The sequence below is a fragment of the Paenibacillus sp. FSL H8-0079 genome (genome assembly GCF_037991315.1).
Taxonomy (GTDB): Bacteria; Bacillota; Bacilli; order Paenibacillales; family Paenibacillaceae; genus Paenibacillus.
Genome location: NZ_CP150300.1, coordinates 2,997,671 through 3,113,013 on the forward strand (window position 1 = coordinate 2,997,671; position 115,343 = coordinate 3,113,013).

Below are 115,343 nucleotides of genomic sequence, written 5' to 3' on the forward strand. Positions count from 1 at the left end.
CAATGAAGCAGTCTGAACAGGTATCATGGAAATGGAACAAGGATTCCGATGAGGAGAAGGGGAGATGATCATGTTCATAAGAAAAAGAAAAAACACGTTAATGATGACAGGCCTTATCGCATCAAGTATTCTGCTGATTTCAGCCTGTTCTGTCGTAGAACAAGCCAATCAAAGTCTAAATTATGTGAGTGGGGCTACTGATTATATAGAACAGGTATCGAACGCCGGGGCTGATCTGCAAGAGCTTGCATCGGGTGCGGTGAATAATCCGGAGATTACGACACAGATTCAGGAGAAAATCGATCTGATCCAAGCAGAAGCAAGCGAATTTTCTCGGCTGACGGCACCAGCGATAGGAGAAAGCATTCATGAGAATCTGGTGAGCTACAATACGCAATTAACGGAAGTCGTGGACAATTTCGAGAATACAATTGCAGAGCAAGGTTTTACGGCTGAAAATTGGGAGAAGACGGGCATTCCTGAACTGATCACCAACATCAATAATTTGAGAGATCCGCTAAGCGGGCTTCAGGGAGAATAAGGTGAAGTAATCTCCAATATTGAGCAACAATACAGTTTGAAATTTTCATATCTTATAAGGGCGGGATATCGGAGTGATTGAATTACCGATATGTTCGCCTTTTTTTATTTTCCGAAAACGGATGCATATTTAATCTCACAGGAGCTAGACTATATCAAGTAATCATGAGATGCATATGACATTTATCTCATATTCCCATGAAGATAATCTATGGTTTGACAAGGTTGTGACATAGGCGTATGATAATTATATAAGTTAATAAAATATAGTTACTTACTATAAGTTTTATGCTGGGTCTAAATATATTTTGCCAAAGGAGCACTGCGTCATGACTGAACACAATGGAAAAGTAATCATTATTACAGGTGGAGCTAGTGGTATTGGTAAAGAGACAGCACTCCAACTTTCGGATCTAGGTGCGACTATTGTTGTCGCTGACTATAATGAAGATGGAGCGAAGAAGCTTGCCGCAGAGATTGAAGCAACAGGCGGAACAGCGGGCGCGTACAAAGTGGATGTATCCAAAGGGGACGAGATCAAAGCCCTGATCGACTGGACAGTAGAGCAATATGGTACACTTAGCGGTATCTTCAATAACGCAGGAATAGGACTTGTGAAGCCATTTCTGGAGATGGACCCGGAATCCTATCATAGAGTCATTGATGTAGACCAGCATAGTGTGTACTACGGCATGTATTATGGTGCGAAAAAGATGGTTGAATTGAATGTACAAGGTACCATTGTAAATACAGCTTCGATCTATGGAAGTGTTGCCGCAGTAGGCAGCTTTAACTACAACGCAGCGAAGGCTGCTGTTGTCATGATGTCCAAATCCGGTGCACTTGAACTTGCTGAGCATGGAATTCGTGTAGTTGGTGTAGCACCTGGCTTTATCGAAACACCAATTTTGGGGGATGACAAAGCGATGAAGGATGCGCTTGCCACTCAACATATGCGTGGGGAGCTTATTCAACCGGAGAAAGTAGCCAGTGTGGTTACATTCCTGTTCAGTGATGCAGCAAGTGCAGTGAACGGTACAACCGTAGCGGTAGATGATGGATTCCTCAGCTTCAAAACCAAATAAGTAACCCTTTTAATCTAAGGGAAGTCATCTCAGAAAACAGAAGAAACGGTGCAGAACGATTTATTCGTTTTGCACCGTTTTTGTATTTTCATTATAAAGTAATCTTGGCATATGAGACGGAAATAAGTTTGTCGAATTATCCCGAAAATTCAGAGATCGTGATACAATTAGCAAGGTTGTATCTTTTTATCATTTTGTGGTGTATCATATACAATTCGAACTCCGAGAGAGCCATAGCTCTCTTCTTTGTAATGACATTGAGAACACGTTTTCGTCGAGCATAACGCATCATTGTGAACTTGTAATTTTTCGTTGCACAGTGGACATTTATTTTCAAAAAGAGTCTTCAACACGTTAAACATGCTTAATCACTCATTTCGGATTAATTTACTTGGTTTTATTATAACGGATAATATTCGCTGTGTATACCACTTTTGCGTATATCGAAATGAGATTTATATTGCACGAAAGGAAGCGCATAACCGATGGATCTTCTGCTTTTTGTCATCATGTTTATACTGGGTCTGGTCGGTTCATTCTTCTCCGGTTTGTTGGGTATTGGTGGGGCGATTATCAATTATCCGCTACTGTTATATGTTCCATCCTGGATGGGATTGGAGCCGTTCTCCGCACATCAGGTATCGTCGATCAGTATGTTTCAAGTGTTTTTTGCTTCACTTGCCGGTGTGATTGCATTCCGTAGAAAAGTAAAAACGGGTAGAAGTGGTGGGGCGATCGTTCACCGCGGATTGGTGCTGTACATGGGTTCCAGCATTCTTGCTGGCAGTCTGATTGGCGGGTTCATATCCGGTCATCTGGACGGAAAAATTATTAATCTGATCTATGGCATTCTGGCGATCATTGCAATTGTACTCATGCTCATTCCCGGAAAAGGTAAGCTTGAGACATCAGCTCCACTGGTGTTTAACCGATGGGTTGCGGCGGGTACTGCTTTTGCAGTAGGAATTGTCTCGGGAATTGTTGGTGCGGGTGGTGCCTTTATCCTTATTCCCATCATGCTGACGATTCTCAAGATCCCCGTACGAACAACGATTGCTTCTTCACTGGCGATTGTATTTATCTCCGCAGTTGGCGGCGTTATAGGTAAAATTTCGGGTGGGGACATTCCGCTAGAACCCATCATCTATACGGTGATCGGAAGTCTGCTAGGGGCATCCCTTGGTTCACGAGTTAGTTCAATGATTAATGTGAGCGTACTTCGGTATGCATTAATTGCAATTATCGCCATCACGGCGGTTAAAGTCTGGTCTTCCATTCTGTAAAATCACCTACGTGGGAATGAACAATGACGATTTCGTAACCAAACGGTTGGATCGCCGTATATAGGTTATGAACATGAGCTGAAGCGTTGGATACACCATCAAATGAGTTCAGTTTTCGTCCATGGAGCACCTCACACTCCTTTCATGGATACATGTTTAACATTAATAGAAGTTGAGGTATCCACCCTATGAATAACGTACTTACAGACCAGGCTGATGCAGGATATCGGCTAGCTGAGCAGAAAGCATCTCAGTATTTTACTTCTCTTAGGCAACAACTTATGGATAATACGTATACGACAGTACTTACCCAAGATATTCATGTATGGCAAAAAAAACATATTCATCGTTTTGCCTGGCTTTCTCTTTTATCACCAAGCAAAAGAAAACCGGATCCCCGGGATGTTCATAGATATATCCATTGGCTGAATGCGACAGGAAAGCTGGATGATTACCTGGATCGGAGTATCTCCTATATTTATATGCGAGATCTGGGGCAAGCCCTTGATTCTCCAGATACGCAATCCCGAATTCAGCACGTTGTCCAGAACACCAAAAAATACTTTATGGGCTCTGCCACCGAACGCAAAGGACAGCCCGATTATATCAGTCTGGCTGCGTTGTACCGGTGGGGACAGAAGGAGCACATTGAACCTGCCGTCATCTGGGTAATGGACAAATTAAAGAACGTAGCATCCAACATCCCGAAAGAGCTGGATGCAGAGCAGGCGCAGCGGAAGCTCATCAAGATCATTCTCGGCGTGGTCCTTCATGTGGACGATGAGATGAACGAGCAGACACCACGTGAAGAACGTGCCCAAAGATTTGATGCAGCGATTCGACTCGGTTATTCGTACGGTTTGACGTATCCATTTGTGGACGACCTGCTGGATTCTCAAGCCCTGACTGTTCAGGAAAAAGAGCAATATTCTCTGATGATACGTGATGCACTTCTTACCGGGGTCGTACCTGATCTTGGAGAATGGAAAGGCAGCAATCTTGAAGTGATTGAATATGTGCATTCCGAGCTTCGGGAAGCATTTGAGTATATCAAGAATTATCAGCATCCAGAGAAACAGCGCACGTTCCTAGAGCAATCCTATGTGTTCTTTCAGTCTCAGGAGATTGATCGTAGCAAGAAATTAGCCAATGCGAATTATAGCAATGAAGAACTGTACATTCCGATTATTATCAAATCTTCTTCCTCCCGATTAATTGTCCGGTCTGTTCTCAGTGCGCCAGTCGATGAAGGATTCGATCTGCGGACGTTCTATTACGGGATATATAATCAGCTGGCCGATGATTTTGCCGATATGTTTGACGATATGGAAGAAGGGGCAGTGACTCCGTATACGTACTATTTGAAGTATCGAGATTTGCGCCCTGATCTGATTAATCCGTATGAATTGTATTGGGCAGTCATCTCTCATCTGATCCATGATGTATACAACTCGGACGCCAAGACCCGTGAGGTCATACTGGATCGTGCCATTAACGGGCTGAAGCGTTGTAAAGAACGGTTGGGGCAGGAGAAATATGATGAAGTGATGATGATTTTTGCCTCTGGGCAGCCTGAATTCAACCGACTGGTTCAACAGATGGTGCGTAAAGCAGATGACGTTGATTTCCTTGATAAATTGTTACGGGATCAGGTCGTGCTTCAATTGAAAAATGACAAGCAGGAGAAAGAGGAGTTCAAGCAGACCATTCGAACGGTTCGCGAACAGATTAATGTGGAGTTGCAGATTGCGAAACCAAATGGCCTTCATGAGATGAAAGAAACGTTAATTGATGCAGCCAATTACAGCTTGCAGGGAGACGGAAAGAGGCTACGTCCGATATTGACTTGGGTTATGGGTGTTCGCGAGTATGGTTTACCTGAATCATCCATCGTTCCGTTGTTAAGATCGCTGGAGTACATGCATACCGCTTCCCTGATCTTCGATGATCTGCCTACGCAGGATAATGCTTCGACAAGGCGCGGACGTTCTACGTTGCACCATGTGCACAATAGCGCCACAGCAGAGCTTACCGGTCTGTTTCTCATTCAGAAGGCGATCGGAGAGCAATCCTCATTGGATCGCTTTGATGCGGCAACCGTGCTCAAACTCATTCAGTATTCGGCTGAAAAAGCAGAGGATATGTGTATGGGGCAGGCGATGGATCTGAACTCCAAAGGCAAGGCATTGACGCTGGAGCAGTTGAACATGATCTGTTTTTACAAAACAGGCATTGCCTTCGAAGCTGCCCTTGTCATGCCAGCCATTCTTGCCCAAGTGAAGGAAGCGGAGATGGCTACGCTGAAGAAGTTCGCTTATCATGCAGGGATCGCCTTCCAGATCAAGGATGACTTGCTGGATTTCGAAGGAAATCACCTCATTCTTGGGAAACCTGCAGGTCAGGATGAGCGGAATAACAATTCCACCTTTGTTTCCATTTTGGGTGATGAAGGTGCTAAGAAAGCGATGTGGGAGCATTATTGTCTTGCCACAGATGCATTGAACGCGATGCCGAAAGCTATTCCTTTTTTGAGACATCTATTGGATTATCTCGTTGGTCGCGAGCGTTAAGCGAGCACCGCGCATAAGAACCCTCAACCCACATGGATTGTGGTACCTGAGGGTTCTTTCGTGTGAGGAATGCACGAATCCCTATGGATTTTTGATCCACAGTTTGGAGATGTCCATATATCCGAATTCTGCTATCTGCATGCCGAAGATGCTCTGATCCAGCTCAGCCTGCTTGTTCATGTGACAGCCATGCAAGATCCAGCAGTGCTCACGTAACAAGGCTTCGGCTTCATCCAGGAGCGCTGTACGGTCTGCCCGATGCAGTTGGGCGAAATGATCCAGTTTGTCATCCAGCAGGGCCTGGAAAGCAGGGGACATACACATATGAAAATGATTGGACAGGTTTTTGAAAAAATGAATCATGCCGTACTGCCAGTCTTCCTCCAGTATCTCTTCAGCCAGAATCAATTGTGCGTTTGTGGTTTCCTCTGAGTTGAAATAATCCACAACGGCCTGCAAGCTGATGTTCATTCCGATGGACTGCGCACGACTCTGAAACCACTCCGCAACGTCTGTATCCTTATTATGCTTATACGATAATGTTATCGTCTCACCCTGGTACCCACAGTACTGCAACAAGTCACGAGCATGCTCAAGAGAAACCGCTGTCCAGTCTTGGGCTGCGCTTCTCCAGGGCAGGAAGCTGCTGGCTGGTGTGATTCGATTCCCGCCAAGATCTCTGACAAGCGCGACCGAATCATATACGATACGCAGGGCTTGTCGAAAAAGGGGATGATGATGGATGCCTTCCTTGTGAAAATTGAACAGCATATACTGACAACCCAGCGCCGGATAATTGATGCTGTTGGTCTGATCACAGCCTGTTGCGAGACTCAATCGATCTGTACCGGGTAGCTCATAATAGCGATCATTCGGACTCAGGTCAGGCACAAACCAGAAATGGACTTGATCCAGATGTGGCCGGATGCCGTAGTGCGCATCAAAAGCGGTAAGCTCCAGCACATCTTCATTCAACTCAGAGATTTGGAAAGGACCGGTACCCATTAAGGTATTACCTACATTGTAATCGTAGGGCAGGATTGTCATACGAATACAACTGAACAGATGCAAGAAGAACCGATTAGGACGACGAAGAACAAACTTGATGCAGTAATCTCCAGCTACTTCCGCACGTTCAATATCCCGATACAACCAAATGGACGGACTATGCACATCTATCAACCGTTGCAACGTCGCTTGCACATCCCGGGACGTCATGACACGGCCGTTGTGGAAACGTACACCTTTTCGGAGATAGAAGGTCCATAAGCGATGGTCCTCGCTACACTCCCACATGTGAGCCAGTGCTGGCAGGAATGATTCCGTCTTGGCATCATAAGTGATCAATGTATTACAGACCTGGCTTAATAGGTAGGTTTCAAATGCAGTATAAACAAAGGCTGGGTCCAAACCACCTAACTGGCGTGACCTCATGATGCGCAGGATATCCTGACCAGAGGCAGTTTCATCGTGGCTGTGAAATCCCATCTGTTGATGAAGGGAGAGCATGAGCTGTTCTCGCAGTGAATCATGCATCTGAATGGTTCCGATGAGTTCAATGGCTTCTTTCATTTTGCCTTTACCCAGAAGTTCCGTAAAACTCTCTTCCAGCGCTTCATTCATGCTACGTAGCAATGTTAGCTCCGAATGATGTCCCCGTCCACGACCGGGTTGCCAGTGGATAAAGCCTTGCTCCTCCAATTTTCTGAGAATGAATTTCACATTGCGAGGGGTGCAGCACAAGACAGCGGACAGGCTGTCAATCGTTACTGCTACAGGTTCATGAAGCTTGAATGAAAGCTGTTCGGCCCCGGCGAGTCTTATAAAGTGTGTATGCAGGGTATCCATGGTCATGACTCCTCTATTAAAGGTGAAAAGTGTGATCATATGTTTACACTTTTACTTCCCCCTTTTATCCTTACAATTATACATTAGTAGAGGTAGTTCAAAAAGTCCGCATTGGAGCAGTCAGAATAGGAGAAGTTCGCATGAAGCAATATTTAAGGCAAATTCACCCTTTGGCATGGACCATCATTATCGGAACCATGTTTGGACGTCTTGTGACGTCAATGAGTATCCCGTTTTTATCCATCTATCTGACACGTGTACTGGAAGCGAGCCCAACACAGACCGGTATTACTGTTGCGGTCAGCTCGCTGGCAGGTGTGATGGTCAGTTTTTATGGAGGTTATATCTCGGACCGGATCGGTCGCAAAATCGTGATGTTAGTTTCGGTCTTTAGCTGGGCAGGTGTGTTTTTTATTTTTTCAGCAGCAGAGCATCTATGGGTGTTCTTTGTTGCCAATACGTTAAACGGATTATGCCGCGCAGTATTTGAGCCCACCTCCAGAGCGCTGTTATCGGATATTACTTCACCGCAGAACAAATTGCTGGTGTTCAACCTTAGATATGCTGCGATTAATCTTGGTGTGGTATTTGGGCCAATTATCGGTTTTCAGCTGGGATCATCTGAATCGACATTTCCGTTTGTGATTTCCGGCTTGGTATACATAGTCTATGGACTTGTATTATTTCTGCAATTCAAGCTACAGCATGCCAATCTGCCAGAGCGTCATCAGGCAACCGCACCACGTTTACGTGAAGCGCTGATGACCACCGGTCGCGACCGGGTATTTCTACCCGTACTGATCGGTACCACATTTTGTGTTCTGGGTTACGGGCACTTTAGTTCTACGTTGGCACAGTACTTGGCGAGAAGCCCGATCTTTGAAAATGGAAGTCAGATGTTCTCGTACATGCTTTCCCTGAATGCCGTGACGGTACTGATTATTCAGTATCCACTTGTACGAACATTCCGAAATGTTCCACCGCTGGTGCCACTGATTTTGGGTAACCTGCTGGTTGCAACCAGCCTGATGATGGTCGGAATCGCTGAAGGAGTACTCATGATGATGATGAGTGTCATACTATTTACCATTGGGGAAGTGCTGTTGTTCACGATGATGGATATGCTCATCGACCGGATTGCGAAGCCGGAATGGAAAGGAACGTATTTCGGGACGATCGGCTTCAATAATATTGGTAGTGTCATCGCTCCTGTAATGGGTGGTTTACTGTTGAGTCAATTTGGAGCAGAGAATGGACTCGCCGTCTTTGTACCGATTGCGCTGACGACTACACTGGGAGTACCTTTTCTTCTGATAGCACATAAACGTCTTGTCGCCAGAGAGAAGCAAACAGAGCACACATCCATGAGTATGTAGCGGGAATTGAAAAGATTAATGACATGAATTAAATAACAATTCAGTTAAAATTATCTTGACGGATGTTAATCCAGCGCATACAATAAACAACAAATATGTGAAACGGGTGGGATGATGATTGTGTTTATGCCTATACAGATTTCGAATCGATAACTGAATACGCATAAGCATAGTGACATTAATCCAATTTTTTTGCAATGTTCGCGTTGGGACAGTCATGTTTGTGCACCCCTGTCGTGGACGCTCATCATTATTGCGATGCAGAGGAGATGCGGGAAATGCTTTGCATTTCATCCGGTCTCTTTTGCTTATAAGCTGTAGATGAACATTAGTTCATCTATGGCTTTTTTGCATGCATTCCACCAATCCGTTCACATGGAAAGGAGCATTTGAAGCGTTATTTTAGTGAAAAACTAACCTGTTAAGAAGGAGAATGTACAATGGTCAACTTACGTTTTACATATCAAGTATGGGCGGGAATTACCGACTTTAATGTCATTATGTATGACTCATCCTAGTGGCGATAACAGCGATCGAAAGGTTATTCGGTCATCGTAGTCGCAGTGTAATGTTCTTTCGTTCATTTTAAATAAATAAACCGATGAAGAGGTGGGACCTGTGCCCAAAACAGAGAAACGCTCCATGTCATGGCTGCTGCGTTATCTGAAACCCGTTAAAGGACGGCTGGCCGTGCTTTTGATCATGTTGCTGACATCAACGGGACTTCAGCTTTTGAATCCTCAAATTATCAAACGATTTATCGATACAGCAGCGAGTGGGGGAGTGCTTACCAATCTCATTCAGCTCGCAGGAATATTCCTGGTTGTCGCCGTGTTTAATCAACTCATCACGGTAGCGGTCAGTTATCTTGGGAATGATGTGGCCTGGCGGGCTACGAATCAGCTGCGGGGAGATTTGCTGAAGCACTGCCTGCGTCTCGATATGCGTTTTCATAATGTGAAGACACCTGGAGAGATGATTGAACGTGTGGATGGTGACGTAACGAGCATCTCCAATTTTTTCGCGATGTTCATTGTGCAAGTGATCGGGAGTTTTGTATTGTTGGCCGGAATTCTCGGATTCATGTTCAGCGTCAACGTACCTATTGCTTTGGTCATGACCGTGTTCACATTGTTATCGATCCTGTTCATGGTCTTCATCCGAAATCTGGGCGTGGACTCTTCTAAAAATGAGCGGGCGGCCAGTGCTTCCCTGTTCGGATTAATTGAAGAACGCATTGCCGGGATTGAAGATGTGCAAGCGAATGGTCATGTGCCTTATGTGATGAACCGCTTTTACCGCACGATGCGCACTGTATTTCGTAAGGGGAGAAAAGCTTGGCTGCTACGGGTTATTCCGTGGAATACGACGGTAGTTCTGTTCGCTCTGGCGGTCACTGCGGTGCTTTTGCTAGGTGTGCATTACTATATGGAAGGTCTAATTAGTATCGGAACATTATTTCTGATCTACCAATATACGCAGATGCTGAATGATCCGATTGAGATGCTTGGAGATCAGGTGCAGGAGTTCCAAAAAGCAAAATCCGGCATGTTGCGCTCCAGAGAGCTGTTGTCCATGCAGAGTGAGATTGAAGAGGGAGCAGAGGAGCAATTGCCTGAAGGACCACTTGGTCTGGAGTTCAGTCAGGTTCACTTCAGTTATAACCAGGATAAACCCGTATTACAGGACATTAATTTTGCAATTAAGCCTGGTGAACGTCTGGGAATCATTGGTCGCACAGGTAGTGGCAAATCGAGTCTTAGTCGTGTTCTTCTCCGGCTTTACAATCTGGATCGGGGCACGATCCGTGTAGGTGGAACGGATATCACAAAGCTTTCATTACAAGCGCTCTATCGCCGGGTGGGAATGGTGACACAGGATGTGCAGTTGTTTGATGGCACGCTGCGTGACAATCTGACCCTGTTCAATGAGGGTGTATCAGATCAGATGATCAAGGAGACGACGGATCGCCTTGGACTTAGTCAGTGGATTGATTCACAGCCTGCAGGACTCGATACGTATCTGGCAGCAGGTGGAGCTTCATTATCGGCAGGGGAAGCACAGTTATTTGCCTTAACCCGCGTATTCCTGACCGAACCGAGTCTGGTTATTCTGGATGAGCCGTCGTCACGTCTGGATGCTGCGACCGAAGGTATGCTGCAATCTGCAATTGACCAGTTAATGAAACGATCCACCGGAGTCATCATTGCTCACCGACTGGCTACACTGGAGAAAGTGGACCGGATTATGGTGCTAGGTGATGGGAAGGTACTGGAATTTGGAGCAAGAGAAGAACTTGCCAGTAACCCGGCATCTCACTATGCCAGACTGCTCATTACAGGCCGAGAGGAGGAATTGGCATGACTGTAGCAGGATTTATAGGCCGTTTGTTTCGATTCAGGCCTTTGTTGTTTATAATCAACGGATTGTTATGGTGTATATTTCATTCCTTGCCGTTAGCTATTGGTATTGGGATGCAGTGGTTTTTTGATCGGACAACGGCGGGTTCCAATGACTACATGTGGCTTGCTGTGCCGCTTATCTTTATTGCTTTGGTCCGAATGGCACGGGTGGGCACATTTTTTGTAGCCTTCTATGCATGGGTTACGTATCTGTATCATGTTCAGGCGATTTTGCGAACCAACATGCTCGCAGCGATCATGCGCTGGCCGGGACGTAATCTTCCGGCTTCACCAGGGGAAGCGATGAGTCGCTTTCGGGATGATGTGGATGAAGTCGTCGAGTATGTGGAATCATGGGTAGACTTCTGGGGACGTCTTGTATTTGCTGTTGTGTCTATCTTCATTATGGCGAACATTAATTGGCAGATCACATTGGTTGCCGTGTTACCATTGGTGGTTGTGACCTTACTTAACAATCTGTCCGGAAATCGGGCTCGGAAATATGCACAGGTTAATCGAGAATCGACTGGGCGAATTACCAGTTTTATTGCGGAAACGTTTGGAGCCGTGCAAGCCCTGAAACTGGGTCAGGCCGAAGAGAATGTCTCTACACGTTTTAACCAGTTGAATGAAGATCGTCGCCAGGCTGCACTTCGAGACAATCTGTTCAAGCAGTGGATGAGATCGATGAATCAGCATGTTCTAAGTATCTGTACCGGATTGATTCTACTGATGTGTGCAGCTGAGATGAAAGCAGGTAACTTTACCGTAGGTGATTTTGCCTTATTCACCAGTTATCTGGCCAATATCGGATTTAGCATTTCACTGTTTGGTTATATGGTGTTTCAGCACAAAAGGCTCAAGGTATCCTATGATCGTATGCGTAAGCTATTCCGCCCAGGGGAAGAAGACCAGATCATGGATTCGAGGGAAATCTATCTGTATGAAGATCCGCCGGAGCTTGTAAGTGAACAGAGGGACCCTAAGGAGAAGTTGCAATCTCTTGAGGTGAATAAGCTGACTTATCAATATCCGAATTCTGCAAATGGCATACAAGAGATCAGTTTCCGTCTGAAACGCGGACAATTTCTTGTCATTACGGGAAGGATCGGATCAGGTAAATCAACGCTAGTCCGAACACTTCTTGGACTATTACCCAAGCAAAAAGGGGACATTCACTGGAATGGAGCGGCTGTTGATCCAGCCACATTCCTGATGCCGCCTAGAGCCGCGTATACCCCTCAAGTGCCAAGATTGTTCAGTGATACGTTGAAAGAAAATATCGTCCAAGGCAAACAGGGTAACACCGAGCAATCGCTTGAAAAAGCCATTCGTCTGGCTGTGATGGATAAGGATATCAAGCATCTGGATCAGGGGCTTGAGACCCCGGTTGGTCCAAGAGGGGTCATGCTGTCAGGCGGTCAGATTCAGCGTGCAGCCACAGGACGTATGTTAATGACGGAGGCGGACTTGTTTATCTTTGACGATCTGTCCAGCGCACTGGATGTGGAGACAGAACAACAAGTATGGGAAGGACTGTTCCAAGAGCCGGATGTAACCTGTATCGCGGTTTCTCACCGCAGGGCAGCACTTTCCAAAGCAGATCACATTATTGTGATGAAAGATGGACGCATTGAAGCTGAGGGAAGTTTAGCCGAATTGCTTGCCACCAATGAAGAGATGCAGTTGCTGTGGCAAGGGGAGCAAACCCCCGCCAAAGTTGGATAGCTATAAAAAGTTAGAAAAGACAATAAAAAAGCAAAAAAGCCTTACAGATGACTCATTAAAAGAGTGCAGTCTGTAAGGCTTTTATCGTTATAACGAGTGAAACGATGGAATATTTTTATCTCATCATCTGAGCAATCAAGGAATACGCAATGATGACCAAGAAGATAATAGTGATATGGTTAATGGAGAAGATAAACATCCGTTTGGACCATTTCTCTGTTTCTTTCTTATCAAAGGTAGCCACACTAAGAATGAGCCAGGCCAAGCTAACCAGAAATGCTACAATAGCGACAAATGGACTCATCGGCCAGAATAAAAAGCTGGAGATCAGTAACAGTACCAGATACACATTCGTCTGAATGTATGTCCGTCTGATGCCTTTAACGACAGGCAGCATAGGAACACCAGCAGCCTTGTACTCGTCAAAACGACGAATCGCAATCCCGTAGAAGTGAGGCATTTGCCATAAGAGCATCGTAACGACCAATGCCCAGATCTCGAAATGACCCAGTTCCGGTGAAATGGCTGCCCAACCGATGAGCGGAGGCACAGCACCCGAAAGACTTCCCACTTCCGTGTTGTAGATCGTTGTACGTTTGGTCCACATCGTGTAAGGAAACACGTAAAGCAACAGACCCAAAATACCAAATACAGCAGCGGATGGAGAAGCAATGTACAGCATGATGCCACCGATGACGGTGATTGCAATACCGAGAATCAGACCCGACTTGGTATCTACGCGTCCCGTAACTGTAGGACGTTTCTTCGTACGTTCCATGATCGCATCAATATCACGATCATACAGATTGTTAAACACCCCTGCAGCTCCAATAATGAGAGAAGACCCAATAAAGGAAAGGATGATCGGTACAATATTAGCTAAGATTGAAGCATCAAATACATATAAAGCCAAACTTAAACCCGCAAACATGGCGATCAGGTTGGACTTGATGATTCCGATTTTGATTGTATCGAAGAATACTTTCGGAATCGAGCTATACTCCAGGCTGATATTGGTCTGTGAACCATTATTCAATGTTTTCAAGAACTCACTTCCTATATCTATACTTGTATATTATGTCGTTATTATACCATTCAATACACTATGTGATTTAATTAACGTTTTAGTATTTAAAATAATGTCATTTGATTGTGAACAATTTAAAAACAAGGTGCTTTTTAATTGTTAAATAATTATTTCTGTGTTACAGGAGGGTATTTCTACAATATTCCGGCTGGGTTGAAGAGAACAGATGAAGATATGTCTTGCAAAATGCTCAGGTTTTGTTTATTGTAGATATAAGATATCTTTAATAGTCTTGTTTGGATATGTTCTTGTAAATCTCCGATATTACTTTCCTCAAGAGAAGGCAGAGGTTATTTTTAAAATTAAATTAGAGATATTAAATGTCTCGAAAGGATGAATAAAATGAGTAATATGGATCAAATCATGGATGTACTTATTATTGGTGGAGGACCAGCGGGGCTTAGTGCGTCACTTGTGCTCGGGAGGGCCCGTAAGAACGTCGTCGTCATCGACGATGAGACACCGCGAAACTGGGTCACAAGGGAGACTCATGGGTTTGTGACGAGAGATGGGGCCAGTCCTCGTGAATTCCGTAAGGCAGCCAAAGAACAGATTGCAGCGTATCCCTCAGTTCAATTTGCATCCGATACGGCAACGGCGATAACAGGTAGCGATGGTGATTTTAGGGTCACGACTGCCCTAGGAGCAAATTATCGTACGAAAAAGATTTTGTTTGCGGTAGGTAAGAAAGATCTGCCTTTGGATATCAACGGGTTAACAGAAGTGTACGGCAAAAGTGCTTTTGTGTGTCCGTATTGTGATGGTTGGGAATTAAGAGACCAGTCACTGGTCATTATCGTTAATGGTGATAAGGCATTACATATGGCAAAAGTCATATCCGGCTGGACTGAACATTATACGATCTGTACGAATGGATCAGGTTCATTAACTGATGAACAGCGTGAAGAGCTGAAACAGCATAAAGTTACTGTATTCGATGCAGCGGTTCAATTTATTGATTCTGAAGAGGGCATGGTAAAGCAAGTTGTACTGGATGACGGTACAGCGATCCCATGCACTGGTGTCTTCTTCCAACCGAAACTGTTCACTGGATCAGATCTGCCGAAGGCTATCGGTTGCGAAATTACAGATTCCGGAACGGTTGTCGTTGATGAATTTGGCAAAACGTCCGTTCCGGGTGTATTCAGTGCCGGTGATGCGGCGTCCGAGATGTATCAGGCAATTACGGCTGCGTCTCTGGGGGCGTTGTCAGCGGTAAGCATGAATACTGAATTGAATTTCGAGAAGTGGGAAGAGCCAAGTCATCTGTAGATCAGATTAATAAGCTTCATTGAACTATAGCGTCATAGGCTCATAAATTAGGGGATTGCATATGCAATCCTCTAATTGTAGTTGTTCAAGCTAAACGTTGAACAGTTCAAATGAACGTAATTCAGGCAGAAGAAAATTTGATTTTAGATTAATTTTGGTTTATTATTTTATCAAATGATACATATTACTATCATTTTTATAATTATCAAAGGAGAGATCACTTATGAATGAAAGCAGAGTAGTCATCAAATGGCTAACGAATAATATGCTCCACGACGTACAGATAAGAGGTGATCATCATGAGTGATGAAACTTACATTCCACAGCCCAAAATGTATGGACCACTTGGCAATCTGCCCTTAATTGATAAAGATAAACCCACGCTGTCGCTAGGTGTTCTGGCTGAGCAGTATGGACCGATATATCGACTTACCGTTCCCGGTTATTCCGGTTTAATCGTATCAGGACCAGATCTTGTCGCGGAGTTATGCGATGTGTCCCGGTTTGACAAGTTTGTATACAATGAACTCGAAAACGTACGTGCCTTTGGAGGCGATGGTTTATTCACAAGCAGAACATCGGAGCCCAACTGGAAAAAGGCCCATAACATTCTGCTTCCCACCTTCAGCAAACAGGCCATGAAAGGCTATCATCCCATGATGGTTGATATTGCCGATCAGTTGATCAACAAGTGGGCACGCCTCAATTCCAACGATACGATTGATGTTGCGGACGATATGACACGCCTTACGTTGGATACCATTGGACTGTGTGGATTCAATTATCGATTCAACAGTTTTTACAGACAGGACCACAGTCCTTTTATTGAAAGCATGGTTCGGGCATTAAATGAAGCGATGCAAAAGAGCTCACGTTTGAAAATTCAAAATCTGCTTATGGTGAAAACCAAACGACAGTTCCAGGAGGATATTCAGACGATGTTCTCTCTGGTAGATCAGATTATAGAGGAACGTAAAGCGAGTTCAGCACCAGGAGAGGTCGACTTGCTCGCACGTATGCTGAATGGAAAAGATCCGGAGACTGGCGAAATGCTGGATGATGAGAACATTCGTTATCAGATTATCACGTTTCTCATTGCCGGACATGAGACGACGAGTGGTTTGTTATCCTTTGCTCTATATTTTTTATTGAAAAATCCGGAATCGCTTCAAAAGGCGTATGACGAGGTGGATCAGATATTGGTCAGTGACTCACCAAAATATGAAGAAATTCTTCAGCTTCCCTATATTCGTATGATTCTCAGTGAATCGCTACGTCTATGGCCAACCGCTCCGGGATTTGACGTATATGCCAAAGAGGACACCGTCATAGGTGGCAAATACCCCTTGAAGAAAGGGGAAAGTTGCAGTATTCTTTTGCCCCAACTACACCGTGACAGAGAGGCATGGGGAGAGGATGCGGAACTTTTCCGTCCAGAGCGATTTGAAGATACGACTAAAGTGCCTCATCATGCGTATAAACCTTTTGGTAATGGGGAAAGAGCGTGTATAGGCATGCAGTTTGCTTTATATGAAGCAACACTTGTGCTTGCCATGGTCCTCAAACATTTTGAGCTGATCGATTATAGCAATTATGAGTTGGATGTTAAACAGACGTTAACGTTGAAGCCGGGAGACTTCCGGATTCAGGTGAAAGCGCGCACGACTTCGCAAACGATGAATAAGTCTGCTGTATATGCAGAAGAGAAACCTGCTCCTATTGTTCGTAAAAATGTAGCAAGTGACAGCCAGACGAGAGAAATGCTGGCCGTTGAAGCAGACGGTAACCCATCGCTCCTGGTGTTATATGGTTCCAATCTGGGAACGGCAGAAGGCATTGCCAGAGAGCTTGCGGAGAAAGGCCGTTCGTATGGAATCCCAAGTGAAGCAGCCACTCTGAATGAGTGGAAGGGCCGATTAACCCAACAATGTGTCGTTCTCATCGTTACTGCTTCGTATAACGGTAAACCACCTCAAAATGCTACGGCATTTGTAGACTGGTTGAGGGAAGCGGAGTCAGAGGAAGCACAGGATGTGAACTATGCCGTTCTGGGCTGTGGAGATCGGAGCTGGTCCGGGACGTACCAGAGTATTCCGCGATTGATGGATGAGAAGCTTGAAATATTGGGAGGTAAAAGACTGTTATCCCGCGGTGAAGCCGATGCCGGAGGTGATATGGAAAAGCAAGTCGATGCGTGGCAACATATGTTGTGGCCTCAGGTGTTGAATGCTTTGGGGATCAACGAGGAAATGGTGAAGCCATCCATACCAAGCACAAGCAGACTTCAAATGGAGATTGTCCGCGAGAAATCGGATATGCCGCTTGCACGTACTTATGATGCCAGCTATGCCACGGTTGTGGTGAATAAAGAGCTTCAGGCGCGGGGAAGTGGGAGAAGCACACGTCACATCGAGGTGTTACTGCCTGAAGGCATGAGTTATCGAGAAGGGGACCATCTGGGTGTATTGCCTAGCAATCAGAAGCAGAATGTGGATCGGATACTCCGTCGGTTCGGACTAAATGAAGACATTCAAGTTCAATTAACTTCGGACTTGACACACCTTACGCATCTTCCTCTGAACCGTCCCGTCAAGGTACATGAATTGCTCACTCACTGTGTGGAATTGCAGGCGCCTGTTACCAGAACACAGTTGCAGGAGTTAGCTAATCATACGGTATGCCCACCTCATAAGCGTGAACTGGAAGGCATTTTGGAGGAAAATAGCTACAGGGATGTGGTTCTGGCAAATAGAATCACTATGCTGGAACTGCTGGAAAAGTATGAGGCGTGTGAGTTGCCTTTCGAAAAGTTCCTTGAATTATTGCCTCCACTTAAGCCAAGATACTATTCAATATCCAGCTCGCCAAGCCTGAATTCCGAGCTAGCGAGCATAACTGTATCGGTAGTAAGAGAGCCTGCATGGAGTGGCAAGGGTGAATATCTGGGAGTTGCTTCATCGTACCTCGCTGGTTGTCCATCTGGAGCACGTATTCTGATGTTTGTACGTACACCTGAATCCGAATTCCATCTGTCAGAAGAGGCTGACGTTCCCATGATCATGGTGGGACCGGGGACGGGGGTTGCACCGTTCAGAGGTTTCCTCCAGGCAAGAGCTGTCATGAAACAGAGAGGTTTGCCACTGAGTGAGGCTCATTTGTTCTTTGGATGCAGGAATGATTCAGATTTCATATATCGTCAGGAGCTTGAACAATTCGAACGTGAAGGAATTGTTAAGCTACACACTGCTTTTTCTCGTACTGAGGGCAAGCCCAAAACGTATGTACAGCATCTAATGAAGGAGGATTCCGAGCAGTTGCTTCATATGCTGATGAACAAAGGAAAACTCTACGTATGTGGAGATGGAAGCCAGATGGCTCCTGCAGTGGAAGAGACTTTGCGGCAAGCGTATCAGGAGGTGCAGGGAGCAACGGTGCAGCAAGCGAAAGAATGGCTCATCCAGCTTCAGGCCGAAGGGCGCTACGTGCAAGACGTGTGGGCAGGTAATAAACGAACAGGTGAAACTCCTAAAGCTGTGCATGAGGAGGTACATTGAGACGGAGATGACCCCAGCATCTACTAATATGCAGTCCTTAATATACTTGTGATAACAAACAGCCGCTTAATCTGGAGCTTTGTCTCCAAATTAGCGGCTGTTTTGAGGGTCTGACCATGTGCCGTCGCTCGGTTCATTTTCTCACTCCTGAACTGTTAGCGTTTACATTAAAATTTGAAATAAAAATGATTGACAGTCCTTATCTGAACGAGTTTAATTATATAGACCGATTGTTATAATTATTTGAAGGAAGTGGCTTTCGTTGAGTGAAAAGTCTAATGCTAGAGAGTCCATTGTCAGCACAGCAGCGAGACTGTTTTTTTCACAAGGATATCATGCGACCGGTCTGAATCAGATCATCAAGGAGAGTAGTACGCCGAAAGGGTCGTTGTATCATTATTTCCCGCAAGGCAAGGAAGAGCTCGCGCACGAGTGTATTCAAAAAGCCAATGAACATATCCTGCAAAAGTTTGAAGAAACCTTCGCAGCTCATGACAATACGGCAGATGGAATTCAGCGCTTCATACACGATATGGCTCATGAAACGGAAGCAGCTGGCTTTACCGGATTCCTTCCATTCAGCTTCTGGGCAGCCGTGGAGACATCCTGCATCAGCCATCAGCTACGCATTGCCTGTCAAGGTGTATTTGCAGGTTGGCAGGATGTCATTACGAAACATCTGATTATGGATGGTATTGGTGAAGAGAAGGCGCGGGAGACATCACTTTTGGTCATTTCCTTGATGGAGGGAGCACTGATTATCAGCCTGACGAATCAGGATAAACAGCCCCTGCTGACGGCTGCTGATTATTTGTCGGTTGTGGCGAAGAATGCCAGACAGATTCAATAAGTTATACCAAGAGACAGAGAAAAAGAAAGTTCGATACGTTTGAGGAGGATGGGATCGTGGAGGTTTCCATGAAGGCTGATTCTGTACAGAATCAAGAAGAAACAAAGCAATACAAGGTATTTCCGATTTTGTTCGCCATGCTACTGAGCGGCTTCATTGGCCTGTTTGGAGAAACGGCATTAAATGTGGCATTAACGCCACTTATGGCTCTGCTTGAAGTAGGACCTACAACGATTCAATGGTTAACGACAGGATACTTGCTAGTATTGGGAATCCTGGTACCGATATCTGGTACGCTGTTGCAGTGGTTTACAACGAGACAGCTGTTCACAACTTCTTTGATTTTCTCGATTGCAGGAACATTTGTTGCTGCACTTGCACCTAGCTTCGAAATTCTGTTGGTGGCACGGGTATTGCAGGCGATAGGTACAGCGCTATTGTTGCCACTGATGTTTAACACCATATTGGTTATATTCCCGATTGAAAAACGTGGCGCGGCCATGGGATTGATCGGTTTGGTTATCATGTTTGCACCAGCAAGCGGACCGAGTATCTCCGGTCTGATTCTGGCTAATCTAAGCTGGCATTGGATCTTCTGGATTTCCTTGCCGTTCTTCCTGATCTCATTGGTATGTGGTGTGCTGTTCTTGCCGAATATTTCGAAATTGACCAAGCCCAAAATTGATGTACTTTCCATCATTCTATCTACAGTGGGCTTTGGCGGTATCGTATATGGCTTCAGTAGCGCAGGAGGACATGGAGAAACTGGCGGTGGATGGACAAGTCCAGTTGTTATCTCCACGATCGTCATAGGTGCACTGTCCTTGTTGTTATTCAGCATTCGTCAGCTGAGAATGAAACAGCCAATGATGGATCTGCGAGCGTTCAAATATCCAATGTTTACGATTGGTTTGATCCTGATCTTCATCTGTATGATGATGATGCTGTCATCGATGCTGATCCTGCCAATGTATCTGCAACAAGGGATGGCCGTTACACCGTTAATTGCCGGACTGGTTCTATTGCCGGGTAGTTTGCTGAATGGTTTACTGTCTCCGGTTATGGGTCGACTGTTTGACAAGTTCGGTCCGAAGTGGCTTGTGATTATTGGTCTGGCTATCGTAACGGTTGTACTCTTTATGTACACTGGAATTACACCAACAACAACACTGGCCAAAATTATTACGCTGCATGTGTTCATGATGGTCGGAATCTCGATGATTATGATGCCTGCACAGACGAATGGTCTGAACCAATTGCCACGTGAGTACTATCCACACGGTACTGCCATCATGAATACACTGCAACAGGTGTCTGGAGCCATTGGTACAGCAGTTGCAGTAAGTATATTGAGCGCAGGACAATCCAGCTTCTTGAGCGGTGTGGCGAATCCGGAAAGTCCGGAAAATCAACTGGCAGGTTTCACGTCAGGTGTACAGAATGCGTTTGTATTCGCATTAGTTCTGTCGATTATCGGTCTGATTACTTCACTCTTCGTGAAACGGGTCAAAATAGGATCAACGCCAGGACAACAAGGTCCTATGCATTAATCCATTAACTAACAATTATATTCTGATATTGTATAAGAGCGATGTGTTCCTTACCTTAAGGACGCATCGCTCTTTTTGCGTAAGTATTTTGTCTTTTTTGGTGTTGACGTGAAACGGGTTACAGCCATTAGAGTAAGGATATAGCCGGAATATGGTGGTTCAACGAATGAATTTCAGAGCAAATACTTCATGTTCCGGCAAGATTGTATATGTTCATACTAATATAAAAGGGTAATATAGAATGTATTAGTGCAATTTTTAACCATTTCGAAAACGGTTTATATTTTATCTTTACTCAAGGAGACATCGTTATGATAATTATCAATTCCATTGGCAGTAACATCGAAAAGATGCTGTTGCACTACGAAAAAAATGGCCACCTGACGCTACAGGCTTCACTTATCAGTAATAGCTCGGTTGTATATAGATTGCAAAATTACTGTCTCAAAGTATATGCTTCACGTGCAAAATTGGATGGAGAAATGGAAAGTGAAGCTCTCCAGTCATTGCAAGGCAATTCGTATGCACCCAAATTGTATGCGTATTCACCAGGGGAGTACACGCTAACCGAATGGATTGAAGCATTCAGCCTGAAAAATTATCGTACGAAGTATGGGCACATTCCTCACAACTTAATATACGATATATTAACGACGGAACTTCAACAGATTCATGCTGGATATTGCGACTGGGATGTCATCCGATATGAGAATTTGCTCTGGACGGAGACAGGAGATGTGAAAAGAACGGACTTTTGGTTGTGTGAGCCTGTAAGGTCCAGGCGTGAGAGTCTGTATAAGGAAGTACTTCAGAGAATTGAAAACATCTACAATGGGGAACGTGACGAGATGGAGGCAATGCAGCAGTATTTTTACCGTCACCAGCTTACATCATCTGAGATCGAACAAGCCTTCAATGATTTCAGATCCCAGCGACCAAGACTAGCGATAGCACAATAAATTCCATAACCAAAACCCCAAAGCGTTCGAGAATCTTTGGGGTTTCTTTCGTGATATAGAGTTGCTTTACTTTGTTAGAGTGTAAGTTACTTCTTCACCAGGGCTAATATCTCATCAGCAACGAGATCAGGGCCATATTGATGGATGTAATGATTGGTATCTTTGATGGTTACCTGTTTTGAATCATTTGACCAAGATTTGAACTCTACTTGAGTTTTATCCCATTCGGGTTCACTGGCACCTAAGTAATCAGCCGTCAGTATGGTGAGCGGAAACGGTAAGGTTTGCTTGTGATCTAAGACTATTTTGCCATTAGAAGCTATTTCACGTAATTCATCCAATGTGTTAGCATTGCCATAGTTATACAATAGGGCAGTTGTATCCAACTGTTTCAGATCGTCGGGTACAAGTTTCAGTTCGTTGCGATTGGCATTGGAATTCTCGACAACCAAGTCAGATTGCATCGAGAGACGGAATAGTCCGGTTTGAATACGGAATTTATTCGCAAAACCACCAATTGTGTCTGCCAAAGAGTCATCGTCATTCAAATAATATTCAGGGCTTCCGCCATCAATCATGACGATACCCTTGACGAGATCCGGGTATTTTTGTGCGAAACGGATGGTTTCCAACGAGCCGAGGGAATGACCGACCAGAACATAAGGTGGTTTTTGTCCGGACACCTCTAATAACTCATGCAATTCATCAGCTACGGTATCGACATCACGTTTCTTATCGGTTCGATCACTGTATCCATAGCCAAATCGGTCATATACAGCGAATTTTGTGTTGGGAGCAAGCTTTTCATATAATGGATAATAATCTACATAGGGATTAGCGGTACCCCAGCCGGAGGCGAGCACAACGGTTACATCGCCTTCTCCACCGGTATATAAATGCATATTGTCTCCGTGGACTTTGTAGAGCTTTCCGGGAGGTACGAGTATTTTTGCATCCTGTCTTAAACCCACTTGTTGGTAGATCACGCCAGTACCCAGAAGCAACAGAACGATCGACAGGTCGAATATCAAAAACTTAACTAATCTTTTGCGCCATTTCTTCATGTTCTCTCACATACTCTCCATGTATTTTCTCTATCATATATGCTCAATCTTATACGAGAGAAAACAGAGTCTTAATTCTATCTTAATTAACAGAAAATTGAATATTAACGGTCAATGAATTAATATAAAGCTACGATATGAATAGATCTTATCCAAATGTTGAATCACAGATTGATTATATAGAACAGAAGGTATGCACAATGACAAAATATGAAAATCAGCTCCCGACATCAGCAGGCATGAACTTCAAGTCCCTGATCAGTATATTGAGAGATTCCATGCGTGGCAATGTAGAGCGGAGGCCATCTGGCACGATGCCCATGGAGATATGTGAACCTGCTGAATCCTTCGGTGCATCCGATAATCCACAGGTTACATGGTTCGGTCATTCGGCTTTTTTGCTTGAAATTGAAGGGCATAGGTTGCTGTTTGATCCGATGCTTGGCAATCGTCCATCACCTGTATCCTGGGTGGGTACCAAACGTTATAGCACCAATCTACCGATTCAACCGGAGGATTTCCCGGCTCTGGATGCAATCATTATATCGCATGACCATTATGACCATCTGGACTACGACTCCATTCGCAGATTGAAGGATAAAACAAAGCGATTTATCGTGCCGCTCGGCGTACGTCGGCGACTGATTCAACTGGGTGTGCCTTCAGAACAGATTACCGAGCATAACTGGTGGGATGAGTTATCGTTAAAAGGCATAACATTCGCTTGCACGCCAGCGCGTCATTTCTCGGGCAGAGGATTATTCGACCGTAATTCTACCTTATGGTGTTCGTGGGTTATCGCTGGACAACATACGAAGGTGTTCTTTAGTGGCGATAGCGGGTATGGTCCTCATTTCAAGGAGATTGGCAGTAAATACGGTCCATTTGACCTCACCTTGATGGAATGTGGGCAATATGACGAGCGTTGGTCCAACATTCACATGATGCCGGAAGAAACGGTACAAGCACACTTGGATGTAGGTGGTAAGTTGCTCATCCCGATTCATTGGGCCGCATTTACACTAGCCTACCATGCCTGGAATGAACCCGTTGAACGGATCACCAAGGCAGCACATGCCTTGAATGTTAACATTGCAACACCCAAAATTGGCGAGAAGGTTGTGCTTCATACGGAGGATTACCCAAGGCATCCGTGGTGGAGACCGGAATTAGGATAAAATAAAAGCGTTCAGCTCATCAGATGAGTGGACGCTTTTTCTATTGCTTTTTACAGCAGGATCGATAGTGCACTATAGATTAACAACATACCCATCACGATATTAACAGGCCGCTCGTATCTCAATAGAAAGCTCTGGAATAACAGACCACCGAACGCCCAGGTCATATTGGCACTAATACCGATAAAGGTGAGCAGCAAGGAGAATACGATCAGTTGGACATGGGACTGTCCAAGAGGCAGAACAAAAACGGATATGGCAGTAAGCCCATACAAAATGACTTTGGGATTGATGAATTGCAGGGTGAACCCGAATAGAAATGAATAATGATTGACCTTGTTTTCTTGCGCATCTGCAGGTTTACTTTGCATGATTTTGATTGCCAGATAGAGCATGTACACACATCCTAATACGTTTAAGACGGGTGTAATCCTAGGGATGTATTGATGAAGAATAAGGTTGAAATAACTGGACAGAAACATAATAAGCAGGCAGCCGGCTGCAACTCCGCCAATAAACGGAAGGGTCTTTCTGAACCCCTGATTTCTTGCGTGTGTCATGGAAATGATGTTGTTGGGTCCAGGTGTAAATGAAGCGATAATTGCGTATGTCACTAAAGGTATGATGTTCATGCATCCTCCACGTCTTCTTAGTTGTATGATATAATGATCTGAAATGTACGTTATAGCGTACGATCTTTATCATTGTACAATATGTGCGTTATATAGCACAATACAATTATAAAATGAGGAGGATGGATTTTGAAAAACATTAATAGTATTCTTGCGCAGAACTTGAAACAGCTTCGGGAACAAAGAAAGTTAAGCCTGGACAAGGTCGCCGAAATGTCCAGTATTAGTAAAACCATGCTTGGTCAGATTGAACGTGGCGAATCCAATCCATCGATTGCAACCGTATGGAAGATTGCCAACGGCTTGAAAATTTCCTTTACTGCTTTGATCCACGAGCCGAAGTCAGATACTACCGTTGTAACGGGCGATGATATTCAAGTGTTGATGGAGGATGAGGGCAGGGTTCGGATTTATCCGCATTTTCCTTTTGAAGAGGGTCGTCGTTTTGAAATATATATGATGGAGATGGATCCTAAGTCTGCGTTGAATGCTGAACCGCATATCGAAGGTACGGAAGAATTTATTACGGTCTTTGAAGGTGAAGTTACGATTCGGGTAGGGGCGGAAGAATATACGGTAAGTTCAGGGGAGTCGATCCGTTTTGGAGCGGACAAGCCTCACGCCTATGTTAACTCCGGTGCTAAGACGAACCAATTAAACATGGTTATTCATTATTCGAAGTGAAATGAACGAACGAATGCATACATGAATGGAATGACAATAAAGCAGCCTGATGTAATGAACTGCTGCTCTCTTGTTAGTCATGTCTAACAAAGGGTTCAGTTCAATACATTGGCTGCTTTATTGATGTGTACGCTGTGGAGCCGACAGCTTGCGATATGATTCTGACTTAAGGTTTTTCTTTGGCCTGACGCTGGATTTCCTTGGCTGTTAATGCTTTATCATACACTCTTACGTTATCCAGACTGCCTTTGTAGAACGGATCAGACGTATAACGACTTTTGCCCACATAAGCTTCCGTTACTTGCAGATCTTTCGGGTTAAAAGTGATCTCGGAGCTGCTTGCAACCGATGTGCCATTCACATATAGAGTCCCTACATCACCCTGTAGGGTTACAGCCACATGAACCCACTCTTTAGCAGGCAGTGGATTTGCAGCAATCAGACTCTGATCCCGACCCTCATTATGAATGGTGAATTGTAAAGCTCCATTATGCTGGGAGGGAGTAAGGAACATATGCCTCGTCAAACCATTTCCAAAGTCGAAAATACGCTGCCAGGACCCGCCGCCGTCCCAATTGACCCAAGCGCTAAACGTGAAATCCGTTGTATCTGTAACGAGGCCAGGTAACTGGATGAAACTGTCTGTCCCATTGAATGTAGCAGCCTGATTTTTGCCACCAGCAGCAGAACTGACCACGTTAAAGGCTTGTCCGTGATATTCGTTTTTGCTGTAATCCTGTGCGACTTTGCCAAGTTTCTTTTGATCAAAAGTATACTCCCCGAGCAATGGGCTTACCGCTTGCTGTGGAATGATAACGTTAAACGTTTTGGAGCTTACCGCAGTTCCTTTACGAATCGTTGCGGTTAATTTGACTTTGGCATCGCCCTTACCAGCGCGTGGTCGCTGCACTACACCTGTAGCCGATAGAGCCGAAGTGTTGGAGCTTTTCCACGTAATGTCTGCATCACTTGTTCCCTTTGTAGGAAGAGACAGATTGAAGAACACGTGATCCGTATTGCTGATACTCAGATCCTTTTTCACCGCATCTACAATGTCTTGATCACTCCGTTCAACACCCTGACTTCCCCAGATGGCTATCCCGGTGGAGGAGAGGGCGCTAAAGGTCAGAACCGTACTTTGAGATTCTGAATTCCATTCATGTGTGAAAACGCCTTTGTACAGAATGTTATTCGATGTGATCTGAACCTTGTTGTCTGCGCCAAGACTCCATGTTCCTGTCACGCCACCATGAATCTGCCCATCTGCCGTGAACTGAACCGTCTGTGATGGCTTGATATCCGCCGTGATGTCCTTACCATGGTTCACCCATTGGTACTGACCAGCGATATCCTGAGTTGTCAGTTGCGTTGTATCTTCTCCCAGAGCCGCATATCGATACGGAGAAACAACGGGCCAACCATCTGCATTCATATGCATCTCATGTACGCGAACTTCATGCTCTTCGCCACGCTCTGGAAAGCGAGTATGGAAGATGAGAAATTGTTTGCCAGTCTCCGGATCAACATAAGCAGAGTTATGCCCTGGCGATACATAGCCGCTACCTAGGCCTGTGCCCGGATCACCGATCTGTCTCTCGAACAGGAAGTTCCCCATCAATTTGACTCCAAAAGGCTCAATAGAACGATCGTCAAACAACGGTTTATCCTTGTCCGCTTTAACGTTGATCATATCGTTTCCTTCCGCATCGAGGAAAGGTCCATCCGGTGTTTGGGAGCGAGCTACACGAATGTTATATCCTCCATCAGCACCTAGTCCACCGTAAGACAGGTACAGATAATAATAATCGGTTTCGGGACTGTAGAGCATGTATGGGGCTTCAATACGACTGTGGTTGCCTCCAGTCAGCTTCTTGCCATAACCTTGATTCGGCAGAGGTTTGCCTGTCGTCGCATCCAACTCCAGAATGAAAATCCCTCCGGAATACGAGCCATACACCATCCATAACTTGCCGTTCTTATCATAAAAGACATCAGGATCGACCACATTGGGATGAATCGTTGCATCGTAAATGGTACCATCCTCACTGATCTGATCCCACATGCCGGATTTCAACAGAATGCCTTGATCCTTATAAGGCCCTTCGATATTGTCTGCGACAGCAATGCCGAGCGCTGATCGCGGAGAGTCCCCTTTACAAGCATTGTAGTACATATAAAATTTGCCGTCCGCCAATTGAATGACATCTGCTGCCCATAACGTATCCGTCTGTGCCCACTCCAACGCTTCAGCGAATTCTTGGGTTACATTGGGTACAACAGGGTTGTTATCCGTAACACCCGATGCGACTAAATCCCAGTTCAAAAAGTCTTTGGACTTAGCTACTTGCAGGTGTGAACCAAAAATATAAAACGTATCATCCACCTTAATGACGGAAGGGTCATGCACAGAAACATTCTTAAATGTTGGAGCAGGATTTGCGATAGGTGCAGTGGACACTTGCGAGTTACCAACGGTTGCCCCTGAACCATTTGCGAACACCGAGACCGGCGCCAAAGTTGTTGCAGTAAGTAAAGTGGTGCTTAGTACAGAAATGTTAAGTGCGCGTACCCAATAACGTTTCATACGTTTCCCCTTTCTTAATCCCCGGAATGAAAAATAACCCGATACTTGGCAACACACGATATAAGGTTCGGCAGACCTCCTTTGAGTATTTCATTATATCAAGCGCTTTCATTTGTTATATTATCAATTGATTTATATGTTTGTAAACCATAAATATAATGTTTATAAGACTAAAATGAATAAATAAAGAGAGCCGAGAAGAGCTGATAAGGCTCATTACATTCAAATAAAACAGTTGTTATTCTCAAATTTAGGATTGAAATTAGGTTATATGATGGGATATTATTACGTTTAGATTAGTGTTTAATTATTTATCAATCATTTTATACTTATACGAATTAAAGGTGAGTATTCTGTAACAACAATTTCAAACTACATAGGAGGTAAGAACATGACCACATATCAAAACCAATTAATCGCACAATACACGTTCGAAGATGCTGTTCAGATCGGGAAAGACAGCTCCGGGAACGGACATGATAGTTTGGCAAAAGGGGAGTTACCCCCTGTCATATCCGAGTTAAAAGGAAGATCGGCGGTAACTTTAAACGGGGGAGAGAATGGAACTTCTTATCTGCAATTACCTTCGGATCTGCTTCGTGATGTAAGCGATAACACAGGAATTACGATTGCAACTTGGGTATTTCTCGGTAAGGGGTCTAATGTGTGGGAACGCATTTTTGACTTTGGCAAAGGGGAGAAGGGACCCTATATGTTTCTGACACGTCAGCTCCTGGGTACGTTATATGCCGGTGATAATCTGGTTGTCCACCCAAGTCGAGGAGTTGCAAGTGGAGAATGGCTGCATATTGCACTCTCTGTGGCAGGCAGCCAAGGGGGAACGTTGAGCAGTGCAGGTCCGATTGTGTATGTGAATGGGGAGAAGGCTGCAGACGGTTCGATTAGTCAGACATCCAGCGGAAATTATGCCAAATTGCGGGAATGGTTTGATTCGTTCACCGATCCTGAGAATTATAGTCAGAATTATATCGGACGTTCCCAGTATGCAGCGGATGTGGATTTTGCAGGTTCGTTATCCGACTTTCGGATCTATGGGGCAGCGCTCACCATGGATGAAGTCATTGAAGTGATGTGTGAGTCACTGACAGATGAAGCGATTGTGAAGCTTGCGGCGGACAAGTACTTGTCCTTCCCAAACCGAATTATCACCAAAGATGTGTCACTGCCAGCAGATTTGCTGGGTGGTAAAGTGAAGGTTCAGTGGAATTCCAGTGAGCCGGCAGTCTTGTCCGAGAACGGAGAGGTTCAGGCAATCACATCGGCACAAGAGGTTACGCTCCGTGCGCTTCTGCACAGAGGAGATCGTAAGCTGAGCCAAAGCTTTGACGTGTCTGTTGTGCCGGCGCATCTCCCACCTTATACGGTCACCATCCATGGGGATCAGAAGGTGGCAGACATCAGTGAAGTCATGTATGGGCTTTTCTACGAGGATATTAACAACGCGGCAGATGGCGGAATCTATGCAGAGCTTGTTCAGAATCGATCATTTGAATCCTTTGCATTCGATACGTACTCGCATGACTCTGGAGAATGTGGTTGTTCGACAGGGCGAAACCGTGAGCCTTTGTTTGCTTGGTCAGGCGATACGGAGAAAATGCTCGTACAGCATACGGATGGACTGAACGTTCACTTTAACGTGGAAGACCCTGAAGTCAATGCTTATTATGTAACGGTTCAGGATGGGGCAACGATTCGAAATCGCGGATTCTCAGACTCCAACCAGCATTGTGCCATGTCCATCAAGCAGGGTGAATCGTATGACTTTACCGTATGGGCAAAAGCAGAATCGGCAGGAACGATCACCGTTCAATTACAGGATGGGACTGACACTTCCGTCAGTGATTCGGTAACGCTTCCGGTTGAAGGTGGGGGAAAATGGAAGAAATACGGTTTGCTTCTGACTGGAACGGAGACTGCACTTGGTCAATTGGCACTTACGTTTGAGGGTGACATCTCCGTTGATATGGTGTCCTTAGTCCCTCAGAATGTATGGGGAGCTGATCCGGCAGAAGAAGGAATATCGGCTACAGCACATGCCAACTATACAGGTAATCCGAACTATCGATTGAGAAAAGATCTAATCCAAGCACTCGCAGATCTTCATCCGAAGTTCCTGCGTTTTCCGGGAGGATGCATCTCGGAGGGATCTTTCATCTGGGATAACGTATATGACTGGAAGGATTCTGTGGGTCCGGTTGAGCTCCGCAAAGAGAATTATAATGTCTGGGGTTACATGATGACGATGGGGCTTGGTTATATGGAGTACTTCCAACTGGCGGAAGATCTCAATGCCGCTCCGGTTCCAGTTATGGCTTGCGGTGTGTTGTGTCAGGCACGATCGGATTACGCTCACCCTGCGGGTGGCGCTTTAAGGGAGTATTATATCCGCAACTTTACAGATTTAATTGATTTTGCGCTCAGTACAGACTTTGAACACAACGAATGGGCGGCGGTACGAAGCCAGATGGGACATCCTGAACCATTCGATCTTCGTTATCTGGGTGTAGGCAATGAGAACTGGGGTACTGATTTTTTTGCCAACTTCGAAGTATTCAAACGTTCGATAGATGACTACATGAAACGGAACTATCCTGATCATGAGCTGCACATTATCTCGACGGTTGGTGCTCAGGCAGATGATGATGCGTACCAGGAAGGATGGAAATTCCTCAGCGGGAATCTGACCGGATCGGCTCAAGTTGCTTTTGCGGATGGTGCTGAGGTGATTGAGGAGACCGTAACCTGGTATGAGAATCAGGACAATTACATGGACACCATCGCAGATGAGCACTATTACCGATCCAATGAATATTTACTGAATAACGCGGATCGGTACAATTATTATGACCGGGCTTATCATGAAGACGGAAGTATCGATTGGAAAGAAACATCCAAAGTATTTGTGGGAGAATATGCTTCCACCGACAAAAACACGCTGGCTGGTGCGGTCGCAGAAGCTGCGATCATAACCGGATTTGAAAATAATGCGGACGTTGTGCGTTTGGCTGCCTATGCGCCATTGTTCAACAAAGTACTAACGGACGGTACTTACCGCTGGACGCCAGACTGCATCTGGTTTGATGATGAAACGGTTTGGTATACACCGAATTATTATGTACAGCAGCTTTTTGCAAAACATGTAGGAGATCAGGTGCTTCAGACTTCATTCTCCACCTATAGCAAAGGCAAACCGTTGAATCTCATTCCGCGTGGCGGCATCGAAATTGCAACAGGTCATGCAGACATCGTGGTGAAGCGAGTTACGGTGACGTCCAATGTGGATGGAAGTTTAATGTTTGATGAAGATTTCAGAGAACGTACAGAGCCTAGTGAGGCATGGAGCCAGATTCCCGGATCGGAAGGATACACGTTAACCGCTGGGAAAGGGCTCATCTTGAAGGCACAAATAAGTGGATTGAACGGATTGTACCTGTTGAATGACGAATGGACCAACTACCAAGTTCACGTTGAGGCTGAAAGAATTTCAGGTGAGGATGGTTTTTACATCGGCGTGGGACTGATGGATATCTCGCTCGAGAATAAGGATGTCATCGAGTACGCAATCAGTTACGGGGGAAGTGCCACAGCGGTGAAGGTTTACAAACAAGGGATTGAGGGTTACACCTTGGGAGACTATTCATCCAGTTCGGCAGCAGGTAACCTGAGAGCGGCCAACTATGAACCACTCGAGAATGGGACCAATTATACGATTACGGTTAACTATGGTGGGGACACAGGCAAGAATCTGATCTGCTCCTATACAGACGGTCGCACTACCAGCAAGATTCTGGATTACAAGCTGGAAGCTTACAACCGGGAAGTATTTCACTCTGTTACGAAAGACGCACGGCATGTGTATGTGAAACTGGTGAATGCAGATGGTGTGGATAAATCAACCCGGATTTGCCTGCAGGATCTGAAGGTTGATGCTTCAGCCAGATTGATCACGCTTACTGGAGAAGATCATTTGGTGCATGTTCCGAATGTGAATCAGAAGAATGATGAGAAAGTGGTTCCCCAAGAACAGGAGGTTACACTATCCGATACATCGGTGGTGCTTAACTTAACAGCTCATTCAGTGAATGTATTAGTTTTGGATATTCTGAATTAAATCAACATCGTAAACAAGAGACCGCGGATATCGCGGTTTTTTGGCGTTCCAGGGTAGAGAGTCAACAAAAGATACCCAAAGTAAATAGCCCACACTATTGCGGTGATCTGGCTGCTCCTATAATAAATGTTGAAGGAGGAGTCAGCTTATGCGTTCCAACTACAAACAATTTATCCGAAACGTTCCGCTTCATCTCATGATTCTGCCTGGACTGCTCATTATTATTGTATTCGGTTACATTCCGATGGCGGGGTTGTCTATTGCCTTTCAGAATTTTTCTCCCATTGCCGGATTCAAAAACATGAATTGGGTGGGATTGGACAATTTCAGGTACCTGTTCGATCTGCCGGGGTTCTCGCAGGTTGTATGGAATACGGTATTTATATCAACGATGAAAATTGTGTCCGGCTTGGTGATTCCGGTACTTGTAGCCTTATTGCTCAATGAGGTTCGCAAGACAGGATTTAAACGAACGATTCAGACCGTGATCTATATGCCTCATTTTTTCTCATGGGTTATTCTGGCGGGAATCATCGTGGATGTGTTATCTCCAAGCACCGGGATCGTTAATATGTTGTTGAAAGCCTTGGGGATTGACCCGATTCAATTCCTGGCTAGTAACGAGTGGTTCCCTTACATACTTGTCATTACAGATCAATGGAAAGAATTCGGATTTGGTACGATTATCTATCTGGCTGCCCTCACGAATATTGATAAGTCTCTGTATGAGGCCTCTGTTATGGATGGCGCAGGAAGATGGAAACAGACATGGCATATTACACTGCCAGGCATTCGCCCGATCGTAATTTTGATGGTAACGCTTAGTCTGGGAAATGTACTCAACGGCGGTTTTGACCAAGTGTTCAACCTCTATAATCCATTGGTATATGAATCAGGAGATATCCTGGATACGATGATCTACCGGATCGGATTGCAGGATGCACAGTATTCTGTATCGACAGCGTTGGGTCTGATCAAATCGGTCGTTTCCTTCATTTTTATCGGACTTGGTTATTTCTTGGCCTATCGGTTTGCGAATTATCGGATATTCTAGAAAGGAGGCAGAATCATGCACCACGCTTCAAGAGCCTATCGGTGGTTTCTAGGGTTTAACTACGTCATCCTGACCATTCTTGCCTTGTTATGCCTGTTCCCGATTGTGAATATATTAGCCATTTCATTTAGTTCAAGTGATGCAGTCAAAGCGGGCAGTGTCACATTCTGGCCTGTGGATTTTACGTTGTCCTCGTATCAATACATTCTGGAAAACCAGCAATTCCTGAACTCATTCGGCACCAGCCTTCTTCGTGTAGTTCTGGGAGTTACAACCAATCTGATCTTCACAATTCTGGTAGCTTATCCGCTCTCCAAAGAGGCTGCCAAGTTCCGTTCAAGAACGTTCTATGCCTGGATCTTCGTATTCACCATGTTATTCAGTGGAGGATTGATCCCGGGTTATCTGGTGGTTAAGGAAGCGGGTCTGCTGGATTCCATCTGGGCTCTGATTCTGCCGGGTGCCGTTCCGATCTTTAATGTGCTGCTTATGCTCAACTTCTTCCGAGGTTTGCCGAAGGAGCTTGAAGAAGCTTCTTGGATGGATGGGGCGGGGCATTTTCGCACACTATGGAGCATTTATCTACCGATCTCTCTGCCAAGTATCGCGACCATTACGTTGTTCGCCATGGTAGGACACTGGAACGCCTGGTTTGATGGCATGATCTATATGAAGAGTCCGGAAGGCTATCCGCTCGCTACGTATCTTCAGTCCATGTTACAGCAGGTGACGATGATCCAGAGCGAGATGATGACGTTGGAGGATGCGACGCTCTTAAGTCAGGTATCGGATAGAACGACTCAAGCTTCCCAGATCTTTTTGTCCGTTATTCCGATTCTGCTCGTGTACCCATTCCTGCAGCGGTATTTCGTTCATGGGCTTGTTGTCGGAAGTGTTAAGGGATAAGATCGATAGGAGGAAAAACCGATGGAAAGAAGGAGCCGATTTCCGGCTCCTTTTTTGCTATTGAAGAGAGTGAGGAAAGGAGGAGGGAAACATTGCGATTCATCCAGGGGAGATGGAGAGAGTCATCCATTGTCGTTAAACTGATGATTGCTTTTGTACTGGTCATTCTGCCCTTGTACGGGATAAGCATTATGATTACGCAAGTCAGCTCCAAGCAGATGCAGACGGAGGTGGAGAAGGCACATGAATCCAAATTGTACTTCTATCATAATCATCTGCAATTCGAATTGGAGCGAATGAGTGCGCTGGTTACCGAATTTTCATTTGATGAAACCATGTCCACGCTAAGTACACGAGCCGCGATTATGAGCAGGTATGAAGTCACTTCCAGTCTGAACAACATTCACAACAAGCTGAGTCAGATCATGGTAACGAGCCCCTACATTAGTGATGTGGTGTACTATGTTCCTGCTCTACACAAACGGGTCAGTGCCGCGGACGGGATTCGCGACGTGGAGGATAACGAGTGGCAGAATCTGCTCGCCACGATGGGCAATCTGAATGGCGAATTATCACATTCCAATAACGATCTCTATTTTCTGAAAAGTAATCCATATAACATGAACTATGAGGAGCCACCCAATTTCATATTAGGGATACGCTTGTCTGCTGAAGAACTGAAACATCGTTTGCAGCAGCTATCGGAAACGGGCGAAAGTGAGATTACACTGAGTTTTGGTGAACAGCAACATGTAGTGATCTCTTCTTCAGAGCAGCCAGCACCTGTTAAACCGCTTCGAACAGTTTCGCCTGAACCGTCCGAGTCCATGCAAGTTACGAAGTTTCAATCCGATCCATATCTCTATTATTCGTTACATGATAAGGATCACTCGTTCACGCTGACAGCCACTATACCGCAAGATGTGCTGAGAGCACCGCTGGAACAATACAACGTATGGTTATGGATGGTCACCTTCATGTCGGTTGTGATCATTGTTGTCTTCTCGTTTTCGATCTACAGATCAATTCACCAACCGCTAGCGGTACTCATTCGAGGATTCAGGATGGCAGAGCAGGGCCAGACAAGCGTACATATTCCTTCATCCAGAAGGGATGAATTCGGCTATTTGTACTCTCGATTCAACCATATGATAGAGCGCTTACATATCTTGATCGATGAGAATTATGTAGCACGGATTCGAACAAGTGAGGCGGAACTCAAACATCTGCAATCCCAGATTCAACCTCACTTTCTATACAATAGTCTGTTCAGCATCAAGCAAATGGCTGAGGTGGAGAATTTGGAGCTCATTCAGGAATTCACCGACTATCTGGGCCAATATTTCAGATATATGTCCCGGGATTCTCATACGGAGGTTTCGTTGGGGGCTGAGATTGACCATGCGCTGGTCTATGCATCCATTCAGAAAATTCGGTTTGGTTCGAGGATTCAATTGGAATTGGAGAATCTGGATACGAGGTACAAAATGATTTCGATTCCCAGAGTCATCATCCAGCCAATCGTGGAAAATGTGTTCGAGCATGCACTAGCCAAGCGTAGTCAGGGAGGAATTCTACAGCTTTCATACCAACAGGAGCAGGGTTACCTGTCCATTCGTATTGAGGATGATGGGGATCAGTTATCGGACGAAACCTTGAATTACCTGCAATCTGCCTTTGAGGAAACAGAGCGGAAACATGGAAACGAAGAGATAACCGGGCTCATGAATGTGAATCAGCGATTAAAAATCAAATTCGGGGCCGCCTATGGTCTTACAGCGCAGCGAAGTGAGCTCGGTGGGTTATGCATTCTAGTGAAAATTCCATGGAAAGGGGAGTAGTGTTATGCAGCGGATGCTTATTGTTGATGATGAACCCGTTATTTTGGATGGACTGTATGCGTTCTTTCAAAAGGCAAATATTCAGGACATGGAGATTATTAAGGCATACTCTGCTTTTGAAGCCATCGATTGGCTGAACTCGGTAAAGATTGATATTGTACTCAGCGATATCTGTATGCCTGGTATGGATGGTATGCAATTGATAGAGCAGATTATGGATCGGTGGCCACGATGTAAAGTGCTGTTGCTGACGGGTCATAACGAATTCGATTATGCACACCAAGCTATTCGAAATCCTTGTGTTGTTGATTACCTGTTAAAAACAGAGGGAATGAATCATATTCGAGCTGCGGTAGAACGGGCGTTAACACAGATCTCGGAAGAAAATGATTTTCGCTACCAAGCTGCATGGTTTCGTAGTAAATTGCCACGAGCACTGCCTCAGTTACAACGTCAATTACTGCTGGATGTGCTTAAGCGAACGGATAGACATGATATCGCTTCGCTTCAGGAAGAACTGGATGCTGTGCAGTTACCTTTTCAATCCGATCAACTCGTTATTCCTGTGATTATACGGGTAGAGGAGTGGAACAACTATCAATCTCAGGCGGATCGCAGTCTCATCCGCTATGCCGTTGCCAATGTTGCGGAGGAGCTACTGCAAGACAAGGCCAAGGTGAAGGCGATCGATTTGGACGCTCAGGTCATCGCGTGCTTTATTCAATCCCAAGAGGGGCATCCGTCCAACGGATCTAATACGCAAGAGGAGCGAGGGAGTCAGCTAGATAGCTGGATACAGACCCTTCGTTTTGTCTATGGCACATTGGAGTCAGTGCAGCAATCCTGTGCGGACTGCCTGAATCTCTCTGTATCCATCATGGTTAGTGAGCAGGCTGTAGAGTGGAGCAGGGTTAATCAGGCGATCGCGCAGTTACGTCTGTCGATTCACGAGAGTCCCGGGCTTGGGATGGAAAAGCTCCTGCGTGTAAATATTCAGGATGAATTGCCTTACACCCCTAGCATTATGAATCAACAGGGTGTTGTAGCGCTGCATCTGGATCAGATCAAACAGCGAATAACCGCTGGGGATCGGGAATGGATAGAGTCCTTCCATAAATGGACCGAGGCTGCGAAGGAGGGACTTCAAGATCCATTCTTTCGCATGAAAACGTATACGGGTGCAGCAAGTGTGCTCATTGAAGTCCTGCATGAACTGGGGTTATATGAATCGGCAATGGAAGAGATATCACTGCCTCGAATGCTGCATTTTGACATCCATACCGCGTGGACGGATCTGGTCCTATTTTATCAATCTGCATATGAATGGATGATCTCGAAACGTAGCGATGTCCGCCTGAATGATCAATCACAGATTCTGATCACGATCCATCATTATATCAAACACCATCTGGAGGATGACCTCTCACTTACGCGAATCGCACAGGAAGTCTCTCTTAACCCTTCTTATCTGTCGCGTTGGTACAAACGGATTACAGGTAAAGGCATATCCGACTACATCCATGACCGCAGAGTAGAGCTAAGCAAAGAGTTGCTCCTGGGTTCTTCCTGCAAAATGCATGAAATATCTGCGAAGGTTGGATTTAGCGATCAGCATTATTTTTATCGTTTCTTCAAAAAAGCAATAGGCTGCACCCCTCAAGAGTATCGGGATCAGAAAAGCTAGGGATGTCTCAAATGGTAAATCAAAGATACCAGATGTCAACGGGATACACTCGAAGTGATAGCGCTTTCTTTGTAAGATGAAATTATACCTCACGGGAGGAGAAAAAAGGGGGATTCGCATGAATATATCATTCAAGAAGTTCTCATTATTAACATTAACCATGGTGCTGGCCACCACACTTGCTGCCTGTTCGTCTGGTGCGGGAAGTGCCGAGAATGAAGCTGAGCCGAACACACAGCAGGATGCGGGAGGACCACTTACGAAATATGACCCACCCATTAAATTGACGTCCACCATGAATGAAACAGGGAAAGAATCTCTTGCCCAAGGAGATACACACGCCAATAACATCTGGACCAGAGGGTACAAGGATGAACTCGGTATTGATGTAACGTACGAATGGATTGTTCCGGATGCCAATTATAACGATAAGATGAACGTCACGCTGGCGAGTGGTGATCTGCCGGATGTACTGAAAGTGAGCGCTGTTCAATTCGAACAACTGCATGAAGCGGGAATGCTGGAGGATCTGACCGAAGTATATGACAAGTATGCATCCGAACTGGTGAAGGAGTTCATGTCTGCTGAAGATGGAGCAGGTTTGAAGCCGGTAACGAAGGATGGCAAAGTATACGCCATGGTGAGTTTCCCAGGCTCGCTGGATTCCTCGGATATGATCTGGATTCGTCAGGATTGGTTGAAAAAGGTCGGTCTTGAAGCGCCCAAGTCCATGCAGGATGTCATCCAGATTGCAGAAGCCTTTACCTTCGAAGATCCAGACGGAAATGGCAAAGATGATACGTATGGCATTGCCTTGAACAAGGATTTGCCTATAAACGCGTTCCTGCTCGGTTATCATGGTTATCTCGAAACCTGGATTAAGGATGCTTCAGGTCAAGTCGTGAACGGAACGATCCAACCGGAAGTGAAAGAAGGATTGCGTGAGCTTCAGACTCTGTATCAGAAGGGTGTGCTTGATCCCGAATTTGGCGTTAAGGATTTTGCTAAAATGATGGAGGATGTGAATGCAGGCAAGTCAGGCATGTTCTTCCTGCCACAATGGGCACCTTTTCAGGTTAGCAGCATGATTAAGAAAGACCAGAACATCGACTGGATGTCTTACCCGGTTCAATCCATCGATGATCAGCCAGCCAAAACACAGAATCATCTTAGTCTGGGCGGTATATTTGCCGTTCGCAAAGGCTACGAGCATCCGGAAGCGTTAATTAAGCTGCTCAATTTCCAGGCAGAAAAAATGTTTGGTGAGTCTGCCAAGGAAGAACGGGCTGCTTATTTGAATGGACTGACGGGTCTTGGTTTTCATAATGCAACGGTCTCCAACCTGCCAGCCAACAAAAATGTGAAGGCTCAGGATGAAGTAGAGCAGGCGCTCAAAACAGGAGATACGTCCGGATTGGAACTCGAAGCGAAGCTGTTCTATGACGATATTATGGATTATCGGAATGGGAATCTCGACAAGTGGCATATGGAGCGTATCTTTGGTCCAGAGAGTTCACAAGGTGTGATTAAATATTATCGGGATAATGACCTCATTGTCATGAATGAATTCATCTATGCACCGACGAGAACGATGAATACCAAGCAAGCCACACTGGATAAACTGAGAGCCGAGACATTTCTGAAAATCATCTATGGTAACTTGTCGATTGACGAGTTTGATAACTTTGTAGCCAATTGGAAGAAACTTGGCGGGGATCAGATCACACAAGAAGTGAACGATACAATCGCAGCTAACCAATAGAAGGATTAATTAAGATAATCCAAGAATGAAAAAATGGTGCGCTCTCTAAGAGAGGCACCATTTTTTATGTTACTGATTATTTGCGTTTCAATAACAGAATTCCACTGATTTCTGACGTTTTGTAGCGGTATACCACTCTGAATCCAATATCATTGTCGAGCAAGCAGTTCAGTGCATTGATCAGTCGTGCACCGGGAACCAACGTGAATGTACATGGAGACGTATTACCAATCACACGCACACTTTGGATTCTGCGCGCAGAACCGGGAATGAGCGGATTTCTAGACCAATAGATTAATACCAGATCCGGTTGTGGAACAGCATTGACACGAGCCATTCGAATCATCTCTTTTCTATTAAGGTTCTTCATAGTAGATGAAAAGTAGGAGGAAAGGTGCTAGACGGAAGACATGCTGTCTGATAAACAGACGGATATAACGATTTAAAGCAAATAATAACCGCTTGATTCAATACGACTTTCAGCAAGTGCAGTTGGGACATACTGGACATGGAAAGTGTAGCCGTCTAAACTAGATAGACCAGACACAATAAGAAGGGATGCGGCGATCCACACATGTTGCAGAAATTCGGTTTTACACAATATGAAAGTCAGGTATATGAGGCTATATTTGCGCAGGATGAACCGCTGGATGCCACATCTATTGTTAATTACTCCAACGTTCCCAAAGCCAAAATCTATGAAGTGCTCAATCGCCTGATCGACAAGGGAACGGTGCTGACAACGATGGATGGGAAGAAAAAACTATATATGGCTGTGGATCTTCAGTCCATTATTCATAAGATTAAGGCTGATTTTGAGAAAGATATTGAGGAATTGAAGAGTTACAAAATCAAACGTACATTTACAGATGAGCATATCTGGACGTTAAAAGATGAGTCGTCCATCGCATCGAATATCGAACAGCTTATCGAGGAAGCAGATTCATCGATTCTTTTTCTGGCCTGGAATGAGCGAATGGAGAAATATCGTGAACTGCTGGAGCAGAAGGAAAAGCAGGGCGTGTACGTTGAAGTGCTTGCCGTTGGGGGAATGGAGACATCCTTAAACCGGATATACTCGTTGATTCCATTGCTTGATGCGCCAGAACCTTCACAGCTGCTTATTGTGGATCATGCGTATTTGCTGTTTGCCGGTGTGGAGCACGATTCATGGCGAGCGATCAAGACGATGTCCAAACCGATTGTCAAAGCGATGACTGATTATTTCTACCATGATGTTGCCCTTACTCAGATTACCAAAAAATACGGTGACCAACTGTTACAGGATGCTGAAATCGAGAAACTGCTCACCAGGTTGATCTATTAAAACTATTCTCTCGGAGGATAGTTTTTTTTGTTATATCTTTGTTTGAAAACAATCATGAAAATAACTATTGAAACTTTCATTCTTATGGGTTACTATCGTAGTTGTAACTTTTTGAGGAGGATTCAAAAATGAATAAGAAAGTATATGTGCTCGCTATCGCAGCATTTGTGGTCGGAACCGTTGAACTGATCTTGGGCGGAATTCTGGACCTGATTGCTACGGATCTTCATCTTTCCCTGGCCAAAGCGGGGTATTTAATCTCTATTTTCTCACTTGTCTATGCGTTGTCTGCACCGATTTTATTAAATATGACGGCCAGATTCGAGCGTAAAAAGGTATATATGTGTACGCTGTTTGTTTTTCTGATCAGTAATCTGATCTCTGCATTTAGTTCCAGTTTTTATATGCTGATGGCGGGCAGAGCACTCGGAGCCGCCACGGGTTCACTTATTTTTGTGCTCTCCCTGACCCTTGCAGCACGTATTGTGGAACCACAATATAAAGGACGCGCCGTGGGGATTATTACCATGGGAGGCAGTGCATCACTTATCCTAGGTGTACCTCTTGGAATCTTTGTAGGTAACTTGGCAGGCTGGCGTGAGGTGTTTATGTTGATCGCTATTCTCACAGCAGTGGTTATGGTGGCCATCTGGATTGCGATGGATCGTGTACAGCCTATTCCTGCTGTATCCCTGAAGAAACAGCTTACGGCACTGTGGAATCCAAAAATGTTGGCAATCCATGCTACAACTTTGCTTGTGCTTGCGGGTCATTTGACTTTATATGCATACTTCACACCATTTCTTCAAGAGACACTGGGAGCGAGCTCAACGATGGTTACCTTTATCTATATGATGTTTGGGATCGCCGCTGTTGCAGGTGGAGGCATCGGAGGCATGTTGTCCGATCGTCTGCATCCTGCTAAAGCCATTGTCATTGTGCTGATTCCCTTCATCGTAAGTATGGCTGTCATTCCGTTCAGCGTGGAATTGCCTTTGATCGCCTTCTTGCTGCTGTTAAGCATCTGGAGTGCACTGAGCTGGACCGTTACGCCTGTACAGAATAGTCTAATTATCAAAACTTCACCGGAAACAGCCGAAACGCTAATCAGCACCAATTCAGGTATTGCACATGCAGGTATTGCACTGGGTACCTATATCGGCGGCATGGTGATCGATCATTCATCGATTCTGAACACCGGATGGGTTGGTTCTGTTCTGATTCTGCTTGGTTTGGTGACTGCCATCTATGCCATTAGCGTTAAGGAAAAAACCGTTCAGGCGGTTGCTTAGAATAAATAGGTAAGTATAATTTAACCCTCTACGCCCCAAAGTTTATGGGAATGAAGAGGGTTCTTATTTTATCGATTGAAAAGATCATTATTCCATGAAAGCAGCAAATTTGTGTCTTTTTTATCTTACTAAGGCGATCGGCGCTTTCATAAGGAAATTGAGAGAAATTTGATTCCTGTTGTACTAAAATATTTTTTAATCAACGCCCTTGGATGTCGCAAGATATCGTGAATTAATTATCCTGCGTTTTCGTTTTAGGATTAGAAGGAAGAAAATACAGCAAATTAACTACGTTTATCGTAAAATAATATTTGTTACATAAAATATACGAACTAGGAGAGTTTATTTTGAAAAAGAAATTTTATTTAATACTTGTCCTTATCTGCTCAGTATTTATCGTAGGAGGATGTAATGACATCGATTCAATCAAAGAAAAAGGTATAATACTTAAATTAATTGAATCTGATCAATGGTCTGAAGCCAAAATGAATTTAGAAAAAGAGGAGTTTAAAAGCATAGAGGACTATCAGGCGTTATATTCTTATGTTGATGCAAGAAATGATTACAATAATAATGAAAATGGAAACATATCATATGAACCAATCATATCAAAATTAAGAAGTATAGATTTAGATACATACAATGGTGTTTTGAAAGCAGAGATAGAGGATTTTAAAGATGAGTTAATAGGGGAGAGAGACAAGTTTTATAAGGAATTTTACGCTAAACAAAGTAAAGAAGAAAAAGAGAGTAGAGAAGAAACAATAAAATCACATAAACAAGAAGATAAAATAGTTGCTAAAGAAATCAAAAAAAAAGTGTCTAACCTTATAAAAATTAAAGATTATGAAAGTGTAATAGATTTGATTATTCTTCATACTCATCTGGACAAAGATATTCATAATCTATACATCTTTGCTTCAGCACAATTGGAAAGAGAAAAAGGTGATGAGGAATCGATGATTGATTATTTAGAATTGATTCCTATGGCGTATGAAGGAGAGTATGCTAATCTAATTTCAGATGTTAAATTATCGATTCAACCTAAAGATAAATGGCTTGAAGCTGAAAGATATATAAGTGAAATTCGCGAAAAACCTATACAAGAAAAAGAAAGAATCGTGGTATATTTACCCGCCATTGGCATGACTGCAGCTGAAATGAGAATATCAAGTTGGGGAACCCCAAATAAAATCAACAAAACCACTTATGAGTTTGGTATACATGAACAATGGGTGTACTCTGATTATCGCTATGTTTATCTTGAAGACGGAATAGTAACAGCAATTCAAGAGTAATTAAATTACTTGAAAACTCTTTTTTCAATGTCGAAAGACAAGTGGACAAGAGCAGGCTTCATTAAAAGTCGCTAAATTGTAGCGGCTTTTTCTCGTTGGATCCTATCCGAGTAGTGAAGAAATAGGTACATAAAGTTCAAGCGTTCTCTGCTATCCTATCATATGTGATTAAACATTTGCATATAGAGGAAGACTTGCTTTATTCATGGTAAGTTATATAATTAAAAGAGTTTTAAAAAGTGTTATTTAATGTTGAATCACATGATGTGTACCAAAGGAGCGGTGACCATGACCACGAAAACGGAAAAACAAAAAATGCTGGATGGCGAGCTGTACATGGCTTCGGATCTTCAATTGTCTGCGGACAGAGAGTATGCAAGGAAAATGACGCGGACGTTTAATCAAACGACGGAAACGGACGGTGAGCTTCGCACCAAGTTATTGAAGGAACTGTTGGGATCTACAGGTGAACACCTGGGCATGGAACCTAATATTCATGTGGATTATGGATATAACATTCATGTAGGCAATCATTTTTATAGCAATTTTAACTGTACGATATTAGATGTGTGTGAAGTTCGTATTGGAGACCATTGCTTAATGGGGCCAGATGTACATATCTATACGGCTACTCATCCACTCCATCCGCATGAACGCAATACGGGTGCAGAATATGGCAAGCCAGTCACGATTGGCAATAATGTATGGATTGGTGGCAGAGCCGTTATTAATCCGGGGGTTACCATTGGAGACAACGTGGTCATTGCTTCCGGGGCGGTGGTTACGAAGGATGTGCCGGATAATATGATCGTGGGCGGCAACCCTGCTAGAATCATTAGAGAGATTGAGCTTTGATTTTGTGAATAGACAGATGATAGGCACCAACGAGAATGCCCGATGTGTATCATCGGGTGTTTCTTTTTGAAAATAAAAATAAAATCCCCCAGACAGAAAACATGCCATGGTATCGTATAACCGACACTTTTTCATGTAATCTGCCTAGGGACAGAAGGATGTATCTGTTACATTTACTTAAAGAACCTTAACGCTGCAAACTTTTTCCGTTACTGCTGATGACTTCTTTGTACCAATGGAAGGATTTCTTACGGTAACGTTCGAGTGTTCCTGATCCATCGTCGTGACGATCAACATAGATATAGCCATAACGTTTTTTCAACTGGGCAGAAGACGCACTGACAACATCAATACAACCCCATGATGTATACCCCATGATCTCCACGCCATCTTTAATGGCTTCGCCAACCTGAACCAGATGATCATTCAGATACTGGATGCGGTAGTCATCTTCGACGGTTTTCTCGCCGTCAGCACCCGTGATCAACTCATCGACAGCGCCAAGACCATTTTCTACAATAAATAGCGGTTTTTGATAACGGTCATAGAACATGTTAAGCACATAACGCAATCCTTGCGGGTCAATCTGCCATCCCCATTCACTAGCAGGCAGGTAAGGGTTAGGTACACCACCGAGCAGGTTACCTTCTCCTGCGACTTGTTTCTCCGGATCTGCTGTCTGACAGATACTCATGTAGTAACTGAAAGAGATGAAGTCTACAGTATTCAGCAGCATTTCCTCGTCGCCAGCTTCCATCTGAATCTCGATCCCATTTTCCTGGAAGTAACGTTTCATATAACCAGGGTAGCGACCTCTTACATGTACATCACCGAAGAAATAGTTACTATGCTCGAATTCCATGACTTTGATCATATCGTCTGGATTCGGTGTCAGCGGGTAAGTAGGCATGCTGAGCATCATACAACCAATCTGTGCCGTAGGGATGATCTCATGACAGAGCTTCACAGCAGAAGCACTGGCTACAAACTCATGATGGATCGCCTGATACAGATCTTGTTTGCTAAGCTTCTCTTTCGGCGTATAGATACCACCGCTCATGAATGGTGCTTCGAGAATAGAGTTGATTTCGTTAAAAGTAAGCCAGTATTTTACTTTGTTCTTATAACGTTTAAATACGGCAGTTACATAACGCTCATAGAATCCAACCATTTTCCGGTTAACCCAGCCGTCGTATTCTTTGGAAAGGTGAAGTGGTGTCTCATAGTGGGACAGCGTAACCAGGGGTTCAATTCCGTATTTGCGACACTCGTCAAACAGATCATCGTAGAACTGCAATCCTTCTTCATTCGGCTCAAGCTCGTCCCCTTTCGGGAAAATCCGGGACCAGGCGATGGAAGTACGGAATACTTTGAAGCCCATCTCGGCAAACAGTTTCACATCTTCCTTATAGCGATGATACAGATCAATACCGATCAGTTTCATGTTATCTTCAGTGGGTTCTTCCGTGATTGGACCCATGATGCCTTTGGGAGCTACATCCTGTGTAGACAGGCCTTTGCCGCCTTGATTGTATGCACCTTCAGCTTGGTTGGCAGCAATTGCGCCACCCCACAGGAAATTTTCCGGGAATTGATAGGTTTGATTACTCATGTGTATCGCTCCATTCATCAAATTGATATTAAGATGATTCATATGACATAAAAAAGCTTAAACGTTGTAACGGGTTACACGTCAAGTTTTACTTTTGACCCCAATCTAAGGCATACTATTATTCTAAATAAGTTCAACTAAAATTTACACGAAAACGGAGAGGACAGAAATAACCAGAAGAAGCGAAGCGGTCGCCTGAAAGCTTTCTGAAAGAAAGCTACATCGGAAGCATACGCTATCCCCGGATTTTCCCGTTTAGATATGGGAATCAAAAAATCTGGGGATAACAGCGATCGGAAGGTTGTTCTGTCATCGAAGTGCCAGTGTAAATAATCTTAGTTGAACTTATATAGTTCGTTAGCAAGAAGGGAGTCTCCGATGTCCAAGTTTGATGAAATTATGAAGCGATCAGGTTACTCAAAAGCGACAGTATCACGCGTGATTAATCATTCTCCGCATGTTAGTGATGAAGCAAGACAGATCATAACGGATATTATGAAACAGTTGAATTATATTCCCAACCGGAATGCGATATCGTTATCTACAGGGCAAACAAAGCAGATTGGAATTGTGACCTCTACCACAGGTGAGATCATTCTTACATTCATGAATCAATTCATTGATACAGCCATGGATTTCGGGTTTCAGACGATTATCTATACATCCCGTGGAGATCCGGAGATTGAATTGCAGGCTTTCGAAGATCTGCGCAGTAAACGAGTCGATGGGCTAGTTATTATTGCTTGTGTTAATGATCCTCGGAAATTAAAGGCGTATTTGGAATACGGTCCGATTGTCTCCTGGCAGCGAATGGGGAATGACGAGATTCCGTCTGTTGCGATGGATCAGGCAGAGGGGTATAAGTTAGCTCTGGAGCATCTGGTTTCGAGAGGATACACCCGAATTGCAAATGCATTTGGCAGGGCTGAAAGTCTGAATACCCAGAGCCGCCGTGAAGCCTATGAATCTTTCATGAAGAGTAGAGGGTTGCCTGTATGGACTGAAGCATATCAATATTCCGTATTTAGCTCCTCCGATGGCGAAGAAGCGATGCGAAGAATGGCTGAGGGGCCAGAACTTCCAAAGGCCGTATTATGTTCAAATGATTATGCAGCCATCGGCATTCTTAGTGAAGCACGCAGACGGAAAATTCAGGTACCGGAACAACTCGCCATTGTGGGGTTTGATGATATCGAGCTTTCCCGTGTTCTCGGAATCACGACCATACACAATCCGATTGCGGAGCAAGCCACCCAGGCTTTCCATCAATTGTGGGCCGTATTGGGTAAAATGGAATTGCAGACCGAACAGCTGACATACCAGCTGATTGAGCGTGAGACGACTTGAATCCATAAGACCTGATGTTGGAATCTGAATTTATGGATTCAATAATTATTCAAATTTGAAGCATCTTCGAATCGGAGTCATACGTTATACTGAATATGAGCTTCAGAACGACATATCTGTAAGGAGATGTGGCGTGAGCTTTTTTGTATCATGTTACAAGTTACATATTTCACAAACGATTAGCGGGAAAGGTGAGAATGGACTTTATGAAAACAGTGACAGGCCGATTCAGAATTGCGGGCATATGGGAGGGTGTATCCTTACTTCTATTGATTTTTATTGCTATGCCTCTGAAATATTTTGCAGATATCTCTTCCGCTGTAGCCGTAATGGGCATGATTCATGGTATTTTGTTTCCTTTGTATCTTATTGCACTAGTGCATTTGGCTCTGGTCAAAAAGTGGAAGATAACACGCTGGCTGATGGGTGGACTCGCCGGTCTACTGCCGTTTGGAACTTTTGTATTCGAATCTTATCTTCGGAAGAGAGATTGGAAATAAAAATCAATAAGAATAAATGAAAGCAGGCGACTAATTCAGATGTTATCCGAATTGTCGCCTATTACTTTTTGTACAAGTTCTACTTTACTGTACCTTGCTGACGATCGGACAATAAGCTGACTCCTATATCGCCAGAGGCATTCGACACAGGTGCATATGCTGAGAAGGAAGTAACAACTACCAGAGCAGTGAACAGAAATAAGAATGATTTTTTCATACCATAACCTCTTTCATATGGGGATATATTCCATTTGATTCTAACGCATATAGGCTATACTTGAAAAGAAAAAGTTTAAATGAGCAAGCTATTGAATGATCGAAAGGGTTGAGTTTCTATGAAAGATATTCATGAGTTAACATCCATAGAAATGGTTGAAGAAGTTATTCAACAACATGAATTGGTTTTTTTGTATGTATCTCGTCCAGAGTGCAGTGTATGTCACGCTTTACTCCCCAAGATCAGGGCGTTGCTGGATCCTTATCCATCAATATACCTCGGTCACATTAATGCTAACGACGTGGAAGAAGTTGCATCCAAGTTTCTTATTTTTACCGTTCCAACAATGATCATGCTTGTGGAGCAGAAGGAATATATTCGAGCGGATCGTTTTGTTCGCTTGGAACGTCTGGAAGAGCAGCTGCAACAGATCCACTCCATGTATATCCAGGATGAGGAATAGAAAGCTAAAGCTTCATGAACGACGGCTCATACATGAGCCGTTTTTTTTTGCGCCCGCAGTGGCATATAGCTATGAATAAAGTACATGATGCCTGAACTCACAAATTAAAGTGTTGCCATGAAAACGGTTTTATGATAATTTAAACATTATAAAAACGTTTTTATAGTAAAGGAACAAAACTTATGGCTAAGATAACGATTAAAGATGTAGCAAGAGAAGCTGGCGTATCCATATCGACGGTCTCTAACGCCTTAAATGGTGTGGATGTCTTAAACCCGGAGACCAAATCGCATGTTCTTAAGGTGGCAGAGCGTTTGAACTATGTGCCTAACCTGAATGGTAAGCTATTGAAGTCCGGTCAAACTAAAATGCTTGGTTTTTTCACCACAAGTGTATCGGGTCCGTATTTCTATAAGCTGGTGGAGTCGATGTCTCGTGAATGTGATCGTCTTGGTTACGGGCTGAATGTGTTTGTGACCAAAGATAAACACGTTATTATGAGTAACATTCTGGGGCGGCGAGTGGATGGTGTCATTATCTACGAAGAGCTGCGGATCGATGAGCAAGATATTATCGCTATGGAGAAAGATAAGATCAAGGCCGTTTTTTTGGATCGGGTCTATCAGAGCGATACGATGGGAAGTGTCATTTTTGACTCGTACGTGGCGGCTTACGAAGCTACCAAGTATTTAATTGGGCTGGGGCACAAGAAAATTGCTTATATTTCGGGTGTGGACACGATGTTTGACAGTGTACAGCGTAGAGATGGCTATCTGGCTGCCCTGCGTGAATACCAGCTTCCAATCGATGAAGATTACATTATACAGGGGTATTTTGAGGAGGAGAGCACGTATAGTGCTATAAAATCTTTTCTTCACTTGCACCCTGGCAAGCGACCTGATGCATTTCTTGCAGGGAATGACTTGAGTGCAATTGGTTGTATGCATGCGTTGAAATCTGAGGGCTTTGAAGTGCCTCAAGATGTTAGTGTCGTGGGTTTCGATGATATCGATATCGCCCAGTATTTTTCCCCACCACTCACAACGGTAAGGAATCAAATTGCAAGACAGGGTATCCTGGCCATCAATCAACTGGTGGGTATGATCAAGGAGAAAGAACAAGGGGCTGCACAGAAGTTGGCGGGTGAGCTGGTGGTGAGAGGTTCAAGCCACGTGAAAATTGACCGGAAAGATTATCGTACATAAGCTGACTCATCTTCTCCGGCCTTTTTTTACATAAATAAAAGCAAAGGGGATTTTTATGCCGAAAAATAAAAACGTTTTTATAAACATGCATGATGGAGGGGAGTAAAAGAACGTGGATAAATTAGCCGTAGAGACATCAACCGGTAAAAATGCGATCAGTCCCAATGGAAAGAAGCCTATCGGACAACGGATCAAAGAATTCATAGTGGATTATCGAAGACAATGGGAGATTCAATCGATGATTATCCCGGGCATTATTTTTATGATTATTTTCTGTTATATCCCAATTTACGGGTTGACGATTGCCTTCAAAAATTACACGGTCATTGATACGCTGGCTACCGCTCCTTGGGTAGGGCTGGATAATTTCAGAATCATTTTGTCAGACAAATACTTCTGGGATGCGGTCGTGAATACTCTGGGGATCAGTTTTTTGAAACTGGGTATAGGCTTCGTGATTCCCATCATTCTTGCCATCATGATCTACGAGTTAAACAGCGGACGCTTCAAGAAGTTTGTGCAAACGGTTTCATACTTACCTCACTTTCTGTCTTGGATCGTACTCGGTGGAATGTTGATTACCTGGTTTTCAACAACGGGGTTATTTAATCAATTGTTACTTAGCCTGGGAGTGATCTCGCAACCACAGAACATCTTGCTGGATGCAGGCAAGTATTGGTGGATTGCTACCTTATCGGATATCTGGAAAGAGGCAGGTTGGGGAACCATTCTGTATCTGGCGATCATGGCAAAGATTGATCCTACGTATTATGAAGCTGCCAAAATCGATGGTGCAAGCCGTCTTAGACAGATATGGAATATCACATTGCCTAACATGAGATCAATCATCAGCTTAAATCTAATTCTAACTGTAAGCGGTTTATTAGGGTCTAATCTGGATCAGACACTGGTTCTCATGAACTCCCAGAATCGCGATAAAGCGGAAGTCATTAATTCGTACGTGTACCGTATGGGGATGTCTCAGGGTGACTTTTCATATGCAACGGCCGTTGGCTTGGGTGTCTCGATCATCTCTGTCATTCTACTCGTCACGGCGAACAAAATTACGAGCAAATTAAACGATAATCAATCTGTGTTGTAGAAGGAGGCACCTCGCGTGAATGGAAAGGTGGCAAAAGAAGATCTCGATAGTCGGATCTTTGATACCTTAAATATGATATTACTAATCATCTGTACGATCGTTATTCTGGTTCCGCTCTGGAATGTCATCATCTCTTCCTTTAGCTCAGGCAAAGCGTTGGCGGAAGGTGGATTCATCTTCTGGTCACCGGAATTCTCACTGGAGAATTACAGAGCTGTATTCAACGATCAGGGCATTTGGCAGGCCTTCTTCATATCGGTGTCCAAAACAACGATTGGCGTTGTAACACATGTGTTCTTCTGTGCCATGGTTGGTTACGGTCTGAGCAAAAGGTACATAAGAGGCCGTAAATTATACGTTGCCATGGGTGTTATTACCATGTTCTTCTCGGGCGGCATGATCCCGACATACCTGTTAATCAAATCACTTGGCTTGCTTAACAGCTTCTGGGTGTACATTATTCCGGCGTTGTTCAGCTTCTATGATGTCGTGATTCTGATGAATTTCTTCCGGAATGTCCCGGATTCTCTGGAAGAATCGGCCAAGATTGACGGGGCAGGGGATTGGCATATTTTCCTGAAAATCTTCATTCCACTCTCCATGCCTGCTATGGCTACGATTGCGCTATTTAATGGGGTAGGGCAATGGAACGACTTCATGACGACCAAGTTATATATTACCGATCAGTCACTGTATCCACTTCAGATGATGCTGTATGAGATTATCGTTCAGTCCCAGACCCAATCCATGCAAAATGTCGGGGGTTCGGCTGTCATTGAAACAACAACGAAAGGCGTACAGTTAGCCACCATTGTCATTACCACGCTACCTATCGTGCTGATCTATCCCATCGTTCAGAGATATTTTATCTCGGGAATGATGCTAGGTGCTGTTAAGGAATAGAAGAACCAAATACCCATTTCGAGGAGGAATATGAACATGTTGAAGTTGAACAACACATCAGGCAAAAAAGGGATTAAATTGCTCGCAACACTGCTCACAGCCGTACTTATGATTACAGGTTGCAGTGGTGGATCGGGGGGCTCCAGTGAAGGGAACTGGGTATCCATTGAAGATCGCTATACGGTCGACCCGGAAAAGCCAGCTTGGCAGTTGGATAAAAAGGAAGAGGCTACCGACCTGACATGGTACGTCAATGCGGACTGGTGGAACACTGATTTTGGCAAGGACATTGTTACCAAGAAAATCAAAGAGGATCTGAACATCAATATTAAATTCATCACGGGTGATGATACCAAGTTAAATACCTTTTTCGCGGGTGGAGATATGCCTGACTTGCTGACCGTATTTGACTCGAATTCTCCAGTGGTGCAAAAAGCTGCAACCTGGGCTATGCCGCTGGACGATCTGGCGGAAAAATATGATCCTTACTTCAATAAAGTTGCGGCTGCCGATACGTTGAACTGGTTCCAGCTGACAGATGGTAAAACGTATGGTTATCCGAACTATTCCAATACGCAAGAGGATTATGATAGCGGTAACATTCCAGCCAAGACGGCATTCGTCATTCGTAAGGATGTGTATGAAGCACTGGGCAGCCCTGTCATTGGAACACCAGAACAATTTCAGAGTGTGATGAAACGAATTAAGCACGAGTTCCCTGCGCTGATTCCGTTTGGATTCAACTCTATTGGTGAAGGAACAGGTTCACTCGGGGATACGTTGCAAGATTTCATCGGTGTTCCGTTGGAGACCGAATCAGGAGAATTCTATGATCGCAATCTGGATGAAGATTATCTCACGTGGTTGAAGACATTGAACACCGTGTACAGAGATGGAAATATCAGTGATGACAGTTTTGCGGATGATGGAACCGCTTTTGAGGAAAAAGTGAAGTCCGGTAAATATGCGACCATGCTGCTTGACGGTACACCTCAACAAGGAGGAAACTTGCAAATCTACATGAGTGCGAATCCAGACAAAGAATATGTTGCTATTGATGGACCGCAGAGTACCAAAGGTAATGCACCAACATTGAATCAATCTGGAATAACCGGGTGGATGATCAATTTCATTTCCAAGGACTGTAAAGATCCGGCCAAGGCTATTCAGATATTCACATACTTGCTGAGTGAAGAAGGCCAGACTCTCATGAATTACGGGATTCAAGGGGAGACCTACCAGACTAAAACCGACGGTACCGTTGAATTGCTGCCAGCTGTGAAAGAACTGCAACTCAATAACGCGGATCAATTCAAAAAGGACTATCGGATGGGTGAATTTATGTTCTTCGGTCATGATCGCCATAAAGCGCTGAGTGCAGATGCTTTTCCGGAAGCGATTAAACAGATGCAGGAGTGGGGCAAAGGCAAGCTGAAACCACACTTCATTCTGGAGAATATTAGCCCGGATCAAGGTACACCTGAAGCTCGTGCGTTGTCGGCGATTAACACCAAATGGAATACAACACTGGTCAGTATGGTACGGTCCAAAGATGATGCTTCGTACGACAATGCACTGGCTGCTTACAAGTCATTTTTAGGTGAGAATCGTTGGGAAGAGATTGTGAAGGTACGCAGTGAGAAGATGAAACTGAACAAAGAGAAACTAGGCATTCAATAATAGAGTTACAAAGGAGAATCCTATGACTACATTCAAAATGTACAAATCGACAGGAGAAGATGAATTATTCGTATCCGTGTTCTCGGAGCAATTGAAACCACTGGATGCCGATAAGGAGACAACCACCATTCAACTTGACGATGAGCTAACGTATCAGGAGATGGACGGCTTTGGTGCTTCTTTCACCGATTCATCTGCCTATTTGATCAACCAAATCTTGAATGAGGAGCAGCGGGATGAGGTCATGACCCGACTGTTCCATCCGGAGAAAGGGATCGGGCTGTCAGTCATCCGTAATCCAATGGGAGCTTCAGACTACGCCAGAACGGTATACAGTTATAACGATATGCCCGAACAGCAGACGGACCCGGAATTAACCCAATTCAGTATTTCACATGATGAAGAAGACGTTATTCCTTTAACGCAACAGGCTTTGGCATTGAATTCTGAACTGAAACTGTTTGCTTCACCATGGAGTGCACCGGGATGGATGAAAACAAGCGGATCGATGATTACCGGACAGTTGAAGGCGGAATGGTATCCCGTTTATGCGCAATATTTTGTGAAATACATTCAAGCCTATGCTAAGCAAGGATTACCGATTCATGCCATCACACCACAGAATGAGGCGCTTTATGAACCAGGGCACTATCCGGGTATGTTGATGCCAGCCGACGCCCAAGCAGATTTTATTAAAAACCATCTTAAACCAGCCTTTGTGCAAAACGATATTCAAACCAAGATTCTCTGTTACGATCACAATTGGGATCAACCGGACTATCCGCTGACCGTTCTAGAACATGCGGGAAATGAAGTGGACGGCGTAGCCTGGCACTGGTACGGGGGCGATTCTTCTGCTCAAACGAAGGTCTATGAAGCATTTGTAGGCAAAGAAGTACACTTCACCGAAGGCTCAGGCGGGGAGTGGATTCCACCCTTTAACCAGGCCTTCTCGAATGTGATGCGAACGGGGATTCAAATTCTTCGCAATTACAGCAAGTCTTTTGTACTGTGGAACATGGCTCTTGATGAGAACAACGGTCCTACGGTTCCTGGCTTTGGGCGCAGTACGTGTCGTGGGATCGTGCAAGTGAATCAACAGACGAGGGAGCTTACGTATACACTTGATTATTATGCATTGGCACACTTTAGTGCCTTGATTCGTCCAAAGGCTGTTCGTATTGAATCAACGGCCAGTAATGATTCTATCTTTTCTGTGGCGTTCAAAAATATAGACGGTTCCGTCGCAGTAGTCCTTTTCAACGATGGAGAAGAGACAACGAATGTGCAGACTAAGCTGCGAAATGAAGAGCTGCTATGTTTCCAAATGGAAAGAAAAAGTGCCATATCCATTTTAATTGATCCCAACAAGTAAAAAGAGCTGAGCATCAGGGCTTACGTCTTACGTTGTCAGTACCGTTGTTTGTCTCCGGTACTCCGTAGGCGTGAGCCCTGTATGCTTTTTGAACTGTCTGGAGAAATAGTATAAGTCACTGAATCCGAGATGCTCGGCGATGGCCGTTATCGTGTTCGGGGTGCAGGTGAGCAGTTCCTTGGCTTTATCGATTTTTTTGCCAGTAATGTAGAGGATCGGAGGAACACCGATCTGTTGCTTGAAGAATCGAATGAAATAATTCGGATGCATGTAGGCGATCTGGGCCAGTTCCTGAACCGAAATATTCTCTTCGATGTTGGCATCGATGTAAGCCAGAATGGTGGACAGTTTCTCCATGACAGGCACGTTAATGAAAGAGATCTGATCCAGATCCAGATTCATTATATAGTGGGACAGTAACTCGGTCAGTTTGCTCTTGGCCATCATATGGGCATAGACTTCATCGGATTTTGCATATGTAAGGATACTGCTGAAGATTTCCTGAATCAACACAGATTGATCTATCGTACAAATGTGCGGAAACTTCAGAATTTGGAACAAATTGATCCCCCCAACCTTTGCACTAAAGTGACACCAGTATTTGAGAAAAGGACGGTCGTTAATTGCAGAGTAGGACTGTTTGATCCCCTCCGGCATTAAAATCAGCTGATTAGGCGCAGGGTAATACTCCTCATTCCCAATCTTGAGCCAACCTTCACCGTCGCATATGAAATAAAACTTGCTGTAATCGGGCGTATAATCCAGATCCCGCCAATCGGTGTCGCACCGATTGTAGTTAACCATGAATAATTCAACTTGCAGATTGGACAGGTAGTTCGTAAGCAAAGTTTGATGATTCATGTTCTTCATCTCCATACAAGGTTAGTATTGTCCATCTAAAAGTTAGTGTTCTGCATGTCTATCCTTCCGCCGTAGCACTACAATACAAATGCATACGATAACGGAAGGGATGAGAATATAACATGGATAAAAACGAATATTTGCAACAGATCGAAGCAACGATTGAGAGCGGTAAGTTCAAAGACAACTGGAGTTCGCTTAGCGCTTTTCAAGTTCCCGAATGGTACCAAAAAGCAAAATTTGGAATTTTCATCCACTGGGGGCTATATTCCGTCCCAGCTTATGATAGCGAATGGTATTCGCGTAATATGTACATCCAGGGCTCCAAAGCTTATGAACATCACCTTGAGGTGTATGGATCTCATAAGGACTTTGGTTATAAAGACTTCATTCCGATGTTTCGTGCTGAGAAGTTCGATGCAGACGAATGGGCCACGTTATTCAAACAGGCCGGAGCGAGATATGTTATGCCTGTAGCCGAGCACCATGATGGTTTTCAGATGTACAAGAGCGATATCTCTCACTATAACACATATGAAATGGGCCCCAAACGGGATCTTCTGGGTGAGATGAAGGTCGCTTATGAGAAGCAGGGATTAACCTTATGTGTATCGTCCCACCGTGCGGAGCATTGGTTCTTCATGTCTCACGGGAAGGAATTTGAGTCAGATATTCAGGAGCCCCTGAAGCGCGGTGATTTCTATTGGCCTGCCATGCCAGAACCGGATCATCATGATCTGTATGGTTCGCCTCCAACCGAGGAGTATTTGGAAGACTGGTTGATTCGTTGCTGTGAACTGGTGGATCAATATCAGCCGAAGGTCTTCTATTTTGATTGGTGGATTCAAACCGTTGCATTCAAACCCTATCTTAAGAAATTCACTGCTTATTATTATAACAAGGGCGAAGAATGGGGCGTGCCTGTAGCGGTCAATTATAAACATGAGGCCTATATGTTTGGCAGCGCCGTTCCGGATGTGGAGCGGGGGCAGTTCGCTGAGCTCAAGCCCTATTTTTGGCAAACGGATACGGCTGTCGCTAAAAACTCATGGTGTTACACGGAAAATAATAACTATAAAACGGCCGAGGAAATCCTTCGGGATCTCGTCGATATTGTAAGCAAAAACGGAAGCCTGCTGCTGAACATTGGACCCAAAGCAGACGGCAGCATACCGGATGAAGATAGGGACATCCTGCTAACCATCGGCAAGTGGCTGGAAGTGAATGGGGAAGCGATATATGACACGTCATTCTGGCGTACGTTTGGCGAGGGCCCAACAGAGGTGAAGGAAGGGCAATTCACGGATGGGGATACGAAGGTATTCACGAGTGAAGATATACGGTTTACGGTAAAAGAAAGCTGTCTGTATGCGACAGTTCTTGCCTACCCGGATAACGGGGTGATTCACATTAAATCGCTGAAGGAACATTCTCATCATTTTCAAGGCGTTATCCAAGATATTCAGGTACTTGGTTACGAGGAACAACCGCAATGGGAGAGAACAGCAGACGCTCTGACAATCACCACGACAACTGTGAAGAGTAATGCGCCGATTGTTTTCAAAATGGAATTGGATTAAGAGGGAAAAAGAATCGGTAAAAGAGCCGGTTCTTTTTTTTATTTTATAGGGGATGTTTGAACTATTTTTAATAGAAGAATTTGCGTGAATACGAAAAATATGATCAGGAGTAAAAGCGACATGAGACATATAAAAGCATTAAATAGACTTATTTTCTATATTTTTCAATAAAAGTGCTTGTATATATCGAATAATGATTTTATACTATACCAATAAAATCCAATTAAATTCCTAATTGACTATTATATGTAATTTAAACTGTTTTCTAACTCACTCGAACCACGATCGAAATTCATATTCACAACTCCTTAGCAAGCGTTCTGCTAACGCTCCAGATCACCCTTCCACATGAATGCTTATAGACATTCACTCTCGTTGCATTACTCAAACACCCACACCGTTCACTCTCATGGCTTAACCCAAGTTGTTCTATCTCCTAAACTTCCAAGCGAAAAATCATAGAATGATCCAGTTATCTCTTCTGACTCATATTGTTCCCTAACCAGACCTGTAAAGGAGGTGAGGCTTTATGTGAAAACGAGGGCGTATATTTCGTCCGCAATAAAGGTGATTTTACCGTTTTATTCTGCAGAGAAGGGCACATGTACCAGACTAAATTAAAAAACCGGGTAAAAGGAGTGGAAAAGTTTGATAAAGATTAATCGGTTACGCAAGCCCATCTCCATGGGGCTCTCGCTTCTCCTTGCATTTTCGATCATTCATCCGGTTTCAGCTGAAAACTCCACATCATCCAAAATGGATATGAAATCTGGACTCGCCAAAGTTTCGGAATCCAAAGTAAACGCCAAGTTATCCAAAGAATTTGAAGGTAGCGAATATGTTACCTATCTGGTGAAAATGAAGGAGCAGGTGGATACAGCAGCGGTCTCCAAACAGGCCCTGGAAAAGGCGACGATCGCTAAACAAACCGCCTCTGCCACGAAGCTGTCCGTTCGGAATTCGGTCGTCAGCTCTCTGCGGGAAACGGCCTCACGTACACAATATACATTGGAAAGTTATCTGGAAAAGGAAATTGACCTGGGCAAGGTCAAAGAATATAAAAGCTATTTTATCGTCAATTCATTGGCAGTAACGAGTACCAAAGAAGTTTTGGAGCAGATTGCACTGCTGCCTGAGGTAGAGAAGATTCTACCGAATGAGACAAGATACTTACAGAAAGCGGAAGTGAGTAAAGAACCGGCGACTGCGGCACCAGCCAAAGATGCTGTCCAAGCGCCAGCAAAGGACTCCGCAGTCGGAGTCAAAGACAAAGAACCAGCGGCCAAGGACAAGCTTGCAACTGAGAACGTGGAATGGAACCTGAATTACATCAATGCGCCAGCCGTTTGGGATCGGGGCATCGATGGAACAGGGATTGTCGTTGCCAATCTGGACAGCGGTGTAGACTATACCCACCCTGCGCTTCGCAGCAAATGGCGGGGATTGGATGCTGCGGGCAATATCGTTGATCCTGAACTAAGCTGGTATGATCCGCACAGTAATGCTTCCCTTCCTGCGGACGAAGACGGACATGGTACTCACACGATGGGTACGATGGTTGGCTCTGAAGCAGATGGCACCAACCAGATCGGGGTTGCTCCCGGTGCGAAATGGATTGGTGTGCGGATATTCAATCCGGAAACAACAGATGCCATTATTCTGGATGGCGGACAGTGGTTGATTGCTCCGGTCGATGCGGAAGGCAATCTGCATCCTGAACTTGCACCGGATGTCGTGAACAACTCATGGGGCGGAGGCGCAGGACTGGATGAATGGTTCCGGCCTATGGTCCAAGCCTGGCGTGATGCGCAGATCTTTCCCGAGTTCTCTGCAGGGAATGTAAGATTGACGAATCCGGGTGGTCCCGGCTCTGTCGCGAACCCTGCCAATTACCCTGAAAGTTTCGCTACGGGAGCCACAGATATTAATGGTAACCTGGCATCCTTCTCACTGCTGGGTCCATCTCCGTATGGTGAGATCAAGCCAGAAGTATCTGCCCCTGGGGTAAATATCCGCTCAGCAGTTCCGGGTGGTGTATATGAGGGAGGCTGGAATGGAACGTCGATGGCAGGTCCGCATACAACTGCGCTTGCTGCACTCCTGCTTCAGGCCAACCACTCCCTTACTGTGGATCAGCTGGAGCAGATCATTACAGATACAGCAACACCGAGAACGGACAGTCAATATCCGACCTCCCCTAATAACGGTTACGGTCACGGCATCATTAATGCCCTCGATGCTGTGGGTTCTGTACTCGAAGGAATCGGTACGGTATCCGGCAGAGTAGTTACAGCCGGAGATGATCTGGAAGAGCCAGTACTGGCGCATACCCCTGTCAATTCTGCCTTTACAGGCATCGATATACCATTAACCGCTCATGTGACAGATAATGTCGCAGTAGTCTCCGTTGAGGCTTTTGCCAAAACGACAGGTACCAACCAGTACGTTTATCTGCCGATGAATCGAATTGCTGGCGATAGCAAAGATGGTACGTATACAGCGACCATTCCTGCATTTCTTATTGAGCCACAAGGCGTGGAGTATTATATCCGCGTGAACGATTACGGCAACAACGGATTCGAAAGTCAGGTATACAAAGTGGCTGTGTCCAATGGTGTTCAGCCAGGATATCTTCAGGATTTTGAAGAAGATCAGCTGGGCTTCACCACTGGCGGGACCGGAAGTACCTGGGTATGGGGAGCGCCAAGCAGCGGTCCTGGAAGTGCATACTCCGGTGAGAAGGTGATTGCAACCAACCTGCAAGGGACTTATGTGGCGAATAGTAATGCATATCTGCTTGCGCCACCAATCGATCTTACCGAGAGTCCGGAAGGTGCATTATTATCCTTCAAACACTGGTATGATTTGGAGAATAACATCGACTTTGGTAAGGTATACATTGCTTCCGAGGACAGCGACTATGTGTTCGAAGAGTTGCTGAGCTTCACGGGTACTGGTGGTAACTGGAAGACACAATATGTGGACCTTCGCGAATATGCTGGACAACAGGTATTTATCAAATTCAATCTGACCAGTGATAACTCAGTGCAAAAGGCTGGTTGGTACATTGATGATTTCGCTGTAGAAGCCTTGGATGAGATTGCGCCGGGGGCGCCTGCCGGATTGTCTGCGACTGCTGATATTCTGGGCAATGTAGCCTTGAGTTGGACTGGACCGAGCGATGAGGATCTCGAATCCTATATTGTATATCGTTCGACAACCGCAGGTACGGGTTATGAATCCATTGGAACTACAACAGGAACAACGTTTACAGATACGTCTACCGTGACGGATTCGACGTATTACTATGCCGTTGCCGCACTTGATTACAGTGGCAATGAAAGTGACAAGTCGAATGAGGTCTCCATTACAGTGGAGGTGCCTCAGGATATCTATATCGATCATTTCGATGGCAGTGATGATAATGGCTGGACTCATTCGGGAACCAAAGATGAGTGGGAACGCGGCATTCCGGTAACGGGACCTGCCAGCGCTGTGTCTCCGCCGAATGTCTGGGCGACTGATCTCGACAATACGTACGAAAATGGCTCCAACTATTCACTCGTATCTCCGGTCATTGATTTGACGGATGTATCCGAAGGAACCCTTACGTTTAATCATTGGTACGAGATTGAGAGTGGATACGATTACGGTTATGTGGAAGTCACCAAGGATGGTGGAGCCACATGGTCAGAGCTTGGCAAATTCTCACACAGTACAAATGGCAAACAATGGGCACCGGTATTTTATGACCTGGATGCACTTACCGGTAATGAAGTTCAATTCCGGTTCCGTCTGACCTCAGACAACAGTGTTGTGAAGACAGGCTGGTTCATTGATGATTTCCGTGTACTGGGTGTTGCTGCGGAGACCGTAACCGAGGACAGTGCCGTTGTGCTTAATAGCGACAAACCGAAACCGTCCTATGATAACCCATGGTACAAAATTTCACGGACTGACAAATCCGAATTTAATAAAACGAAACAGCAACAACCGGAAGTTGAAAAACCAGGAACAAGTTCGGTTAATCCGCAAAGCCTGCCTGCAAGTGCAACGGTTACCGTGCTGGAAACCGGTCGTTCGGTGAAGACGGATTCAGCTACAGGCAAGTATAGCTTCACACACGTAGCGGGTGATTACACGTTAAAAGCTGAGGCATATGGATATTATCCTCGAACTCAGCAGGTAACGATCACCGATGGCAGTGGAGCCAAAGCCAACTTTAATCTGGAGGCAATCCCGCATGGACAGATTGAAGGTGTAGTAACCGATGAACGGACAGGACAACCACTGGCTGATGCTTCCGTTCTCGTGGTGGAAGATGCGAATGTAGGTGAAGTCCGTACAGGTTCAGATGGCAGCTTCGTTATTCAGGTATTGGAAGGAAGCTATACTTTATCCATCAGGGCGGCTGATTATTACAGTAAAACCGTCACTGTAACGGTACCTGGTAATGGTACGGCAGAGGCAAATGTTGCCTTGAAACCGTTTATCGGTTTTCCAGGGGAAATTGCTTATGATGATGGAACAGCAGAGAACGCACGAGCTTTTAACGCTGCGGATAACGCTTGGGCAGTTCGAATGACCCCAGAGCTGGAGACCGCTCAACTGACAGGTGCATCGTTCCGATTCTGGAACACCGAATGGCCTGTACCTGGAGGTACAGCGTTCCAATATGCCGTCTATGATGCTTCGGGTACTGGCGGCGCTCCGGGACGACAACTGGCTGGACCATTTGACGGTACTGCACTTCGTAACGATCAATGGACAACCGTTGAATTCCCGGAACCGGTCATTGTAACGGGTGATTTCTATATTGTGTATGTACAGAGTGTAGCTGGAACTGGTGCTCCGGGACTGGCTACTGATGAGAATGGTACGAATGCAGGTCGAAGCTGGCAGCGAGTAGGTGGCGCATGGAGCACTTCACCTGCAGAAGAAGGTAACTACATGATTCGTGCAGTTGTGAGATATCCGGTCAATGCACCTGTGCTTACGACACCAGCGAACACATACACGAATCAGTCAACTTTTACGATATCGGGAACGTCTCCGGCATCCGGTGCCCAGATCAAGTTTTACAACGGCAAGGATCTGGCTGGCACTACAACCGTGGCGAATGGGAAATTCTCGTACGGTGTGAAACTCCGTTCTGGGATTAATGCGATTACTGCCGAGGCAGTGGTGGATGGCAAAACAACCGACCGTTCACTCCCCGTCGTCCTTATTCTGGATCAGACCAAACCGCAAGTGACGATTCTCACGCCTGCTCAAGGGGATCGCATCAATGCAGAAGTGGTTCACGTAACGGGTAATGTCGTGGAACAATTCCTCGATAAAGTAACCGTTAACGGACAAACCGTACAAGTGGGCAAAGACAGAAGCTTCAGTCATCGCGTATTGGTCAATGAAGGCGAGAACACGATTACCATTACAGCAACCGATATCGCTGGCAACAAAACAACCGTAACGCGTACCGTCTACGTGGAAACGGCATTGCCAGAACTTACGAACATTACGCCAGCTGAAGATGTTCGCATCACATCAGGGGAGAGTGTCACCGTTTCATTTGACAGTAAACCTGGTCTGCAAGCCTCTTTCCGAATTCAGCTACCGCTGAATCTGAATGCCCAAGGGGCAGGAGAGATTCCGTTGGTGGAGACTGCGCCTGGTCGTTACACAGGTACGTACACTACACCTTCATCCCTTGTTCTTGAGGGCGGAGTTATCGTGATTCGTGCTCAGGATGCAGCTGGCAATAAAGTAGAGGCGGAAACAGCTGGACGATTGTTCGTCAGCGCAGCACAAGAACAATCAGTTCCAGAACCAGATTCGAGCCCAGCAGAGACGGAATCTAATGAATCTAGTCCGTCGTCCACTGAGGGTCTGCAACCTTAATTATTCAAAGTGTGAACCGGATGTTAACTGCGTTTTGACTATCTAAGCAAGAAGCCGATAAGCCGAGGTATCAGGGCTTGTCGGCTTTTTGTTATATTCTCTTTTCATAGCTGACGCCTAAGATTAGTTCGAGAGAATTGCATATACTGCATGGTTTGCAGCATTAGGATCAACAAATACGTTAACAGGAGGAGTGAACTGTGGGAGTTGATGCATTACAACGATCCCAACCGCTACGAAGTAAATGGCTCAAAACAAAAATGTTATTAAATAACTCGGCTATCAAACCATTTATCCCTGATACGCAGCGATATAGCCAATCTAACCTTAAGTCCATGCTGAGGAAATATAGAATGGTATATATCAAACCTGAGATAGGCACCTTTGGAATGGGAGTCATTAAGGCTGAGATGGACAATCATCACCATTTCGCCTACCAGATCCATCAAAAGCGTCTGACGTTCAACAGCTTCGAGTCGTTCCATCGAAGTCTGACCCATCTGGTTAAGCATAAAAGCTATCTCATTCAGCGAGGTATTCATCTCTTGCAACATAACAACAGGCGCTTTGACATACGGGTAATGGTGCAATTGAATCCCGGGCAGAAATGGGAAGCGACGGGGGTCATTGGCCGACTGGGTCATCCGAAGAAAATTGTGACCAACTACCATAGTGGTGCCAAGCCAATGAGCATGCACACCTTGCTGAAATCCCATGCTTCCGACAAGCGGATTAATGAATTGATCCAGGAGATGAACCGCTTGGGCATTGACATCGCTCGACACATGAGTAAGAAATATACGCGTTTGAAGAGCATTGGGGTGGATATCGGGCTTGATCGAAGTCTAACGCCATGGATTATTGAGGTAAATGCCAAGCCAGATCCCTATATTTTCAATCAATTAAAGGACAAGACGATGTATCGCAAGGTGATTCGATATGACCGTCAGAACAGACCATAATGGATAACGGAGTCTAAAAGAAGTTAGAAAATACAAGGTTTCATAAGGGGAGATGGGAGTACGACAGTTTGATATGCGACCTAAATGCCTCAAAGAACGTATACTATCCCTTAAGTCATTATCAGATGGATAGGGAGATGAACGATGAGAACACAAGTGAAAATATTTGAAAATGCAAGTACTGTAGAGTTGGAGAAAGAAATGAATGAATTTTTAAATGGGATCAATACTGTAAATGTAGTGGATATCAAGTATTCTCAAGTAGTCGTTTCTAACGGTGGTTATGTTATCAATCATTTCTCGGCTATGGTTATGTACGCCAAATAAATTTAATAATGAACTTCAGAAAATGAAGCATCCATTGGGATGCTTTTTCTTTTGCTCTCATATGACAGAAGTTGAGACGTCTCTTTCTTCACATTAATGATATAACATGATATATTAGGATGTAGAACATGAGAAGTATGGGTATTTATGGAGGTGCTTGTATTGGGGAAAGACTCGGCATCCAAGCCGATGTATGAACAGATCTTTGAATCCTTGCGCGAACGGATACAGCTTCATCAATATCAAGTGGGTGAGCGTGTTCCTTCGGAAAAGGAATTATGTGATGAATTCGGAGTCAGCCGGATTACGACTAAAAAAGCGCTTGAGATGTTGGCGAATGAACAATTGATTGTTCGTCAGCCGGGACGGGGTTCTTTTGTTGCTGATACGGCAGATATGTTACAAGAAAGGCCTAACAGACCTGCTCCGCGTGCTGCGGTTAAAGATCCAGAGAAGAAGCTGCTCATTGGTCTGGTCATTACTAATTTCAGTGATATGTATGGTACAGAACTACTATATGGGATGGAAGAAGCTTCGCGAGAGCATGATTGTTTTCTCGTACTCAGAAGATCCTTCGGGATACCGGAGCAGGAAGAACAGAGCATTCAGGAACTGCTAGAACTGGGTGTAGACGGATTAATTATCTTCCCGGCACAGGGTGAATACTTCAGCGATGAGATTCTTAAACTGGTCGTTAACAAATTCCCCTTTGTCCTGATTGATCGGTATTTGAAAGGCATTCCAGCTTCATCTGTCAGTACAGATAACGTAGGTGCAGCGAGAGAAGGAACAAATTATCTGTTCGGCCTCGGTCACCGCCACATCGCTTTTCTGACACAACCTCCGGCGAACACCACACCGATCGAAGAACGAATTGAAGGCTTTATTGAGGCTCACAATGATCAAGGAGTTCTGGTAAACAGGGAACTGTGGTTAGAATCTTTTCTTTCGACATTGCCCAATGTGTTCGATCCTCAAGTCGAGGTCCGTGATGTGGAGACACTGGTGGAACATTTACAGAAATACCCGCAGATTACCGCACTCTTTGCTGCAGAGTATCATATTGCTTTACTTGCAGAACAGGCAGCAGATCGGCTGGGCCTGAGGATTCCGGAAGATGTGTCCATCATTTGCTTTGACAGTCCGAACGCTGCCGAAGGAAGCCGTGTAACACATATGAGACAAAGCCAGTTTGATATGGGAAAACAAGCATTCGAGATGGTGCTTCAAAGTATGCAGAACAACGAAATGGCAGTGAACAGAGTTGTTCTTCCTGCCCGATTGGTGAAGGGGAAATCAACGAGTATGGTGAAAGAAAAGGGTTAATGTAGCAACTTAATATTCATTGTGTTCAATCAGGGGCTTCGTGTAAACGAGGTCTCTTTTTGTGTGGATAAAATGGGGAGAATTTCTTCAAATGGTATATTATTTAGTGTCGTTAAATTAAAATAACATGCTAATATACAAATAAATATATTGACATAACATTATATTCGTTTTAGGATGATGAAAGCGGTTAACAAACTGGATTACATAAGGAGGACAACATGCTGATACCCAGAGATGATCAAGACATTTCCCCCTCGATATACGACATGATTGATCAGGTTAACAAACGTATGCCGGACCATCCGGAACTCAACCAAATGTTCAAAAATTGTTTTACCAATACGATGCTGACCACGATTCAGCGCAAAGAAGATGGAACGACTTTTGTGATTACGGGAGATATCCCTGCCATGTGGTTACGTGATTCTGCCGCTCAGGTCAGACCTTATCTGGTTCTCGCTTCAGAGGATGAAGATATCGCGGACATGATCGCTGGACTGGTTGAACGTCAATTGAATTATATTCTCCTGGACCCTTATGCAAACGCTTTTAATGAGACGGAGAGTGGAAAAGGACATCAGGAAGACCTAACGCAGATGAATGATTGGATCTGGGAACGGAAGTATGAGATCGACTCACTGGCTTATCCGATTCAGCTCAGTTATCTCTTGTGGAAGAACACGGGAAGAACAACTCAATTCAATGATACGTTCCGTAAAGCAGCCGAGATCATCATGCAGTTATGGCAAGTGGAGCAACATCATGAGACGAAATCACCCTACACGTTCCAACGTCTGGATGCTCCCGAAACAGATACGCTCAGCCGAGAAGGGCGAGGTACTGAAACAGCCTACACAGGCATGACCTGGTCGGGATTCCGTCCCAGCGACGATCGTTGTGAATATGGTTATCTGATTCCATCCAATATGTTCGCTGTTGTGGCGCTTCGATATCTGCAGGAAATTGCTGAAGCTGTGTTCGAGGATGAAACGCTGGCAGCGATTGCTAAGCAGTTGGAGCAACAGATCAACAAAGGTATTCAGGAATATGGCACCGTTGAACATCAGGAATATGGCACCATATATGCATACGAAACAGATGGGAAAGGCAATCACAATCTGATGGATGATGCCAATGTGCCGAGCCTGCTGTCTTTACCTTATCTCGGATATGTGGAGGAGAACGACGAGGTGTATCAGAATACACGCCGTTTCATTCTATCCACGCACAACCCGTATTTTTATGAGGGAACAGCAGCTGCTGGAATCGGTAGTCCGCATACACCGGAAGGGTACATCTGGCATATCGCTTTATCGATGCAGGGGCTCACTACAGAGGATCGCAACGAAAAACTACGATTGCTCCAGCTCATCCATAAGACGGATGCGGATACCGGACTGACCCATGAAGGCTTTTCGGCCAACAATCCACATGAATATACACGTCCATGGTTTTCATGGTCCAACATGCTCTTTAGTGAACTGATGATGGATTATTGCGGATTCCGCGTACAGAAATAGGATAGGAAAGCAAGAGATAGCCTGCGAGTACATCATAACGTTCGGAGTTCGTTGAATTCCGACAAGAGGAGAGCGAATCATGAGAAAAATATCATTGAAAATGCCGGTAGCAGCAGTTATGACATCCTTGCTCATTCTTACTACAGCCTGTTCGGGCGGAAGCTCAAGCACAGGCACAACCAGTGATGGCAAGAAGGAAGTAACTGTATCGTTCCGTTCTTCAGGATCTGAAGATACACTTACGAAGTTTTTCCAATCAGGTTTGGTGGATCAATTCGAAAAGGAAAACCCGGATATTAAAATCAACATTGCGCCTGTATTGGCAAGTGAGGGTGATTATACGTCCAAAATGGTTCTGCAGATGAAATCGCCGGATACGGCACCGGATGTCATTGCCGAAGATACATCCATCATCAAATCTGATGCTGCTGCGGGATATCTGGAGCCGCTGGATACACAGGTTCAAGGATGGTCCGATTGGGAAGAACACATCATCGACAACCTGAAGGCAGGGGTTACCGGTGAAGACGGCAAGGTGTATGGCGTTCCGGCTACCTCGGATACACGCGGAATCTGGTACCACAAGGAACTATTTCAACAGGCGGGCCTCGAAGTTCCATTCAAACCTGCAAGCTGGGCAGAAGTACTCGAAGCGGCACGTACCATCAAGCAAAAACTGCCAGGTGTGACGCCGCTTAATATGATCGTGGGCAAAGCGAACGGTGAAGGTGTTACCATGCAAACGCTGGAAATGCTGCTCTATGGTACGGCAGATACGCTGTATAACGATGCCAGCAAGAAATGGGTCGTTAACAGCCCGGGGCTGCTGGATTCTTTCAAATTCATAGATCAAGTGTTTAACACGGATAAAACAGGTCCAACCATGCAGGTTGCCTTGAATGGACAAGCTGGCAGTATTGCATTCCAGCAACAGTTCCCGCAAGACAAACTGGCGATGGCTGTAGATGGTAGCTGGGCAGGTTCGACATGGGCCGAGAACGGTGCTGCTCCAATCGCCAACGTCGAAGAGAAAATAGGCTTTGCACCATTCCCGACACAAAATGGGGAAGAACCTGGGGCAACTACGATGTCTGGAGGATGGGCTTGGTCGGTTCCTGCACAAGCGAAGAACAAGGAAGAAGCCTGGAAATTTATCGAGTTTCTGATGAATAAGGAAAATGCGACTGCACGCGTAGTAGCGGAAGGTAGCCTCAGCCCACGTAATGATTCCACAGAAGTTGAAGGTTATACGGATCGTCCATATACCAAAGAAGCACAGGAACTCTTGAATGTGGCCCACTTCCGTCCAGCGAATGATCAATATGCAGCGGTATCCGCACAATTGCAAAGCATTGTTGAGAGTATCGCCTCTGGCAAGCTGACGCCAGAAGAGGGAGTTACGCAATTGAAGGACAACGTATCCCGTTCCCTTGGCGCCGACAGCATCGAAGAGAAATAAGGATATCGATATATTCGGAGGGGGAGGCACAATCTCCCCTTTTTCCGGTTCGAATGGAGAGTGACTTATGAAAAGGAAAGCACCAGGCTCATTTCTGTTTCTAATGCCTTCCGTACTATTATTACTTGTGTTTTTCATTGTTCCCATCATTCTGACGATCTGTTTTGCTTTTACGAATATGGCTCTGACCGGCGCGGCAGCCAAGAGTTTGGAGTTTGTCGGATTCCAGAATTTCATTAATATGTTCCATGATCCGGACTTCCGGATTAGTGTCTGGCGTACGCTGGTCTTTCTCATCTTCTCCGCAGTGATTGGTCAGGTATTGCTTGGATTCATTCTGGCTCTTCTAATGAAGGAGAAAAATGTGACGTTCCGCCGCGTCATCGGCATCATCGTCATTGCCGGTTGGGTAACACCCGAGATTGTCGTGGCATTCTGTATGGTGGCCTTTTTCAGTGACAATGGTTCATTGAATCAGATCCTCGGCTGGTTTGGAGCGAATCCAGTCTCCTGGTTGTTCAGTTTCCCTATGGTGAGTGTCATTATCGCAAATATCTGGCACGGCACAGCCTTTTCAATGATGGTCTATCAGTCGGCACTGGATGATATCCCGAAGGAAGTTGAAGAAGCTGCGATTATTGACAGCGCCACCGGGTTCCAGATTGTCAGACACATTACGATTCCAATGGTAAAAGGGTCCATCGTGACCAACATGATGTTGGTTACTCTACAGACACTGGGTGTGTTCACGCTGATCTATACGATGACCGGTGGTGGCCCGGGTACTTCGACACAAACCTTGCCGATCTTCATGTACAACCAGGCTTTTGTGAACTATCAGTTTGGATACGGCACAGCCATATCTCTGGTTCTTTTGTTCATCGGTATTATCGCCAGCCTGTTCTACATGCGATCCATGAAAGTGAAAGTGTAACCATGAAGGAGGTTCGATCCCTATGGTCAAACATGGGCTTCAACGCAAAATCCAGTACGGGATTCTAGTCTTTCTAGGGCTCTGTTTTTTATTGCCGCTGCTCTGGATCATTCTGGCTTCATTTGACCCGAACGCGCAACAGGGTATCAAAATGCCCAGTACTTGGACCATTCAAAATTTCAAAGATGTGCTCGGAGATTCGAGCAATCTTCGTTCATTCGGTGTAGGCCTGATTCTGTCGGGAGGGCAAGCGATATTGGTTGTTGTGGTATCGGTTCTTGCAGCTTATCCTTTATCCCGTTATGAAATGAGATTCAAAAAAAGCTTCCTGTTATCGATTCTGTTCATGACAGCTCTTCCGATTACTGCCGTGATGGTTCCGGTATTTCAAATGTTTCTGTTCTTCAAAATGCAAAATAGCATCATTGCCACGATGCTGTTCCTGACGGCATCCTCACTTCCTTACGGCATCTGGATGATGAAAAACTTCATGGATTCGGTGCCGATTGATCTGGAAGAATCGGCATGGATTGACGGTGCGTCCGTGTGGAGTAGTTTGAGACGAATCGTAGCGCCATTGATGTTACCTGGTATCGCAACGATAGCGATATTTACCTTTTCGGGAAGTTGGGGCAACTTCTTCGTGCCCTATATCCTGCTCCAGACACCGGAAAAACTTCCGGCATCGGTCACAATTTATCAATTCTTCGGCAGCCACGGTATGGTTGAATACGGCAGATTGGCTGCATTTTCACTACTTTATACGATGCCTTCGGTTGTGCTGTATATCTTCTCCCAGCGTTACATGTCCAAGGGCTTCAGTATGGGCGGGGCAACCAAAGGTTAATGACAGGAGGTACGCAACATGACAACCAAAAAGACGGCACATCTCATCTCGCATACCCATTGGGACCGCGAATGGTATATGCCCTATGAATACCATCATGTACTGCTCATTGAGCTGATGGATAAACTGCTGGACACGCTCGATCAGGACCCGGAATATCGTTATTTCCATCTGGATGGGCAGACGATTATTCGTGAAGATTATTTGCAGGTTCGGCCCGAACAACAGGAGAGGCTCGACCGTTATATTCGTGAAGGACGCATCCATTTTGGTCCATGGTATGTGTTACAGGATGAGTTTCTGACCAGTAGTGAGGCCAACTTGCGCAATCTGCTCATCGGTCATCGTGATGCTCGACCTTTGGGTGTGATATCCAAGACGGGATACTTCCCAGACTCGTTCGGAAATATGGGACAGGCACCGCAGATTCTGCAACAGGCGGACATTCATAACGCGATCTTCGGGCGTGGGGTAAAGCCTACCGGATTCAATAATGCCGTGGTTGATGCAGACAGTTATGAATCTCCCTATTCCGAGATGATCTGGCGTTCGCCGGATGGTTCGGAAGTGCTCGGCATTTTGTTCGCGAACTGGTACTGCAATGGGATGGAAGTTCCGGTTGATCCGGAGAAAGCCCAAGGATACTGGGATAAAAATCTGGCGGATGCCGAGAAGTTTGCCTCAACTCCACATCTGTTGTTCATGAACGGTTGTGATCACCAGCCGATCCAGACGGATCTGCCAGAGGCTTTACGCACAGCAGATGCGTTGTACCCTGACGTGGAATTTATTCACTCCAATTTTGACGATTACATTGAGGCGGTTACGAAGGAAGTCCCTGAGCATCTGGCGACCATTGAGGGTGAGCTTCGCAGTCAGCACACGGATGGTTGGGGAACACTGGTGAATACGGCATCCGCACGGGTTTATCTGAAACAGTTGAATCAGCAGGGGCAGACGGTGCTTGAAAAAGTAGCCGAACCACTGGCCGCCATGGCGCATATAGCCGGGGTAAAAGATTATCCGCACCATCTGTTGACACATGCATGGAAGATGCTGATGCAGAACCACCCACATGATAGCATCTGCGGATGCAGTGTCGATGAGGTTCACCGTGAGATGGTGACCCGCTTCGCCAAGAGTAGACAACTTGCAGAGAAATTGGTTTCCCAGAGCTCGCAGGCGATTGCTGAGTCCATTCGTGTGCAACCTGCTGCGGCTTGGGGAGAGGAAGCGGTGCCGTTTACCGTGTTCAACACGAGTGGTTGGAATCGAAATGGAATCATTGAGATGGATCTGATTGTGGACAAAGCATTTTTCCCGGAGGGTCCTTATCCTCAGGCACTTGCCCAGAAGGTGGAAAAAGATGCACTGCCAGTGTATCAGCTGGTCGATTTGGATGGACGCACGTATTCGGCAGAAATCAAGGATCTGGGTGCGCATTTCGGCTATGAACTTCCGAAGGACCGTTTCCGACAGCCCTATATGGCTCGTAAAGTAAGAGTGACTTTCCAGGCGGCGGATGTACCTTCTCTAGGTTATAAGACGTATGCTCTCGTTCCAGTCGAGAAGCAAGTTGAGATTGCTGAAGTGCCCGATATGAGCGAACTCATTCAGGTTCAGGGAATGATGATGGAGAACGGTCAATTACGGGTGACGGTTGAAGAGAATGGTACAGCAACGATTGAAGATAAGGTCTCCGGTGCTGTATACAGGGGATTGAATTCATATGAGAATACCGGTGATATCGGCAATGAATATGTCTACCGTCAACCCGAGGGAGAGACAACGCTGACCACGGAGCATCTGAAGGCAGACCTGCGGATTGTGGAGCAGTCTCCGTACCGGGCAGTTATGGAAAGTGTATTACACTGGGATATTCCTGCTGGAGCAGATGAACTGTTCGAGCTGGAGAAGCGACAGATGGTTCCTTTTACAGAACGGAAGGCACAGCGAGTCAGGCATACTGTTCCGTTGGTGATTACGACAACGTATACGTTAGAAGCAGGCAGTAATATGGTCAAGGTAAAATCTGACTTTAACAATCAGGCCAAGGATCATCGACTACGCGCACTCTTTCCATCAGGACTAGAGACAGAGGATCATTATGCGGATTCCATCTTTGAAATCGCCAAACGATCCAATGCACCGGCCAAAGAATGGGTGAATCCAAGTAATGCACAGCATCAGCAAGCATTTGTACATGTGACCGATGGTGATCATGGATTAATGATTGCAAACAAAGGGCTGAATGAATACGAGATTTTACAGCATGAAGAGGGCAGTACGATTGCAGTTACACTGCTGCGTGCCTCTTCGGAACTGGGAGATTGGGGTGTGTTTGAAACACCAGAAGCCCAATGTCTGGGACCTCAGAGTGTGGAATATGCGATTATTCCATTTGCGGGCGATGCTGCACAGTCAGGTGCATGTGCATCCGCATATGTGTATCTGATTCCGTGGACGACTGTGCAGCTAGGGACACTTGCGTATACATTTGAGCAAGAGGGTCATGTTGGAGCTGATGGGCAACAGGTTGAACTACCTCTGTCCAAGCAATGGTTGGCGTGGAATGCACAAGGTTCGACACTGGCGTTCTCTACACTGAAAATCGCAGAGGAAACCGGAGATTTGATTGCTCGCTGGTATAATTTAAACTCCGAACCAGTTGAGTTGAACGTTCGGCCCGGAGTTGAATGTGCCTCCGTTTACGAGAGTGATGTGCTGGAACGGGTTAAGGGCAAGTTGGAGGGGCACAGCCAGACGGTATCTGGCTACAAGATTGTTACACAAGGGTATGCGTTACGTTGATTTAATTTTTGAATATCATAACTTTAAAGGACCTCCTGTTCGCGGTAGTGTGGACAGGAGGTTTTTGTTATTCAAACATTGTCTTATTGAAGGATGCTATAGCGACGTTATTACTCGTTCTAAGTTCTTTTTATCCAATAAAATAATTAATTTCCAATATAGAAAAATGTGGTATTATTGTGCTAGTTTGTTGTAATGGAGGTACACCTAATGATCTATATTTTATTTGTATTCATCGTTGTAGTGATCATTGCACTTAGCCTTTGGGTTCTTAGTTTAGCACGTAAACAAAAGAAATCAGCGGTGCTTTTTGAGGAGAATTACGACTTAAAAGCCATTACTATCGCTGATATAGACAGGATGGAGGATGGCTCTGGCTTCGAGATGTACTTGTACAGATTGTTAATTGAGTTGGGTTATTCAGGAGTCTACAAAACGTTAGGAAGTCGCGATTTTGGTGCAGACGTAGTTTTCACTGATCGGGAAGGTGTTAGAAATGTCATCCAAGCAAAGCGATACTCAATAGAGTATCCAGTCGGCATCAGCGCTGTGCAAGAGGTGTTTTCTTGCATGAGATATTACAAGGCTAAAAAAGCAATCGTAATTACTTCATCCCATTTCACAGAATCGTGTGAGACATTAGCCGGTATTAACTTTGTAAAGTTGATTGATCGAACTGATCTAATTCATGTGATTGAAGCTTTTAGAGACGGTGATATGATTGAGGCGCGTGACACCATTGAAGGGGAACCGAGGATGATACTTGAATCCTGGTCGGAAGCGAATAGCAACACGCTACATGAGGTTCGAAAAGATTACAAGGCAGAAAAGTATGTAAAAAAAGTGATGAGTAAGTGAAAACACATAGCATAGTATTCAGTAGAAAAATGATTGATTCCGTTGACTATTCATACATAACCTAAGTGGGAAGAGGGGTGCAATTTTAGTGAGGAAATTGAGTTGGGTTGCTTTATTTTTAGTGCTTTTTTTGTACTTTATTTCGATGTATTCACTATATTCTCATATGAATAATAAATGGCTAGTTAGTCCTCCCAACTATGTAATTCTAATTCTCTCTATTTTAGGACTAGCTCTAGCTATACTTGGTTTTAAAGATACATCGAACAAGTCTACGAAGGTAAGAAGTTGGATCTCGACGGTTCTCTCTGTAGTATTGATCTTCATACTGTTGGGTGCTTTGTCATTTACATCGATATTTTCTGGATCAAAACAATTACTTACGACTACGCATTCACCAGATAAGCACAATACAATAAGTTTCTATAAAACTGACGCTGGAGCCATGGGATCGTTTGGCGTTGTAGGGGAATTAAAAGGTCCACTTTGGTTTAAAAGAGTATTTTATTATGAGACAAAGACGGATCAGGTAGACTTGGAATGGGTCAATAACCACACGATTTCAATCAATGATCAAAAAGTTAATGTATTGAACGGTGAAACGATACGCCGTAGTCCTTAAACTTTATAAGATTTTCTTTTAAAGTTAACTGATAGCTAAAGCGAAATTCCTTTACGGAGTTTCGCTTTTTTACGTTATATTGAAAAAAAGGTTAAGAGAAGTTGGATCGGCTACACTTAGTTGATATGCACTGAGGACACGATAAGGGATTGCACTGAAAGATTGTGTTTAAATCCTTTGGGTTGTTTTTTTATGAATGAATTAGGGAAGTGAATCATGTCGTGATTTTATACATTAATTGTCGTGAGTTTCTATTAAAAATAGATTAAGTCTGTGATAACTTATAGATAAATGTCAGAATATTATATAGTATGGAGGTAAGACAACCGTGACCATTCGAATTGGTAAAATTAGTTTGTGGCATGTTCATGCATGGGATTACATCAAGCAAGCACAGGAACATGAGGATACGGTCATCGCCGCTGTTTGGGATGAAGATGACAAGCGGGGGCAGGAAGCTGCGGAACGCTTAAACGTACCATTTTATGCTTCACTCGAAGATATGCTGGCCAAGGACGACATCGATGCCGTTATTGTAGATGCGCCAACTCGCATCCATGAAGAGGTGATCACCGCTGCTGCAAAAGCAGGTAAACACATTTTCACAGAGAAGGTTATTGCGTCGACACAGGTGGAATCCAACAGGATCCTTAATGAGGTAAAGGCCAAGAAGGTCAAAATGACGGTCTCCTTACCGCGTCTGAATGCAGGATATACGCTAACAATTCAGGATGTGCTTAACCAAGGATTACTTGGCAAAGTGACTTATGTTAGAGCGCGTTTATCGCATGATGGAGCAATTTCGAACTGGTTACCTGAACACTTCTATGATCTGAAGGATTGTCAGGGCGGTGCGCTGATTGATCTGGGCTGCCATCCGATGTATCTGGCCAAACTGTTTTTGGGTCAGGAAGTAACAGCGGTTAACGCGAACTTTGGATATATTACAGGCAAAGAAGTGGAAGATAATGCAGTCGCAACCTTGTTTACGGATTCTGGAGCAGTCGGCGTTGTCGAAGCTGGTTTTGTGAACAGCCACTCTCCGTTTACGATTGAGGTTCATGGTACGGAAGGTACACTTCTGTATGGAACACCCGATGAAAAGTTATTGATTCGCACGAAAGCAGTACAGGGACAGTATCAAGAGTGGACTGAACTTCCTTTGGCAGACCAAAGAGAAAGCGCATTCAATCAATGGGTTGCACATATACAAAATGATACGGATGCAACCGAAAACGTGCAGATTGCTATGGAGCTAACCCGGTTGATGGAAGCTGCGAATCTCTCTGCCAAGGAAGAGCGCAGAATAGCTCTGAATGAGTTGAAGGATTAGGTTTTATTAGGGAGGTGTGCAATCTTGAGCCTATATCCTTATGAGAAAATGCTTGAGCGGCAGGATCTCCTGGAGAGACTGGATATTTTAATGGTTTGGGGACATTATGAGATTCGTGTGATGCGATTTCATCTGACTTCTTTTCCAGCGGGCCGAGTTGTGGATTTCCATAATCATGCGGAGTTCGAGTTTCATTTTATCCCGAGAGGTAAAGGCAAAGTTATTCTGGATGAACAGACACATGCACTCTCGGAAGGTATGCTGTATCTAACAGGACCGGGTGTTGTTCATTATCAGGAGGCCGACGCCGAAGAGGATATGGATGAACTATGTCTTCATGTGGATATTGTCCATAAGCCAAGAGAGCATGTAGATCCCTGGGAAGCCGTTGAATCCGAGGAAACGATGGAGAAGTTGAGAACGCTTCCGCATACACCAGTGAATGATTATCATCGGGCGATGCATTGCTTTTTGGAAGCTTATGAGGCTTGTGATCACAAATTGATAGGATATTATACGTCCATTAAACAACTGGTCATCAGCATATTACTTAAAACCGTGCGAGCCTACGACACCGGCGGGAATCGACCGGAAGCCCCTGTGCGGGATATGTCGGTGTATCGCTATGAGTATGCAGTGCAGTATATGGAGGCGAACCACCCTACAGTGGTCACGCTGGAGCATGTAGCTGAGAAACTTCATATTAGCAGCAGACAATTGCAGCGAATCTTCTATCAGGTACAGCCGGAGATGCCGTTCAGCCGTGTGCTGGAGGATATTCGTCTGCGCGCCGTGTGCCGCAATCTGGAGGAAAGCAACGTATCCATTGAACAGATCGCTCTTGCTTCAGGTTTCAATAATGCCAACTATTTGCATGCTGTATTTCGCAAACGTCTGGGGATGACCCCATCGGCTTTTCGTAAAATGAAACAACCAATACTTAAGTGAGGGTGAATATATATGAGTAAAGTATATCGTATCGGAATTATTGGCTGTGGCGGAATCGCGAATGGTAAACATCTGCCGAGTCTGAGTAAATTGGATAATGTTGAACTGGTGGCTTTCTGCGATATCGTTCAGGAACGTGCGGATGAAGCCAAACAGAAATATGGTACTACTGAAGCCGAAGTCTATACGGATTATCAGGAATTGCTCAAGGATGAGTCTTTGGACATTGTGCATGTGCTTACACCGAATATTTCTCATGCCGAGATTTCTATTGCTGCTCTGGAGGCAGGCAAACACGTGATGTGTGAGAAGCCAATGGCGAAGACATCTGCTGAAGCACAACTCATGCTGGAAGCGGCAGAACGTACCGGCAAGAAACTGACCATCGGATACAACAACCGTTTCAGAGAAGACAGTCAGTATTTGAAGAAGGTATGCGAAGCGGGTGACCTGGGTAATATTTATTTTGCCAAAGCACATGCAATTAGACGTAGAGCAGTACCAACATGGGGTGTTTTCCTGGATGAGGAGAAACAAGGTGGCGGTCCCCTGATTGATATTGGTACGCACGCACTCGATCTGACGCTCTGGATGATGGATAACTATCAACCGAAGGTTGTGCTGGGCACGACTTATCATGAGCTTTCGCAACGTGAAAATGCGGCCAATGCCTGGGGCCCGTGGGACCCAAAACAATTTTCGGTAGAGGACTCGGCCTTCGGCATGATTGTGATGGAGAATGGAGCAACAATTATGCTGGAATCCAGTTGGGCACTTAACTCACTGGACGTGGATGAGGCCAAATGCAGCTTGAGTGGCAGCGAAGCGGGTGCGGATATGAAGAACGGACTGCGCATCAATGGCGAGAAATTCAGCCGTCTATATACCAACGAGATTGAACTGAGTGCAGGCGGGGTAGCTTTCTACGATGGTAAGAGCGAGAGCGCACCGGATGTCGAGATGAGAAAGTGGATTGAAGCGATTGAGAACGATCAAGAGCCAGTGGTTACACCAAAACAAGCGCTGGTTGTATCTCAGATCTTGGAAGCACTCTATGAATCCGCTCGGACAGGCAAGGCTGTTTACTTGAATAACGCTAACGAAGCATAGATCAGATATAAAAAATAGACTACAGAACCCTTTGTCCCCTTATTGGAGGCAGAGGGTTTTTTGGTGATTTGAGACACGCCCTAGCTATTGGTCCATACCAGACTCTATTTCGGCACATATGATAGGAGAAAATTGAGCTGAAAAGAGGGTATGTCTTGACTAAATACAAAACGGGTCATGGTGTTTCCATTGTTGTATGCACCAATCGGCCGCAATTTTTTGACAACATCCTGCAAAATTACAGTCGCCAGCGTTATCAAAGCAAAGAGCTGATCATTGTCCTGAATCATGACAGTATGAATCTGGCATTATATCAGAACCGGGTTCGAAAATATGCGAATGTTCATGTATATCAAGTTCCGGAGAGCATTTCCCTAGGACAAAGCCTGAACGCTGGCATGACAAGGGCACGCTTTGCGTTGATTACCAAATTTGATGATGATGACTACTATTCGCCGTATTATTTAACAGAGCAGGTGAGAGAGCTCAGACGGACCAAAAGTGATATTGTGGGTAAACATTCGTGCCTCGTCTATTTGGGCGCATCCAAGACATTGTTGGTCAGATCTCCTGCTGAAAAGAATAAACCGGTTGAATTTGTTCAAGGGGGCACTATTTTATTCAAAAGAGAGATCTTGAAAAAAGTCCGCTTCACGGACCGTTCAATAGGGGAAGATGTGACCTTCCTGAGACAATGCAGGAAAAGAGGGTTCAAAGCGTATGCGACCTCTCCTTACAATTATGTCTATCACCGCAGACAAAACAAAAAAAGTCATACGTGGAGAGCAGATGACAGCTTTTACCTAGAGGGAAGCACCAAACTTGCGGTTACAGAGGATTTCAGACCCTTTGCTAATAAAAAGTTATAGAGGACAGAAATAACCTGAAGAAACGGAGCGTTCGCCTAAAAGCTTTCTGAAAGAAAGTTACATCGAAAGCGAAGATGCATCTGCTGCGTGCAGATGCGTCTTTTTTGTGCCCAAAATGGTTCAATTTGGAGGTGGTGAAAAAAATATTTATGAATTTACCAAAAAAAAGTATTGCATATAAGTTTAGTCGGAATTATATTAATGGTATAAGGTCTAGACCATATACAGATCGGAGTGTTTAGATGTCCAGTACGTTTTCATTTCGTTTTGAGAAAGTATCCACCAAAAAGGTTAGTGAATTCATTCGAGAACAACTGGAAGAAGCCATTATTTTGAAAGAATTAATGAGTGAAGAACAACTTCCAGCCGAGCGAGATCTGGCTGAGATTTTTAATGTAAGCCGCATTACGGTTCGCGAGGCACTTTCCTCACTGGAAGATAAAGGATTGATTGAGAAACGGGTGGGTGCCAAAGGTGGAACGTTTGTACTGCCTCTGACAGCCAATTCGCATAAACGGACCAGAGAAGAAATTAAACGAGATTGGGCACAGATGCTGAAAGTGTTTGAATATCGAACCATCATCGAGCCGGAGGGAGCTTTTCTGGCTGCTGAGCGGATCACCGCAGGCGAACTGGAGCTGCTTGAGGGCTATATGGAACAAAGTATAGAGCCAGACTGTACAAGGGAATGGTTCAGGGCGCTGGATGTGAAATTTCATCTGACGATCGCCAAAGCGTCAGGGAATCCATATTGCGAGAGAGCCGTCAGACAGATCCGGACCAAAATTAATCCGGCACTGGACTTGATGCCTTATGATGACCGGATACGTACCGTCAACCATGGTGTACATATGGAGATTCTTGAAGCACTGAAAGCACATGACAGTATAAAGTCCCGGGAGACGATGAAAAGACATATCGAATTCTCGGCTGACGCGATCTATGCCCGTTTGGTTTCTGAATCGGACGAAAATGAAGGGAATGACAGCCAATGAATCGTTCAGAACTAATACAGCTGGCTCAGCCACTACAAGCCCAGTTAAGCGCCTGGCGCAAAGATTTGCATCGCCATCCGGAAATCGGTTACGAGGAGCATCGTACATCCGCTATCGTAGCTGAGCATCTGGAGAGCCTGGGGCTGGAAGTTACACGCAATGTCGGACAGACCGGGGTTACAGGCCTGCTTCGCGGAGAGACAGATGGACCAACCTTTGCCTTGCGCGCAGACATGGATGCCTTGCCAATCCAGGATCAGAAAGCGGTGGAATACCGCTCGCAAGTGGAAGGCAAAGCGCATCTGTGTGGACATGACGCTCATACCTCCATCCTGATGGGAGCCGCCCAGCTGCTTACTGGTCTTGGAAGACCGAAATCAGGCAACATCAAATTCATTTTCCAACCGGCTGAAGAGGGACTTGCAGGAGCAAGAGCCATGATCCAGGACGGTGTTCTGGAGAATCCGAAGGTTGATGCGATCGCAGGATTACACATGACACCTGGACAGAACACGGGAACCTTGGGTGTGAGTCAAGGCGTGGCGTTCGCATCAGCCGATCCTTTAATTATCAAGGTGTTCGGCAAGGGTGGGCACGCAGCTCGTCCGCATGAGGGTATTGATGCGATCGCGGTATCCGCTCAGGTCATCACCGCATTGCAAAATATCGTCAGTCGGATGGTTGATCCGCTTGAACCCGCTGTGGTCACGATTGGCAAAATCACGGGAGGTTACATGGGAACAGCCATCGCCCCGGAAGTGGAGATGATCGGTACGGTTCGTACACTCTCACCTGCCATTCGTGAGCGGATGCCAGCTTTGATCGAGCAGGTTGTTAAAGGGGTCTGCGATTCTTTTGGAGCTGGATGCGAAGTTGTCTACGGCGATGGATACCCTGTTGTCGTGAATGATCTCGGCATGGTTGACCTGCTGACAGAGACTTGTGATCAGGTTAATGCGGAGAAGGGATGGACTTATATCAAACCCTCTACAGGGGGCGAGGATTTCGCTTTTTATTGTGAACAGGTTCCGGGTGTGTTTTTAAGACTAGGATCTGGGAATGATGAGGAACGTACTCGTTATCCACTTCACCATCCCATGTTTGATCTCGATGAGACAGCGATGCCTTATGGTGTGGGCATGTTGTCTGCAGTAGCACTTGAATTTTTGGCAAGGAATACAACTTCTGAGGGGGAGCAATCACAATGAAAAAAAGACAATGGACAGGCATGTGGATCACGTTACTGGCAATCGTAATGGTACTCAGCGCTTGCGGAGGAAAAACGACAAGCACGAATGATGGTTCCGCAACAGAAGGAACGGGCAGTGGAAGCGCAAGTACAACACTGACCGTTGCTGCAGCAACAGATATTGAGAGTTTCGATCCGCACAACAACAACAACACCTCCAGTGAGGCGGTTCTGGTCAACGTTTTTGATTATCTGATCAAAAATGACAGTGAACAGAAAAAAGTTGCTGGACTTGCGACATCATGGGATCAGGTTGATGATACAACATGGAGATTCAAGCTGCGTGAAGGCGTAACCTTCCACAATGGCGATCCATTCACTTCGGCAGATGTAAAATACACGCTGGAGCGCGTAGCCAAGGACGAGACACTCAAGCAGTACAGCTATTTCAAAAATATCGTAGAAGTTAAAGTGGTGGATGACTATACCGTAGACATTATCACGGATGGCCCAGATCCACTGCTCCTGAATCGTTTGTCCAAGATGGGAGCTGGCATTCTGCCGGCAAAATATATCGCAGACAACGGATTTGATGCTTTCCTGAAACAACCGGTAGGAACAGGCCCTTACAAGTTCAGTAAATGGACCAAAGATGATCGTGTAGAACTGGTGAAAAACGAGAGCTACTTCGACGGTGAACCAAAATGGAATGAAGTGGTATTCCGCGTTATTCCTGAAGCCTCCACACGTGTATCCGAATTGCTTGCTGGTGGTGTAGATGTTGCTTCTTCCATTCCGTCCACTGATATTGCCCGGATCGAAGGCGAAGCAGACAAGAAGATTGTCAAAGCGCCAATCCAACGTGTGCTTCAGTTAATCTTCCGTCAGACAGAAGGTAGCATCACGGCTGATCCGAAAGTGCGTGAAGCGATTGACCTAGCTATCGACAAACAAGGAATCGTGGACAGCATTGCGGGCGGAGCAGGTATCGTAACTCGCACGTCTGTAACACCAGGCAACTTCGGTGCTGATCCTTCATTGTACAAAACTTCACTGTATGACCAGGAAAAAGCGAAACAGCTCCTGCAAGAAGCTGGATATGCAGAAGGTGAAGCCGAGATGACTATCTCCGTTTCTGCACAGTACAAAGAACAGGCTGAAGTTGTTGCAGCAATGCTGGAACAAGCCGGATTCAAAATCAACCTGGATGTCCTGGAAGCAAGTGCTTTCAGTGAACGTTACAGTTCCAAATCATTCAAAGAAATCTTCATGATCGGTATTGGTAACTCCTTGTTCGACGCTTCGAACAACTACAATCGTTATATGTTGGAAGAAGCAAAAGGCGAGTCGGATTACAACAATCCTGAAGTAGAAAAACTGCTTCAATCTGCATTGGTGAACATGGACCCTGCAGCTCGTGAGAAAGAATATCAACAAGTACAACAGATCTTCTCTGAAGAGCGCCCAGCTGTATATCTGTATCAAATGGAAGGTGTATACGGAACGAATGCTAAAGTGAACTTCGCGCCGCGCAGTGACGAGATGTTCTATGCTGACGAGATTACACCTGTTGCACAGTAACATTAGGTATAACAACCGGTCATTGAAAAGATAAGGCCGTGAACGGCAGGGACTGGATAACCATGTTCCTGCCGTTCTTTTTTAAGATGATAGAATTTATACGTTTTCAGCGGAGCTGAAGGATTCGATCATCGCAAGAAAAACTTCAACTAACTGCGGTCTGTCTTCTGTGAAAGTACGTCGATAAGTGTTTTTCTTTACAAGGGAGGTGAACAAGGAATGGGCAAATACGTACTTAAGTCATTACTACAGATCATTCCGGTGCTGTTCATTGTTTCATTAATTGTGTTCATTTTGGTACGAGTCACCGGTGATCCGGTTGCGCTAATGTTGCCTGAAACGGCTACCGCTGAAGATCGTGCTGTCTTGACGCAGGCACTCGGTTTGGACCAGCCTTTATATACGCAATACGTGAAGTTTCTGGGCAGTGCGATACAGGGAGACTTTGGTCAGTCTTTTCGCTACAATCAGCCTGCTTTAGAGCTTGTGCTGGAGAGATTGCCTGCCAGCTTTGAACTGGCGGTAGCCGCCATGTTCTTTGCCGTGCTGATGGCTGTGCCACTTGGCGTCATCTCAGCTGTCAAACGCAATACGTTTACTGATCTCATCATTTCAGGAATATCCGTCATTGGTAAGGCGATGCCAAACTTCTGGATGGGGATTATGCTTATCCTCTTGTTCTCCGTCATGTTGGGGGTATTGCCTGTATCTGGTCGCGGAGGATTGTCACATCTGATCTTGCCGGCATTCACGCTTGGCGTTGGACTGGCCGCGCAGATGACCCGGCTGATTCGCTCCAGCATGCTGGAGATTCTGAACCAGGACTATATTCGAACAGCCCGCAGCAAGGGGCTTGGCCGGATGGTTGTCATTGTGAAACATGCGTTTCGGAATGGACTGATTCCGGTCGTAACGATTATGAGTTTGCAGTTTACAAGTCTGATCGGGGGAACCTTGATTACGGAAACGGTATTCTCCTGGCCTGGACTGGGTCAATTGCTGGTCGTTGCAGTCAACACACATGATATGGCGATCGTGCAGGCAGCGGTGTTTGTCATTGCAGTTATCGTTGTAGTAACTAACATCTTGACGGATGTAGCCTACAGGCTACTTGATCCGCGCATCAAATACGACTAGAAGGAGGTGCAATCATATGACAGGCAGCAATGAAATGCCAATTCCGGGTACAGAACAGGAACAAGACAATGGGCGTGCACCAACGGGATTTCGTTATATCTGGCAACAACTGATCATCAGCAAGACCGGAATGTTTGGTGCTGTGCTTGTATTGTTGGTTGTGTTAATTGCCATAGGTGCACCTCTATTAACGAGTCATGATCCGGCAGCGGTGAATCCGCTCAATCGACTTAAACCACCAGCATGGCTTGAGGGCGGAACGGCCGAATACTGGCTCGGTACGGATAATCTCGGCAGAGACATGTGGAGCCGTATTGTATATGGTGCCCGGGTTTCCTTAATCGTGGGTATGGGTGCAGTGATTGTGTCAGGAATCATTGGCGCCATTCTGGGGCTGGTATCCGGATTCTACGGGAAATGGGTGGACGCTGTAATCATGCGTGTAGGTGATGCATTCATGGCGATTCCGACCATTCTGTTCATGCTCGTTGTAATGGCAATTGTTGGCCCAGGTATCACGACGCTGATCTTTGTCATCGGGGTGACGAACTGGGTTCCATTCACCCGTGTAGTAAGAAGTGAGGTTCTTAGTATCAAGGAGCGGGATTTTGTTCATGCGGCCAGATCGATTGGTGCCAAGAATGGAAGATTGATTCTGAAACACATTCTGCCGAATATCCTTTCATCCTTTATCGTAATCTGCGGTATGAATGTCGGCACGACGATTATTATGGAAGCTTCACTCAGCTTCCTGGGTCTAGGTATTAAACCACCCGATGTATCCTGGGGAGGTATGCTCAGTGATGGCAGACAATATGTTGCAACAAGCTGGTGGGTCGCTACATTCCCGGGACTAGCCATTACATTTACCGTACTCGGTGTTATTTTCCTTGGAGATTGGCTACGTGATGTGCTTGATCCACGTACGGAGACAACCCATAAATAAACGGAGAAGGGAGCCATCATTATGAATCAAAGACCAATTATGCCGGAGGATCTGAGTCACTATCGTTGGATCAGTCAGCCAGTGATCAGTCTCAACGGACAAATTGCTTATGTGGAACAGACCATAGATCAGGATAAAAACGAATATAACACACAAATTCGAGGGATCTCCCTCGATGGTGATGAAGATATTGCACTTTCGGATGGAACAAAAGATTCTTCACCTGCTTGGTCGCCGGATGGCACACAGCTCACATTCATTCGCTCATTGGATGGGGGCAAAGGATTATGGACGCTTCATTCAGATCAAAAAGAGCCGGTCATGCTGATATCTCCCGCACGTGAAATATTGAGTTACATCTGGTCACCGAACGGGCAGTACATTGCGTTTACCAGCAAAGTGCAACCAGAGGACCAACAGAAGAAAGCTGACGTGCAACAGGAGTCTGCACCTGTACTGCGAGGTAAAGTCTTCGAACGAACAACGCCGAAGGCCGAAGGGGCTGGCTGGTGGGATGGCCAATACAGCCAGTTGTTTGTATATGAGATCAAAAGCGGGCAGATCACGCAGGTGACTTCTGGGCTATGGAATATCAGTGCTCCAGCATGGTCGCCAGATAGCCAGCACCTTTCCTTCATATCCAAGCAAGTGGAGGATGAGGAGCTTGATGCGGATCTCCTGTACTTTACGGATATATACAGCATTCGACTAGGAGAGAGTGATCTCTTCAAAGTGACGGATTCCAGCTTGGCGATTAACCAGTTTTCCTATTCACCCGATGGACAGCAGTTTATCCTGATCGCCAGTGATCGCGAATACGGAAGTGGGAGTCACAACAGATTATATGCAGTCCCCGTTCATCGAGGTGTACCCAGGTCAATCGCACCGCAAGTAGATATGCAGATTGGTAACGCAGCACTGGGGGATATGAAGTCGGCAGGTGCGTCACCTTCTCCAATCTCGGATGTCCATCATCCGGAACGCGGTGTATATGTACTCGGAACGCATAACGGGAATGTGGACGTGTACCGTATTCAAGAAGATGGGGCTTGTCAATTGGTGACGGGCGCTGGTGAAAAGGATGTGTATCAGTATACCTTAACGCCGGATGGTACATCGCTGGTTATCGCTGCATCGACTGCTGAACATCCTGGAGAGTTATATCGCGTGCATGTTGAAAGTGGTGAAATGTTCAGACTCACCCACCGAAATGATGAATTCTTGGCTGAATTAGCTGTTAATGTGCCTGTACGTGTAGAGTTTACGTCTTCCGATGGATGGCCGCTTCAAGGTTGGTTAGCTACACCGGCAGTACGTTCATCCAATGGGAAGCTGCCACTGATTTTGCAAATTCATGGTGGACCTCACGCCATGTATACGGGAACATTCAGTCATGAGATGCAGACACTCGTTGCGCAAGGGTATGCTGTGTTATGGATCAATCCTCGCGGAAGCATGGGATACGGTCAGGAGTTTGCCAGAGCATGCCGTGGTGACTTTGCCGGAGGCGATTACCGGGATTTGATGGAAGCTGTTGATTATGCCCTGGCTACATATGATTTCCTAGATGCATCACGTTTGGGTGTAGCAGGTGGCAGTTATGGTGGGGTGATGACCAACTGGATCGTAGCGCATACGCACCGTTTCAAAGCGGCAGTAACTCAGCGTTGCATCTCCAACTGGTTGTCCATGTATGGAACGAGCGATATCGGAATTTCCTATGTCCAGGGAGTCATTGGTGGCAATCCGGCGGAAAACGCTGACTTCCTATGGTCCCGCTCACCTCTTGCCCATGCACATCACATTGAGACGCCACTTCTGATCATGCACGGAGAGCAGGACTATCGGACACCGATTGCGCAAGCGGAGGAATTATATACTACGCTAAAACGATACGGTAAAAAGACCAAACTGATTCGTTATCCGGGCTCCAACCACAGTTTACTCAAAAGCGGTAAACCTTCACTTCGGATCGATAGCTTCGAACAGGTGAATGCCTGGTTCAATCAGTATCTCGGGAATGAGGAGGGAGAGCAATGAGTCGAACTCAGCTGTCCATTCCTGTAGGGCTTCTTGTAGAGAATGTTCTGACAAGTGGGGTTCCAGGAGAAGTGATCATTGAATGGTTACAACGTCGAGACTATTCGCAGTTGTTGCCTTTGGTTAAGGAATCCGCAATGGATTTCGATGAAAGATTACAGACAGCAGCTGATATCGGAGACGATTGGGAAAAGGCGATACGTCAAGGTTATGAGTTTAAGTTTTTGCATATTAACGGGTTGAAACGATTGCTCGATTTCCGGTTTGATCGTAAGGTGGATCGGGATTATGTTCAAGATGAACTGTCACTGAAGCATATTCGTCTGACCGCACAAGAGATTGAATTGCTGCAATCGTTAATTGGCAGACAATGGATCGTGCAAGCAGAAGAAACAGAGGCAGCAGAAGAAGGCAGAACAGAGAGCAAGTCATCCTCCCACATTCCCGTCGGTATTCAATTGAAATTCCCATAATAGACCAGCAGAAGCCGCGATGATCGCGGCTTTTTTGGTATGTACAGGTAGAAATGTGGACGACGGGATTCAAAAGTTGAAATCGGACTCTGTATGATTTATATTTATATTAAATGATATTATTATCTATCGAAAAAACACAGGCGTAAAAAGGGGGACCTAGGATGTCCATTCAAAATGTTCTGGGAAAAATTCAAATATCGGATGATGTGATCTCCAAAATTGTCGGCAAGATCGCGAATACCACAAGTGAGATTTCCTCCATGTCGACAGGACTTGTAGAAGGTATCACCAAAAAGTGGAGCGGGAAAAGTCTGCAAAATGGTATTGCCATCCGCAAGGTAGAATCCAAACTGGAGATTAACTTAAAGGTTGTTGTTCGTTATGGAACGAAAGTGCATGAAGTTTGCAGGGAATTGCAAAACAATGTGAGACTGCATGTGGAACAGTTGACCGGATTAACCATTGATACGGTGAACGTAATCGTTGAGGGCATATCACTCAACCAACCTGATGCCAGGTTCTAATTCAATTTTGAAAAAAGCGAAGAATGAAGAGCACCATATCGTAGCATTGACTACCTTGCCCTATACCGAATGACCAAAATACTGATGTAGTGTTTTCTAATGCGAATAGATGTAGTGTTTTCTAATGCGAATAGATGAAGTAACTGGAAGATTCATATACATAAGCCCACGCCGTTATCGTGTAATGGAGGGGCTTATTTGCAGTCATCGATCTTCAAGCCGTATTGAGATTCGCGAAATAGCCGATGACATAATCACGAAAATTTTGGGCAGTGCGTGATAGATAACGTCCCTCGACCCAGGCAAGATAGAACGTTAATTGACAATCAGCACCATCAATATGAAGGTAGGAGAGTGTATCGTCTTCTCTCTGTGAAGCTGCGGGAGCAAAGGCGATTCCCAAACCGGCTTGAACGAGACCTGCAATGGCAGCAGGTTCATCTCCTTCACATATGATATGAGGGAGGAAACCAGCCTGTCTGCAATACATATCCGTTATTTCCCGAAATGAATATCCTTGTTTAAGGGATATGAAGTCTTCATTAGCCAGCTCTGCAAGTGAAATCCGGTCGCGTCCAGCAAGCGGATGCGTTGGCGGAACGGTAAGCAAGATTTCTTCCGTGATCAAAGGGATATGCTTAATATCCGCACGATCAATGCATTGGGAGGTCAGGAAGAAATCAATTTCGGACTGTTCAAGTAATAGAAGCTTTTCTTTTTCGGTTGAAGCTTGTGTGATCTTGAAGTTCACATCCGGATGTTGCGTGAGGTAGGTAGATAATAATTTCGTTAAACGGTTCAAGGTGGTCGTAGCCAGTGAGATTCTGCCTTGTTCGTAACCGGCTAATTCCATGGCTTCTCGTTTTCCTTCTTCCAGATTAGCCAAAGACTGATTGACCCGCTTCAAATAAGCTTTACCACAAGTGTTCAAACGAATCTGTCTGCCGACACGATCGAACAAGAGAACCCCCACTTCATCCTCCAAGCGGGAAATAATCATGCTTAGTGCGGGTTGGGCCATATGCAGTTCATGGGCGGCCTGCGTCATGTGTTCGGTGCGAGCTACGGTTTGAAAATATTTCAAATGGGCGATGTCCATTGCTGATCCACCTTTTATTGATAATGATTTTATTATTATATTATACGAATATATATATTTTTTCTAATGATGAAAGTGAATTATACTTGGAGCATTCTCAATACGGAGGCTCTGCAATGACACGACTAACAACTCATTCCTCGATCCAACCTAATGCCAACCCCCATTCCGATAAGCTTATTCGAAAAATTGCATGGGTGGTTGCACTTGGCGTGCTACTGAACCCATTGAACTCATCCATGATTGCTGTGGCGCTCATGAGGATCGGAACAGAATTTCAGGTGAATCTCGCAACAGTGACCTGGTTGCTATCGGGTTTCTATCTGGCAGGAGCCATCGGACCTTCACTTGCGGGCAAGCTCTCGGATCTCTTTGGAGCGAAACGAATCTTTCTGAGTGGACTATCGCTTGTTCTACTCAGTAGTGTGGTGGCCGTGTGGGCACCGAATTTTGGCATGCTTTTGGCTATGCGTATTATACAGGCTTTGGGTAGTGCTGTAGCTTTCCCTGCGGGCATGTCCATGTTGCGAGCGGCTGCCACACAGCAGGGAGCGAAGGATGATCCCAATCGAATTGCCTCAGCTCTGGCGCTGGTTTCGATCATGGCTAATGTCATGGCTGCATTCGGTCCCACACTTGGGGGTATTCTGGTCGGCTCGATCGGTTGGCAATCGATCTTCTGGATTAACATCCCGATCACCTTGGCAACGCTGTGGATTGCTCGTGCATGGCTGCCTAAAGACCAAGTTGTGCAAGAGGCAACGATTGCGAACGGAACAGTAGCTGCACCTGTTTGGAAACGCATGGACATCCCGGGTATCGGACTATTTGTCCTCATGCTGACAACACTGATGCTGTTCCTGCTGTCTTTGTCGGACGGCATGTCCTGGTGGCTGCTCATCGTTTCCCTGATTACAGGTACTGTTCTTGTATGGTGGGAAAAGCATGCAACAAGTCCATTTATGAATATTCATATGATTACTTCTAATCGGCGACTCCGATTTGTCTACGTTCAATATATTGGAGTTAATGTTGTTTTCTATTCGTTGTTCTTCTGTATTCCGCTATGGTTAGACCAAGTGAAGGGATATGATCCCAAAACAACCGGCTTGCTCATGCTTCCTCTGGCAGGATTAGGCGTGATCATGACTTCAGTTGCGGTCAAATGCAATAAACGTTTTGGTTATCGCACCACCATCATTGTGGGGAACCTTTTATTAGTTGCAAGTACACTTCTGTTATTGCTGCTTGGTGAAAATAGCTCCATGTTATTGATTCTGGTAGTGAATGCCGTACTGGGTATTCCCAATGGATTCAACAACATGGGTCTGCAAACAGCGCTGTATGATGTCACATCACCGGAAGAGACCGGAGCCGCTTCAGGGTTATACGTTACGTTCCGCTCGATTGGTAGTATCTTGTCCACCAGTTTACTAGGCATAACCTTCGGTGGAGCCATTCGTTCTGAAGGACTGCATACCATTGCCCTGATCACTGCGGGGCTGGCCATTTTATTACTGTTAGTTAGCATTTCGACGGTGAAGTCCAAGGTATAAATACGAACAATTACTAGGGAATATAGTGTGGGAAAAAAGATGCTTTTTGCGTCTTTCCTTTATATTTCGGAGATTTCCTCTAAAAAAAGTAACTTGACTTTTGTGTGTGTTTAAGCAGGTACTTGACAGGGGTGTGGTATAGTATAAAAAGTTCTTTTAATGAAGAAAGACGGAGAAATATACAATGTGGGGTGTAACCAGTGTATCAATATAAGGATCAGGAATATGAAGCAGTACATTTTGAGGGACGCGATCTGAGATATGGAGAATTGATAAGCTGTGTTTTCAAACAGTGTACATTCATGAATGCTTCTATGGAAGAAATCGAAACAAGTAACTGCCGTTTTATCGAGTGTGACTTCAAAGGGGCTTCGATGAATGGTTCGATTCATACGGAATCGGCTTTTGAAAACTGCACCTTCGGTGGTGCGAATCTCTTTGCTTCCAAATTCAGCTCCTGCAAGATGACAGGCTCGGACTTTTCAGGTGCGCAAATGGATGGCATTACACTAAGTCACGGGGATTGGTCTTATACAAATCTGAGACATACCCGATTAGGCAAACAGGATTTGCGAGGAATTCGTTTCTTTGAAGCTGACTTTACAGACACGGATTTCACCAAAGCGGATTTGAGAGACTGTGATCTTACAAGAGCCGTTTTGAGCAGAGCCAAGCTGCAAGGGGCCGATCTTAGAGGGGCCAATCTGGAGGGCATAGATCTGAAATCTCTGGATATCAAAGGTGTACGTTTGGATCGCGAACAAGCCGTTCTGTTTGTACGCTCTTATGGTGCGAAAGTAGATTGAGTTGAACATACACAGCAGGAAGCCGCCCTTAAGGCGGCTTTTTTGACTTTAAAGCTTTCCGATTCAAGAAAGTAGGCAGGAATAAAAGATCTAAACAAGAAGTAGTTAACATAAGTTTCAAATAAAAGGAGGTTATTATGACCGTCACATTAATTACTTTTGTTGCTGTTATTGTCTTTATGCTTATAACAGGCACGATCACTACGATTATGGTATTTAAACTGCTGCGTAGCAATAAAGAGAAACATCACCTTCGCAAGAGCATTCTGATGGATGGAATTCCAGCAGAAGCAATAATTCATGATATTGTACAGACTTCATCCAGTAGGGATGGAAGGCCGGGCGTGCGATTGGATTTAACTGTAACCCAAGTTGACGGCCGCACCTTTCCAACAATTGTAGAGACTTATATCCCGATCACACATATTCCCCACTTCCAGAAAGGAAATATCATTAATGTGAAATACATTACGATGGGGAATGAACGAAAAGTTGAGGTAGAGGATGCTTATGTTCCGTAAGGTGTACCCATTGGAGGCCTGTTCTCAGGCATATCAAAAACCATTACCTGAAACAACTCAGGTAGTGGTTTTTGATGTTCATTTAATTGAGTTAATCCTCTTCTTTTGACATATTTCGTATATACCTCGCTTTGTTTCATAAAGTGAATTTTCATTACGTTTTAACGCTGTGCTTTTGGGCTCGTTTCAAGCGCACGGCAACCCAGCTCATGATCAGAGCAGCAATGAACAGAAATACGGTCACACCTGCAATGACGACAAAGAAAGATTGGTCAAATGCAGCAAAGGCGGCATTTTTGAGCGATTCAGCAGACGCAGCAGGCAAACTTTCGGCAGCGATAAGCGCTTCATCCAGACTGTCCTTCGCATTGGCTGGCACACTAATTCCCGCAGGAATCTTCATAGCGAGTGTGTAGAAAAGGGTCGACATGCTTCCGATGATGGCAATACCGGATGCTCCGCCCAGCTCATAACCTACTTCCTCAATGGAAGCAGCCATACCCGCTTTGTGAGGTGGGGCATAACTCATAATGGAATGGGATGCAGCGGTCATGCCTGATCCAAGACCTGCACCAAGCAGTGCCAAACCCAGAATCTGCCCGGTAAACCCTGTATTGAAATACATCAGATACGTCCCCATGCCAAGGGCAGCGATGAACAGAGAAAAGCTTTTGATATATACAACATCCACACGGTGCATAATGGCTCCCGTAACAGGTCCGGCAATGAGTGCTGCAACAGGTATGGATACGGTGAATAGTCCAGCTTGAAGCGGTGACATGCCTTCCACCAGCTGAAGCCGCTGAGTGACCATATATTGCACACCCATTTGTGCAAACAAGCCAACCAGTGCGGTAATAAAGCCGGTGCTGAATCTTGGAATTTTGAATAAGGACAGATCCAGAAGCGGGTGGGTACTGTTATTCTGACGGCGAATAAAGATGATCAGGGACAGAACACCGATCACAGCAGCGATGATAGCGAGTGTCAGAGATCCTTCGCGTCTTGTGAATTCCTTGATAGAATAGATAATTCCAACCATGGCAATCATGATCTGAATGGAACTGGTGAAATCCCACTTTTTCGACGTATCCCCTTGATGTTTAGGAATCATTTTCAAGGCGAATACAAACGCGATAATGGCTATCGGCAGGTTAATCAGAAATACAGAGCCCCACCAGAAGTGTTGAAGAAGCAATCCGCCGACAATCGGTCCCAGTCCTGCACCACCGGATGCAATGGAACCCCATATGCCGATCGCGAGTGCGAGTTCTCGTTCATTCGTAAACGTAACCCTGATGATCGACAATGTGGCTGGCATCATCATGGATGCGCCTACGGCAAGAAGAATTCTGCTCATGACCAGTACGGCAGGTACTGGAGAAAAGGCAGCAGCAAGAGAAGCGGCAGAAAAGACGAGCAATCCCAGGGTGAATATTTTTTTGTGACCAAGACGGTCCCCGAGCGTTCCCATTGCAGGCAGCAAACCCGCCATGACTAGGGAGTAACCGTTTAGAATCCATAATTTCTCCGAAGCTGATGCACCGAGATCATGGGTCAAGCTGGGTAAAGCGGTGTACAGGATGGTCATATCCATCACAATGAGTAATAGTGCACTTGAGACAATAACAAGAATCATCCAACGTTTGAATTTTGACATGTTTCCCTCCGACGATATGAATAACTTACAATTCTAGACTAAACTATTGGGTAACCCTATAGTCAAACTTTTCTTTACACACTATAATGCAATTATATTGATAAAACTTAGACCACATATGTATATGGAGGACCCAAAGATGGCTGGACATCATGCACAACACTTTACCACCAGTGAATTTGCCAAGGTCTGCGGAGTGACCAAACATACCCTGTTTCATTATGACGAGATTGGGCTGTTAAAGCCTGAATATACCAATGCCAAGGGCTACCGCTATTATGGTGTGCAACAAACATATGTGCTCGATGTCATACATGTGCTGAAGAAGGCCGGAAGCTCACTTCAAGAGATTAAGTCGTTTATTCAAAATCAGAATACACCATTGTTAATTGAGCTGTTTGAACAGAAATTAAAGGCCCTTGAGCTGGAGCAACAACGAATCAAACGCATGCAAAAGCTGCTAAGTGGTGCCATTGAAATGACGAAACAAGCCACAGATGCTTCGCATGAAGGACTGCATATCGAACAATGTGAGCTGGAGTATTTTATTACTGTTCAACTGGAGCAAGGGGATGGGGATAAGGAATTCTTCCGTAAGTTCATTGGATACAGGACCCATTGTGATGAACAGATGATCGACTATGAGTTTCCGGTATGGACGATCCTACGTCAGGAGCACTATGAGGCAGGAGAATACTATCCGGATTACTTTGGCAACAAAATAAAAGCTCCCATTTCAGGGGAAACGATATGGATTAAGCCTAAAGGGATGTATGCCGTCATGAATCATCGAGGTTCATACGAAAGCATGTCGAAGACGTATACCCTCATGAAAGAGGAGATAGAAAAAGAGGGGCTGCAAGTCTGTGGACATGTGTATGCACTGGACCTGCTCAGTTATTTCGCAGAAAGTAACCCCGATGAGTACATCATCAAGATATATGTAGAGGTGTGTAAGGCTGATAATACAGTGGATTGAAGGGGGAAGCGGAAAGACGTGGATGAAGTGATTGAGGTTGCCGTGTCTTGACCAGTGAATATATTCCATGTTAAGTTTTCTGTATTAAATTTTGAGCTTTCTAAGGGGGGATAGAGTCATGACAGAATTAGAGGTTGTGGATGTTTATGTGGACCTGTCAACGAACATGAACAGTGGCATGGTTCACAATATTACTAATCAGAATCCGACACTTTATCCTCCTATGCATAGATCTACTTGGCGCTGAATGGTATATCGCCAGGGTTCTTATTGTATAAGCGAATCTAAATTCTGATTATGTTCAAATATTAAAGTGAGGGAATCCATGCCATGTTCTATGGTGAAATCCCGTCAGTTTACTTTTATATTTCACATAAAAAGGATGATATGCATGTCTTTAATCAACGTTACTAACCTGACCTTTGCCTATGAAGGCAGTTACGATAATATATTTGAAAATGTTAGTTTTCAGTTGGACTCCGATTGGAAATTGGGTTTTACCGGAAGGAACGGCAGAGGCAAAACGACCTTTCTCAATCTGTTGCTTGGTAAATATGAATACAGCGGACATATCTCTGCGAATGTTAGCTTTGAATATTTTCCTTTCCATGTAGGGAATAAGGGAGCTATGACCCTCGATGTCATCGGCGAGATTCATCCTGAATATCTGCACTGGCAAGTTGTGCGCGAACTTAACCTGTTGAAGGTGTCGGAAGATGTGCTATATCGGCCTTTCGATACCTTATCCAATGGAGAACAGACGAAGATCATGCTGGCCGCCTTGTTCCTGAAGGATAATCGGTTTCTGCTCATTGATGAACCGACCAATCACCTAGATCTTCATGCGAGGCAAATCGTTAGTAATTATCTTCGCAGCAAGCGTGGATTTATTTTGGTATCGCACGATCGCTCCTTTCTGGACCACAGCGTGGACCATATCCTTTCCATCAATAAGAGTAACATCGAGATTCAGAAAGGGAATTTTTCCGCTTGGTGGGAAAACAAAAGAAGGCAAGATCAGTTTGAACTTGCGAGTAATGAGAAATTAATAAAGGATATCAAGCGTTTATCCGATTCAGCCAAACGGACCGGTGGATGGTCGCATGAAGTTGAAAAAACCAAAAACGGTACGAGGAATTCCGGTTCCAAGGTGGATAAAGGATATATTGGACACAAGGCTGCCAAAATGATGAAACGTTCCAAAAATATTGAACAAAGGCAGCAATCTGCGATTCAAGAAAAGTCCAAACTTCTCAAAAATATAGAGAGTGCAGAAGCTCTACAGATTCATCAGCTGGATTTTCACAAGCATGAACTTGTCGAATTGGAACATGTGTCTATAGCATACGGGTCTAATACTGTGTGTAAGGATATCAGTTTCACGGTTGAAAAAGGGGATCGAGTTGCCCTGTACGGAAAAAATGGATCTGGCAAATCAAGCATCCTTAAACTGATCTGTGGTGAAGATATTGCTTATACAGGTCTTTTCCGAAAGGATCATCAGCTCAAAATCTCGTATGTTTCGCAGGACACGTCCGATCTCGAAGGCTATTTATCTGAGTATGCGGTCACGCAGGGGATTGATGAGAGCTTGTTTAAATCGATACTTCGAAAATTGGATTTTTCCAGACTACAATTGGAGAAAGATATTTCAACATTTAGCGCAGGCCAAAAAAAGAAAGTGCTCATTGCTAAAAGTCTTAGTGAGAGAGCTCATTTGCACATTTGGGATGAACCACTCAATTTTGTGGATGTCATTTCACGTATGCAGATCGAAGACTTGCTGCTGGAATACTCTCCAACCCTGCTTTTTGTAGAGCATGACAGTGAATTTTGTGCAAATATTGCGACAAGAATCATTGAACTGTAAGCAACGGACAAGATAAAAGCTGACCATGCTAAGAGCCGCCGAATGGCGGCTTTTAAGCTTTATATTTACAGTACATATATAAGAGGTGACTTGTTACGTTCAAAATGCGATATCGTGAGAATATATGCTATAATTTTATAATCTCATCCAATCATTTGATGGATGACTAGATCAATTGTAGACTAATTCGCCAAGAGGTGTAATACCAATGAAAAAGGAAATGACAACAATCAAACAAACCAGACTACATTCCATTCTGGACGAGGCCACGAAATTGCTGATTGAAAAGCCAAATGCATCCATGAATGAGATTGCAGAATCTGCAAAAATCGGGATCGCTACGTTACATCGATATGTGGAAAGCCGTGAACAGCTCATGGTTTATCTAGGATTACGCGCAATTGAGGTGGTCAGTGAGACCATGAAAGAAATCCAACTGGATGAGGAGCACTGTGAAAAGTACATACCCGAGCTGATTGAAGCGCTAATTCCGTTAGGCGACAAAATTTATTTTCTGGCTCATGACACCACCATCAACTATAATCCTGAGATTGAGGGAGCCGATCTGAAACTGAGAGAACCTGTATTGCATGCGGTAGGTCTGTTACAACAGAAAGGTTATTTCCGCTCCGATCTCGATAAAACCTGGATTGTTGATGTGCTGTATTCCATCATGTTCCTGACGTGGCAGCAGGTTGTAAGTGGTCATATCGCGAGAAAAGCAGCCCCTGCGCTTGTGGTAGATACGTTTTATCATGGATTTAAGCAGCGTTAGGTCAGGGCCAATTTAACGAAAAGCAATAGATTTCCATCAAGCGAACACCCGCAAACCGTCAACCGTATCGTGTGATACGCAGACTCTTTGGGGGTGTTTTTTGCGTTCAAAGTAGCGCGGTGCATGGCGAAACGATAAAACATTTGCTTTTCTTACATATTCAAATATTAACAGAGTTCAGAATTTAAGATTTCAAGTTTACAAAAAATGATATAAATTTCTAGTAGATTCAAATCATTACCAAATAAAGACAAAATTTTCAAACGAGGGGGCCGGACAGAAACACCTGCAATTATGTACTTCGAATCAGCTTATGTACTCATTCCATCAACTCAAATCAGGAGGGATTCCATGCTTTACACCATTATTGTGCCAGTCAACCAGGACTATAACATTTTGAACCTGTTCACAGATTCGTTGCTCCGGACGGTAAGTCCATCCACTCAGATTATTTTCATCAACGATGGTTCCGGCTCAGCAGTCTTTCAACATCTGGATAAACTGAAGCAAGAAGTAAGAGAAGGTGTGACCATCGAGATTCTTCAGCATGATTTTCCACTCGGTTGCGCCGTGTCGATTAATAGCGCACTCAGTCTTGCCAAGGGAGAGTACATTTTCTTCCTAGATTCCGACACCATTCTTCAACCGAACTGGCAACCAATGATGAAAGAGACACTGGATAGCGATATTACGATCGGCATGATTGGAGGCGTTCTGTTGTATCCGCAAACCGGAGGCGTGCAGCATTGTGGCATTGCTTTTGCGGACACCATCGGCCGACACCTGTTCCTGAACGCATCTCCTGATGATATCCCGAAAGAAACCTTCTCCGTTCAACTAGTGGTGTTCGCCATGTTCGGCATGAAGCGGGAGGTTTACGAGACGATCGGCAACCTTGATGAGAAGTTCTTTAACGGATACGAGGATTTCGATTATCAGATGCGGGCACGAGCTGCCGGATACGATACGGTCATCAACCCAAATATTCAAGCCTATCACTGGGAACGCAGCAGCGGCATTCACCGCAACTTCAACCGTAAGAACAATCTGGCACGCTTCTGGAAAAAGTGGGGCGGTCAAATCGAAGCTGATGTGTGGCCCTTCGTTTTCAGTCATCTGAAAGCACAGCTGGAAAGCCAAGAGGAATACCAGCATCTGCCGATTGTCGGGATTGACCTTGCCGAGGTTCGAAGTGATGCCGAGACATTCTGGACCAAGCTGGAGGAAGCCGAATTTGCAAATGTAGCCGAAGTACGGGACTATTCAAACCGCTTTAATTCCAACGGAGCCATCTGGCTGCCGCAGGTACTGGGCAAGGAACTGATTCATAGTGAGAACCGGTTATTGTTCTTGGTGGACAATTTCGCCCGTTTGCTGGAGAACCGTTACTGGATTGAGATGAGACATGCTCATCGAGCCAAGGATCTGATCATCGATTTGTATGGCAATGTGATTACGATGGATCGCATATACGATGGATGCTGGCCTGGAACCAAAGTTCGGTAACTCACTCACAACGAAAATAAACAGGGAGGTACTTAAGGTGAAAGAAAAAGAGAGCACGCTGGATCGTGCCGTACGATTTACCCGTAATCTGGAGTGGTTGGAACAAGTCGAAAAGGTGATTCCGAGCGGATGCAGCACTTTAGCCAAAGCACCTGAACGTTTATTTCCGGGGCATACACCCGTGTGTTGTGCAGAGGCTTACAATTCCCGATTCACAGATATCGACGGTAATGAATGGCTGGATTGTGAGATGGCCATGGGTACGGCATCATGGGGTCATGCCAGACATGAAGTCCAACTCACCGTCATTCACCAGCTGAAAAAAGGGACAAGCTTTTCGGTTCCGGCCGACATCGAACTGGAATGTGCCGAGTTGATTCTGGAGCGGTTCGAGGGTCGCTTTCCGTCACTGCGTTTCACGAAAAGTGGTGCTGATGCAGTGAGTGGGGCAGTACGTCTTGCCCGCGCTGCAAGTGGCAAAAGCAAGGTTATTGCGACAGCTTATCACGGGTGGCACGATTGGTCCGCCTATGGTTATTATGGCGGCCAGACGAAAGAACGTGGCATCCCGGTAGATATTGAGCGTTCAACGATCTGGGTGAACAAGCCGACAGCAGAGCGAATTGAATCCCAGATTACCTCATCTCCCGAGGATATCGCATGTATAGTTCTATGTCCTAATGAGTGGAAAAAGGAAGCGCTGGGGGAAGTGGTAACTCTGTGCCGGTCCCTTGACATCATTATCATATTCGATGAGGTAACTTCAGGCATACGGATGGGCAAGCAGGCTACAGCAGGAGAATATGACATCTGGCCTGATCTGCTCTGTATCTCCAAAGGTATGGCAAACGGTTTACCGCTCGCAGCTGTGATGGGGCCCCAGCATCTGATGTCCTTGTCAGGACAGGTCAGATTCAGCAATGCCCATTCCAGCGAAACGACAGCGCTCGCGGCAGCGATTGCCTGTGAACGCTTAATGAAGAATGCGAAAGTATGGCCGACCTGGCGTGATCCGGCAACACGGATCATGGATCGTCTGGAATCTGAACTTGTGTTACTCGGATTGACGGATCAATTGGAAGTAAAGGGGACCTATGCAAGCTTCTGCATTCAATCCCTGGCCGAGGATAACTTCCAAACCGACCCTTTCCGTGAGTTCATGGTGAAAAAAATGGCTCACTTCGGCATTTTCACCAAAGGCTACTTTATTTTCTCCGATGCTCATACACGGGAAGAATTGGTGTGGGTCGAGGAAGCGCTGTTGCAGATCCTGTCAGACTGGAAAGAGATTCAGAAGCAGGAACATCTGCATTCCATGCAACTTTCGAAAACGTATGAAGCTTAATCCATAGATCATAATCGACAATCGACTAGGAGGAATATTCAATGAAAGCACTCGTATATCAGGATCTCAAACAGGTAACTTACCAGGAGATTGAGGAGCCAACCATTCAAAAGCCAAACCAGGTGAAAATTAAAATCTATGGTTCAGGCATCTGCGGGACAGATCTGAATATTGTCAAAGGCAAAGTGCCGGCGAATAAAGGAACAATTATCGGTCATGAAGGCGTGGGCACAGTCGTTGAGGTGGGCGACGAAGTTCGTGGATTCAAGATCGGTGATCGGGTATTGGTTGATCCCACTCAATCTTGCGGTACCTGCTCCTATTGCCGCGAAGGACTGTTCATCTACTGTGAGAATTTTGATGACTATCAAGTAGGGATGACGACACACGGAACCTTTGCTGAATATTTTGTTGGAGACGAAAAGTATATCTATGCCATCCCGGATTCCATGAGTTGGGAAACGGCCATGATGATCGAACCACTGGGATGTGTACTTCAGACGTTCATGAAAGCAGGGACTAAGCCAAGTGACTCCGTACTGGTCCTCGGTTCTGGTGCAATCGGTTCCCTGTGTCAGCTAGTTAGCAAACGATTGGCAAGGCTTACCGTAGGCACGGAAGTTGATCCATACCGCAAAGAGTTCGCTTCGGGGATCGCGGATCATGTGTTCTATCCTCAGGATCTGACACTGGATAAAGTATACGAGATCAATAATAACAAAAAGTTTGATATTGTAGTGGACGCGGTTGGTAACCAGCTTCATGTCGGGTTTGAGCTGATTGCCAAAGGCGGAAAAATTATTCCTATGGGATATGACGACAGCTATGAGGTAACGTTCAAATCAACAGCCGTGATTAATGATGGCATTAGTATCATTGGCGCGGTGGCTAATCACTCGATGATCAGTACGGCACTGAAATTTGCCCAAAGTATCCCGGAACTGGAACAGATGGTGACAGCCAAGGAACTGCTGAGTGATTATGAACAGGCCTTTAATGGAACGATTGGTTATGACATGCATACTGGAGAGAAATTGCCCATGAATTCGGTCAAAACAGCTCTGATCCTATAAGCATGTAGACATTAGCGGGTTTGCCGCTGCGAGAAGTTGGAATTCGCAGCGGTGAAAACCGCAGAAGGAAGGGATATCGATTGAAATTGCTTCAAGATTTGCCGAAGAATCCACGCTACTCCATTTTTCTCGAACCGGTATGGGCCATTCCGGGCACGATCGTTCTCTTCTATGCTCCTTTATATATGAAGGAAGCCGGACTTTCGGATATTGAAATCGGTTTAATCAATTCGGTGAATCTTTATTTTGCCTTTATCTTTCAACTATTCGCGGGTTCCATTACGAATAAGCTGGGGCGCAAACGAACAACGCTGATCTTTGATCTGCTTGCCTGGAGTGTTCCCATGTTCATCTGGGCCTTCTCTCAGAACTTCTGGCTGTTCCTGATCGCCTACTTACTGAACGCAACATCCAAGTTTGTAACGGTCGCCTTTAACTGTCTGATCATAGAGGATGTGGAGGAACATAAACGATCGAAGGTATTTGCCATTCTCAACATGATCATTACAGGAGCCGGGGTATTAACGCCTATTGCCGGGGTGGTCATTGCTAATTATGGTATTGTGCCAACACTCGCCAGCATTTACTTTGTCGGGGGCATCCTCATGACTGCCATGTTCTTCATACGTAACCGATACACGGTTGAGACCGAGGTCGGCAAGGAACTTATGGGATTGCATAGTAAAACCCGCGTGCTTCAGAGCTTGGGTTCCAGTCTGCGTCTGTTCGGCAAATCGTTCTATAAACGGAGACTGTTCCCGATCATTTTGATCACCGTGTTGTCCAATCTGATCTTGCAGCTGAATTTCTTCCAGGTCATTTTCTTCAAGGAACAGTTGAAGTTTGATGACCGTGTCATTTCGTTTATTCCGGTCGTGACCGCAGTAACGGTCATGTTGCTCTATCTGGTCATCATTCCGCGATTGAAACGGCGTTCGGAAGAAAAGTATGTTGGTTTCTCCATCGTGCTTAGTACGGCCGGGGCCATCCTGTTTCTATTGATTCCTGTGGGGAATATAGGGATGTTGTTTCTAACGCTAATCGTGCTCGCTGCGGGTAATTTCATTTTGCAGACGTACCGGGATTCCCTGCTGATGAACCGATTGGGTACGCATGAGAAAGCCGACATGTTCTCGGCCGTGCAGACGGTCATGACGCTTACAGCCATTCCATCCGGATATCTGACGGGTTTGCTTTACCATCACAATCCAACGCTGTTGTTCAGTGTCATTCTTGGTCTATACGTCGTACTTATGGTCATCATGTTCTTCCTGCCTGATCCGCAAAAGCACTCCCAAGTGCTAGAACCTTACAAAAATATGTAGAAGAAGGGGTTTTATGTATATGGAGCGAATATGTAGTACATAAAAAAATGAGTAAATGCATGTTCAAAAAGAGCGGTTTTCAGTACCGAGAAGATGGGATGAAGCTAGAAATGGAGTAGCGGAGCGTAGGAAAACTACGTGAGCAACCGCAATGTTTCCGAAGGAAACATACTTCGTAAGCCCACACTTATTTCGGCTGAATGCCATATTCGATGCTGATGATGCCACTAGGCATCCTTAGTAATCAAAAGCGGACTTTTTGAACTACCTCTAGAACATATTTTAACTTGGGAGGCTAAGAAATGACTAACGTAATGACAACAGAAGCACGGAATCAATGGAGCTGGATGAACGAGCCCGAAACTTGGTCCTATACGGATCAGGGTGGTGTGCTGGTGGAAGCGAAGGCGGACACCGACTTTTTCCAGGACCCTGCGGGCAAGCACATTCGTGCAACCGCACCATTCCTGTCCATGCCTGTACCTGAGGACTTCGAAATCACAACCCAGTTAACCGTGGATATGAAAAATCAATATGATTCCGGATGTCTGATGGTGATGGCAGATGATCGTAACTGGTGCAAAATTTGTTTTGAGTATGATGGAAAAGCACCTACCATCGTGTCAGTGGTCACACGTGATGGTTCATCCGATGATTGCAATTCGGTGGAAGTCTCCGTACCTAATCCCTATCTGCGTATACGCAAAGTAGAGGGCTGCATATCATTCTTTTATTCACCCGATGGGGATGAGTGGAAACTAATTCGTTATTTCGGCATGCCGACACAAGGGGAACTTCGAGCTGGATTAGTTGTTCAGTCGCCGACTGGAACGGGCTGTAAATGTCACTTTTTATCCGTGAACGTTACTCAACCGGACTTGACCGCGCGCTTCTAATCCGCTCCCCCGGCCGATCATTGGAGGGAGAACAGTTCATGGTAAAAGCATTCATATTTGATTTTGATGGACTCATTGTGGATACAGAGACACCCTGGTACTATGCGTTTCGCGATATTTATGAAGAGCACGGAGTGGAACTTGGTCTGGAGCTTTGGTCGAAAAATGTGGGCACATCCTTTGAGGAGTTTCATCCATTTCTATATCTGGAGCAGGCGCTCCAAAAAAAGATAGATCATGATCATATCAAATTGCTCTCTGAACAGAAATACGAAGTCTATTTGGGACAAGCCGCTATTCTTCCAGGGGTGTATGAATTGCTTCAGTCTGCGAGGGAGAAGGGGATTCAGCTTGCGGTTGCTTCCAGCTCCACACGGGACTGGGTGCATGGTTACTTGCAGAAATTAGGCATTTTCGATTATTTCACAGTCGTTCATACATCCGAGGATGTGAAGCGAGTGAAACCGGATCCTGAACTGTACCTTCTTGCTCTCCAGAGTCTTGGGATCGAGGCTTCGGAAGCGATTGTGTTCGAAGATTCACCTAATGGCTTGAAGGCAACCAATGCAGCAGGTATTCGTTGTATCATCGTGCCTAACGAGGTAACGCGTGGTCTGGAGTTCGCCATGCATGAACTGCGGTTATCCTCGCTGGCCGAGATCGATATGGAGGCTCTTTAATCCAGATACTGCTTGCGTAGCTCGATAGGGGAGATCCCTTCGTATTTTTTGAACACCGATCCAAAGTAACTGGCACTGTTGAAACCAACAGCTTTGGCTATTTCATGAGCGGTAGTGGCGTCATTTTCTATGAGCATTTCCTTGGCTTTCAACAACCGATATCGTGTCAGATACTCCAATGGAGTCATTTGAAATTCTTTTTTGAATATCCGATTCAGGTGCTGTTCGGTTACGTCCATCTGCTCAGCCAACATGGGGAGAGAAATATCCTGATGATAATTTTGTTTGATAAAAGTAATGAGTTCATCCAATCTTAATCGGGCATCAGAACGTTCGTAAACACTATAGCGTTCACCTTCAATGGTTAATCTGACCAAAAGCATGTACAGTAACGCGGATACGTGCCAGATCTGATCCTTGTGCCGGGACTGCAGCGCCAACGTAATTTCATGCAACAGGATATGAAGCATTCCATCCGGCTTGAAGGCGCGCAGCTCCCCGATCTGCAAGGTATGCAAGAACCTTGGCAATAAATAGCCATTGAAAGACAGACAATCAAATCGTAATGAATCACTCAGATTGTGGTAACGGTAAGTTACCTCCGGGAATAAAATGAGAGCGGTTCCTTTTTTGATCGAAAATTCATGATTCTTTGCTGCGATTCGCCCTGTTCCTCCGATGCACTGTACAATGCTGTAATCCCGTGAATGGTCGCTCCAATTCATCAATTCATCAACGGTCAACTGGTTTTGCCCTGTAATCATGAGCGGCATATCGGTATCCAGTGGATTCCCCATGCTAGGTTTCGGCATCGTCGTGTTATTCCTCTTTTCGTTAAAGGATCATGTGCGTTAGTGGCGTGGTTACAGCGTTAAAAGAAACCTAGAAAGAATTATATTACATAAATGGAATTATTTTAATTGATTGACGATCGATAATAAAACGTTTTCAAAAATATAGTCCAACCGTTCTTTATTGGATGCATTAGCATGCATCGTAGCTTGATCAGTCTCTATTTATAGATCTAGAAGTACGCCTGCCTTGCCAACAGAATGCGAAACAGTATACGCTATAACGAATGAGTGATTAAGGAAAGGGATGCAAACATGAAGAAAGTCATCGTAGTCGGATCGGGTATTCTGGGGGCATCAACAGCCTATCAATTAGCCAAACATGGCGCAGAGGTCATCATCGTAGATCGAAAAGATATAGGACAGGCAACGGATGCAGCTGCCGGTATCATCTGTCCATGGCTGTCACAGCGACGTAATCAGGACTGGTATCAGCTCGCCAAGGCTGGTGCGCGGTTCTACCCTGGCATCATAGCGGAGCTTGAGAGTGAAGGAGAAACGGAAACGGGATATGCTCAAGTGGGTGCGCTCAGTATTCATACGGATGTGGACAAAATCAACAAGATGGAAGAGCGAGCCCACCTTCGCAAAGCAGATGCACCGGAGATTGGTGAGATTACACCTCTTGATGCAAAAGAAACCCATGAACGTTTTCCACTGCTGGAGGAACATTATCAATCCGTACATATCAGCGGTGCTGCACGTATAGATGGACGGGCGCTGCGCGATGCCTTAATCCGGTCTGCACAGCGAAATGGAGCAGAAGTGATCCATGGAGACGCCACGCTTCAATACGAAGCAGATCGGGTCATTGGTGTGACGGTTAATGGTCAGAGTTTCCTGGCAGATGAAGTCATTGTCTGTGCAGGTGCATGGGCCAACGCACTGTTGAAGCCACTCGGCATACACTTTAAAGTGCACTATCAAAAGGCACAAATTATGCATCTACATGTTACGGATGGGGAGGATACGGGCAACTGGCCCGTGATTATGCCACCGTCTGACCAATACCTCCTGGCCTTTGATCAACAGAAGATTGTGATTGGAGCCACTCATGAAAATGATGTAGAGGGTTATGATACAAGAGTAACCGCAGGGGGCATGCAGGAGGTTTTGAATAAAGGCCTGGAACTGGCACCAGGTCTTGCAAACAGTACATTCCAGGAAGTACGAGTTGGGTTTCGTCCGTTCACACCTGGCTTTCTGCCTGTAATGGGGTCTGTGACGGGCTGGCAGGGTCTGATTACAGCGAACGGACTTGGCGCCTCTGGCTTGACCATGGGTCCTTTTATCGGGAGTCAACTGGCGAAACTAGCTCTCGGCATGGAACTGGATATCGATATTGATCCCTACACTGTTGGCAAAGCAATGGATGAAATTGAAAGAGGTGACTCATGACATATTCACAACGTTTATCCGATGGAGCGAACTCGTCCGACATCATATATCTGGAACATCAGATCCATACGACGAAAGAAGAACTGCGAATAGCTTTGGAGAAACAAGAAACGTACGAACGCAAATTGTCGGAATTGAAGTCAACACCAATCGGTGATGCATCGAAAGACAGTTCGGACGAGCAAGTCTTAATGGAGAAGGCAAGCCAAACGCAGAATTGCATTGAAACCCTGTCTGCACAGCTGGAGCAGCTACAGGAAGCATTGGCGAAACTAGGCGATTAATCGGTTCGTATCGCTTATCTCTCTGCAACACCGACGAAATAATATACTATTCGTATAAAACTAAAACCCCTTATATTAAGGGGTTTTTCCTATTTAGTTCAAATGGTGTATATCAATAAATGAACGAATGGTATAAAATGGAATCAGGTGCTGAACTGTCAATTCAGGTACCCAAGTAACCAATCACGAAACGATACTGAGAGGTGGATTCCAAATGTATAAAGAAGTGATACGCGTTGAGGACATTACAGGCTTCCAGTCCAGATCCGAAGAGTTTTTTCCACTTCACTGGTTTCGAAAAATGCTGTCCGAACATCCTGTGTATTATCACGAAGATACAGACACCTGGAATGTGTTCAGATACGATGATGTGAAGCAGGTCCTGAGTAATCATGTCTATTTTTCGGCTGAAGGAACTCGAACAACCATTGCGGTTGGAGCGAAGAACAACGAAGGCACACCTCCGGACAAATTAAATATCTCAAGTATCGATCCTCCCCGTCATCAAAAAAGTCGTTCGTTGTTATCCGCTGCTTTTACACCCCGAAGTCTGAAGAACTGGGAACCGCGAATTCGTAACATTGCGCAGCAGCTGGTAGCAGAAATTGAGCCGAATACGACCATTGATATTGTTCAAGCGTTGGCTGCTCCGCTGCCTTCGATGGTTATGGCTGATCTGCTCGGCATCCCTCTCACAGACAGTCACCGCTTCAAGAACTGGGTAGATATTCTGTTTCAACCCACCAATCCGAAGACTGCTGAAGAGAGTGAACTGAAAAAGCAGACTGCAGCTCAAGAGTATTATCAATTCCTGTACCCTATTGTGGTTCATAAACGGTCCCATCCTGGTGAGGATATCATTACGGATCTGTTGAATGTTGATGTGGAGGGTGAGAAGTTCACGGAGGATGAGGTTGTTCGCACGACCATGCTTCTGCTCGGAGCCGGTATTGAGACTACTAGCCATATGGTTTCAAATACGTTCTATTCCTTCCTGTATGATGACCCGAGTCTGTATGATCAACTAAGACAGAATCCCGAGTTGGTTCCACTCGCAGTTGAAGAAATGCTTCGTTATCGGTTTCATAATGCCAAGCGGCATCGGACAGTGAAGCAGGATAATCAACTGCTCGGAGTAGATTTGAAAAAAGGAGATGTTGTCATCTCCTGGATGAGTGCAGCCAATATGGACGAGCAGATGTTTGAAGACCCCTTTGAGCTAAACATTCATCGTCGGAATAACAAAAAACATCTTACCTTTGGCAATGGCCCACACTTTTGTCTGGGTGCCCCGCTGGCAAGAATGGAACTCAGCATTGCCTTGACTGCATTTGTGGAGAAGGTCGCTCGGATCGAACCGGTGGAATCCTTTGATCTGGAGAATAATCTGGCCACTTCAGCTCCGGGACAGTCGTTGACCCATCTGCCAGTGAAGATCGTTGGGTAGAGGGAAAGGTTCATACGGGATACAACCTAAAAAGCGGCAGATCAGACGTAAACGTCTTGATCTGCCGCTTTGTTATGGAAGCAATTATGAGGCTGAATACCTTAATTCGAATTCATGGAAACTTTTTGTCTAACAACCTGTTTGATTTCTTCCTCTTTCGCTTGTTTGGTACGTTTGATAAAGAAGGAAAGAACCAATCCCACAACCGCGATCCCGATGATCACGACATAAGCATCATTGATACCCTGGATCATGGATTCTGTGGCAAGCTGTTGTTGACTGAGACCATTGGCTGCACCAGTCGCCATCATATCCTGTACGTGTGCTGTTGTACGGGAGGTCATGACACTCACGAGCAATGAAGTACCTACAGCACCAGCAACTTGTCTCACGGTGTTGGAGATGGCTGTACCATGTGCACCGAGTCTTGGTGGCAGTTGGTTAAGCCCCGCAGTTTGAATCGGCATCATGAGCAAAGCCATACCAATTCGGCGGCCAGTTGACATTAATACCAGGTACCCATAACTGGTTGAATCCGTTAAGTCGATGAAACCAATTGTCGTCACGATGGTGATCACCATCCCGATCACAGCCAGCCATTTGGCTCCAAATCGGTCAAACAATTTTCCGGCTACAGGCATCAAGAAGCCCATGACAAGGGCACCCGGAAGAAGTAATAATCCGGACTCCAGTGCAGTGTAACCACGTGCGTTCTGAAGGTACAAGGGAAGCAACATCATGTCAGCATACATGATCATCGTAATCGCGATACTGATGACCGTGGTCAGGGAGAACATGTTGTACTTGAAAGCCCGCAGATCAAGCAGGGGAGTATCTGAAGCGAGCTGACGCCATGTGAACAGCGCAAGAGAAACAATACCAGCAGCAATACAGATAAGTACTTCTGCACTTGACCATCCCAGACTTCCTGCTCTGCTGAAGCCATACAGCAATGCGCCGAATCCGATGGTGGATAGTACAACACTCATCGTGTCGAACTTCGTGCTGACCCGTTCGGATACATTCTTCAGGTATACAAACGCAAAGGCAATGACAATAAGAGTTAATGGAATCATGCCGTAGAACATCGTTTGCCAAGAGTAGTTCTCCAGAATATAACCGGCAAGGGTAGGCCCAATTGCAGGAGCGAAAATGATGGCAAAACCAACCATACCCATTGCAGATCCTCGTTTTTCAGGAGCAAACAAGGTCAAAATAACGTTCATCAAGAGAGGCATGATAATGCCGGCGCCCGCTGCTTGAATCATGCGTCCTGTCAGCAATGTACCGAAATTGCTTGCAAGAGCGGATACGATGGTACCAATCAGGAAAATAAACATGGAAGCTTGGAATAATTGCTTGGTTGAAAAGCGTTGCATGAAGTAGGCCGTGATGGGGATCAGCACCCCGTTCACCAGCATGTAACCTGTCGTTAACCACTGTGCTGTTGCGGCGGAGATATTAAAATCACCCATCAGCTCCGGTGTAGCAACACTCATGATCGTTTGATTCAACGTTGCAAGGAAGGCTCCCAAAATCATGATAAACAGGATGGGGCCTTTCTTTACGGTTAATTCATCTTGTACTCTAGCCTGACTCAATCCTTTTCATCCTTTCAATCCACGCGTGACTAAATTTACAACGTGTTGTATAGTTTACATTGTATTTATTGAATTATATACATATTCGGACAGATTACAATTTACGTTATGATGTGTTTTCGTTGTTTATTTTACAAAAAAATCGAATTCGTTGTTTAAATGAAGAATAAACGACTGTTTGTTTAAAATTGTAATGTTTAAAATTTGAAGGAGGGATACACGTGAAAGAAGAGAAGAAATCAGCCGTGGACCCAAGAATATTGCGAACGCGCCAGTTAATTCGAGGTGCATTTGTTGAATTGCTGCAGGAAATGGATATTGAAAAATTGTCAGTAAACAAAATTGCCGAACGAGCGACGATCAATCGGGTAACCTTCTACCTGCACTATCGCGATATTACGGATATGATGGAGAAGATGGCTGACGAGATGATCGAGCATATTGAACGAATCGTGGATGAATATGCCCCTCATTTTGAGAAGCAAAGGACGGAAGAGGCTTGGCCTGTTCTGGTCAAGTTACTGGAGCATTTTGCAGAGAACGCCTCGTTCTATCAGGTGGTACTTGCCACGAAGCGCACACCGATTTTTACCGAACGACTGCTTAAATTGCTGAGTACGCTGGTCAAAGCTAAAATTGATCGGGTGGAGATGGAGGATGAACTTGAAGAATCCGGCATTCACAAGGAGATTGCAATCTGGTACGGTTCTTCCGCCCTGATTGGTACCATCGTCGCCTGGCTGCGCAACGACATGCCTTATTCCCCGCATTTTCTGGCGAAACAATTCTCGTTGATTCGCTCGTACTCATATAATGACCTGATATAATCATGCTACAATTGCACCTAACGTTAATAGAGGAGGAATAATGAATGAAATATAGTGCAGAACGTATCTATGTGAGATTTTGGAATGTGGAAGATGCGTCATTACTTCTGGATCTACAGGTTCGCAATCGTGCGGAAATTGAGAATATATCAGCGAGTAATCGGGACGAGTCTTTTTATAGTTTGGAAGGACAAAGGTCACTCATTGAGAGCTGGGACAAGAAAAGAGAAGACGGGAAACGATATTCCTTCGGTATTTTTCTGAATACAACGGATGAACTCGTCGGTGAGATTTCAGTGTTCGAGATCATATTGGATTCTACCCCAAAATGGATCGTTGGTTATGTGACCGATATTCTGCATCAAGGAAAAGGATATATGAGCGAAGCCTTGCAATGTGTGCTGGAATTTGCCAAACACGAAACTGAAATTACTCGAATTGAAGCTGGCGCTGTACCCGATAATACAGGTTCCATTCGTGTCCTTCAAAAAGCAGGATTCAAGGAGAATGGGTCACAGCCTGTACCAATCCAGGGAACGTTGAAAGAACATACGATGTTTGCTGTGGACTTATTATAAGTAGGATATTTTACTATTTACTTTATAAGTTGAACTATATTTAAACGTAACGGAGAGGACAGAAAAAATCTATGGCTACTATACTCGTTGCTGACGACGATGCGAATATTCGCGAACTTGTCTGTTTATTTCTCAAAAATGATGGGTTCACCACAGTGGAAGCTGCGGATGGTAAGGAAGCTCTCACTTTGTATGGTGAAACGACAGTTGATCTGGTTGTGCTTGATATTATGATGCCTGTCATGGACGGCTGGGCACTATGCAAGGAACTCCGAAGAGCCAATCCCGACCTCCCATTACTCATGTTGACGGCGAGAGGAGAGACTTGGGAAAAGGTGAAAGGGTTCGAACTGGGTACGGATGATTATTTGACCAAACCGTTCGATCCATTAGAGTTGACTGCTCGTGTCCGAGCATTACTCAAACGATACAAAATTGGCTCCACACATACAATTCAGTTTGGTAATGTTATTCTTGACCGTCAGACGTATAAGGTAATGAGAGGCGCGGAGTCGCTTACGTTGCCACTTAAGGAGTTTGAACTTCTGTATAAACTTGCTGGAACACCAGGACAAGTCTATACACGTGAGCAGTTGATCGATCAGATATGGGGGATTGATTACGCCGGAGATGATCGAACAATAGACGTACATATTAAACGCCTGCGCGAACGATTCGCAACTACACCTGATTTTCGGATTGAAACGGTGCGTGGGCTGGGGTACAGACTTGAGGTCTATGAATGATCCGATCCATATATATTCGTGTGGTCTTGACCTTTTTGGGGTCTGTTATCGCTGGTACGATCATTTCATTTTTTGTGTCTACCTGGATATTTGAAGAAAAATTAAACGAAAACGCACAAATTAACCTACGAAACTTCGGACAAGACGTTGTGCAGATCTATAAGGCCCTCCCCGTGAGTGAAGCGGACTTGTACGTCAGTGGAATGAAACAGCTCAGCTCCTATCATATTCGAATTTACGAACCTTCGGGTGAATTCAAGACTTACGGAAAGCTTAACGGACATAAGTCTGCTGCTGTGACGAGCGAGCAACTGAAGAAAGTGTTAGATGGGGGCGTTGTTCAAGAAACAACGAGTGGGATTGCTACAGGGTTCTTAGGGTTACCGTTGAAAACGGAGACGGGAACAAAAGGGATATTTTTGGAAACACTTGCGCCGCCTTCAACCTCTTTTGTGATCAAGTGGGGCTTAATCTTTGCAAGCTGTTCGTTGATTGCAGGAAGTTTGTTAATTCTCGTTGCCTCTGTATATCTGGTGAGACCGATCAAGAAATTGACCAAAGCAACCAAGCGGATTGCAGCTGGAGATTTCAATGTCAAACTGAATATTAAGCAAACGACTGAGATTGGCACGTTGGCTCGCAGCTTTGAAGAAATGATGCATGATCTGAAGCAGTTGGAGCAGATGCGCAGGGAATTCGTTACGAATGTTTCGCACGAGGTTCAGTCTCCCCTCACCTCAATATCCGGTTACGCTTCAGCACTGAAGCAAGTCAACCTCTCGGAACAAGAGCGAAACCGTTACCTGGATATTATCATCTCTGAAGCGAAACGAATGTCCAAAATGAGCGATAGCCTGCTCAAGCTGAGTTTACTTGAATCGCAGTCCCAGCAACTACGGCTTAACACCTTAAGCCTTGATGAACAGATTAGGCGGGTCATCGTGGCACTTCAGCCGCAATGGTCCGGGCGTAACATTCATTTCGAGCTTGATTTGGAGAACGTTAAGGTAACGGCTGACCACGATCAGTTAAATCAGGTATGGACGAACATTCTCGGAAATAGCATCAAGTTCTCCAAGGATGGCGGTATGATTAAAGTCAGCATGGAAGAGGATTTCAAAAATGTGACTGTTCGAATATCCGACACGGGCATTGGTATTCCCCTGGAAGACCAGAAGCGTATATTCGAGCGCTTTTTCAAGGCAGATCGTTCCCACAGTCGTAAATACGACGGGAGTGGTATGGGACTAGCAATCGTTAAACAGATCGTATCACTTCATCAGGGTGACATCCGCGTGGAAAGCGAACCTGGTCAAGGCACGACCTTTATAATCACGTTGCCCATCCATCCACCAACGGATAGTTAGGCTCACAGGACAGGTGAATGAATAGAATATCCTTCGAAGTATCTAAACCAAATTCTCATGCCATGAGTAACATGCAAGCTTCCTTGTATGTTACTCATGGCATTTTTTTTGCTTGTTCATATTCCGTTCATATTGTGGTCATTGGGAGTACATCTTTGTTGATTAGGCTTGCATTAGCGGTTTGATATGTCAAAAAAAAGAGGATAGGGGCAGATGAATGTGAGTCAACAAGCAGACAAAAAAATACAGAGTAAAGGCAAAACAAAGAAAGTGTTAAACATTTTGTTTAAAGTACTATGCGCAATCATTATAGCAATCTTACTTTTTGTAGCTATCGTATATACTGTTAACCAAATCAGTACTCATTCGGAGCAAAAAAGAATGGAGCCGTATGGTCAACATGTGTCTGTAGACGGGAAAAATATGAATGTGTTCATTCAAGGCGAAGGTGAGGAAACGATTGTGCTTCTGCCTGGCTTTGGAACAGCGGCACCAGCGCTTGATTTTAAGCCACTTATTTCTGAGTTATCTCCATATTATAAAGTCGTCGTGGTTGAGCCCTTTGGTTACGGATTGAGCGATCAGACCGAAAAGGAACGCAGTACAGCGAATATCGTCAGTGAAATTCATGAAGCGTTACAGCGTCTACATATTGATCGTTATATCCTCATGGGTCATTCCATCTCGGGGATCTATAGTCTGGAGTATGTGAACAAATATGCCAATGAAGTAAGTGCATTTGTCGGGCTGGATAGCAGTGTGCCAGCGATAAGTGAACAGAAGATTGATTCGTCAGATACACAACCGATTAAATGGTTCCGTAACTTAGGTTTCGCACGAGTACAATTGAAACTGAGTGCGGACCCTTATGATGGACTGCCTTATGATGAGCAAACGAAAGAACAATTGAACATTCTGATTCGAAAAAATATGTATAATACCACGCAATTAAATGAGGCAGAGAGTATGTATTCCAACTTCAAAGCAGCTGAACAACTAACGTTCCCTGTTAATCTTCCTGTCCTGTTCTTTGTTCAAAAGAATCATCCGGCAGCGGACAATTGGGTTCCCGAACACGAGAAACTAATAGAGAACTCCGAACATGGAGAAATAGTGTTGTTGGAAGCAAATCATTATTTGTATCGTTCCCATGCCAAAGATATTGCTGAAAAATTCAGGGGATTTATGACACAACAGTAAATAGTAATGAATTGGCTTGTTCATATTCAGTTCATATTGACGTCACGGGCAGTACATTTTCATTGGATAAAATTTCATTAGCAGCAATGAAGCAAAGAATAGATCAAGGGGCAAAAAGAAAGATCCGCAGAGAACATCGTAAGTGAAGTTCATGAAGCTCTGCAGCAACATGATTAATCCGGCCGTTGCCGTGATGAGAGAGAGGCATTCCAATGAGATTATTTGAAATACTTTTAGTTCTATCCTGTTTCGCTTTACTCGTAGACCTACTATTTATTAAAAGAAGTACAATGAAAACAGGCTTGGGTTTGGGTATAGGGAGTAGCGTTATACTCGTAGTTCAATTGTTGGTTGAGGGATATAGATGGCAGTTGCTTGTGGTATATATCATGACGGCTCTATTCATCATCATCGTTTTATTCAGACATTCCGACAAGATGATAAATCTTAAAATAGGGAAGTTCTTGAAATATAGTTTATCTTCCTTAATCGTCATTCTGCTTGTTGGTTCTACCGTCTTGTCTGTATACTTACCTGTTTTTAATCTGCCGAAGCTTGATGGTCCAGAGAAGGTGGGTACTCAAACATTTCATTTAACAGACCAGAACAGAGACGAAATCTTCACTGAAGATCAAAGCGATAAGAGAGAACTAATGGTTCAAGTTTGGTACCCAACTGAAAACAGCAATAACAACAAGCGTGACACGCTGTTTCCAAATAATAAAGAAATGTTCAAAAAGTATATTCAGAGCTTCTCTAATTCTTTAAAACTGCCCGAATTTTTGCTCGACTACTTGAAGTATAGTCAAACCAACTCTTATGAAAATGTTGAAATATTACCTTCTGCAAGTCCTTATCCCGTGGTACTGCTATCTCATGGTATGGGAACCAGTAGAGTTTTACATGCATCACAGGCCGAGAATCTGGCCAGTCATGGGTATATCGTGGTCACCATCGATCACACGTATAGCACCTTTGCTACCCTTTTCCCAGATG

The 115,343-nt window shown here is 45.0% G+C and carries 89 protein-coding genes (1 of these 89 cut by a window edge); 76 read left to right on the forward strand and 13 right to left on the reverse strand.

Going from position 1 to position 115,343, the window contains the following annotated elements; all coding sequences use genetic code 11:
• Positions 1 to 70 precede the first annotated feature (70 nt).
• The 4 genes from MHI06_RS13480 to MHI06_RS13495 all read left to right on the forward strand — a co-directional run bounded on the left by MHI06_RS13480 (position 71) and on the right by MHI06_RS13495 (position 5,478).
• Positions 71 to 541: a DUF6376 family protein gene (locus MHI06_RS13480; protein WP_340401808.1), complete on the forward strand. Its 471-nt coding sequence runs from the start codon at positions 71 to 73 to the stop codon at positions 539 to 541.
• Between the two features lie 328 nt (positions 542 to 869).
• Positions 870 to 1,625, forward strand: coding sequence for an SDR family NAD(P)-dependent oxidoreductase (locus MHI06_RS13485; protein WP_169479631.1), 756 nt, complete (start codon positions 870 to 872; stop codon positions 1,623 to 1,625).
• 485 nt (positions 1,626 to 2,110) lie between these two features.
• On the forward strand, positions 2,111 to 2,908 hold the full coding sequence (locus MHI06_RS13490; protein ID WP_169479630.1) for a sulfite exporter TauE/SafE family protein: 798 nt from the start codon (positions 2,111 to 2,113) through the stop codon (positions 2,906 to 2,908).
• A 188-nt stretch (positions 2,909 to 3,096) separates the two neighbouring features.
• Positions 3,097 to 5,478, forward strand: coding sequence for a polyprenyl synthetase family protein (locus MHI06_RS13495; RefSeq protein WP_340401809.1), 2,382 nt, complete (start codon positions 3,097 to 3,099; stop codon positions 5,476 to 5,478).
• A gap of 81 nt (positions 5,479 to 5,559) precedes the next feature.
• On the opposite strand, the gene MHI06_RS13500 is transcribed toward MHI06_RS13495, so the two are convergent.
• On the reverse strand, positions 5,560 to 7,326 hold the full coding sequence (locus MHI06_RS13500) for an ABC transporter substrate-binding protein (protein ID WP_340401810.1): 1,767 nt from the start codon (positions 7,324 to 7,326) through the stop codon (positions 5,560 to 5,562).
• Positions 7,327 to 7,466: 140 nt separating this feature from the next.
• Between MHI06_RS13500 and MHI06_RS13505 the strand changes: the two genes are divergently transcribed.
• The 3 genes from MHI06_RS13505 (at position 7,467) to MHI06_RS13515 (ending at position 12,832) form a co-directional block, all read left to right on the forward strand.
• Entirely contained in the window at positions 7,467 to 8,702 is a 1,236-nt protein-coding gene (locus MHI06_RS13505) for an MFS transporter (protein ID WP_340401811.1), read from the forward strand.
• 618 nt (positions 8,703 to 9,320) lie between these two features.
• Positions 9,321 to 11,066 (forward strand): ABC transporter ATP-binding protein, encoded by a 1,746-nt coding sequence (locus MHI06_RS13510; protein ID WP_340401812.1) that lies wholly within the window; start codon positions 9,321 to 9,323, stop codon positions 11,064 to 11,066.
• The gene (locus MHI06_RS13515; RefSeq protein ID WP_340401813.1) at positions 11,063 to 12,832 is read left to right on the forward strand and encodes an ABC transporter ATP-binding protein; all 1,770 of its coding nucleotides are present in this window, start codon (positions 11,063 to 11,065) and stop codon (positions 12,830 to 12,832) included. Before MHI06_RS13510 ends, MHI06_RS13515 begins: the two co-directional genes overlap by 4 nt.
• 115 nt (positions 12,833 to 12,947) lie before the next feature.
• Here the strand turns inward: MHI06_RS13515 and cyoE are convergent, their stop codons facing one another.
• The gene (cyoE, locus tag MHI06_RS13520) at positions 12,948 to 13,877 is read right to left on the reverse strand and encodes a heme o synthase (RefSeq protein WP_062834191.1); all 930 of its coding nucleotides are present in this window, start codon (positions 13,875 to 13,877) and stop codon (positions 12,948 to 12,950) included.
• Between the two features lie 393 nt (positions 13,878 to 14,270).
• Here cyoE and MHI06_RS13525 point away from each other — a divergent pair, with 393 nt between their 5' ends.
• The 5 genes from MHI06_RS13525 (at position 14,271) to MHI06_RS13545 (ending at position 22,104) form a co-directional block, all read left to right on the forward strand.
• Positions 14,271 to 15,191, forward strand: coding sequence for an NAD(P)/FAD-dependent oxidoreductase (locus MHI06_RS13525; RefSeq protein WP_340402110.1), 921 nt, complete (start codon positions 14,271 to 14,273; stop codon positions 15,189 to 15,191).
• Between the two features lie 299 nt (positions 15,192 to 15,490).
• Positions 15,491 to 18,745, forward strand: coding sequence for a cytochrome P450 (locus MHI06_RS13530; RefSeq protein WP_340401814.1), 3,255 nt, complete (start codon positions 15,491 to 15,493; stop codon positions 18,743 to 18,745).
• Between the two features lie 262 nt (positions 18,746 to 19,007).
• Positions 19,008 to 19,595, forward strand: a complete 588-nt coding sequence (locus tag MHI06_RS13535; RefSeq protein ID WP_169479623.1) for a TetR/AcrR family transcriptional regulator — start codon at positions 19,008 to 19,010, stop codon at positions 19,593 to 19,595.
• 68 nt (positions 19,596 to 19,663) lie between these two features.
• Complete coding sequence (locus MHI06_RS13540; protein ID WP_340402111.1) at positions 19,664 to 21,145, forward strand: DHA2 family efflux MFS transporter permease subunit; 1,482 nt, start codon at positions 19,664 to 19,666, stop codon at positions 21,143 to 21,145.
• Positions 21,146 to 21,456: 311 nt separating this feature from the next.
• Positions 21,457 to 22,104 carry a hypothetical protein gene (locus MHI06_RS13545; RefSeq protein WP_340401815.1) on the forward strand — a complete coding sequence of 216 codons (648 nt, stop codon included), beginning with the start codon at positions 21,457 to 21,459 and terminating at the stop codon, positions 22,102 to 22,104.
• Between the two features lie 86 nt (positions 22,105 to 22,190).
• On the opposite strand, the gene MHI06_RS13550 is transcribed toward MHI06_RS13545, so the two are convergent.
• Positions 22,191 to 23,168 (reverse strand): alpha/beta hydrolase, encoded by a 978-nt coding sequence (locus MHI06_RS13550; RefSeq protein WP_340401816.1) that lies wholly within the window; start codon positions 23,166 to 23,168, stop codon positions 22,191 to 22,193.
• Between the two features lie 200 nt (positions 23,169 to 23,368).
• Here MHI06_RS13550 and MHI06_RS13555 point away from each other — a divergent pair, with 200 nt between their 5' ends.
• The gene (locus MHI06_RS13555) at positions 23,369 to 24,346 is read left to right on the forward strand and encodes an MBL fold metallo-hydrolase (protein ID WP_340401817.1); all 978 of its coding nucleotides are present in this window, start codon (positions 23,369 to 23,371) and stop codon (positions 24,344 to 24,346) included.
• Between the two features lie 50 nt (positions 24,347 to 24,396).
• Here MHI06_RS13555 and MHI06_RS13560 read toward each other — a convergent pair whose 3' ends face one another.
• Entirely contained in the window at positions 24,397 to 24,978 is a 582-nt protein-coding gene (locus MHI06_RS13560) for a LysE family transporter (protein WP_340401818.1), read from the reverse strand.
• Positions 24,979 to 25,107: 129 nt separating this feature from the next.
• Between MHI06_RS13560 and MHI06_RS13565 the strand changes: the two genes are divergently transcribed.
• Entirely contained in the window at positions 25,108 to 25,662 is a 555-nt protein-coding gene (locus MHI06_RS13565) for an XRE family transcriptional regulator (protein ID WP_340401819.1), read from the forward strand.
• 166 nt (positions 25,663 to 25,828) lie between these two features.
• On the opposite strand, the gene MHI06_RS13570 is transcribed toward MHI06_RS13565, so the two are convergent.
• Positions 25,829 to 28,246 carry a family 43 glycosylhydrolase gene (locus tag MHI06_RS13570; RefSeq protein ID WP_340401820.1) on the reverse strand — a complete coding sequence of 806 codons (2,418 nt, stop codon included), beginning with the start codon at positions 28,244 to 28,246 and terminating at the stop codon, positions 25,829 to 25,831.
• A gap of 391 nt (positions 28,247 to 28,637) precedes the next feature.
• On the opposite strand from MHI06_RS13570, the gene MHI06_RS13575 reads away from it, so the two are divergent.
• The 6 genes from MHI06_RS13575 to MHI06_RS13600 all read left to right on the forward strand — a co-directional run bounded on the left by MHI06_RS13575 (position 28,638) and on the right by MHI06_RS13600 (position 39,625).
• Positions 28,638 to 32,378, forward strand: coding sequence for an alpha-L-arabinofuranosidase C-terminal domain-containing protein (locus MHI06_RS13575; RefSeq protein ID WP_340401821.1), 3,741 nt, complete (start codon positions 28,638 to 28,640; stop codon positions 32,376 to 32,378).
• Between the two features lie 148 nt (positions 32,379 to 32,526).
• Positions 32,527 to 33,432 carry an ABC transporter permease subunit gene (locus tag MHI06_RS13580; protein WP_091016626.1) on the forward strand — a complete coding sequence of 302 codons (906 nt, stop codon included), beginning with the start codon at positions 32,527 to 32,529 and terminating at the stop codon, positions 33,430 to 33,432.
• 15 nt (positions 33,433 to 33,447) lie between these two features.
• Positions 33,448 to 34,338, forward strand: a complete 891-nt coding sequence (locus MHI06_RS13585; RefSeq protein WP_062834211.1) for a carbohydrate ABC transporter permease — start codon at positions 33,448 to 33,450, stop codon at positions 34,336 to 34,338.
• A 92-nt stretch (positions 34,339 to 34,430) separates the two neighbouring features.
• On the forward strand, positions 34,431 to 36,179 hold the full coding sequence (locus MHI06_RS13590; RefSeq protein WP_340401822.1) for a histidine kinase: 1,749 nt from the start codon (positions 34,431 to 34,433) through the stop codon (positions 36,177 to 36,179).
• A 4-nt stretch (positions 36,180 to 36,183) separates the two neighbouring features.
• The gene (locus tag MHI06_RS13595; protein WP_340401823.1) at positions 36,184 to 37,863 is read left to right on the forward strand and encodes a response regulator; all 1,680 of its coding nucleotides are present in this window, start codon (positions 36,184 to 36,186) and stop codon (positions 37,861 to 37,863) included.
• 118 nt (positions 37,864 to 37,981) lie between these two features.
• Positions 37,982 to 39,625 carry an extracellular solute-binding protein gene (locus MHI06_RS13600; RefSeq protein ID WP_340401824.1) on the forward strand — a complete coding sequence of 548 codons (1,644 nt, stop codon included), beginning with the start codon at positions 37,982 to 37,984 and terminating at the stop codon, positions 39,623 to 39,625.
• A 76-nt stretch (positions 39,626 to 39,701) separates the two neighbouring features.
• Here MHI06_RS13600 and MHI06_RS13605 read toward each other — a convergent pair whose 3' ends face one another.
• Positions 39,702 to 39,962 (reverse strand): hypothetical protein, encoded by a 261-nt coding sequence (locus MHI06_RS13605; protein WP_340401825.1) that lies wholly within the window; start codon positions 39,960 to 39,962, stop codon positions 39,702 to 39,704.
• A gap of 237 nt (positions 39,963 to 40,199) precedes the next feature.
• On the opposite strand from MHI06_RS13605, the gene MHI06_RS13610 reads away from it, so the two are divergent.
• The 4 genes from MHI06_RS13610 to MHI06_RS13625 all read left to right on the forward strand — a co-directional run bounded on the left by MHI06_RS13610 (position 40,200) and on the right by MHI06_RS13625 (position 44,397).
• The gene (locus tag MHI06_RS13610; RefSeq protein ID WP_036670754.1) at positions 40,200 to 40,952 is read left to right on the forward strand and encodes a helix-turn-helix domain-containing protein; all 753 of its coding nucleotides are present in this window, start codon (positions 40,200 to 40,202) and stop codon (positions 40,950 to 40,952) included.
• Between the two features lie 128 nt (positions 40,953 to 41,080).
• Positions 41,081 to 42,244 carry an MFS transporter gene (locus MHI06_RS13615; RefSeq protein WP_340401826.1) on the forward strand — a complete coding sequence of 388 codons (1,164 nt, stop codon included), beginning with the start codon at positions 41,081 to 41,083 and terminating at the stop codon, positions 42,242 to 42,244.
• 347 nt (positions 42,245 to 42,591) lie between these two features.
• A complete protein-coding gene (locus tag MHI06_RS13620) occupies positions 42,592 to 43,542 on the forward strand; it encodes a hypothetical protein (protein ID WP_340401827.1) in 951 nt (316 codons plus the stop codon).
• Positions 43,543 to 43,830: 288 nt separating this feature from the next.
• Positions 43,831 to 44,397, forward strand: a complete 567-nt coding sequence (locus MHI06_RS13625; RefSeq protein WP_340401828.1) for a sugar O-acetyltransferase — start codon at positions 43,831 to 43,833, stop codon at positions 44,395 to 44,397.
• Positions 44,398 to 44,584: 187 nt separating this feature from the next.
• Here the strand turns inward: MHI06_RS13625 and MHI06_RS13630 are convergent, their stop codons facing one another.
• Complete coding sequence (locus MHI06_RS13630; RefSeq protein ID WP_340401829.1) at positions 44,585 to 46,009, reverse strand: glycoside hydrolase family 1 protein; 1,425 nt, start codon at positions 46,007 to 46,009, stop codon at positions 44,585 to 44,587.
• A gap of 378 nt (positions 46,010 to 46,387) precedes the next feature.
• Here MHI06_RS13630 and MHI06_RS13635 point away from each other — a divergent pair, with 378 nt between their 5' ends.
• The gene (locus MHI06_RS13635; protein WP_340401830.1) at positions 46,388 to 47,356 is read left to right on the forward strand and encodes a LacI family DNA-binding transcriptional regulator; all 969 of its coding nucleotides are present in this window, start codon (positions 46,388 to 46,390) and stop codon (positions 47,354 to 47,356) included.
• Positions 47,357 to 47,562: 206 nt separating this feature from the next.
• A complete protein-coding gene (locus tag MHI06_RS13640) occupies positions 47,563 to 47,856 on the forward strand; it encodes a DUF3817 domain-containing protein (RefSeq protein ID WP_036608336.1) in 294 nt (97 codons plus the stop codon).
• A gap of 79 nt (positions 47,857 to 47,935) precedes the next feature.
• Here the strand turns inward: MHI06_RS13640 and MHI06_RS13645 are convergent, their stop codons facing one another.
• Positions 47,936 to 48,073, reverse strand: a complete 138-nt coding sequence (locus MHI06_RS13645; protein WP_167350856.1) for a hypothetical protein — start codon at positions 48,071 to 48,073, stop codon at positions 47,936 to 47,938.
• A 118-nt stretch (positions 48,074 to 48,191) separates the two neighbouring features.
• Here MHI06_RS13645 and MHI06_RS13650 point away from each other — a divergent pair, with 118 nt between their 5' ends.
• From MHI06_RS13650 to MHI06_RS13675, 6 genes are all read left to right on the forward strand, one after another.
• Positions 48,192 to 48,536, forward strand: a complete 345-nt coding sequence (locus MHI06_RS13650; RefSeq protein WP_340401831.1) for a thioredoxin family protein — start codon at positions 48,192 to 48,194, stop codon at positions 48,534 to 48,536.
• Between the two features lie 182 nt (positions 48,537 to 48,718).
• Complete coding sequence (locus MHI06_RS13655; RefSeq protein ID WP_076330992.1) at positions 48,719 to 49,741, forward strand: LacI family DNA-binding transcriptional regulator; 1,023 nt, start codon at positions 48,719 to 48,721, stop codon at positions 49,739 to 49,741.
• 112 nt (positions 49,742 to 49,853) lie between these two features.
• Complete coding sequence (locus tag MHI06_RS13660) at positions 49,854 to 50,843, forward strand: ABC transporter permease subunit (RefSeq protein ID WP_206099103.1); 990 nt, start codon at positions 49,854 to 49,856, stop codon at positions 50,841 to 50,843.
• Between the two features lie 15 nt (positions 50,844 to 50,858).
• Complete coding sequence (locus MHI06_RS13665) at positions 50,859 to 51,746, forward strand: carbohydrate ABC transporter permease (RefSeq protein ID WP_340401832.1); 888 nt, start codon at positions 50,859 to 50,861, stop codon at positions 51,744 to 51,746.
• A gap of 36 nt (positions 51,747 to 51,782) precedes the next feature.
• Positions 51,783 to 53,426, forward strand: a complete 1,644-nt coding sequence (locus MHI06_RS13670; RefSeq protein ID WP_340401833.1) for a sugar ABC transporter substrate-binding protein — start codon at positions 51,783 to 51,785, stop codon at positions 53,424 to 53,426.
• Between the two features lie 22 nt (positions 53,427 to 53,448).
• Positions 53,449 to 54,801: a glycoside hydrolase family 30 beta sandwich domain-containing protein gene (locus MHI06_RS13675; protein ID WP_340401834.1), complete on the forward strand. Its 1,353-nt coding sequence runs from the start codon at positions 53,449 to 53,451 to the stop codon at positions 54,799 to 54,801.
• Between the two features lie 27 nt (positions 54,802 to 54,828).
• Here the strand turns inward: MHI06_RS13675 and MHI06_RS13680 are convergent, their stop codons facing one another.
• The gene (locus MHI06_RS13680; RefSeq protein WP_340401835.1) at positions 54,829 to 55,662 is read right to left on the reverse strand and encodes an AraC family transcriptional regulator; all 834 of its coding nucleotides are present in this window, start codon (positions 55,660 to 55,662) and stop codon (positions 54,829 to 54,831) included.
• A gap of 122 nt (positions 55,663 to 55,784) precedes the next feature.
• Here MHI06_RS13680 and MHI06_RS13685 point away from each other — a divergent pair, with 122 nt between their 5' ends.
• The 23 genes from MHI06_RS13685 (at position 55,785) to MHI06_RS13795 (ending at position 87,957) form a co-directional block, all read left to right on the forward strand.
• On the forward strand, positions 55,785 to 57,242 hold the full coding sequence (locus MHI06_RS13685) for an alpha-L-fucosidase (protein WP_340401836.1): 1,458 nt from the start codon (positions 55,785 to 55,787) through the stop codon (positions 57,240 to 57,242).
• Positions 57,243 to 57,890: 648 nt separating this feature from the next.
• Positions 57,891 to 63,140, forward strand: a complete 5,250-nt coding sequence (locus MHI06_RS13690; protein WP_340401837.1) for a S8 family serine peptidase — start codon at positions 57,891 to 57,893, stop codon at positions 63,138 to 63,140.
• A 200-nt stretch (positions 63,141 to 63,340) separates the two neighbouring features.
• On the forward strand, positions 63,341 to 64,102 hold the full coding sequence (locus MHI06_RS13695; protein WP_340401838.1) for a YheC/YheD family protein: 762 nt from the start codon (positions 63,341 to 63,343) through the stop codon (positions 64,100 to 64,102).
• Between the two features lie 144 nt (positions 64,103 to 64,246).
• On the forward strand, positions 64,247 to 64,429 hold the full coding sequence (locus tag MHI06_RS13700) for a sporulation protein Cse60 (RefSeq protein ID WP_169479597.1): 183 nt from the start codon (positions 64,247 to 64,249) through the stop codon (positions 64,427 to 64,429).
• 153 nt (positions 64,430 to 64,582) lie between these two features.
• Positions 64,583 to 65,755, forward strand: a complete 1,173-nt coding sequence (locus tag MHI06_RS13705; RefSeq protein WP_340402112.1) for a GntR family transcriptional regulator — start codon at positions 64,583 to 64,585, stop codon at positions 65,753 to 65,755.
• 221 nt (positions 65,756 to 65,976) lie between these two features.
• Positions 65,977 to 67,278, forward strand: a complete 1,302-nt coding sequence (locus MHI06_RS13710) for a glycoside hydrolase family 125 protein (RefSeq protein ID WP_340401839.1) — start codon at positions 65,977 to 65,979, stop codon at positions 67,276 to 67,278.
• Positions 67,279 to 67,357: 79 nt separating this feature from the next.
• Positions 67,358 to 68,737 carry an extracellular solute-binding protein gene (locus MHI06_RS13715; protein WP_340401840.1) on the forward strand — a complete coding sequence of 460 codons (1,380 nt, stop codon included), beginning with the start codon at positions 67,358 to 67,360 and terminating at the stop codon, positions 68,735 to 68,737.
• A gap of 67 nt (positions 68,738 to 68,804) precedes the next feature.
• The gene (locus MHI06_RS13720; RefSeq protein WP_036608294.1) at positions 68,805 to 69,671 is read left to right on the forward strand and encodes a sugar ABC transporter permease; all 867 of its coding nucleotides are present in this window, start codon (positions 68,805 to 68,807) and stop codon (positions 69,669 to 69,671) included.
• A gap of 22 nt (positions 69,672 to 69,693) precedes the next feature.
• Positions 69,694 to 70,518, forward strand: a complete 825-nt coding sequence (locus MHI06_RS13725) for a carbohydrate ABC transporter permease (protein ID WP_169479593.1) — start codon at positions 69,694 to 69,696, stop codon at positions 70,516 to 70,518.
• Positions 70,519 to 70,536: 18 nt separating this feature from the next.
• Positions 70,537 to 73,329, forward strand: coding sequence for an alpha-mannosidase (locus MHI06_RS13730; protein WP_340401842.1), 2,793 nt, complete (start codon positions 70,537 to 70,539; stop codon positions 73,327 to 73,329).
• Between the two features lie 210 nt (positions 73,330 to 73,539).
• Positions 73,540 to 74,187 carry a restriction endonuclease gene (locus MHI06_RS13735; RefSeq protein ID WP_340401843.1) on the forward strand — a complete coding sequence of 216 codons (648 nt, stop codon included), beginning with the start codon at positions 73,540 to 73,542 and terminating at the stop codon, positions 74,185 to 74,187.
• 950 nt (positions 74,188 to 75,137) lie between these two features.
• A complete protein-coding gene (locus MHI06_RS13740; RefSeq protein WP_340401844.1) occupies positions 75,138 to 76,142 on the forward strand; it encodes a Gfo/Idh/MocA family oxidoreductase in 1,005 nt (334 codons plus the stop codon).
• Positions 76,143 to 76,166: 24 nt separating this feature from the next.
• Positions 76,167 to 77,090: an AraC family transcriptional regulator gene (locus MHI06_RS13745; RefSeq protein WP_340401845.1), complete on the forward strand. Its 924-nt coding sequence runs from the start codon at positions 76,167 to 76,169 to the stop codon at positions 77,088 to 77,090.
• Between the two features lie 12 nt (positions 77,091 to 77,102).
• Entirely contained in the window at positions 77,103 to 78,200 is a 1,098-nt protein-coding gene (locus MHI06_RS13750; protein WP_340401846.1) for a Gfo/Idh/MocA family oxidoreductase, read from the forward strand.
• 155 nt (positions 78,201 to 78,355) lie between these two features.
• The gene (locus MHI06_RS13755; protein ID WP_340401847.1) at positions 78,356 to 79,069 is read left to right on the forward strand and encodes a glycosyltransferase family A protein; all 714 of its coding nucleotides are present in this window, start codon (positions 78,356 to 78,358) and stop codon (positions 79,067 to 79,069) included.
• A 242-nt stretch (positions 79,070 to 79,311) separates the two neighbouring features.
• The gene (locus MHI06_RS13760) at positions 79,312 to 80,064 is read left to right on the forward strand and encodes a FadR/GntR family transcriptional regulator (protein WP_340401848.1); all 753 of its coding nucleotides are present in this window, start codon (positions 79,312 to 79,314) and stop codon (positions 80,062 to 80,064) included.
• The gene (locus MHI06_RS13765; RefSeq protein ID WP_340401849.1) at positions 80,061 to 81,272 is read left to right on the forward strand and encodes a M20 family metallopeptidase; all 1,212 of its coding nucleotides are present in this window, start codon (positions 80,061 to 80,063) and stop codon (positions 81,270 to 81,272) included. Before MHI06_RS13760 ends, MHI06_RS13765 begins: the two co-directional genes overlap by 4 nt.
• Positions 81,269 to 82,834 (forward strand): ABC transporter substrate-binding protein, encoded by a 1,566-nt coding sequence (locus tag MHI06_RS13770; protein WP_340401850.1) that lies wholly within the window; start codon positions 81,269 to 81,271, stop codon positions 82,832 to 82,834. Before MHI06_RS13765 ends, MHI06_RS13770 begins: the two co-directional genes overlap by 4 nt.
• A 219-nt stretch (positions 82,835 to 83,053) precedes the next feature.
• Positions 83,054 to 83,971, forward strand: a complete 918-nt coding sequence (locus MHI06_RS13775) for an ABC transporter permease (RefSeq protein ID WP_145147472.1) — start codon at positions 83,054 to 83,056, stop codon at positions 83,969 to 83,971.
• 16 nt (positions 83,972 to 83,987) lie between these two features.
• Positions 83,988 to 84,917 carry an ABC transporter permease gene (locus MHI06_RS13780; RefSeq protein ID WP_017688653.1) on the forward strand — a complete coding sequence of 310 codons (930 nt, stop codon included), beginning with the start codon at positions 83,988 to 83,990 and terminating at the stop codon, positions 84,915 to 84,917.
• Between the two features lie 21 nt (positions 84,918 to 84,938).
• Entirely contained in the window at positions 84,939 to 86,957 is a 2,019-nt protein-coding gene (locus tag MHI06_RS13785) for a S9 family peptidase (protein WP_340401851.1), read from the forward strand.
• On the forward strand, positions 86,954 to 87,430 hold the full coding sequence (locus MHI06_RS13790; protein ID WP_340401852.1) for a hypothetical protein: 477 nt from the start codon (positions 86,954 to 86,956) through the stop codon (positions 87,428 to 87,430). The genes MHI06_RS13785 and MHI06_RS13790 overlap by 4 nt, the downstream gene beginning before the upstream one ends.
• A gap of 164 nt (positions 87,431 to 87,594) precedes the next feature.
• Positions 87,595 to 87,957 (forward strand): Asp23/Gls24 family envelope stress response protein, encoded by a 363-nt coding sequence (locus MHI06_RS13795; RefSeq protein WP_169479580.1) that lies wholly within the window; start codon positions 87,595 to 87,597, stop codon positions 87,955 to 87,957.
• 214 nt (positions 87,958 to 88,171) lie between these two features.
• Here the strand turns inward: MHI06_RS13795 and MHI06_RS13800 are convergent, their stop codons facing one another.
• Positions 88,172 to 89,056, reverse strand: coding sequence for a LysR family transcriptional regulator (locus MHI06_RS13800; protein ID WP_340401853.1), 885 nt, complete (start codon positions 89,054 to 89,056; stop codon positions 88,172 to 88,174).
• A 116-nt stretch (positions 89,057 to 89,172) separates the two neighbouring features.
• Between MHI06_RS13800 and MHI06_RS13805 the strand changes: the two genes are divergently transcribed.
• The 3 genes from MHI06_RS13805 (at position 89,173) to MHI06_RS13815 (ending at position 91,939) form a co-directional block, all read left to right on the forward strand.
• Entirely contained in the window at positions 89,173 to 90,612 is a 1,440-nt protein-coding gene (locus MHI06_RS13805; RefSeq protein WP_340401854.1) for an MFS transporter, read from the forward strand.
• A 200-nt stretch (positions 90,613 to 90,812) separates the two neighbouring features.
• Positions 90,813 to 91,418 carry a pentapeptide repeat-containing protein gene (locus MHI06_RS13810; protein ID WP_169479577.1) on the forward strand — a complete coding sequence of 202 codons (606 nt, stop codon included), beginning with the start codon at positions 90,813 to 90,815 and terminating at the stop codon, positions 91,416 to 91,418.
• 137 nt (positions 91,419 to 91,555) lie between these two features.
• Positions 91,556 to 91,939 (forward strand): hypothetical protein, encoded by a 384-nt coding sequence (locus tag MHI06_RS13815; RefSeq protein ID WP_340401855.1) that lies wholly within the window; start codon positions 91,556 to 91,558, stop codon positions 91,937 to 91,939.
• 154 nt (positions 91,940 to 92,093) lie between these two features.
• Here the strand turns inward: MHI06_RS13815 and MHI06_RS13820 are convergent, their stop codons facing one another.
• Positions 92,094 to 93,599: an MFS transporter gene (locus MHI06_RS13820; RefSeq protein ID WP_340401856.1), complete on the reverse strand. Its 1,506-nt coding sequence runs from the start codon at positions 93,597 to 93,599 to the stop codon at positions 92,094 to 92,096.
• Positions 93,600 to 93,738: 139 nt separating this feature from the next.
• Between MHI06_RS13820 and MHI06_RS13825 the strand changes: the two genes are divergently transcribed.
• From MHI06_RS13825 to MHI06_RS13865, 9 genes are all read left to right on the forward strand, one after another.
• Complete coding sequence (locus MHI06_RS13825; protein ID WP_340401857.1) at positions 93,739 to 94,578, forward strand: MerR family transcriptional regulator; 840 nt, start codon at positions 93,739 to 93,741, stop codon at positions 94,576 to 94,578.
• 391 nt (positions 94,579 to 94,969) lie between these two features.
• Positions 94,970 to 96,448, forward strand: coding sequence for an Lsa family ABC-F type ribosomal protection protein (locus MHI06_RS13830; protein ID WP_340401858.1), 1,479 nt, complete (start codon positions 94,970 to 94,972; stop codon positions 96,446 to 96,448).
• A gap of 208 nt (positions 96,449 to 96,656) precedes the next feature.
• A complete protein-coding gene (locus MHI06_RS13835; protein WP_036608234.1) occupies positions 96,657 to 97,223 on the forward strand; it encodes a helix-turn-helix domain-containing protein in 567 nt (188 codons plus the stop codon).
• Positions 97,224 to 97,574: 351 nt separating this feature from the next.
• Positions 97,575 to 98,729 (forward strand): glycosyltransferase, encoded by a 1,155-nt coding sequence (locus MHI06_RS13840; RefSeq protein ID WP_340401859.1) that lies wholly within the window; start codon positions 97,575 to 97,577, stop codon positions 98,727 to 98,729.
• A gap of 37 nt (positions 98,730 to 98,766) precedes the next feature.
• Positions 98,767 to 100,074, forward strand: a complete 1,308-nt coding sequence (locus MHI06_RS13845; RefSeq protein ID WP_340401860.1) for an aminotransferase class III-fold pyridoxal phosphate-dependent enzyme — start codon at positions 98,767 to 98,769, stop codon at positions 100,072 to 100,074.
• A 41-nt stretch (positions 100,075 to 100,115) separates the two neighbouring features.
• Positions 100,116 to 101,147 carry an alcohol dehydrogenase catalytic domain-containing protein gene (locus MHI06_RS13850; RefSeq protein ID WP_017688645.1) on the forward strand — a complete coding sequence of 344 codons (1,032 nt, stop codon included), beginning with the start codon at positions 100,116 to 100,118 and terminating at the stop codon, positions 101,145 to 101,147.
• A gap of 80 nt (positions 101,148 to 101,227) precedes the next feature.
• Complete coding sequence (locus MHI06_RS13855) at positions 101,228 to 102,472, forward strand: MFS transporter (protein WP_340401861.1); 1,245 nt, start codon at positions 101,228 to 101,230, stop codon at positions 102,470 to 102,472.
• 302 nt (positions 102,473 to 102,774) lie between these two features.
• Entirely contained in the window at positions 102,775 to 103,368 is a 594-nt protein-coding gene (locus tag MHI06_RS13860; RefSeq protein WP_169479569.1) for a DUF1349 domain-containing protein, read from the forward strand.
• Positions 103,369 to 103,406: 38 nt separating this feature from the next.
• Positions 103,407 to 104,048, forward strand: coding sequence for an HAD family hydrolase (locus MHI06_RS13865; protein ID WP_340401862.1), 642 nt, complete (start codon positions 103,407 to 103,409; stop codon positions 104,046 to 104,048).
• Here MHI06_RS13865 and MHI06_RS13870 read toward each other — a convergent pair.
• A complete protein-coding gene (locus tag MHI06_RS13870) occupies positions 104,045 to 104,860 on the reverse strand; it encodes an AraC family transcriptional regulator (RefSeq protein ID WP_340401863.1) in 816 nt (271 codons plus the stop codon). The two genes, MHI06_RS13865 and MHI06_RS13870, sit on opposite strands and share 4 nt — an antisense overlap.
• A gap of 294 nt (positions 104,861 to 105,154) precedes the next feature.
• Between MHI06_RS13870 and MHI06_RS13875 the strand changes: the two genes are divergently transcribed.
• From MHI06_RS13875 to MHI06_RS13885, 3 genes are all read left to right on the forward strand, one after another.
• Positions 105,155 to 106,297 carry an FAD-binding oxidoreductase gene (locus tag MHI06_RS13875; protein WP_340401864.1) on the forward strand — a complete coding sequence of 381 codons (1,143 nt, stop codon included), beginning with the start codon at positions 105,155 to 105,157 and terminating at the stop codon, positions 106,295 to 106,297.
• On the forward strand, positions 106,294 to 106,581 hold the full coding sequence (locus tag MHI06_RS13880) for a hypothetical protein (RefSeq protein ID WP_340401865.1): 288 nt from the start codon (positions 106,294 to 106,296) through the stop codon (positions 106,579 to 106,581). The genes MHI06_RS13875 and MHI06_RS13880 overlap by 4 nt, the downstream gene beginning before the upstream one ends.
• Positions 106,582 to 106,795: 214 nt before the next feature.
• Positions 106,796 to 108,028 (forward strand): cytochrome P450, encoded by a 1,233-nt coding sequence (locus MHI06_RS13885; RefSeq protein WP_340401866.1) that lies wholly within the window; start codon positions 106,796 to 106,798, stop codon positions 108,026 to 108,028.
• Positions 108,029 to 108,129: 101 nt separating this feature from the next.
• On the opposite strand, the gene MHI06_RS13890 is transcribed toward MHI06_RS13885, so the two are convergent.
• A complete protein-coding gene (locus MHI06_RS13890; protein ID WP_340402113.1) occupies positions 108,130 to 109,569 on the reverse strand; it encodes a DHA2 family efflux MFS transporter permease subunit in 1,440 nt (479 codons plus the stop codon).
• 281 nt (positions 109,570 to 109,850) lie between these two features.
• On the opposite strand from MHI06_RS13890, the gene MHI06_RS13895 reads away from it, so the two are divergent.
• The 6 genes from MHI06_RS13895 to MHI06_RS13920 form a co-directional block, all read left to right on the forward strand.
• The gene (locus MHI06_RS13895) at positions 109,851 to 110,456 is read left to right on the forward strand and encodes a TetR/AcrR family transcriptional regulator (protein ID WP_169479564.1); all 606 of its coding nucleotides are present in this window, start codon (positions 109,851 to 109,853) and stop codon (positions 110,454 to 110,456) included.
• 44 nt (positions 110,457 to 110,500) lie between these two features.
• Positions 110,501 to 111,034 (forward strand): GNAT family N-acetyltransferase, encoded by a 534-nt coding sequence (locus MHI06_RS13900; protein WP_340401867.1) that lies wholly within the window; start codon positions 110,501 to 110,503, stop codon positions 111,032 to 111,034.
• 71 nt (positions 111,035 to 111,105) lie between these two features.
• Complete coding sequence (locus tag MHI06_RS13905; protein ID WP_169479562.1) at positions 111,106 to 111,780, forward strand: response regulator transcription factor; 675 nt, start codon at positions 111,106 to 111,108, stop codon at positions 111,778 to 111,780.
• On the forward strand, positions 111,777 to 113,147 hold the full coding sequence (locus MHI06_RS13910; protein WP_169479561.1) for a HAMP domain-containing sensor histidine kinase: 1,371 nt from the start codon (positions 111,777 to 111,779) through the stop codon (positions 113,145 to 113,147). The genes MHI06_RS13905 and MHI06_RS13910 overlap by 4 nt, the downstream gene beginning before the upstream one ends.
• A gap of 213 nt (positions 113,148 to 113,360) precedes the next feature.
• The gene (locus MHI06_RS13915) at positions 113,361 to 114,347 is read left to right on the forward strand and encodes an alpha/beta hydrolase (RefSeq protein WP_340401868.1); all 987 of its coding nucleotides are present in this window, start codon (positions 113,361 to 113,363) and stop codon (positions 114,345 to 114,347) included.
• Positions 114,348 to 114,559: 212 nt separating this feature from the next.
• Positions 114,560 to 115,343 carry the 5' portion of an alpha/beta fold hydrolase gene (locus MHI06_RS13920; RefSeq protein ID WP_340401869.1) on the forward strand. It continues 671 nt past the right edge of the window, so only the first 784 of its 1,455 coding nucleotides appear in the window; its start codon is at positions 114,560 to 114,562; its stop codon lies off the right edge, out of view.

Coding starts and splice junctions, on each gene's coding strand:
- MHI06_RS13780 (WP_017688653.1), top strand. CDS start 83,988: ATGACAGGCAGCAATGAAATGCCAATTCCGGGTACAGAACAGGAACAA.
- MHI06_RS13575 (WP_340401821.1), top strand. CDS start 28,638: ATGACCACATATCAAAACCAATTAATCGCACAATACACGTTCGAAGAT.
- MHI06_RS13875 (WP_340401864.1), top strand. CDS start 105,155: ATGAAGAAAGTCATCGTAGTCGGATCGGGTATTCTGGGGGCATCAACA.
- MHI06_RS13905 (WP_169479562.1), top strand. CDS start 111,106: ATGGCTACTATACTCGTTGCTGACGACGATGCGAATATTCGCGAACTT.
- MHI06_RS13840 (WP_340401859.1), top strand. CDS start 97,575: ATGCTTTACACCATTATTGTGCCAGTCAACCAGGACTATAACATTTTG.
- MHI06_RS13515 (WP_340401813.1), top strand. CDS start 11,063: ATGACTGTAGCAGGATTTATAGGCCGTTTGTTTCGATTCAGGCCTTTG.
- MHI06_RS13480 (WP_340401808.1), top strand. CDS start 71: ATGTTCATAAGAAAAAGAAAAAACACGTTAATGATGACAGGCCTTATC.
- MHI06_RS13500 (WP_340401810.1), bottom strand. CDS start 7,326: ATGGATACCCTGCATACACACTTTATAAGACTCGCCGGGGCCGAACAG.
- MHI06_RS13675 (WP_340401834.1), top strand. CDS start 53,449: ATGACTACATTCAAAATGTACAAATCGACAGGAGAAGATGAATTATTC.
- MHI06_RS13490 (WP_169479630.1), top strand. CDS start 2,111: ATGGATCTTCTGCTTTTTGTCATCATGTTTATACTGGGTCTGGTCGGT.
- MHI06_RS13600 (WP_340401824.1), top strand. CDS start 37,982: ATGAATATATCATTCAAGAAGTTCTCATTATTAACATTAACCATGGTG.
- MHI06_RS13795 (WP_169479580.1), top strand. CDS start 87,595: ATGTCCATTCAAAATGTTCTGGGAAAAATTCAAATATCGGATGATGTG.
- MHI06_RS13710 (WP_340401839.1), top strand. CDS start 65,977: ATGCTGATACCCAGAGATGATCAAGACATTTCCCCCTCGATATACGAC.
- MHI06_RS13630 (WP_340401829.1), bottom strand. CDS start 46,009: ATGAGTAATCAAACCTATCAATTCCCGGAAAATTTCCTGTGGGGTGGC.
- MHI06_RS13685 (WP_340401836.1), top strand. CDS start 55,785: ATGGATAAAAACGAATATTTGCAACAGATCGAAGCAACGATTGAGAGC.
- MHI06_RS13570 (WP_340401820.1), bottom strand. CDS start 28,246: ATGAAACGTTATTGGGTACGCGCACTTAACATTTCTGTACTAAGCACC.
- MHI06_RS13765 (WP_340401849.1), top strand. CDS start 80,061: ATGAATCGTTCAGAACTAATACAGCTGGCTCAGCCACTACAAGCCCAG.
- MHI06_RS13850 (WP_017688645.1), top strand. CDS start 100,116: ATGAAAGCACTCGTATATCAGGATCTCAAACAGGTAACTTACCAGGAG.
- MHI06_RS13825 (WP_340401857.1), top strand. CDS start 93,739: ATGGCTGGACATCATGCACAACACTTTACCACCAGTGAATTTGCCAAG.
- MHI06_RS13650 (WP_340401831.1), top strand. CDS start 48,192: ATGAAAGATATTCATGAGTTAACATCCATAGAAATGGTTGAAGAAGTT.
- MHI06_RS13865 (WP_340401862.1), top strand. CDS start 103,407: ATGGTAAAAGCATTCATATTTGATTTTGATGGACTCATTGTGGATACA.
- MHI06_RS13870 (WP_340401863.1), bottom strand. CDS start 104,860: ATGCCGAAACCTAGCATGGGGAATCCACTGGATACCGATATGCCGCTC.
- MHI06_RS13580 (WP_091016626.1), top strand. CDS start 32,527: ATGCGTTCCAACTACAAACAATTTATCCGAAACGTTCCGCTTCATCTC.
- MHI06_RS13800 (WP_340401853.1), bottom strand. CDS start 89,056: ATGGACATCGCCCATTTGAAATATTTTCAAACCGTAGCTCGCACCGAA.
- MHI06_RS13890 (WP_340402113.1), bottom strand. CDS start 109,569: ATGATTTTGGGAGCCTTCCTTGCAACGTTGAATCAAACGATCATGAGT.
- MHI06_RS13610 (WP_036670754.1), top strand. CDS start 40,200: ATGTTGCAGAAATTCGGTTTTACACAATATGAAAGTCAGGTATATGAG.
- MHI06_RS13585 (WP_062834211.1), top strand. CDS start 33,448: ATGCACCACGCTTCAAGAGCCTATCGGTGGTTTCTAGGGTTTAACTAC.
- MHI06_RS13885 (WP_340401866.1), top strand. CDS start 106,796: ATGTATAAAGAAGTGATACGCGTTGAGGACATTACAGGCTTCCAGTCC.
- MHI06_RS13725 (WP_169479593.1), top strand. CDS start 69,694: ATGGTCAAACATGGGCTTCAACGCAAAATCCAGTACGGGATTCTAGTC.
- MHI06_RS13785 (WP_340401851.1), top strand. CDS start 84,939: ATGAATCAAAGACCAATTATGCCGGAGGATCTGAGTCACTATCGTTGG.
- MHI06_RS13750 (WP_340401846.1), top strand. CDS start 77,103: ATGAGTAAAGTATATCGTATCGGAATTATTGGCTGTGGCGGAATCGCG.
- MHI06_RS13830 (WP_340401858.1), top strand. CDS start 94,970: ATGTCTTTAATCAACGTTACTAACCTGACCTTTGCCTATGAAGGCAGT.
- MHI06_RS13615 (WP_340401826.1), top strand. CDS start 41,081: ATGAATAAGAAAGTATATGTGCTCGCTATCGCAGCATTTGTGGTCGGA.
- MHI06_RS13720 (WP_036608294.1), top strand. CDS start 68,805: ATGAAAAGGAAAGCACCAGGCTCATTTCTGTTTCTAATGCCTTCCGTA.
- MHI06_RS13835 (WP_036608234.1), top strand. CDS start 96,657: ATGAAAAAGGAAATGACAACAATCAAACAAACCAGACTACATTCCATT.
- MHI06_RS13715 (WP_340401840.1), top strand. CDS start 67,358: ATGAGAAAAATATCATTGAAAATGCCGGTAGCAGCAGTTATGACATCC.
- MHI06_RS13495 (WP_340401809.1), top strand. CDS start 3,097: ATGAATAACGTACTTACAGACCAGGCTGATGCAGGATATCGGCTAGCT.
- MHI06_RS13595 (WP_340401823.1), top strand. CDS start 36,184: ATGCAGCGGATGCTTATTGTTGATGATGAACCCGTTATTTTGGATGGA.
- MHI06_RS13860 (WP_169479569.1), top strand. CDS start 102,775: ATGACTAACGTAATGACAACAGAAGCACGGAATCAATGGAGCTGGATG.
- MHI06_RS13770 (WP_340401850.1), top strand. CDS start 81,269: ATGAAAAAAAGACAATGGACAGGCATGTGGATCACGTTACTGGCAATC.
- MHI06_RS13525 (WP_340402110.1), top strand. CDS start 14,271: ATGGATCAAATCATGGATGTACTTATTATTGGTGGAGGACCAGCGGGG.
- MHI06_RS13775 (WP_145147472.1), top strand. CDS start 83,054: ATGGGCAAATACGTACTTAAGTCATTACTACAGATCATTCCGGTGCTG.
- MHI06_RS13915 (WP_340401868.1), top strand. CDS start 113,361: ATGAATGTGAGTCAACAAGCAGACAAAAAAATACAGAGTAAAGGCAAA.
- MHI06_RS13545 (WP_340401815.1), top strand. CDS start 21,457: ATGATAATTATCAATTCCATTGGCAGTAACATCGAAAAGATGCTGTTG.
- MHI06_RS13910 (WP_169479561.1), top strand. CDS start 111,777: ATGATCCGATCCATATATATTCGTGTGGTCTTGACCTTTTTGGGGTCT.
- MHI06_RS13645 (WP_167350856.1), bottom strand. CDS start 48,073: ATGAAAAAATCATTCTTATTTCTGTTCACTGCTCTGGTAGTTGTTACT.
- MHI06_RS13820 (WP_340401856.1), bottom strand. CDS start 93,599: ATGTCAAAATTCAAACGTTGGATGATTCTTGTTATTGTCTCAAGTGCA.
- MHI06_RS13605 (WP_340401825.1), bottom strand. CDS start 39,962: ATGGCTCGTGTCAATGCTGTTCCACAACCGGATCTGGTATTAATCTAT.
- MHI06_RS13640 (WP_036608336.1), top strand. CDS start 47,563: ATGAAAACAGTGACAGGCCGATTCAGAATTGCGGGCATATGGGAGGGT.
- MHI06_RS13730 (WP_340401842.1), top strand. CDS start 70,537: ATGACAACCAAAAAGACGGCACATCTCATCTCGCATACCCATTGGGAC.
- MHI06_RS13540 (WP_340402111.1), top strand. CDS start 19,664: ATGAAGGCTGATTCTGTACAGAATCAAGAAGAAACAAAGCAATACAAG.
- MHI06_RS13815 (WP_340401855.1), top strand. CDS start 91,556: ATGACCGTCACATTAATTACTTTTGTTGCTGTTATTGTCTTTATGCTT.
- MHI06_RS13680 (WP_340401835.1), bottom strand. CDS start 55,662: ATGAATCATCAAACTTTGCTTACGAACTACCTGTCCAATCTGCAAGTT.
- MHI06_RS13655 (WP_076330992.1), top strand. CDS start 48,719: ATGGCTAAGATAACGATTAAAGATGTAGCAAGAGAAGCTGGCGTATCC.
- MHI06_RS13670 (WP_340401833.1), top strand. CDS start 51,783: ATGTTGAAGTTGAACAACACATCAGGCAAAAAAGGGATTAAATTGCTC.
- MHI06_RS13805 (WP_340401854.1), top strand. CDS start 89,173: ATGACACGACTAACAACTCATTCCTCGATCCAACCTAATGCCAACCCC.
- MHI06_RS13560 (WP_340401818.1), bottom strand. CDS start 24,978: ATGAACATCATACCTTTAGTGACATACGCAATTATCGCTTCATTTACA.
- MHI06_RS13485 (WP_169479631.1), top strand. CDS start 870: ATGACTGAACACAATGGAAAAGTAATCATTATTACAGGTGGAGCTAGT.
- MHI06_RS13530 (WP_340401814.1), top strand. CDS start 15,491: ATGAGTGATGAAACTTACATTCCACAGCCCAAAATGTATGGACCACTT.
- MHI06_RS13635 (WP_340401830.1), top strand. CDS start 46,388: ATGTCCAAGTTTGATGAAATTATGAAGCGATCAGGTTACTCAAAAGCG.
- MHI06_RS13555 (WP_340401817.1), top strand. CDS start 23,369: ATGACAAAATATGAAAATCAGCTCCCGACATCAGCAGGCATGAACTTC.
- MHI06_RS13625 (WP_340401828.1), top strand. CDS start 43,831: ATGACCACGAAAACGGAAAAACAAAAAATGCTGGATGGCGAGCTGTAC.
- MHI06_RS13790 (WP_340401852.1), top strand. CDS start 86,954: ATGAGTCGAACTCAGCTGTCCATTCCTGTAGGGCTTCTTGTAGAGAAT.
- MHI06_RS13550 (WP_340401816.1), bottom strand. CDS start 23,168: ATGAAGAAATGGCGCAAAAGATTAGTTAAGTTTTTGATATTCGACCTG.
- MHI06_RS13735 (WP_340401843.1), top strand. CDS start 73,540: ATGATCTATATTTTATTTGTATTCATCGTTGTAGTGATCATTGCACTT.
- MHI06_RS13760 (WP_340401848.1), top strand. CDS start 79,312: ATGTCCAGTACGTTTTCATTTCGTTTTGAGAAAGTATCCACCAAAAAG.
- MHI06_RS13900 (WP_340401867.1), top strand. CDS start 110,501: ATGAAATATAGTGCAGAACGTATCTATGTGAGATTTTGGAATGTGGAA.
- MHI06_RS13505 (WP_340401811.1), top strand. CDS start 7,467: ATGAAGCAATATTTAAGGCAAATTCACCCTTTGGCATGGACCATCATT.
- MHI06_RS13700 (WP_169479597.1), top strand. CDS start 64,247: ATGAGAACACAAGTGAAAATATTTGAAAATGCAAGTACTGTAGAGTTG.
- MHI06_RS13880 (WP_340401865.1), top strand. CDS start 106,294: ATGACATATTCACAACGTTTATCCGATGGAGCGAACTCGTCCGACATC.